Source organism: Nocardia sp. NPDC050697, assembly GCF_040654395.1.
Classification (GTDB): Bacteria; Actinomycetota; Actinomycetes; order Mycobacteriales; family Mycobacteriaceae; genus Nocardia.
In genome coordinates this window covers 225,458-339,591 of the sequence record NZ_JBFAHY010000004.1, presented here as the reverse complement: position 1 = coordinate 339,591, position 114,134 = coordinate 225,458, and the positions used below count along the sequence as shown (strand labels likewise).

At 69.4% G+C, this 114,134-nt stretch carries 107 protein-coding genes and 3 pseudogenes (2 of these 110 running past the window's edge); 48 read left to right on the top strand and 62 right to left on the bottom strand.

The window, feature by feature from the left end:
• Positions 1-80: the start of a hypothetical protein gene (locus AB0H71_RS17145; protein ID WP_357021247.1), read on the bottom strand. Its footprint begins 2,122 nt before the window's first position; the window shows 80 of its 2,202 coding nt (coding positions 1-80); it begins with the start codon at positions 78-80; the stop codon falls past the left edge of the window.
• 202 nt (positions 81-282) lie between these two features.
• Entirely contained in the window at positions 283-2,133 is a 1,851-nt protein-coding gene (gene lepA / locus AB0H71_RS17140) for a translation elongation factor 4 (protein ID WP_357021244.1), read from the bottom strand.
• A 92-nt stretch (positions 2,134-2,225) separates the two neighbouring features.
• Here lepA and AB0H71_RS17135 point away from each other — a divergent pair, with 92 nt between their 5' ends.
• Positions 2,226-2,777 carry a type II toxin-antitoxin system PemK/MazF family toxin gene (locus AB0H71_RS17135; protein ID WP_357021242.1) on the top strand — a complete coding sequence of 184 codons (552 nt, stop codon included), beginning with the start codon at positions 2,226-2,228 and terminating at the stop codon, positions 2,775-2,777.
• Positions 2,778-2,805: 28 nt separating this feature from the next.
• On the opposite strand, the gene AB0H71_RS17130 is transcribed toward AB0H71_RS17135, so the two are convergent.
• From AB0H71_RS17130 to AB0H71_RS17115, 4 genes are all read right to left on the bottom strand, one after another.
• Positions 2,806-3,594, bottom strand: coding sequence for an aquaporin (locus tag AB0H71_RS17130; protein ID WP_357021239.1), 789 nt, complete (start codon positions 3,592-3,594; stop codon positions 2,806-2,808).
• Between the two features lie 65 nt (positions 3,595-3,659).
• Positions 3,660-4,502, bottom strand: a complete 843-nt coding sequence (locus AB0H71_RS17125) for a transglutaminase family protein (RefSeq protein WP_357021236.1) — start codon at positions 4,500-4,502, stop codon at positions 3,660-3,662.
• Positions 4,499-5,473: an alpha-E domain-containing protein gene (locus tag AB0H71_RS17120; RefSeq protein ID WP_357021233.1), complete on the bottom strand. Its 975-nt coding sequence runs from the start codon at positions 5,471-5,473 to the stop codon at positions 4,499-4,501. Before AB0H71_RS17120 ends, AB0H71_RS17125 begins: the two co-directional genes overlap by 4 nt.
• On the bottom strand, positions 5,473-7,107 hold the full coding sequence (locus tag AB0H71_RS17115; protein ID WP_357021231.1) for a circularly permuted type 2 ATP-grasp protein: 1,635 nt from the start codon (positions 7,105-7,107) through the stop codon (positions 5,473-5,475). Before AB0H71_RS17115 ends, AB0H71_RS17120 begins: the two co-directional genes overlap by 1 nt.
• A gap of 217 nt (positions 7,108-7,324) precedes the next feature.
• Between AB0H71_RS17115 and rpsT the strand changes: the two genes are divergently transcribed.
• Both rpsT and AB0H71_RS17105 read left to right on the top strand, forming a co-directional pair.
• Positions 7,325-7,585, top strand: a complete 261-nt coding sequence (rpsT, locus tag AB0H71_RS17110; protein ID WP_357021228.1) for a 30S ribosomal protein S20 — start codon at positions 7,325-7,327, stop codon at positions 7,583-7,585.
• A gap of 149 nt (positions 7,586-7,734) precedes the next feature.
• Positions 7,735-7,983: a hypothetical protein gene (locus tag AB0H71_RS17105; RefSeq protein WP_357021225.1), complete on the top strand. Its 249-nt coding sequence runs from the start codon at positions 7,735-7,737 to the stop codon at positions 7,981-7,983.
• A 434-nt stretch (positions 7,984-8,417) separates the two neighbouring features.
• Here the strand turns inward: AB0H71_RS17105 and AB0H71_RS17100 are convergent, their stop codons facing one another.
• The gene (locus tag AB0H71_RS17100; RefSeq protein ID WP_357021222.1) at positions 8,418-9,098 is read right to left on the bottom strand and encodes a helix-turn-helix transcriptional regulator; all 681 of its coding nucleotides are present in this window, start codon (positions 9,096-9,098) and stop codon (positions 8,418-8,420) included.
• Between the two features lie 45 nt (positions 9,099-9,143).
• On the opposite strand from AB0H71_RS17100, the gene AB0H71_RS17095 reads away from it, so the two are divergent.
• A complete protein-coding gene (locus AB0H71_RS17095; RefSeq protein WP_357021219.1) occupies positions 9,144-10,877 on the top strand; it encodes a recombinase family protein in 1,734 nt (577 codons plus the stop codon).
• A 5-nt stretch (positions 10,878-10,882) separates the two neighbouring features.
• Here the strand turns inward: AB0H71_RS17095 and AB0H71_RS17090 are convergent, their stop codons facing one another.
• Together AB0H71_RS17090 and AB0H71_RS17085 are read right to left on the bottom strand one after the other, a co-directional pair.
• Positions 10,883-11,278 carry a hypothetical protein gene (locus tag AB0H71_RS17090; protein WP_357021217.1) on the bottom strand — a complete coding sequence of 132 codons (396 nt, stop codon included), beginning with the start codon at positions 11,276-11,278 and terminating at the stop codon, positions 10,883-10,885.
• A 126-nt stretch (positions 11,279-11,404) separates the two neighbouring features.
• The gene (locus tag AB0H71_RS17085) at positions 11,405-11,731 is read right to left on the bottom strand and encodes a hypothetical protein (RefSeq protein ID WP_357021214.1); all 327 of its coding nucleotides are present in this window, start codon (positions 11,729-11,731) and stop codon (positions 11,405-11,407) included.
• A gap of 480 nt (positions 11,732-12,211) precedes the next feature.
• On the opposite strand from AB0H71_RS17085, the gene mobF reads away from it, so the two are divergent.
• Positions 12,212-16,366 (top strand): MobF family relaxase, encoded by a 4,155-nt coding sequence (mobF, locus tag AB0H71_RS17080; protein WP_357021211.1) that lies wholly within the window; start codon positions 12,212-12,214, stop codon positions 16,364-16,366.
• Positions 16,367-16,413: 47 nt separating this feature from the next.
• On the opposite strand, the gene AB0H71_RS17075 is transcribed toward mobF, so the two are convergent.
• Positions 16,414-17,340, bottom strand: a complete 927-nt coding sequence (locus AB0H71_RS17075) for an inositol monophosphatase family protein (RefSeq protein WP_357021208.1) — start codon at positions 17,338-17,340, stop codon at positions 16,414-16,416.
• 22 nt (positions 17,341-17,362) lie between these two features.
• On the bottom strand, positions 17,363-18,475 hold the full coding sequence (locus tag AB0H71_RS17070) for a hypothetical protein (RefSeq protein WP_357021205.1): 1,113 nt from the start codon (positions 18,473-18,475) through the stop codon (positions 17,363-17,365).
• Between the two features lie 250 nt (positions 18,476-18,725).
• Between AB0H71_RS17070 and AB0H71_RS17065 the strand changes: the two genes are divergently transcribed.
• Genes AB0H71_RS17065 through AB0H71_RS17025 form a run of 9 tightly spaced genes read left to right on the top strand, consistent with a single transcriptional unit; the run spans position 18,726 to position 25,083 of the window.
• A complete protein-coding gene (locus tag AB0H71_RS17065; RefSeq protein WP_357021203.1) occupies positions 18,726-19,091 on the top strand; it encodes a hypothetical protein in 366 nt (121 codons plus the stop codon).
• Positions 19,088-19,582 carry a DNA-directed RNA polymerase subunit beta gene (locus AB0H71_RS17060; protein ID WP_357021200.1) on the top strand — a complete coding sequence of 165 codons (495 nt, stop codon included), beginning with the start codon at positions 19,088-19,090 and terminating at the stop codon, positions 19,580-19,582. Before AB0H71_RS17065 ends, AB0H71_RS17060 begins: the two co-directional genes overlap by 4 nt.
• Positions 19,583-19,595: 13 nt before the next feature.
• The gene (locus AB0H71_RS17055) at positions 19,596-19,991 is read left to right on the top strand and encodes a hypothetical protein (protein ID WP_357021197.1); all 396 of its coding nucleotides are present in this window, start codon (positions 19,596-19,598) and stop codon (positions 19,989-19,991) included.
• A gap of 45 nt (positions 19,992-20,036) precedes the next feature.
• A complete protein-coding gene (locus AB0H71_RS17050; RefSeq protein ID WP_357021194.1) occupies positions 20,037-20,336 on the top strand; it encodes a hypothetical protein in 300 nt (99 codons plus the stop codon).
• A gap of 49 nt (positions 20,337-20,385) precedes the next feature.
• Positions 20,386-20,622 carry a hypothetical protein gene (locus AB0H71_RS17045; protein ID WP_357021191.1) on the top strand — a complete coding sequence of 79 codons (237 nt, stop codon included), beginning with the start codon at positions 20,386-20,388 and terminating at the stop codon, positions 20,620-20,622.
• Positions 20,612-22,060: an FAD-dependent oxidoreductase gene (locus AB0H71_RS17040; protein WP_357021188.1), complete on the top strand. Its 1,449-nt coding sequence runs from the start codon at positions 20,612-20,614 to the stop codon at positions 22,058-22,060. The genes AB0H71_RS17045 and AB0H71_RS17040 overlap by 11 nt, the downstream gene beginning before the upstream one ends.
• A complete protein-coding gene (locus AB0H71_RS17035) occupies positions 22,057-22,848 on the top strand; it encodes a nucleotidyltransferase domain-containing protein (protein ID WP_357021185.1) in 792 nt (263 codons plus the stop codon). The genes AB0H71_RS17040 and AB0H71_RS17035 overlap by 4 nt, the downstream gene beginning before the upstream one ends.
• Positions 22,845-23,960, top strand: coding sequence for a radical SAM protein (locus AB0H71_RS17030; RefSeq protein WP_357021183.1), 1,116 nt, complete (start codon positions 22,845-22,847; stop codon positions 23,958-23,960). Before AB0H71_RS17035 ends, AB0H71_RS17030 begins: the two co-directional genes overlap by 4 nt.
• A gap of 13 nt (positions 23,961-23,973) precedes the next feature.
• Positions 23,974-25,083: a radical SAM protein gene (locus tag AB0H71_RS17025; protein ID WP_357021180.1), complete on the top strand. Its 1,110-nt coding sequence runs from the start codon at positions 23,974-23,976 to the stop codon at positions 25,081-25,083.
• A gap of 12 nt (positions 25,084-25,095) precedes the next feature.
• Here AB0H71_RS17025 and gltX read toward each other — a convergent pair whose 3' ends face one another.
• Positions 25,096-26,499 carry a glutamate--tRNA ligase gene (gltX, locus tag AB0H71_RS17020; protein ID WP_357021177.1) on the bottom strand — a complete coding sequence of 468 codons (1,404 nt, stop codon included), beginning with the start codon at positions 26,497-26,499 and terminating at the stop codon, positions 25,096-25,098.
• A 472-nt stretch (positions 26,500-26,971) separates the two neighbouring features.
• On the opposite strand from gltX, the gene AB0H71_RS17015 reads away from it, so the two are divergent.
• Positions 26,972-28,378 carry an SIR2 family protein gene (locus AB0H71_RS17015; protein ID WP_357021174.1) on the top strand — a complete coding sequence of 469 codons (1,407 nt, stop codon included), beginning with the start codon at positions 26,972-26,974 and terminating at the stop codon, positions 28,376-28,378.
• Positions 28,379-28,432: 54 nt separating this feature from the next.
• Complete coding sequence (locus AB0H71_RS17010) at positions 28,433-29,338, top strand: DNA-processing protein DprA (RefSeq protein ID WP_357021171.1); 906 nt, start codon at positions 28,433-28,435, stop codon at positions 29,336-29,338.
• Between the two features lie 1,535 nt (positions 29,339-30,873).
• On the opposite strand, the gene AB0H71_RS17005 is transcribed toward AB0H71_RS17010, so the two are convergent.
• The 3 genes and pseudogenes from AB0H71_RS17005 to AB0H71_RS16995 all read right to left on the bottom strand — a co-directional run.
• On the bottom strand, positions 30,874-31,584 hold the full coding sequence (locus tag AB0H71_RS17005; protein WP_357021168.1) for a hypothetical protein: 711 nt from the start codon (positions 31,582-31,584) through the stop codon (positions 30,874-30,876).
• 412 nt (positions 31,585-31,996) lie between these two features.
• Complete coding sequence (locus tag AB0H71_RS17000) at positions 31,997-32,884, bottom strand: hypothetical protein (protein ID WP_357021165.1); 888 nt, start codon at positions 32,882-32,884, stop codon at positions 31,997-31,999.
• A 383-nt stretch (positions 32,885-33,267) separates the two neighbouring features.
• Positions 33,268-33,657: pseudogene (locus AB0H71_RS16995) on the bottom strand (Holliday junction branch migration DNA helicase RuvB); the annotation flags it as partial.
• A gap of 8 nt (positions 33,658-33,665) precedes the next feature.
• On the opposite strand from AB0H71_RS16995, the pseudogene AB0H71_RS16990 reads away from it, so the two are divergent.
• Positions 33,666-33,937 (top strand): annotated as a pseudogene (locus tag AB0H71_RS16990) (hypothetical protein); the annotation flags it as partial.
• Positions 33,938-34,029: 92 nt separating this feature from the next.
• Here AB0H71_RS16990 and AB0H71_RS16985 read toward each other — a convergent pair.
• From AB0H71_RS16985 to AB0H71_RS16975, 3 genes and pseudogenes are all read right to left on the bottom strand, one after another.
• On the bottom strand, positions 34,030-34,530 hold the full coding sequence (locus AB0H71_RS16985; protein WP_357021162.1) for a hypothetical protein: 501 nt from the start codon (positions 34,528-34,530) through the stop codon (positions 34,030-34,032).
• 26 nt (positions 34,531-34,556) lie between these two features.
• Positions 34,557-34,796 carry a hypothetical protein gene (locus AB0H71_RS16980; protein ID WP_357021159.1) on the bottom strand — a complete coding sequence of 80 codons (240 nt, stop codon included), beginning with the start codon at positions 34,794-34,796 and terminating at the stop codon, positions 34,557-34,559.
• A gap of 336 nt (positions 34,797-35,132) precedes the next feature.
• Positions 35,133-35,291, bottom strand: a pseudogene (locus tag AB0H71_RS16975) (transcriptional regulator); the annotation flags it as partial.
• Positions 35,292-35,406: 115 nt separating this feature from the next.
• On the opposite strand from AB0H71_RS16975, the gene AB0H71_RS16970 reads away from it, so the two are divergent.
• Positions 35,407-36,486: an aldo/keto reductase gene (locus tag AB0H71_RS16970; RefSeq protein ID WP_357021156.1), complete on the top strand. Its 1,080-nt coding sequence runs from the start codon at positions 35,407-35,409 to the stop codon at positions 36,484-36,486.
• Positions 36,487-36,502: 16 nt separating this feature from the next.
• Here the strand turns inward: AB0H71_RS16970 and holA are convergent, their stop codons facing one another.
• From holA to AB0H71_RS16955, 3 genes are all read right to left on the bottom strand, one after another.
• Positions 36,503-37,474 (bottom strand): DNA polymerase III subunit delta, encoded by a 972-nt coding sequence (holA, locus tag AB0H71_RS16965; RefSeq protein ID WP_357021154.1) that lies wholly within the window; start codon positions 37,472-37,474, stop codon positions 36,503-36,505.
• Between the two features lie 157 nt (positions 37,475-37,631).
• Positions 37,632-39,305 carry a ComEC/Rec2 family competence protein gene (locus AB0H71_RS16960; RefSeq protein WP_357021151.1) on the bottom strand — a complete coding sequence of 558 codons (1,674 nt, stop codon included), beginning with the start codon at positions 39,303-39,305 and terminating at the stop codon, positions 37,632-37,634.
• Complete coding sequence (locus AB0H71_RS16955) at positions 39,302-40,300, bottom strand: ComEA family DNA-binding protein (protein ID WP_357021148.1); 999 nt, start codon at positions 40,298-40,300, stop codon at positions 39,302-39,304. Before AB0H71_RS16955 ends, AB0H71_RS16960 begins: the two co-directional genes overlap by 4 nt.
• A 141-nt stretch (positions 40,301-40,441) precedes the next feature.
• Here AB0H71_RS16955 and ligD (AB0H71_RS16950) point away from each other — a divergent pair, with 141 nt between their 5' ends.
• Together ligD (AB0H71_RS16950) and AB0H71_RS16945 are read left to right on the top strand one after the other, a co-directional pair.
• A complete protein-coding gene (gene ligD, locus AB0H71_RS16950; RefSeq protein ID WP_357021145.1) occupies positions 40,442-41,404 on the top strand; it encodes a non-homologous end-joining DNA ligase in 963 nt (320 codons plus the stop codon).
• Positions 41,405-41,433: 29 nt separating this feature from the next.
• The gene (locus AB0H71_RS16945; protein ID WP_357021142.1) at positions 41,434-41,928 is read left to right on the top strand and encodes a GNAT family N-acetyltransferase; all 495 of its coding nucleotides are present in this window, start codon (positions 41,434-41,436) and stop codon (positions 41,926-41,928) included.
• Positions 41,929-42,153: 225 nt separating this feature from the next.
• Here AB0H71_RS16945 and AB0H71_RS16940 read toward each other — a convergent pair whose 3' ends face one another.
• Positions 42,154-42,759, bottom strand: coding sequence for a hypothetical protein (locus AB0H71_RS16940; RefSeq protein WP_357021139.1), 606 nt, complete (start codon positions 42,757-42,759; stop codon positions 42,154-42,156).
• 149 nt (positions 42,760-42,908) lie between these two features.
• Here AB0H71_RS16940 and AB0H71_RS16935 point away from each other — a divergent pair, with 149 nt between their 5' ends.
• Positions 42,909-43,466 carry a helix-turn-helix domain-containing protein gene (locus tag AB0H71_RS16935; RefSeq protein WP_357021136.1) on the top strand — a complete coding sequence of 186 codons (558 nt, stop codon included), beginning with the start codon at positions 42,909-42,911 and terminating at the stop codon, positions 43,464-43,466.
• On the opposite strand, the gene AB0H71_RS16930 is transcribed toward AB0H71_RS16935, so the two are convergent.
• The 8 genes from AB0H71_RS16930 to AB0H71_RS16895 are packed head-to-tail and all read right to left on the bottom strand — an operon-like array spanning position 43,453 to position 50,353.
• A complete protein-coding gene (locus AB0H71_RS16930) occupies positions 43,453-44,307 on the bottom strand; it encodes a DegV family protein (protein ID WP_357021134.1) in 855 nt (284 codons plus the stop codon). The genes AB0H71_RS16935 and AB0H71_RS16930 overlap by 14 nt on opposite strands.
• Before the next feature lie 3 nt (positions 44,308-44,310).
• Positions 44,311-45,060, bottom strand: coding sequence for a diglucosylglycerate octanoyltransferase (octT, locus tag AB0H71_RS16925; protein WP_357021131.1), 750 nt, complete (start codon positions 45,058-45,060; stop codon positions 44,311-44,313).
• Entirely contained in the window at positions 45,050-45,709 is a 660-nt protein-coding gene (locus AB0H71_RS16920; RefSeq protein WP_357021128.1) for a histidine phosphatase family protein, read from the bottom strand. The genes octT and AB0H71_RS16920 overlap by 11 nt, the downstream gene beginning before the upstream one ends.
• Positions 45,706-46,110: a ribosome silencing factor gene (gene rsfS, locus AB0H71_RS16915; protein WP_357021126.1), complete on the bottom strand. Its 405-nt coding sequence runs from the start codon at positions 46,108-46,110 to the stop codon at positions 45,706-45,708. The genes AB0H71_RS16920 and rsfS overlap by 4 nt, the downstream gene beginning before the upstream one ends.
• Complete coding sequence (gene nadD, locus AB0H71_RS16910; RefSeq protein WP_357021123.1) at positions 46,107-46,751, bottom strand: nicotinate-nucleotide adenylyltransferase; 645 nt, start codon at positions 46,749-46,751, stop codon at positions 46,107-46,109. The genes rsfS and nadD overlap by 4 nt, the downstream gene beginning before the upstream one ends.
• Before the next feature lie 19 nt (positions 46,752-46,770).
• Positions 46,771-48,180 (bottom strand): VWA domain-containing protein, encoded by a 1,410-nt coding sequence (locus AB0H71_RS16905; protein ID WP_357021120.1) that lies wholly within the window; start codon positions 48,178-48,180, stop codon positions 46,771-46,773.
• Between the two features lie 2 nt (positions 48,181-48,182).
• Positions 48,183-49,061 carry a MoxR family ATPase gene (locus tag AB0H71_RS16900; RefSeq protein WP_357021118.1) on the bottom strand — a complete coding sequence of 293 codons (879 nt, stop codon included), beginning with the start codon at positions 49,059-49,061 and terminating at the stop codon, positions 48,183-48,185.
• Between the two features lie 23 nt (positions 49,062-49,084).
• Positions 49,085-50,353 (bottom strand): glutamate-5-semialdehyde dehydrogenase, encoded by a 1,269-nt coding sequence (locus AB0H71_RS16895; RefSeq protein ID WP_357021115.1) that lies wholly within the window; start codon positions 50,351-50,353, stop codon positions 49,085-49,087.
• A 64-nt stretch (positions 50,354-50,417) separates the two neighbouring features.
• Between AB0H71_RS16895 and AB0H71_RS16890 the strand changes: the two genes are divergently transcribed.
• The 8 genes from AB0H71_RS16890 to AB0H71_RS16855 all read left to right on the top strand — a co-directional run bounded on the left by AB0H71_RS16890 (position 50,418) and on the right by AB0H71_RS16855 (position 59,458).
• Positions 50,418-51,308, top strand: coding sequence for a ribokinase (locus tag AB0H71_RS16890; RefSeq protein WP_357021112.1), 891 nt, complete (start codon positions 50,418-50,420; stop codon positions 51,306-51,308).
• Positions 51,309-51,424: 116 nt separating this feature from the next.
• The gene (locus AB0H71_RS16885; RefSeq protein WP_357021109.1) at positions 51,425-52,648 is read left to right on the top strand and encodes an RtcB family protein; all 1,224 of its coding nucleotides are present in this window, start codon (positions 51,425-51,427) and stop codon (positions 52,646-52,648) included.
• A 72-nt stretch (positions 52,649-52,720) separates the two neighbouring features.
• Complete coding sequence (locus AB0H71_RS16880) at positions 52,721-54,850, top strand: DEAD/DEAH box helicase (RefSeq protein ID WP_357021106.1); 2,130 nt, start codon at positions 52,721-52,723, stop codon at positions 54,848-54,850.
• A gap of 147 nt (positions 54,851-54,997) precedes the next feature.
• Positions 54,998-55,963, top strand: a complete 966-nt coding sequence (gene ligD, locus AB0H71_RS16875; protein WP_357021103.1) for a non-homologous end-joining DNA ligase — start codon at positions 54,998-55,000, stop codon at positions 55,961-55,963.
• 3 nt (positions 55,964-55,966) lie between these two features.
• Positions 55,967-56,902 (top strand): D-isomer specific 2-hydroxyacid dehydrogenase family protein, encoded by a 936-nt coding sequence (locus AB0H71_RS16870; RefSeq protein WP_357021100.1) that lies wholly within the window; start codon positions 55,967-55,969, stop codon positions 56,900-56,902.
• A 102-nt stretch (positions 56,903-57,004) separates the two neighbouring features.
• Positions 57,005-57,706: an ESX secretion-associated protein EspG gene (locus tag AB0H71_RS16865; protein ID WP_357021097.1), complete on the top strand. Its 702-nt coding sequence runs from the start codon at positions 57,005-57,007 to the stop codon at positions 57,704-57,706.
• A gap of 67 nt (positions 57,707-57,773) precedes the next feature.
• A complete protein-coding gene (locus AB0H71_RS16860) occupies positions 57,774-58,148 on the top strand; it encodes a hypothetical protein (protein WP_067654548.1) in 375 nt (124 codons plus the stop codon).
• Complete coding sequence (locus AB0H71_RS16855; RefSeq protein WP_357021093.1) at positions 58,145-59,458, top strand: hypothetical protein; 1,314 nt, start codon at positions 58,145-58,147, stop codon at positions 59,456-59,458. Before AB0H71_RS16860 ends, AB0H71_RS16855 begins: the two co-directional genes overlap by 4 nt.
• Positions 59,459-59,481: 23 nt before the next feature.
• Here the strand turns inward: AB0H71_RS16855 and AB0H71_RS16850 are convergent, their stop codons facing one another.
• From AB0H71_RS16850 to ndk, 8 genes are all read right to left on the bottom strand, one after another.
• Entirely contained in the window at positions 59,482-59,907 is a 426-nt protein-coding gene (locus tag AB0H71_RS16850; RefSeq protein ID WP_357021090.1) for a hypothetical protein, read from the bottom strand.
• Between the two features lie 31 nt (positions 59,908-59,938).
• Complete coding sequence (locus tag AB0H71_RS16845) at positions 59,939-62,500, bottom strand: hypothetical protein (RefSeq protein WP_357021087.1); 2,562 nt, start codon at positions 62,498-62,500, stop codon at positions 59,939-59,941.
• A 135-nt stretch (positions 62,501-62,635) separates the two neighbouring features.
• Positions 62,636-63,739 carry a glutamate 5-kinase gene (gene proB / locus AB0H71_RS16840; protein ID WP_357021955.1) on the bottom strand — a complete coding sequence of 368 codons (1,104 nt, stop codon included), beginning with the start codon at positions 63,737-63,739 and terminating at the stop codon, positions 62,636-62,638.
• A gap of 32 nt (positions 63,740-63,771) precedes the next feature.
• A complete protein-coding gene (gene obgE / locus AB0H71_RS16835) occupies positions 63,772-65,226 on the bottom strand; it encodes a GTPase ObgE (RefSeq protein ID WP_357021084.1) in 1,455 nt (484 codons plus the stop codon).
• Positions 65,227-65,343: 117 nt separating this feature from the next.
• Positions 65,344-65,610 carry a 50S ribosomal protein L27 gene (gene rpmA / locus AB0H71_RS16830; protein ID WP_357021081.1) on the bottom strand — a complete coding sequence of 89 codons (267 nt, stop codon included), beginning with the start codon at positions 65,608-65,610 and terminating at the stop codon, positions 65,344-65,346.
• A 19-nt stretch (positions 65,611-65,629) separates the two neighbouring features.
• Complete coding sequence (rplU, locus tag AB0H71_RS16825) at positions 65,630-65,941, bottom strand: 50S ribosomal protein L21 (protein WP_067654543.1); 312 nt, start codon at positions 65,939-65,941, stop codon at positions 65,630-65,632.
• Positions 65,942-66,216: 275 nt separating this feature from the next.
• Complete coding sequence (locus AB0H71_RS16820) at positions 66,217-69,822, bottom strand: translation initiation factor IF-2 N-terminal domain-containing protein (RefSeq protein ID WP_357021078.1); 3,606 nt, start codon at positions 69,820-69,822, stop codon at positions 66,217-66,219.
• 474 nt (positions 69,823-70,296) lie between these two features.
• Positions 70,297-70,713, bottom strand: a complete 417-nt coding sequence (ndk, locus tag AB0H71_RS16815) for a nucleoside-diphosphate kinase (RefSeq protein WP_357021076.1) — start codon at positions 70,711-70,713, stop codon at positions 70,297-70,299.
• Positions 70,714-70,818: 105 nt separating this feature from the next.
• Between ndk and AB0H71_RS16810 the strand changes: the two genes are divergently transcribed.
• A complete protein-coding gene (locus tag AB0H71_RS16810; protein ID WP_357021073.1) occupies positions 70,819-71,283 on the top strand; it encodes a hypothetical protein in 465 nt (154 codons plus the stop codon).
• Here the strand turns inward: AB0H71_RS16810 and AB0H71_RS16805 are convergent.
• The 3 genes from AB0H71_RS16805 to AB0H71_RS16795 all read right to left on the bottom strand — a co-directional run bounded on the left by AB0H71_RS16805 (position 71,272) and on the right by AB0H71_RS16795 (position 75,868).
• Positions 71,272-71,640 (bottom strand): DUF4233 domain-containing protein, encoded by a 369-nt coding sequence (locus AB0H71_RS16805; RefSeq protein ID WP_357021954.1) that lies wholly within the window; start codon positions 71,638-71,640, stop codon positions 71,272-71,274. The genes AB0H71_RS16810 and AB0H71_RS16805 overlap by 12 nt on opposite strands.
• A gap of 92 nt (positions 71,641-71,732) precedes the next feature.
• On the bottom strand, positions 71,733-73,118 hold the full coding sequence (locus AB0H71_RS16800; protein ID WP_357021952.1) for a folylpolyglutamate synthase/dihydrofolate synthase family protein: 1,386 nt from the start codon (positions 73,116-73,118) through the stop codon (positions 71,733-71,735).
• A 74-nt stretch (positions 73,119-73,192) separates the two neighbouring features.
• Complete coding sequence (locus AB0H71_RS16795; RefSeq protein WP_357021070.1) at positions 73,193-75,868, bottom strand: valine--tRNA ligase; 2,676 nt, start codon at positions 75,866-75,868, stop codon at positions 73,193-73,195.
• A 457-nt stretch (positions 75,869-76,325) separates the two neighbouring features.
• On the opposite strand from AB0H71_RS16795, the gene AB0H71_RS16790 reads away from it, so the two are divergent.
• The gene (locus AB0H71_RS16790; RefSeq protein ID WP_357021949.1) at positions 76,326-76,904 is read left to right on the top strand and encodes a hypothetical protein; all 579 of its coding nucleotides are present in this window, start codon (positions 76,326-76,328) and stop codon (positions 76,902-76,904) included.
• 54 nt (positions 76,905-76,958) lie between these two features.
• Here AB0H71_RS16790 and AB0H71_RS16785 read toward each other — a convergent pair whose 3' ends face one another.
• Positions 76,959-77,903 (bottom strand): YegS/Rv2252/BmrU family lipid kinase, encoded by a 945-nt coding sequence (locus AB0H71_RS16785; RefSeq protein ID WP_357021068.1) that lies wholly within the window; start codon positions 77,901-77,903, stop codon positions 76,959-76,961.
• The gene (locus tag AB0H71_RS16780; protein ID WP_357021946.1) at positions 77,900-79,477 is read right to left on the bottom strand and encodes an FAD-binding oxidoreductase; all 1,578 of its coding nucleotides are present in this window, start codon (positions 79,475-79,477) and stop codon (positions 77,900-77,902) included. The genes AB0H71_RS16785 and AB0H71_RS16780 overlap by 4 nt, the downstream gene beginning before the upstream one ends.
• A 105-nt stretch (positions 79,478-79,582) precedes the next feature.
• Here AB0H71_RS16780 and AB0H71_RS16775 point away from each other — a divergent pair, with 105 nt between their 5' ends.
• Positions 79,583-80,170, top strand: coding sequence for a helix-turn-helix domain-containing protein (locus AB0H71_RS16775; protein ID WP_357021065.1), 588 nt, complete (start codon positions 79,583-79,585; stop codon positions 80,168-80,170).
• Complete coding sequence (locus tag AB0H71_RS16770; protein ID WP_357021062.1) at positions 80,167-81,666, top strand: glycerol-3-phosphate dehydrogenase/oxidase; 1,500 nt, start codon at positions 80,167-80,169, stop codon at positions 81,664-81,666. The genes AB0H71_RS16775 and AB0H71_RS16770 overlap by 4 nt, the downstream gene beginning before the upstream one ends.
• 144 nt (positions 81,667-81,810) lie before the next feature.
• Here AB0H71_RS16770 and AB0H71_RS16765 read toward each other — a convergent pair whose 3' ends face one another.
• Positions 81,811-82,335: a GNAT family N-acetyltransferase gene (locus AB0H71_RS16765; RefSeq protein ID WP_357021059.1), complete on the bottom strand. Its 525-nt coding sequence runs from the start codon at positions 82,333-82,335 to the stop codon at positions 81,811-81,813.
• A gap of 164 nt (positions 82,336-82,499) precedes the next feature.
• Between AB0H71_RS16765 and AB0H71_RS16760 the strand changes: the two genes are divergently transcribed.
• Genes AB0H71_RS16760 through fdhD form a run of 3 tightly spaced genes read left to right on the top strand, consistent with a single transcriptional unit; the run spans position 82,500 to position 87,459 of the window.
• Positions 82,500-84,269 (top strand): FHA domain-containing protein, encoded by a 1,770-nt coding sequence (locus AB0H71_RS16760; RefSeq protein WP_357021056.1) that lies wholly within the window; start codon positions 82,500-82,502, stop codon positions 84,267-84,269.
• Between the two features lie 32 nt (positions 84,270-84,301).
• The gene (locus tag AB0H71_RS16755; RefSeq protein WP_357021053.1) at positions 84,302-86,611 is read left to right on the top strand and encodes an FdhF/YdeP family oxidoreductase; all 2,310 of its coding nucleotides are present in this window, start codon (positions 84,302-84,304) and stop codon (positions 86,609-86,611) included.
• Positions 86,608-87,459 carry a formate dehydrogenase accessory sulfurtransferase FdhD gene (fdhD, locus tag AB0H71_RS16750; protein WP_357021050.1) on the top strand — a complete coding sequence of 284 codons (852 nt, stop codon included), beginning with the start codon at positions 86,608-86,610 and terminating at the stop codon, positions 87,457-87,459. The genes AB0H71_RS16755 and fdhD overlap by 4 nt, the downstream gene beginning before the upstream one ends.
• A 52-nt stretch (positions 87,460-87,511) precedes the next feature.
• Here fdhD and AB0H71_RS16745 read toward each other — a convergent pair whose 3' ends face one another.
• Positions 87,512-87,922, bottom strand: coding sequence for an NUDIX domain-containing protein (locus tag AB0H71_RS16745; protein ID WP_357021047.1), 411 nt, complete (start codon positions 87,920-87,922; stop codon positions 87,512-87,514).
• Positions 87,923-87,941: 19 nt separating this feature from the next.
• Positions 87,942-88,256 carry an integration host factor, actinobacterial type gene (mihF, locus tag AB0H71_RS16740; RefSeq protein ID WP_067654521.1) on the bottom strand — a complete coding sequence of 105 codons (315 nt, stop codon included), beginning with the start codon at positions 88,254-88,256 and terminating at the stop codon, positions 87,942-87,944.
• A 330-nt stretch (positions 88,257-88,586) separates the two neighbouring features.
• Here mihF and AB0H71_RS16735 point away from each other — a divergent pair, with 330 nt between their 5' ends.
• Complete coding sequence (locus AB0H71_RS16735) at positions 88,587-88,961, top strand: nuclear transport factor 2 family protein (protein WP_357021043.1); 375 nt, start codon at positions 88,587-88,589, stop codon at positions 88,959-88,961.
• A 7-nt stretch (positions 88,962-88,968) separates the two neighbouring features.
• Here the strand turns inward: AB0H71_RS16735 and AB0H71_RS16730 are convergent, their stop codons facing one another.
• The 6 genes from AB0H71_RS16730 to AB0H71_RS16705 all read right to left on the bottom strand — a co-directional run bounded on the left by AB0H71_RS16730 (position 88,969) and on the right by AB0H71_RS16705 (position 94,960).
• Positions 88,969-89,391 carry an STAS domain-containing protein gene (locus tag AB0H71_RS16730; RefSeq protein ID WP_357021040.1) on the bottom strand — a complete coding sequence of 141 codons (423 nt, stop codon included), beginning with the start codon at positions 89,389-89,391 and terminating at the stop codon, positions 88,969-88,971.
• Positions 89,392-89,577: 186 nt separating this feature from the next.
• Positions 89,578-90,858, bottom strand: coding sequence for an ATP-dependent Clp protease ATP-binding subunit ClpX (gene clpX / locus AB0H71_RS16725; protein ID WP_357021039.1), 1,281 nt, complete (start codon positions 90,856-90,858; stop codon positions 89,578-89,580).
• 385 nt (positions 90,859-91,243) lie between these two features.
• Entirely contained in the window at positions 91,244-91,912 is a 669-nt protein-coding gene (locus AB0H71_RS16720) for an ATP-dependent Clp protease proteolytic subunit (RefSeq protein WP_357021036.1), read from the bottom strand.
• Positions 91,913-91,980: 68 nt separating this feature from the next.
• Positions 91,981-92,568: an ATP-dependent Clp protease proteolytic subunit gene (locus tag AB0H71_RS16715; protein ID WP_067654513.1), complete on the bottom strand. Its 588-nt coding sequence runs from the start codon at positions 92,566-92,568 to the stop codon at positions 91,981-91,983.
• A 196-nt stretch (positions 92,569-92,764) separates the two neighbouring features.
• A complete protein-coding gene (gene tig, locus AB0H71_RS16710; protein ID WP_357021032.1) occupies positions 92,765-94,171 on the bottom strand; it encodes a trigger factor in 1,407 nt (468 codons plus the stop codon).
• Positions 94,172-94,393: 222 nt separating this feature from the next.
• The gene (locus AB0H71_RS16705) at positions 94,394-94,960 is read right to left on the bottom strand and encodes an FKBP-type peptidyl-prolyl cis-trans isomerase (RefSeq protein WP_357021029.1); all 567 of its coding nucleotides are present in this window, start codon (positions 94,958-94,960) and stop codon (positions 94,394-94,396) included.
• A 194-nt stretch (positions 94,961-95,154) separates the two neighbouring features.
• Here AB0H71_RS16705 and AB0H71_RS16700 point away from each other — a divergent pair, with 194 nt between their 5' ends.
• A complete protein-coding gene (locus tag AB0H71_RS16700) occupies positions 95,155-97,623 on the top strand; it encodes a phosphoketolase family protein (protein WP_357021027.1) in 2,469 nt (822 codons plus the stop codon).
• Between the two features lie 79 nt (positions 97,624-97,702).
• The gene (locus tag AB0H71_RS16695; protein WP_357021024.1) at positions 97,703-98,728 is read left to right on the top strand and encodes a cyclase family protein; all 1,026 of its coding nucleotides are present in this window, start codon (positions 97,703-97,705) and stop codon (positions 98,726-98,728) included.
• 89 nt (positions 98,729-98,817) lie between these two features.
• Here AB0H71_RS16695 and AB0H71_RS16690 read toward each other — a convergent pair whose 3' ends face one another.
• The 3 genes from AB0H71_RS16690 to AB0H71_RS16680 form a co-directional block, all read right to left on the bottom strand.
• Positions 98,818-100,386 (bottom strand): FAD-binding protein, encoded by a 1,569-nt coding sequence (locus AB0H71_RS16690; protein ID WP_357021021.1) that lies wholly within the window; start codon positions 100,384-100,386, stop codon positions 98,818-98,820.
• A 93-nt stretch (positions 100,387-100,479) separates the two neighbouring features.
• A complete protein-coding gene (locus tag AB0H71_RS16685; RefSeq protein ID WP_357021018.1) occupies positions 100,480-101,277 on the bottom strand; it encodes an anti-sigma factor in 798 nt (265 codons plus the stop codon).
• A 79-nt stretch (positions 101,278-101,356) separates the two neighbouring features.
• Positions 101,357-101,953: a fasciclin domain-containing protein gene (locus AB0H71_RS16680; protein WP_357021944.1), complete on the bottom strand. Its 597-nt coding sequence runs from the start codon at positions 101,951-101,953 to the stop codon at positions 101,357-101,359.
• Here AB0H71_RS16680 and AB0H71_RS16675 point away from each other — a divergent pair.
• Complete coding sequence (locus AB0H71_RS16675; RefSeq protein ID WP_357022012.1) at positions 101,880-102,068, top strand: hypothetical protein; 189 nt, start codon at positions 101,880-101,882, stop codon at positions 102,066-102,068. The two genes, AB0H71_RS16680 and AB0H71_RS16675, sit on opposite strands and share 74 nt — an antisense overlap.
• 233 nt (positions 102,069-102,301) lie before the next feature.
• A complete protein-coding gene (locus AB0H71_RS16670) occupies positions 102,302-103,060 on the top strand; it encodes a hypothetical protein (protein WP_357021015.1) in 759 nt (252 codons plus the stop codon).
• Here AB0H71_RS16670 and AB0H71_RS16665 read toward each other — a convergent pair.
• Complete coding sequence (locus AB0H71_RS16665) at positions 103,037-103,642, bottom strand: hypothetical protein (RefSeq protein WP_357021012.1); 606 nt, start codon at positions 103,640-103,642, stop codon at positions 103,037-103,039. The two genes, AB0H71_RS16670 and AB0H71_RS16665, sit on opposite strands and share 24 nt — an antisense overlap.
• 613 nt (positions 103,643-104,255) lie before the next feature.
• Here AB0H71_RS16665 and AB0H71_RS16660 point away from each other — a divergent pair.
• Positions 104,256-104,621, top strand: a complete 366-nt coding sequence (locus tag AB0H71_RS16660; RefSeq protein WP_357021009.1) for a helix-turn-helix domain-containing protein — start codon at positions 104,256-104,258, stop codon at positions 104,619-104,621.
• A gap of 161 nt (positions 104,622-104,782) precedes the next feature.
• Here AB0H71_RS16660 and AB0H71_RS16655 read toward each other — a convergent pair whose 3' ends face one another.
• The 3 genes from AB0H71_RS16655 to AB0H71_RS16645 all read right to left on the bottom strand — a co-directional run bounded on the left by AB0H71_RS16655 (position 104,783) and on the right by AB0H71_RS16645 (position 106,908).
• Positions 104,783-105,544, bottom strand: a complete 762-nt coding sequence (locus AB0H71_RS16655; RefSeq protein WP_357021006.1) for a hypothetical protein — start codon at positions 105,542-105,544, stop codon at positions 104,783-104,785.
• Positions 105,545-105,555: 11 nt separating this feature from the next.
• The gene (locus AB0H71_RS16650; protein WP_357021004.1) at positions 105,556-106,452 is read right to left on the bottom strand and encodes an MBL fold metallo-hydrolase; all 897 of its coding nucleotides are present in this window, start codon (positions 106,450-106,452) and stop codon (positions 105,556-105,558) included.
• Between the two features lie 210 nt (positions 106,453-106,662).
• Entirely contained in the window at positions 106,663-106,908 is a 246-nt protein-coding gene (locus tag AB0H71_RS16645) for a DUF2188 domain-containing protein (protein WP_357021001.1), read from the bottom strand.
• A gap of 534 nt (positions 106,909-107,442) precedes the next feature.
• On the opposite strand from AB0H71_RS16645, the gene AB0H71_RS16640 reads away from it, so the two are divergent.
• Both AB0H71_RS16640 and AB0H71_RS16635 read left to right on the top strand, forming a co-directional pair.
• Positions 107,443-107,781: an Lsr2 family protein gene (locus tag AB0H71_RS16640; protein ID WP_357021941.1), complete on the top strand. Its 339-nt coding sequence runs from the start codon at positions 107,443-107,445 to the stop codon at positions 107,779-107,781.
• A 146-nt stretch (positions 107,782-107,927) separates the two neighbouring features.
• Positions 107,928-108,164, top strand: a complete 237-nt coding sequence (locus AB0H71_RS16635) for a hypothetical protein (protein ID WP_357020998.1) — start codon at positions 107,928-107,930, stop codon at positions 108,162-108,164.
• Positions 108,165-108,192: 28 nt separating this feature from the next.
• On the opposite strand, the gene AB0H71_RS16630 is transcribed toward AB0H71_RS16635, so the two are convergent.
• Positions 108,193-109,296, bottom strand: coding sequence for a hypothetical protein (locus AB0H71_RS16630; RefSeq protein WP_357020995.1), 1,104 nt, complete (start codon positions 109,294-109,296; stop codon positions 108,193-108,195).
• 227 nt (positions 109,297-109,523) lie between these two features.
• Here AB0H71_RS16630 and AB0H71_RS16625 point away from each other — a divergent pair, with 227 nt between their 5' ends.
• Positions 109,524-109,760, top strand: a complete 237-nt coding sequence (locus AB0H71_RS16625) for a helix-turn-helix transcriptional regulator (protein WP_357020992.1) — start codon at positions 109,524-109,526, stop codon at positions 109,758-109,760.
• A 122-nt stretch (positions 109,761-109,882) separates the two neighbouring features.
• Here the strand turns inward: AB0H71_RS16625 and AB0H71_RS16620 are convergent, their stop codons facing one another.
• Positions 109,883-111,088 carry a helix-turn-helix transcriptional regulator gene (locus AB0H71_RS16620; protein WP_357020989.1) on the bottom strand — a complete coding sequence of 402 codons (1,206 nt, stop codon included), beginning with the start codon at positions 111,086-111,088 and terminating at the stop codon, positions 109,883-109,885.
• Between the two features lie 308 nt (positions 111,089-111,396).
• Between AB0H71_RS16620 and AB0H71_RS16615 the strand changes: the two genes are divergently transcribed.
• From AB0H71_RS16615 to AB0H71_RS16605, 3 genes are all read left to right on the top strand, one after another.
• Entirely contained in the window at positions 111,397-111,888 is a 492-nt protein-coding gene (locus AB0H71_RS16615; RefSeq protein WP_357020986.1) for a DNA-directed RNA polymerase subunit beta, read from the top strand.
• A gap of 38 nt (positions 111,889-111,926) precedes the next feature.
• Positions 111,927-112,106 (top strand): hypothetical protein, encoded by a 180-nt coding sequence (locus tag AB0H71_RS16610; protein WP_357020983.1) that lies wholly within the window; start codon positions 111,927-111,929, stop codon positions 112,104-112,106.
• 665 nt (positions 112,107-112,771) lie between these two features.
• Positions 112,772-113,416 carry a GNAT family N-acetyltransferase gene (locus tag AB0H71_RS16605; protein WP_357021937.1) on the top strand — a complete coding sequence of 215 codons (645 nt, stop codon included), beginning with the start codon at positions 112,772-112,774 and terminating at the stop codon, positions 113,414-113,416.
• Here the strand turns inward: AB0H71_RS16605 and hisG are convergent.
• On the bottom strand, positions 113,383-114,134 hold the 3' portion of the coding sequence (gene hisG, locus AB0H71_RS16600) for an ATP phosphoribosyltransferase (RefSeq protein WP_357020980.1). Its footprint extends 196 nt past the window's final position; the window shows 752 of its 948 coding nt (coding positions 197-948); the start codon falls outside the window, past its right edge — the gene reads right to left on this strand; it ends in the stop codon at positions 113,383-113,385. The two genes, AB0H71_RS16605 and hisG, sit on opposite strands and share 34 nt — an antisense overlap.

Genomic DNA, 114,134 nt, shown 5'->3' with positions numbered 1-114,134 from the left:
CCGTTGGCCACACGGTATGCGGTGTCCCCGCCCCCGCGCTCGCCCGTCTCGTCGTCGTCGAAGGGCAGATCACGCGTCATTGAAGCTCCAGCTCTCGATTTCCTGCGGCGCACCACACCGGGCATCCCGCGGAGTCGGCCCCACCCTATTTCGCGGGCCCGGAGCTGTCATATTCTCCGCCGCTCGCAGCGCTCGGTTGTGGTGAGCACCCCTACCTTGCCAAAGGCGGGAGTTGAACGAAAGCCCCGTTTCGGTCCGACTTTCCGGACCGGCGGTCCGGTGCTACTTCTTGTCCTTCGGTTTGTCGGCCGCGGCGTCCGAGGAGAGCGCGGCCACGAAGGCCTCCTGTGGCACCTCCACCCGGCCGATCGTCTTCATCCGCTTCTTGCCTTCCTTCTGCTTCTCCAGCAGTTTGCGCTTGCGGCTGATATCGCCGCCGTAGCACTTGGCGAGCACGTCCTTGCGGATGGCCCTGATGTTCTCGCGCGCAATGATCTTCGAGCCGATGGCGGCCTGGATCGGCACCTCGAACTGCTGGCGCGGGATGAGCTCGCGCAGCTTGGTGGTCATCTTGTGGCCGTACGCCTGCGCGGCGTCCCGGTGCACGATGGCGCTGAACGCGTCCACCGCCTCACCCTGCAGCAGGATGTCCACCTTGACCAGCTGCGAGACCTGCTCGCCGGACTCCTCGTAGTCCAGGCTGGCGTAGCCGCGGGTGCGCGACTTCAGCGAGTCGAAGAAGTCGAAGATGATCTCCGCCATGGGCAGCGTGTACCGCAGCTCGACCCGGGTCTCGGAGAGGTAGTCCATGCCGCCCAGCTCGCCGCGGCGGGACTGGCAGAGCTCCATGATCGAGCCGATGAACTCGCTCGGCGAGATGATGGTGCACTTCACCACCGGCTCGTACACCGAGTTGACCTTGCCCTCCGGCCAGAACGAGGGGTTCGTCACCACGTGCTCGGCGCCGTCCTCCATGTCCACCCGGTACACCACGTTCGGCGCGGTGGAGATCAGCTCCAGGTCGAACTCGCGCTGCAGCCGCTCGCGGGTGATCTCCATGTGCAGCAGCCCGAGGAAGCCACAGCGGAAGCCGAAGCCGAGCGCCACCGAGGTCTCCGGCGCGAAGGTCAGCGCGGCATCGTTGAGCTGGAGCTTCTCCAGCGCGTCGCGCAGGTCCGGGTAGTCGGAGCCGTCCACCGGGTAGAGCCCGGAGTAGACCATCGGGCGCGGCTCGCGGTAGCCGGTGAGCGGCTCGGCGGCGCCGTTGCGGGCGGCGGTCACGGTATCGCCGACCTTGGACTGCCGCACGTCCTTCACGCCGGTGATCAGGTACCCCACCTCGCCGACGCCGAGCCCGGCGGTCGCCTTGGGCTCCGGCGAGACGATGCCGATCTCCAGCAGCTCGTGGGTGGCCCCGGTGGACATCATCTTGATCTTCTCGCGCGGGGTCAGCTTGCCGTCCACCACGCGCACGTAGGTGACGACGCCGCGGTAGGTGTCGTAGACCGAGTCGAAGATCATGGCGCGCGCCGGGGCGTCCGCCTGCCCCACCGGCGCCGGGATCTGCCGGACCACCTCGTCCAGCAGCTCCGGCACGCCGACGCCGGTCTTGCCGGAGACCCGGAGCACGTCGTCCGGCTCGCAGCCGATGATGTGCGCGATCTCGGCGGCGTAGCGGTCCGGGTCGGCGGCGGGCAGGTCGATCTTGTTCAGCACCGGGATGACCGTCAGGTCCTTGTCCAGCGCCAGGTACAGGTTCGCCAGCGTCTGCGCCTCGATGCCCTGCGCCGCGTCGACCAGCAGCACCGCGCCCTCGCAGGCCTCCAGCGCGCGCGACACCTCGTAGGTGAAGTCGACGTGGCCGGGGGTGTCGATCAGGTGCATGACGTACTCGGCGCCGTCCAGCTGCCACGGCAGCCGGACGTTCTGCGCCTTGATGGTGATGCCGCGCTCGCGCTCGATGTCCATGCGGTCGAGGTACTGCGCGCGCATCGCCCGCTCCTCGACCACTCCGGTGAGCTGCAGCATCCGATCGGCCAGCGTCGACTTGCCGTGATCGATGTGGGCGATGATGCAGAAGTTCCGGATCCGGGACGGATCGGTGAACGTGGTGTCGGCGAAGCTGGCGGGCACTCCACTCCTCGGCTCTGGTCTGCGGGGGCAGGCACCATCGTCCCATGACCACCGTGCGGGCGACCTCGGCGGTTGGCCGTTATCCTTCGGGGATGGCCCGAAGTTGGAACACGATCGGCAAGCAGCTCGGCACCATCGCCAGGCAGCAGGGCCCGAAGATCGTCAGGCAGCAGGGACCGAAAATCGCGGAGCGGCTGCTCGGTTCGCTCTCCGGTACCCGGCGCAAGAGCGTCTCGGTGCGGCCCACCGCCTCGGTACCGGTGCCCACCGCCGAGCGCGCCAGGCAGATCGTCTACGCCCCGCAGCTGGACGGCCGCGCCGACCCCGGCGAGATCGTCTGGACCTGGGTGCCCTTCGAGGAGGATCCGAGCAACGGCAAGGACCGCCCGGTGCTCGTGGTCGGCCGGGACCGGCGCACCCTGCTCGGGCTGATGCTCTCCTCGAACGCCGAGCGCGCGCACGATTCGGACTGGATCGGCATCGGCAGCGGCAGCTGGGACCACGACGGCAGGCCGAGCTGGGTCCGGCTGGACCGGGTGCTCGACGTGCCGGAGGCCGGCATCCGGCGCGAGGGCGCGGTGCTGGCGCGCAAGACCTTCGACCTGGTCGCGCACCGGCTGGTCGCCGAGTACGGCTGGCACTGAGCCGGGTCGTCGGGCTGAGCCCCGGTCGTCAGGCGATGACGTCGCGCGAGCGGCCGAAGAGCAGCCCGTAGAGCAGCGCGCCGAGCACCCCGCCGAGCAGCGGGAACACGATGAACGCCCAGAGCTGCCCCATCGCGCCGTCCTGGTACGGCGCGACCGCGATGCTGCGCGCCGGGTTCACCGAGGTGTTGTCCACCGGGATCGAGATCAGGTGGATCACCGCCAGCGTGAAGCCGATCGAGATGCCGGCCAGCGGCAGGTCGGAGATCTGGTCGGTGGAGGCGAGCACCACGAAGACCAGCAGCGCGGTCAGCATGACCTCGACGATGATCATCGCGGCCAGGCCGTAGCCGTCCTCGATCACCACCATGCCGAGCGGGCCGGTGGTGGCCGAGGGGCTGTGGCTGCCCCAGCCGTTGGCGCCGAGGCCGTCGACCGCGCGGTCGTAGCTGGGCAGGTTCTTGGCCAGCGCGAAGAGCACCAGCCCGGCCAGCAGCCCGCCGATCAGCTGGGCGATCCAGTACCCCACCGCGCTCACCAGGCCGAGCCGCCCGAGCAGCAGTTGCCCGAGGGTCACCGCGGGGTTCACGTGGCAGCCGGAGATCGGCCCGATCGCGTAGACCAGGAAGAGCAGGGTGAGCCCGAAGGCGAGCGCGACGCCGAGCGCGCCGACCCGCTGCCCGGCCAGCACGGCGGTGCCGACACCGCCGATCACCAGGATGAAGGTGCCGAATGCCTCGGCGCCCCATTTCTTCGCGTCGGGAATCGGCCGCTGCTCGACGGCTTCTTCGACGATTTCCTGTGCCGTGGGAGACATACCGCCACCTCGTGCTTCCAAAGGAAACTGCATATTTGCTGAGAGGTCGAGCGGTAGTGAACGTACTACGCGATCCGGGTGATCTCCACCACCACGCGCATATCGGTCGAGCCGCCGCCGGAGAAGATCCCCTTCAGCGGCGGCACGTCGGAGTAGTCGCGGCCGACGCCGACCGAGACGTGCTGCTCGTTGATGGCGATGTCGTTGGTCGGGTCGTACCCCCACCACTGGCCGGTCCAGGCCTCGATCCAGGCGTGCGACTGCCCCTCGACGGTCGCCCCGAGCTCCGCCGCCGGCTGCGGGTGCAGGTACCCGGAGACGTACCGGCTCGGGATCCGCATGGCGCGCAGCAGCAGCAGGGTCAGGTGCGCGTAGTCCTGGCAGACGCCGCGGCGCTCGGCGAAGGCCTGCACCGCCGAGGTGTGCACCGAGGTGCTGGCCGGGGTGTAGTCCATCTCCCGGTGCACCCACTCGGCCGCCCGCACCACCGCCTTGGCCGGCGAGTCGGTGCGCGCGAGCCGCTCGGCGACGACGTGCAGATCGTCGTCGAGCGGGACGTAGGGCGTCGGCGCGAGCAGCTCGTCGAAGCGGTCGGTGACCGCACCGGTGCGGAGCTCGTCCCAGCTCAGCTCCTCGGCCGGGCCGGGGAAGGGCTCGGTCTCCACCACCGAGGAGCCGATCACCTGCAGCTCGGTGTGCGGCGCGTGCAGGTCGAAGGCGGTCACCGCGGTGCCCCAGTAGTCGGTGTAGCGGTAGGAGCGGGTGGCGGGCACCGTCTCCACCCGGTTCAGCACCACGTTCTGCCGGTGGTCGGCACGCGGGGTCAGCCTGGCCTCGTTGTAGGACCGGGTGACCGGTGTGTCGTAGAGGTAGTCGGTGGTGTGCACCACCCGGGTCCGCCAGCTCACAGCTCCCCCTCCGCGCCGACGCGCTGATCGTGGCTGACCTGCAGATCGGTCCAGGCCACCCAGGGCGCGGCGTGGAAGTACTGCAGCGCCACCGCCTCGCTCACCTCGCGGCAGGTGCGCTGCAGCGAGAGCAGCCGGGTCTGCAGGTCCTCCAGCAGTACCCCGGGCGCCAGGAACTCCAGCTCGCTGCGGGCCCGGCCGAGCAGCCGCTGCGCCTCGTGCCGCGCCCCGACCCGGCTGCTCGGCCGCTGGTCCAGCTCGGCCAGGCAGGCCTCGGCCACCCGCACCGAGTGGAAGACCGAGCGTGGGAAGAGCCGGTCGAGCAGGATGAACTCCGCCACCAGGTTGGCGTCCAGCGCGCCGCGGTGCGTGCGCAGGTAGGTGTCGTGCGCGCCCGCCGAGCGCAGCACCGTCACCCAGGCCGGCGACGAGGTGCGGTCACCCGCCCGGGAGAGCAGCAGCCGCACCGTCATGTCGACCCGCTCGATGGCCCGGCCGAGCAGCAGGAAGCGGTAGCCGTCGTCGCGGCTCAGGGTGGAGTCGGAGAGCCCGGCGAACATGGCCGCGCGGTCCTTCACGAAGTGGAAGAACTCGTGCGGGCCGAGGCCGCGGGCCGCGGACTCGGCGGCGGCCAGCCCGTTGTAGGTGGCGTTCAGGCACTCCCACATCTCCCCCGAGGTCACCTCGCGGGCGCCGCGCGCGTTCTCCCTTGCCTTGCCGACCGAGTGCACGATCGAGCCGCCGTGCGCGTGGCTGAAGGCCACCAGCTCGGTCACCGACCAGACGTCGAGGACGCCGGGCGGCGGCTCGATGCCGAGCACCCGGAGCAGCAGCCGCGAGGTGCGGTCCGGGTCGACGGTGGCGTCCTCCAGCAACTGGTGCACCGCGACGTCGAGGATCCGGGCGGTGTCGTCGGCGCGCTCCACGTAGCGGCCGATCCAGTAGAGCGATTCCGCGTTCCTGGCCAGCATCAGGTGCTCCCTCCGGTCGCGGGCCCGGCCGAGCGGGCCGCCTGCTGTTGCTGCTGCTGTTGCTGCCCCGCCTGCGCCGGGCTCAGCTCCCGGCCGGACTCGAAGGCGTCGGCCTGCGGCGGCTCGGCCACCAGCTCCGCACCGCCCAGCTCGCGCTCGGCCTCCGCGACCTGCGCGGAGAGCACCCAGGTGTCCTTGCTGCCGCCGCCCTGGCTGGAGTTCACCACCAGCGAGCCCTCCGGCAGCGCCACCCGGGTGAGCCCGCCCGGCAGCACCCAGATCTGCTCGCCGTCGTTCACCGCGAACGGCCGCAGGTCGACGTGGCGCGGCACCAGGGTGTCGCCGACCTTCGTCGGCACCGTCGAGAGCTGCACCACGGGCTGCGCGATCCAGCCGCGCGGATTCGCCCTGATGTTCGCCGCGACCTCGGCCAGCTCGGCGCGCGAGGCGTCCGGGCCGATCACGATGCCGTACCCGCCGGAGCCCTCCACCGGCTTGACCACCAGCTCGGCCAGCCGGTCGAGCACCTCCGCGCACTCGTCGTCGAGCCAGCAGCGGAAGGTGTCGACATTGCGCAGGATCGGCCCTTCCCGCAGGTAGTACTCGATGATGGTGGGCAGGTAGGCGTAGACGAGCTTGTCGTCGCCGACCCCGTTGCCCACCGCGTTGGCGATCACCACGGTGCCCGCGCGGGCCGCGTTCAGCACCCCGGCGACGCCGAGCACCGAGTCCGGGCGGAAGTGCATGGGGTCGAGGAAGGTGTCGTCGATGCGCCGGTAGATCACGTCGACCTGGCGCTCCCCCGCCGTGGTGCGCATGTAAACCACGTTGTCCCGGCAGAAGAGGTCGCGCCCCTCGACCAGCTCCACCCCCATCTGCCTGGCCAGCAGCGAGTGCTCGAAGTAGGCGGAGTTGTGCACGCCGGGGGTGAGCACCACCACCGTCGGATCGGCCTCGTTCGGCGCCGCCGCGGCGCGCAGCGCGCGCAGCAGGTGCGCCGGGTAGTCGCCGACCGCCCGCACCCGGTGTGAGCCGAAGAGGTCGGGGAAGACCCTGGCCATCGTGCGCCGGTTCTCCATCACGTAGGAGACGCCGGAGGGCGAGCGCAGGTTGTCCTCCAGCACCCGGAAGCCGCCCTTTTCATCGCGGATCACATCGACCCCCGCTACGTGGATCCGCACCCCGTTCGGCGGCACCACCCCCACCGCCGCGCGGTGGAAGTGCGCGCACGAGGTCACCAGCCGCTTCGGGATCACCCCCTCGCGCAGGATCTGCCGCTCGCCGTAGACATCGGCGAGGAAGAGCTCCAGCGCCCGCACCCGCTGCCGGATCCCCGCCTCCAGCTCCGACCACTCCGCGGCCGCGAGCACCCGGGGCACCAGGTCCAGCGGGAACGGCCGCTCCTGCCCGGAGTGCGAGAAGGTGATGCCCTGGTCGACGAAGGCGCGACCGAGCGCGTCGAAGCGCGCCGCCAGCTCGTCGGCGTGAATCGGGGCGAGCGCGGCGAAGAGCCCGGCGTAGGGTGGCCGGACCGCGCCGTCCGGGGCGAACATCTCGTCGAACGCCTCGCGGAACCGGCCGGGGCCGTAGCCGTCGAAGACGCCGGTCGTGGTGGCGGGGCGCAGAGCGGTCATCTTTCCGAGGTTGCAATGCCCGTGTCCGGTTCGCGTGAGACGCAGGTTAATTTCGCGCTACGAACGATCGGACCGCGATTTCGTCCGCGCGCGGGCTGCTGGTAACCTCGACCTTCGGCGCAGCGTTACCTGCTGGTCCGCACCCCTCCGGTGCGACCACCGCGTGCGCATGAGCTTTCGAAGCACACCTAACCGACAGGAACCAGAGGATACCGGCGTGGCCAATATCAAGTCCCAGCTGAAGCGGATTCGCACCAACGAGGCGGCGCGGCTGCGCAACCAGTCGGTGAAGTCGGCGCTGCGCACCGCGATCCGCAGCTTCCGCGAGGCCGCCGACTCCGGCGACAAGGACGTGGCGGCCGAGCGGCTGCGCTTTGCCAGCCGCAAGCTGGACAAGGCCGCCTCCAAGGGCGTCATCCACTCCAACCAGGCGGCCAACAAGAAGTCCGCGCTGGCGCTGGCCTTCAACAAGATCTGATCTTCCGGCGCCTTCCAGCGCCTGCGGTACGCCGCCGTGGCCTCGATGACCACGGCGGCTTTGTCGTACCCACCGGCGGTTCCGCCCGTCCGTTCGTCACCCGCGCGGGAAGCCCCGCAGTGTCCGTCGCGCTGGCTACGATTCCGCACATGGTGACCGTGTACGCGAATCAGACCGTGGTCCGAGCCGAGGATCTCCCGGAGGTGATCCGGGCCGCCGAGGTGCTCGGGATCGGGATCAAGATCGAAAATGTGATGGTGCCTGATGATGAGGGTGGGTACGCGCTGGAGTGGATCGTCACGCGGGACGATGAGGTGCCGTCGTATGAGGAGTGGGATGGGCGGTTCGAGGAGTCGGAGGTCGAGGAGGAGGGGTTGGTGCTCACTTCCGGGGAGTGAGGGGTTCCTTCGGGGCGGCCGGGAGATCGTTCAGGGTTGATCGACCGGCCGTTCGTGTTGTCGATGGTCTCGGGGTCTCGCCGGATCTGGGAGCACGGCTTCCGGCCGATCGCGTAACCGCAGCTCTCGGCGTCTCGCCGATGCCCACAAGACCACGGCGGCGGTTCATCGGTGAACTCGAGGCGGGGGGCATCGTGACCGGGTTGCGTCGCTGCGGCCGCCAGTCGACAAACCGCGGCTCTCCGCCTGTCCCGGCTGGCTGCGCGGTCGCAGTTTCCGACCGCTGGCGACGCAGCGATCGGCCACCCGCGGCTGGCTCCGCCACCACCAGTTTCCGGCCGGCCTCGTCGGCGCTCGGCCTCCCACAGTCGCCCACGTCGCCGCGGCCTCCAGCGACCGCCGCCTGGGGGTAGCGAGGGCGGGCGGGGTGCGCCCTACGGGGCGAGGAGGCGGGCGAGCGCTTCTTCGGAGGCGGCGTCGGCGGCGTGGTAGACGATGATCCGCTGGTCCGGATCCTGCTGAGAGAGCAGCACTTCGAACTCCACCACCAGATCGCCGACCACCGGGTGGTGCAGCGGCTTCCGGCCGCGACCGCGGACCAGGACGTCGCGCCGGTCCCAGTTGCGGGCGAACTCCGCGCTGGTCTCGGAGAGCTCGGCGATCATCGCGGCGAGCGCGGCGTCGTCCGGGTGCGCGGCCCAGGCGGCGCGCAGGTCGGCGATACCGTCCTGGATGATCCGCTCCCGATCGCCGTAGAAATCGCGCAGCTCCGGGTGCATGAGGCAGAGCCAGAGCGAGTTCCGGCGCGGGGCGGGGACCGCGGCGAAGTCGAGCAGCAGCGCCGCCATCTCCGGGTTCCAGGCCAGGATGTCGCAGCGATGGTTCACCAGCATCGCCGGCAGCGGCGAGAACACCTGGATGAGCTTGGTCAGCGCGGGCGCGGGCACCTGCCGCTCCGGCTGCGCGCTGCTCGGCGGGCGCTGCTGCGCCAGGTCGAACAGGTAGATCCGCTCGGAGTCGGTGAGCCGCAGCGCCCGGGCGAGCGCCTCCAGCACCTCGACCGAGGGCCGCAGCCCGCGCCCCTGCTCCAGCCGGACCACATAGTCGGTGCTCACCCCAGTGAGGGGTCATTTGCACACTCCTACTCGTAGGGTGGAGTTATGACCTTGAGAACGACCCGGCCCGAGCCGGAGTGGCTGACCGAAATCAATGCGGCCCTTGCTGATTCGACTTCCGGGGTGGACCCGTCGGAGTGGGTGTACGGCTACGTCCGCATCTCTCGTGACGAGAAGGACCGCGCGGAGGGTGTGCAGTTGCAGGCCAAGGCTCAGCTGACCTATGCCGAGCGCAAGGGGCTGGCGTTGGCGCGGATTCTGTGTGACAACGACCTGTCGGGGGCCGATACCGACCGGCCGGGGCTGCGGGAGGTGCTGCGGCTGGTGACCACCGGTCCGACCAAGACGATCCTGGCGCGGGACGTGGCGCGGTTGACTCGTGATTACGACTTGGGCGCGGAGTTGATGAAACTGGGCCGGGACCGGGGTGTGCGGCTGATGCTGGTCAAGGACACCGATCCCGACCTGACCACCGGCGCGGGGCGCAAGAGCTTCATGGTCAAGGTCGCCGAGTCGGTCGAGTACCGGGAGACCAACACCGAGAACCTGTTGGACCGGATGAGCGAGGAAGCCGCCAAGGGAGTCAGCCAGGGCGGTTCCCGCCGCTTCGGTTACGGCAAGGTCGTCGGCCGGCATCCCCTCACAGGCGCCGAGGTGGTCGATCGTGACGCGCTGCGGGAGTCGGAGGTGGCGGTGCTGCGCGAGGGCGGGCAGCGGATCATCAACGGAGAGTCGCAGACCATGTTGGTCACCGACTGGCACCGGCGCGGGATCACCACCGCGCAGGGCAGGGCGTGGCGGGTGGGCAAGCTCGGCAAGACGCTGACGATGGAGGCATACGTTGCCTACGACCTGGGCGAGCACACCGACGCGCACGGGCGTCGCTGCCCGTGCCTGGACAATCCCGAAGGCAACGGCATCCGGGTCCACGCCCGCACCGGTGCCCGCCACCGCGCGCAGTGGCCCGCGATCTTCACCCGCGCCGAGCACGACGCCATCGCCGCCGGGTTGCGCGCGCACAGCCGCGCCAAGGACCCCACCAAGCCCCGGCAGCGCAACGGTGACTACTGGCTGACAGGGTTGGTCGAGTGCGCCGGTACGCGCCCGGAAGGGATGGAGCGTGCGGGGCAGATGTGCGGGGCGCGGATGATCGGGTCGTTGCTGGGGCGCAAACGCGCGGACGGGGAGACCCAGCAGCGCCGGTATGTGTGCCGCCGCAAGGACGCGCGCAAGGTGGAGTGCGGGTGCGGGCGGGTCTACCGCGACGCCGACGCGCTTGAGATGTACGTGGCCGAACAGGTCATCGCGGTCTATGAGGACCCGCAGATCCTCGCGCGGCTCGAGCGCGGCAACGACAACGCCGAGCAGATCGCGGCGTTGCAGCGGCGGATCGAAGTCACCGCGGGCAATCTCGACGCCGAGGCCGACCGCCGCGCGGAACTGCTCTCCGGTGTCGAGGGTGACGAGGACGAGTTGCGGGTGATCGAGCGCACGATCACCGCGCTCAAGGCCGCGTTGAAGAAGCTGCGCGCCGAGCAGGACTCGCTGCGCAGCGATCGGGCGTTGGCGATGCTGGCCGATCTGGGCGCGAGCCCCGGCGAGTTGCGCAAGGCGTGGGCGTCGAAGGGGTCGCGGTGGCGTCACGATGCCGCTGCCCGCCTGATCGAGAAGGTGATCGTTCATCCCGCGCGGATCTACGCCGCGCAGTGGCGCGATCAGAACGGGCGGGTACGGCGCTTCGACACGTCCTCTGTCGAGATCGTGTGGCGGCAGCTCTGACCCGCTCACACCCCGCCGTCGCCGCCGGGGCCGTCCTCATCGAGGGTGGACAGGGCGTTGCGCAGGAACAGCGCCAGGGATTCGATGACGGCCGGGTTGTCGATGTTCGGCGACAAGCCCTGACGTGCCCGGCTTTCGGCGACCAGGCGGCGGGTCGCTTCACTGGTCGGACCGACCCACCCCGGCGCGGCGGCGTTGCTCGCATCGGTGGCCGGTGCCCGCTGCGGCGCGGCCCCGTCCTCGCTTGCGGTCACCGCCTGATCGGACGGTGCGACCGCTCGGCCCTCACCCTCACCACCGGCCGGCGGCATGAGAATTGCTCGCGTTTGCGCGTCCGCGTGGGCGCGGTGGGTGGCCTCGTCCCTGCTGGTGCGTGATCGCGTTCTTCGGTTGTCGGACATGCTGGTACTTCCTTTGATCAAGTACCCAAACGTGCCGCCCGCAGATTCTCCCTTGGCCCCACCCAGTGTGCCCGATCTTGTGACCAGCCCGCCGCGCGCCCGATCCGGGCTGTGGCTGCGGCCCGCTCATGTCCGGCTGTCGTCGCCGGGGCCGTCCTCATCGAGGGTGGACAGGGCGTTGCGCAGAAACAGCGCCAGGGACTCGATGACGGCCGGGTTGTCGATGTTCGGCGACAGCCCCTGACGTGCCCGGCTTTCGGCGACCAGACGGCGCGTCGCCTCACTGGTCGGCCCCACCGACGCCGACGCGGGCGGCGGCGGTTGCGGTGAGGGCTCGGTGCCCGACCGATCCGGCGGTGCCGGGGTAGCCGCTCGCGCCTGCGCCTCACCGTGGGCGCGTCGCGCCGCATCGGCCCGCCCGGTCCGGGATCGCGTTCTTCTGCTGGTGGACATGGGTGATCGACATCCCTTCGGTGATGTCAGTCCCCACTAACCGCTAACCACTGTGCCCGAACCTGCGAAAGCGTGCCAGTTCCGGCGTGCACGCACGATGGGCGGCCCGTCCGCGACGCGGCGCGCGCCGACTGCGGCCGACGCCGCCGGACCGCTCCGACACCACTGCCGGTCCCGATCCGTGACCCACCCGCCTCAATTCACTGCTCGCAGACCCCCGCCCCGTCCTCTCCCTCATGCTCACGCCGTCACCCCATGGCTTCCCCTCCCTCCCCGCCCACTCTCCCCCTCCCTCCCCGCCCACTCTCCCCCTCCCTCCCCGCCCACTCTCCCCCTATACCCCCCGCCCCTATATGCCCACAACCTCACAAGCAGACATCTTGCATCTCGGGTGCGTCGGACCCCGAATTGTGCCTGATCACGCTATGTTCAAGGGTTTCGCACTTGAATTACGAAGTGTAGTAGGCGCTTCATGGAGGCATGGTCGCGACCATGCACAAGGTCGCCGCAGGCAACGGCTACGAGTACTACCTGCGCAACACCGCCGCCAACGACACCACGGCGCGCGGCCGGACGTCGTTGTCGGAGTACTACGCCGAGCACGGTGAAGCGCCCGGAACGTGGCAGGGCAGCGGACTCGCAGCGCTCGGCCTCAGCGAGGGGTCGGAGGTCACCGAAGACCAGATGCGCAACCTGTTCGGGACCGGTGTTCACCCCGACGCCGACCTCATTCGCGAACGCGCCGCCGCCGAGCACCGCGCGGGCGGGGTACCGCCCGCCCAAGCCGCCAAGCTCGCGGACAAGGCCGCCGATCTGGGCAGCCGGTACGCGGTCTACGCCTCGAAATCCGGTTACCGCGCCGCCCTGACTGCGGCGTATCGGGACTACAACACCGAGCACGGGGAGTGCGTAACCGCCCACATCCCCGACGAGATCCGCGCGCAGATCCGCACCAGGGTCGCGACGCAGATGTTCACCGCGGAATACCAGCGCGCACCGCTGGACCCGCGCGAGTTGTCAGGATGGGTCGCGAAGAACTCGCGCCCGGACCGCACCGCCGTGGCCGGGTTCGACTTCACGTTCAGCCCGGTCAAGTCAGTGTCGGCGCTGTGGGCCATCGCCGGACCGGGACTGGCCGCGCAGATCGAGGCCGCCCACCGCGCAGCCATCGCCGACGCGCTGAGCTGGCTGGAAGACAACGCGCTGTTCACCAGGCTCGGCCGCAACGGCGTCCGCCAGGTCGACGTACAAGGTTCCATCACGGCCAGTTTCGACCACCGCGACTCCCGCGCCGGTGACCCCGACCTGCACACCCACGTCCTCATCGCCAACAGGGTCCGCACCTATGACGGGAAGTGGCGCACCATCGACGGCACCGTCATTCATCAGGCCGTGGTCACGGTCTCGGAAATCTATGACACCCGCCTGGAACACCACCTGGAAACCGCGCTCGGCGTGCAGTTCTACACCCGCCCCGACCGCCACCCCGACAAAGTGCGGGTGCGTGAAATCGCCGGGGTTCCGCTGCCGCTGATCGCTCGGTGGTCGCGGCGCGGGGCCGCGATCACCGACCGCCTCGACACCCTCACCGCCGCCTGGCAAGCCACATTCGGGCGCGAGCCCACCCCCGACGAGGTGCACAAGCTCGCCCAGCGCGCCACCCTCGAGACCCGCCCCGGCAAACACGCCCCCGGCTCACGCAGCGAGCAGCGCGCCGACTGGCTCGCCCAGGCCCAGGAGCTGATCGGCGGTCCTGCCGGGGTGGATGCAGTCGTGCAGCGCGTGGTCTCGGCCGCGCCCGTTGTGCGTCCGGTGCCGGATCGGGCGTTCATCACCCACCTTGCCGATCAAGCGTTGGCGGCGGTGTCGGGCAAGCGGGCGACCTGGCGCGCGTTCAATCTTCGCGCGGAGATCGAACGCCAGATGCGCGGCACCGTCGACCCCGAACAGTGGTCACAGGTCGCCGCTGCGGTGCTCGAACAGGCGCTCTCACCGTCTTCGGCGGTGGCGCGTGGTGACCCCGATATCGCCGCGCAGCCGGACCTGCGTGCGGTTCCGGCGTGGTTGCGCCGCCGCGACGGCACCCCCGTGCACACGCGCGCGAACGCCCAGATCTACACCACCGAATCCACGATGGCCGCCGAAGCCGAGCTGATCGCGCTCGCCGTCGAGCCCGGCGGAGCCGTCCTCGACCCCGCAACGGTCGCCCTCGCCGTCGCCGCCTACAACGCCGCACACCCCGGCCAGACCCTCAACGCTGGTCAGGTCCGGGTCATCGAATCCTTCGCCACGGCCGGGATGCGCGTGCACAGCGCCAACGCCCCCGCCGGTACCGGCAAGACCACCGCCATGCGAGTCCTCGCCTCCGCGTGGACCGACGCGGGCGGGACCGTGCTCGGGCTGGCGCCCACGGCCGCCGCCGCATCCGAGCTGAGCGAGTCGATCGGTGCGCGCGCCGAAACCGTCGACAAGCTCCTGCACGTCCTGGACGGCCATCAGCCGCAGAACGTCGTGATGTCGGATTTTCCGCCGAACCTGCCGCAATGGGTGCTCGACATCGACATCGCCACGCTGGTCATCGTCGATGAACACGTCACCATCCCCACCACGAAACGTCTCAAGCTGCTCCGGTACCTCACCAGCAGAAACGCCACCGTTCGCTGCATCGGCGACGACCGGCAACTCTCCGCCATCGATGCCGGGGGTGTCGATGCCGACATGGCCCACGCCTCACCGCACCAGGCACCCGAACTCAGCGAGGTCGTGCGCTTCGCACGGCGCGGGGAAGCACTCGCCTCCAAGCGGCTACGCGAAGGCGATCCGACCGCGCTGGCCTGGTACCTCGACAACGGCCGCATCCACGCAGGGCACCGGGGCACCGTCTACGACGACGCCTATCGCGCGTGGGCCGCCGACATCGCAGCCGGTGCGGACGCAGTGATGCTGGCCCCTACCCACGACATCGCCGCCGTGCTGAACCTGCGCGCACGCGCCGACCGTCTCGCCCGCACCGCCCTGCCGCCCGGTGGGCCGTTCGTAGTCCTGGGTGATGGGTCGGTGGCCTCGGCCGGGGACACCGTGCGCACCCGCCGCAACGACCCCCACCTACGCCTCGGCGAACACGACTGGGTCCGCAACGGCTACACCTGGACCCTCCGCGACGTCCACCCCGACCACACAGTGACCCTCGCCCGGCGTGTGCACGGCCGCGACACCGACACCCTGGTCCACCTGCCCGCCGAGTACGTGCGCGAACACCTGAACCTCGGCTACGCCGCCACGATCGACTCCGCCCAGGGCATCACCACCGACACCTGCCACGTCGCCCTGACCGGGCGCGAGTCCCGCCAGCAGCTCTACGTCGCGATGACCCGCGGCCGCCACGCCAACCACGCCTACATCGCCACCGCCCTCACCGGGGACGAAGGCGACATCTACACCCTGCCCGGCCACCACCCCCGCACCGCCGTCGAACACCTCCAACACGTCCTCGACCGCGACGGCACCCGCCCCTCCGCGCATACCGAACTCCGCGACGCACTCGACCCCGCCCGCCGCATCGGCCGCGCCGTCGACACCTACCTCGACACCCTCGGACTCAACGCCGAAAACGCCCTCGGCACAACGCAACTCGCCGCGATCGACCGAACCGCCGACCGCCTCGTCCCAGGCTTGACCGACAGCCCCGCCTACCCGGTCCTGCGCCAGCACCTCGCCATGCTCGCCCTCACCGGAGCCGACCCCGTCACCGAACTACGTGCCGCCGTGTCTGCTCACGAGCTCGACACCGCCGACGACCCCGCCGCCGTGCTCGACTGGCGGCTCGACGCCACCGGCCGCCACGCCACCGGCCCCGGCCCCCTGCCCTGGACACCCGGCCTGCCCGCCGCCGCCACAGCCACCGGAACAGAAGTCACCGCGCCCGTGCAGGCGCGAGAGCGGATCGTGGCCGAACTCGCCCGCCAGATCACCGACACCGCCTACACCTGGACCCATGCGACCGCCCCCGACTGGGCGCGGCCGTTGCTCGGCACCAGCCCCGACCTGCTGGCCGACCTTGCGGTCTGGCGGGCAGGGCTTGACATCCCCGACAGCGACCACCGCCCCACCGGCCCCACCCGGCCGCTCGCCGCGGAACGCGACTACCAACAATTACTCGACCGCCGCATTGCCGAGACCAGCGATGACACCGACTCGCCGCAGCAGCGGTGGGCGGCCACCGTGGACCGGATCGACCCCCGCATCAGTACCGATCCCACCTGGCCACGCATCGCCACCCACCTCGACACCGCAGCAGCCGCCGGACACGACATCGCGCACCAGCTCACCCAGGCCGGCCGGGCACGGCCACTACCCGACGAGATGCCCGCCGCTGCCCTCTGGGCACGCCTGGAAATCGACCCCGGCGAAGTCCCTGCACCACCCAGCCGCGACGACACCTCCGAGCATGAGCAGCCGACCACTACTACCGAGCCCGAACCTGACCCGATGGGGCTGGCAATTGCTGATGCCGTCGACGCCGCCGCCCTCGGCGACTTCACCGACTACGAGGCTTCGCCCTTCAACGACAGCGACCAGTTCGGCCCCTATCCCGCCGATCCCGGACCCAATGCAGGCCACGGAGTCGACTGGTGAGAAGTGGAGCGGTAGCGACGCACATCAGTGCGCAGCGCCTCCCGACTTTATGACTGGAGGGTTTGGCGAATCTGGTCCGCAAGCGTTCGATTTCCAGCGGCAATAAACTTCTGCCGGGTGCTCATGACGTAATTGATCTCTTCAAGACTGTTGAGGCCACTGTCAAGCGAAATGATGTTTCCGTCGAGGTCGATTACTACTCCGCCAGCTGCATGCAGGATGTAGTGGCCCGGCGACAAATCCCAGACCGCGAATCCTTTCGCGATCTCAATGGTAGCGTCGGTGAATCCGGCCGCAACATGGCACAAACTGACAGATCCGAAGTCGACTCCGATTCGCCCCTTACGTTTCCCGTCCTCTGCTGGCGCACTGAGGGCTTCAATGAAGCTACTCTGTCGAGACAGAGGCAAGAAACGCTCATCAGGGCGCATGAGGTAGTTGGTCACAAGCGCTTCCGAAAGTTGGGCACTCGACGGGCAGTTCAGGGAATAACGATTGCCGTCTGCGGTAACTACGAATGCAGTATCATCACCCGCCTCACCTCGCAGTCCCACGTAAAGCTGGACGTGGTGAAAAATATCGCCAACAATAGCGATAATCGGGCGTCTCAACGATCGGGAATAGACCATTACATGGGTGTAGCCGTGCAACGATCGCACGGCAAGTTCGCTTGTGTCCAAGGGGTCGACCAGCACGCACAGGTCCGGTTCCATTTCAGCGCCAATCACTTGTGGATCGGCTTCCTCGGATGCGTAGATGAACGCGGGAATATATTCGGCAAGGACTTCCCTGTACCGCGCGTGCATCCATAGGTCGTGATCCGAAAGGAAGTTGTCCTCGTGTCGGAGGTTCTGATTTTCTGAATGCTGCCCCGTCAGCGCCGCTTGCACCAGGCGGGGCCGCAACTCGGTCATCATAGCTACCACGGCGCTGGCGATGTGCTCGGCGAGCTGCGCGGTCGTCTGCTCATTCATGAAATTCCGCCTTTGCTCGAATTCAGCGCAGCTCTAATGGGGGTTCGATGCCGGGAGGACTCATTGTGCTGGCAATAAAGATCGCCTCAAACTCCGCGGCCCGCATGATTGCTGCGCCGGTCAAATCATCGAAACTATCTACTTCCAATTTGCGATCTTTGGTCATAGCCCCGAATACGGCAAAGTACAGTTCGGCTTTCGGGTAACGCTCTCGTATCCGTGCGGCAAGGAAGCCGATCACGTCCGCGTGCTTGACCTCGAAGTCGCATATTACGATAGTCGGGGATTCCCTGGCGTCTGGGTAGTACGACGCTGCGTCGAGGTCGATTCCGTCGCGTACTTTGTTGCAGCGGAGATAGCCGATCGAGCAGCGGGAGAGTCTGGAGGACGCCAGGAAAGTGGCCATTACCAAGCCGGCCTCGTTGACTCCGAAGCAGATATCGACGTCGAGCCGCTTACCTAGATTCTTTATTTGCTGCGACAACCTCTCGACACCATAGCCGAACGTCTCCCAAGTCAAATCGAGCAGTCGACCGGGACTGGGATTCGGCAGACTGAACACGTCTATTTCGGGATTTCCATACTCGACGGTCGGGACCGTGATTGTGAATTCTGGGCCGATCTGCTTGATGTGATCCGAGTGCGAGAAGGCCCTGCGGAGAACGTGGCGACCATCCGTGTCCAACGGAAGCTCTCCAGCGATTCCCGCTCTGCTTTGCGAGAATTTCTTGAGTGCCAACTGATCCTCTGCTGGCAGGCGCTCATATGCCTCGGCAACAATCTCGGTGGGACTGATATCTTCGTTCGAGATTCCAAGCGGACCTCTGCCGTAGGCCGTGCACAATATGAGTACACTCGCCATTGGAGGCGGTGAACCCTGACCTCGGCGCCGCGCCCACGTTTCCCATGCATTGATCGAAGTACCCCCCAGGCTGGTCTGGTTTCCGGTCACCTCGTTGTAGCGCGCTGCCGCTTGGTCCTGCGAGAGTCCAGCGGCGTACCGGTACGCTTGCAAACTGGGCACATCCGGATATCTGGCCATCAATTCGCAGGCCGCACCTGTCACCGAACCCAGTTCAGTCCATAGCCTCTTACCCTGGGCGGCCAGTTCGCGCCCCCGCGCCTGAGGACTCATCGGCCGACTCGGGTCTCCGCCTCCCTGCGGCCTCGATGACATTCCCATGACTGACAACCCCTCCCCGGAGCCGGTAACGGTATAGCGCGCGATGTTACCCATTCAAATGGGCAAGCTCCTCCGAATGCTCTAAACCCCAGGTCAGACCGCCCAAGAATCCGACCGGCTTCGTCCCGTCGAGCAGGTGTGTGCCCGGCAGGTCGCCTGCGAGGGTAGTGAAACCCGACCTCGAAAGCAGGAAATAGCGACCATGACCTGCGGACAGTACAAGCCAGCCGCCGACATGAGCATCCGACGCCTGCGCCGCTACAACACCGTCGATCACCCGCCGGCGGCGGTACCGGTGAGCGTTCCCGACAGCGATACCGCCCCGAAGCCGGACGAGGAGGCCGTAAGCGCGCGTGCGTTGCTCGTCCGATGCGAGAAGCGGACTCCCGGCGCCGGGGGCTATTCCAGGTTGCTGGCGCGCCTCGTGTCTGAAGAGTTGATCACCGCGAATGACGCCTCCACCTATGCCGGACAGCCACCCGCCGAAGCGGTGGCCGAGCTGATTGCGCAGGTACGGGCGGTAGATGCCATCGCGGACGCGCGAGCCCGGTCCGGAGAAGAGCCGTGACCACCGATACCGCGCGCAACCGATGCCTGTTCTATCGCAACACCCTGTACCTACCGGCGACGGTCGACCCTGCCACCGGTGGGATCAACGTCCGTGTCGGACTGGTGTGGGCAGTCGAAATACCCTCACACATAGGGCAATTGGTGAAGATCGACCTTGATTGGCGGCGCCAGGGCGGTGGACCGATCGTGTGCAACCCGCGCAGGGCGGTGTGGACTTTCCTGATCCGCTCGGAGGTTCCCGCCGCTGTCGCGGCACGGGAGGCCCCGCTGTGGAACGGCCACCGGGTGGCGATCCTCGCTCGCGGCACGCAAGTTCCGCTGCCTTCCCCGCAGGGGCGCGGCATGTTCTACCGGGGTTGGATCACCGCCCCACCCGGTCCGTACCGGCCCTCTGGGCTGGTCGTTCTCGGCTCGGTCAGAGCCGCGCTATCGGCGATGAATGAGAACGCGACGACCACCCGTATTCCCCGTATCCCCGCTCATGCGTGAAGGGCCCGCGAGTATGTCCGAATCGAAGCCGCTCCCGGCTGCCGAACCGACAGCGTTGCCGTCCTCGACCGATCTGCTGGCCGCGCTCGCGGGCAATGTCCCGCGCCACCACCAGCACGCTCGCTTGCTCTACGCGGTATTCCTGCTGGCCAATCTGGACGCGTGGCTCAATACCGACGGGGTGGTCAGCAGAGATGGCGTTGACGGCTCGGTGATCATCGGTGAACTCGGCATCCGCAGCTTCGAGGATTCGGCGCGAGAAAAGCTGTCGCGGGTGATCGCCGAGGAGACCAGGGACTACCCCGACGCGGCTGATCATGTCGTGCTCATGGTCCGTTCCTATCAGAACTCCGGGGTGCCCGGCGCCGCGCGACTCTACGACAAGACGACGAACAATGCCCTGTTCTGAACCGCCGAAACCACCCGAAGCCGCTTCGGAGACGAGGTAAATCCCTTGTGCGACAGAGCGATCGGACTCATCCATCTCGATTTGCCCGGTAATGAGCCCGCTCATTGCACCGTCATCGCTGAACTCGCCCGCGCTGAAACTCTCCAGCTCGCCGAGGTCGTGACCATCGATCACGGCACGTATATGCCCATCACCTACATCATCACCGCCGCCGCCCGTGCAGGGGCCGAGGTCGTCATCGCCCCGGACCTGGCGCATTTCGGCACCGGATACACCGCGATGACTCTCGCGTGCGGACTGCTGGTCCCTACCGGGCTCATACCTCGTCGACCGCAGCGGCCGTAACCGCACCCCGGCCGTGCCACAGCCCGGCAAATAAACAACGGAGGAGCCGATGAGCGACCCGACAGAGAACCGACTGAGCCAAGCCCAGCAGAAGGCCAGGGCACACGGCATGAGGGTGCAGCAGCGCAAGTCCCCTCCATACGGCTGGGAACTGGTCGCTACGGGCGGGCGTGTCATCGAGTCGGGAACCCTCACCGACATCGAACTCGCGCTGCACCGCCAGGAGCAGACCCGAGAGCCCAGCGTGCCGTCGCCGATAGCTACCGGGACCAGTGATGAGTACTGACCTTGACGCCCTCGACGTGCTGATAATCGGATGCGGTCCTGCGGGGATCGTGGCAGCTGACCGATTGGCGCGCGCGGGTGCGCGGGTCCTCGCGGTCGATGTCGGCCGTCCGCATACGGTGCGGATGTGCCCGGTGGACCGGATGCGTGCATGCCACGGCTGTAGGGGCATCTGCAACGTGATCTCCGGCTTCGGTGGCTGCATCCACTACGGCGACGGCGTGAAGCTCAGCCGGTTTCCGAGCGGGCGCAGGCTCGCCGAGCGGCTGGGCCCGGCGCGAGCGACCCAGCTGGAACACGAGGCATTGGGTGCGTTGTGTGACTCACCGATGCCGCAATTTCGCGGCGCTCGAGGCAGCCGGTCACCGTTCCCGGTGAAGGACTACCCGGTCGCGTCCCTGACCAGCGCGGAGGTGATGGCCTTCGTGGACCGGATGCACACGCGGCTCACCGGGTGGCCCACGCTGGAGATGCGGTTGGGCACCGAAGTGCTGTCGCTGGTCCAGGAGGACTCCGGCGGGTGGTCGGGACGGCTGCGCGACCGTCGTCACGGCGAGACGACTGTCCGCGCCGCGGCGGTGGTCGCAGCGGTCGGCAGACGCGGGCGTAGCTGGTGGCATCGCCAGATCCGCAGCCTGGGGTTGGAGTTCACGCGCCCGGCGCCTTCGGTCGGAGTGCGATTCGAGGCACCAGCGCACCTTCTCGCCGGTGGCTCTGCCATCCACGACGACTTCAAAACGACCCTGGTCAAGGCCGGGGTGAAGGTCAAGACGTTCTGCTTCTGCGCCGGGGCCGGCGGGGGACGGATCAAGTTCACCGACTACGCCCGCGATGGATACACCCTCCTCGACGGGCACGTGATCGCCGAACCCGCCGCCGGTGGCGCGACGGCGAATTTCGCGCTGCTCGCCCAGCTACGCGACGGCGACGGCCAGCCCTGGGACAACGAACGGATCGACTCTGAGCTGATCGGCCCCTACCGCCGATTGCGGACCGATCGTCCAGGCAAGCCCGTTCTGCAATGGCTCCCCGACTTCCGTGCGAAACGGCTGAACTGCGCCAGCGTGGAGGAGTTCACCGCCCGATCCGGCGTCACACCGTCGGTGCGTGACTACCAGGCGGCCAACCTCGCGGCGATCCTGCCGCCGCAGATCCACGCAGCCCTGCTCGAGTCGTTCGATGAGTTGATCGGGTTCTTCGCCGGTCACCGGGACGGGATCGACCCTCAAGTCGGCGTGATGGGGCTCGAGCTGGAAAACACCTGGGACGAACTGATCGTCTCCCCGAGCCTCGAGACCTCGGCGGCGGGACTGTACGCCGTCGGCGATTGTGGCGGCTTGGCCCAAGGCATCGTGCAAGCCGCGGTCGGCGGCCTCGCCGCGGCCGAAGCGATTCTCGGCACCTCTGCAACCCCCTGGATGGAAGGACTGGCCGGATGAACCAACCACCACCGATAGCCGGGCGCACGGTCGAGCTCGCTCGACAGCTCTTCGGCGGGAATCTGCTCGCCGCCTACGTCGGCGGCTCGTATGCCCGCGGAGCCAACAAGCCCACCAGCGATGTCGATACCGTGGTGATCCTGCGGCAATCGCACAGAGCACGCGAGGCCGACTTCGCCGAGCAGTTCCGGGAGCTGCACCGCACAGCGGGGTTGAAGTACGAGCATTGCGGCGAGGTCTTCGACTTGCCCACCCTCGAGGGCCTACTGAGCTACACCGAGCGCTGCCTCGAGGCGGTGCCCGCCATCCAGCAGTCGGCCTGCTACCTCGCGGATTGCCCGCTCAGCATCTTCCGCAAGGGCGATGTCGTGTTCAAGATGCTCGAGGAACCGAAGATCTGCGTCTTCGACCCGGCCTCGATCCTGGACGGACTGACCAAGCGGGCACGACGGTATTTCGCTAGGTGGCCGATGCCGCGCGTTCAGACCTACAAGGGACAACTGCGACTGCCCGACGAGAGCCGACACGCGCTGCTGGCGCACTCATTCGCCACGCTGGCGAACACCTCGCAGTGGGCGGATACCCCGGTGGGAATCGGGCTCGAGCGCTGGTTCGGGCCGGATCTGACCTGGAGGTCCAAGGCCCTTGTCGATCGCCCGCCAATGACTGAGCCGACCGATGACCCGGCGGCGTGCCCCTTGCCGGACGCGGCCAGCGACTTGGCGGCGGTACTGGCCTCCCAGTGCCTCGCCACCCCGGCAACCGACGCGTTGAGGAGGCTGCGGTGACAACCACTGTCCCGCTGGGATTGCCGGGCGTACGACAGCCGATCTATGCCCAGCCGCGCGAGCGGTTCGTGTTCCTGTACCCGACCACGGCGTGCCAATTGCGTTGCCGCCATTGCTATGTCGGCAACGATCGCCTCAACGACGCCAACACCATGAGCGTGGCGCGCGCCATCGAGATCATGGACTACTTCAAAATCACCGGCGGGCACGACAAGCTGTATCTGCTCGGCGGCGAACCGACGATGCACCCGGAGTTGGGCGACATCGTGCTGGCAGCGCGGGAGCGCGGCTACCAGGTGACCATCTCAAGCAACGGCGACTTCGATGACGCCGTGTTCGATGCGGTACCGCCCGAGACACTGAACTCCTTCAACTTCAGCCTCGAATCGGCGAATCCGCTGACACATCGCAAGATTCGCGGCAACCCGCACAACTGGGGCAAGGTCGTGAGCCACATCGAGGCCGCGGTGAGCCGGGGCTATCAGGTGCGAGTGATGTGCACGATCTCGCGGACCAACCGTGAGGGTGCGTTGGACCTGATCCCGTTCCTCGCCGAGCGCGGGGTTCACACGCTCAGCTACCACAATCTCGGCAAGACCGGCAACGGCGGGCGGATGCTGGAACCGTTGGCGCCGGCGGAATGGATGGACTTCTGCGCCGAGCTGGAGGCGTACCCGCCGGAGCGCCGCTTGGCGGTGTACTACCCGCCGACGTTCGTTCCCGCCGACCAGCAAGCCCAGTGGTTCGAGCGCGGCTATCCGGGGTGCCCGGCCCGGACTCTGGACCGCCCGCACGTCTACCCGGACGGGACCGTCTACGCCTGCCCCGTCTTCATGGACGGCGGACGCCACTTCGCCCAGTTCGACGACACCGGCAACCTCGTGCTCAACACCGCTCCGGGCAACGAACTCAACGCCTACCTGCACGCCGACCCCGTCTGCACCGGCTGCGAACACATCGGCACCTGCGGGGGCGGATGCCCCGCGTACTCGCAGATCCCGGCCTACGACGGCTGGTATGCCTGCGACCGCGAAACCACCCCGCTGTGCATCCTGTGGACGGTCTCCGCGTGGGGACCGCGCCCGGCCGACTCCCTGCACGCCCTGCGCTGATCGGACACCCACCGTGACCAAAATCCTCACACACTCCACACCCTTCGCAGCCGCTGCCACAGCGACCCGCGAGCCGTTCGTCTTCCTCTACATCACCGAGAAATGCCCGCTCCGCTGCCTACACTGCTACATGGGCGAACGCCTCGACCGCGAGCGCCGCATGACACCCGCCTACGTCGATCAGCTCTTGGCCGCCCTGCGCATCACCTCCGGGCAGTACAAGGTCTACCTGCTGGGCGGGGAGCCGACGACGCACCCGCAGTTTGGCGAAATCCTGGACGTGTGCAAACGCCAGGGATACAAGGCCGTCCTGACCACCAACGGGCTGATCCCGGCCCGGACCTGGCCCAGCTTGGACGAACGGATCGACTCGTTCTCCTTCAGCATGGACGGCGCCCGACCCCACACCCACGAGGCGATGCGCGGCCCGAACACCTGGCGGCCGCTGCTGGCCAGCATGAAACGCGCCGTCGATGCCGGATTCCAGACGCGCGCCATCTTCACCATCACCCGCGACAACGCCGCCGACGTCTTCGCCGCGATCGACCTCGCCGAACAACTCGGGCTGGAGATGCTGTCGTTCCACTACTTCACCCCGACCGGCCTCGGCCAGGACCGGCCCGAACTCCAACTCGACCCCGCGGAGTGGATGCGGCTCTGTGAACAGATCCGCGACGCGGCCGCAGGCCGGCGAGTGCGAATCTTCTACCCGCCCGCGTTCGTGGAAGCGAGCAAGCTGGCCGACCTGCGGGCGGCCGGGTACGGCGGGTGCACGGCCCGGAACCTGGAACGCCTCGCGATCTTCCCGGACGGCCGGGTTTACATCTGCTCGGCGTTCTTCGACACCGACCTGCACTACGGTGTGGTCCGGGATGGTCAGATCGTGCCCCGCACCGACGCGCCGGGCGGGGTGACCGAACTGACGCTGGTCAACCAGGTGAGCGCGAATTGCCGCGGCTGCCCGCACGGGTCGCTGTGCGGCGGCGGATGCGCCGCCTACGACCACCTCGACCGGACGCTACGCAGCTCCGAATGCGACCAGCAGACCGCACCGGTCTGCCCGCTGTGGTCCATGCCGGTTGAACCGCAGGCCACCGAACATCGGCTCATCGACCTGCGGTAACCCTGGCCTGCGTCAGGCGAGCTTCGCGCGAGCCGCCTCGATCCGGGCCAACGTCCGCTCCCTGCCCACCGCTTCCAACGACTCGAACAGCGGAAGCCCGACCGTGCGGCCGGTGACCGCGACCCGCACCGGAGCCTGAGCCTTCCCGAGCTTCAACCCCACCTCAGCAGCAGCGGCCTCGATCGCGGCCCGGATCGCCTCGGCGTCCCAGGCCGCGCCGGTCAGCGCCTTCGCAGCGGCTGCCAGCATGTCGTCCGCACCCGGCTTCATACCCTTCGACCACGCCGCTTCGTCGGTGACCGGCTCGTCCAAGAACAGGAAATCGACGTAGGCGGTGATCTCGCCGAGCACCGCGATCCGGGACTGAGCCAGCGGCGCCACCCTCGCGAACACCTCCGGGTCGAAGGCATCCTCGGTCCACGGCGCGTGCGGAGCACGCAACCACGGCTCACATGCGGCGATGAATGCCGGAACATCGAGGGCGCGAAGATATTCGCCGTTGAACGCCTTCAACTTGGCCACGTCGAAAAACGCGCTGGCCTTGGTCACATCCGCGATGTCGAACTGAGCCTCGAGCTCCGCGTACGGGCGAATCTCCGGGCCGCTGTCCCGCGGCCCCCAGCCCAGCAGCATCAGGTAGTTGACCAGGGCATCGGGAAGGAAGCCCTCGGCGATGTAGTCCTCGAGGGCCACCTTGTCGCGGCGCTTGGACAGCTTCTGTCGCTTCTCGTTCACGATCACCGGCAAGTGCGCCCACACCGGCGGTGTGTGCCCGAGCGCTTCCCACAGCAACTGCTGCTTCGGAGTGTTCGACAGGTGCTCCTCACCACGAATCACCTCAGTTATCCGCTCGTCCACATCGTCGGCGACATTCGCGAGCAGAAACAACGGCGTGCCGTCACCGCGCGCGATGACAAAATCCTCGATCGCGCGGTTCGGGAACGCCGTCTCACCGCGGATCCGGTCCGACACCACGGTGTCCCCGTCATCCTGGGTCTGGAACCGCAGCGCGCGGCCCTCGGCATACTCCAGCCCACGAGCCCGGCAATGCCCGTCATAACCGGCGTCCGGCTTGCCCGTGCGCGCGGTGACCTGCTCACGGGTGCAGTCGCAGTAGTAGGCGCGACCGGCCGCGAACAGCTGAGCGGCGGCGGCGCGATGCGCGTCGGCGTTCGCCGACTGGAAGTAGGGGCCCTCGAACGCCGGATCGACCTCCGAAATCCCGATCGCCGCCATTGCGCTGATGATTCCGGTGACCCACTCCGGCTTGTTCCGAGCCTGATCGGTGTCCTCGATTCGTAGCACGAAGCGGCCGCCTGAGCGGCGAGCAACGGCCCAGTTGAACAGCGCGCTGCGCGCGCCACCAACATGAAACATCCCCGTGGGAGAGGGAGCGAATCGAACTCTCGTGGTCACCGTACGAATCTACCCGCTGCCACCAGCACACGAGCGCGGTGGGTTTGCATCCTAGGCAAAGTCGGATCCCTTCGCGCTACGAACCTCCGGTACCAGAAACGACGGCCGGTGGGGGCGTGCTGTCCCGGTCAAGGCTGTTTCCATCATCAGCTGGGTGGTCCTGCTTGCTGATCCGTGCAGAATCATCAGCAATCACGTGGCTCAGCTCGATCTCCATCAGACGATCGCCAGCAGCGTGTACGCCTTGCCGACGCTTGGACAGGCCGGATACTGCCTTCCAGGTATCGCCAGCCCAACGACGCGGTCAGCGTCTGTACTCGCTAATGCCGACGATGTGTCCACGGTCGCAGCGCCGGCCTAGGGCATGCTCACACGAAGCGCTCGTAGTAACGGTATCTGACAAGATTGCGGTGCGCCTACGAGTCCGGTAGACATCTCTGATCGCGTGTGATGACGAAGCGGCAGGAGGGTCATGGACCAGTACGACCTGGTAGACGCCTTTGGAGAGGCAGTTTCGGTCGGAAACGGCGCACTCTTCATCGGGGCCGGCCTCTCGGTGGCAGCTGGACTACCGACCTGGTCGCAGCTACTCAAACCTCTGCAGGATAGAGCAGAAGTACCCAATCATCATGACTACCCGCTCGTAGCGGAATACCTCGCCAACGACAAGAAGAACGTTGGAACGGAAGCGCTCCGTGAACACATCCTCGAGGTGATCGCACAGAAGATCGAACCTACAGATGGACATAAGCTACTGGCCCACATTCCCGTAAAAGAAATCTGGACCACCAATTATGATGAGTTAATAGAGAACGCTTGCGACGAGAACACTTTTGTCGCAAAGACCGACGACGATATCCGAAAAATTGGCACCCTGAATCGGACTATAGTCAAAATGCACGGAAGCGTGTCGGCCGAACCTGGACCCGAATGGGCCGAACTTCCGGTAATCACGCGCAGCGATTATGAACAGTATGAGTTTCGTCGGCCCCGCACCTGGGCGCTATTGAGAGCTGCCTATCTGAGCAAGACTTTTCTATTCTTAGGATTCAGTTTCACCGACCCCAACATAGACATCCTACTCCGCCTCGCCCGGCAGCACGCGACATCGGTCACCGATCGTCATCTCACGGTACTCAAGCGCCCGACTGGGGCCGACGAACTAATCCTGCACTGCTTACGTGTAAAGGACTTGGAAAGCAGCGGAGTCAAAGTTTGCGAGATTGACGACTTTGATGAGCTACAGGATATAGTTCAGGCTCTAGTCCGAAGGACGAGGCCGATGCGTCTCTTCGTAGCTGGGAGCGCAGGAGTTGACTCCTCTGGAACACCTCGCTCCGAGGATGAGATACTCCCTTGGTGTGAGCACGTAGCATCTCAACTTGCAGAAAGAGGCGAGTGGGAAATTACGTCGCTTGGCGGACCTTCAGGCTGGAATGTAACATGCCAACTTGCTCGAATCTATATTTCTGAGCAAAGATATTCGCCTGAAAAACTGACATTCTATTTCAGGCGGAAGCAAGAACCACCCCCTCATATGAACGAACGAGTCGGAACCTCGGTCTACACGGATCTCGACAGAGAACAGTTGGTCGGCATACTCCTCGACGACTGCAGAGCCTTACTGGCTATCGGCGGTGGAGATAGGACGAAAGAAGAGATCAACTGGGCACGTGGCCGCGGTGTCGGTGTAGTGCCTCTAGCAGGGTCTGGTGGGGCAGCGCGCGAGTATTGGGAGGCTCATGCTGATCGTCCCCCTGAACTCGGCGGGCGCGTGGCGTCGGAGGTGGACTGGAGAAACCTGGGAGATCCGCAACCGATGATCGCTGCACGTGCAGCTGCTCGACTGCTTGAGCAGGCGATGTACCGTAAGGGCTGAGCGCGAAGCAGGTGCTGCTGCATCCTGTCGGTGTACTGCCATACAGTGCTTTTCGTGAACACCCTCGATCTGCGAGCCGTCAGCACGGCCATGGCGGCGCTAGAACTGCTGCCCGCCGAACCCAGCGACCTCACCAACATCCTGCGGGATACGAAGTTCCGAGGCATGCTTCTAGGCGAAGTCGCCGCAACAGCCCAGGGTGACGTTGATCCCGCATCGCTGGGCGCCAGTCCGCTAGTGGCGTATTTGCTCAACCACATGAAGCCGACCAGAGTTCAAGAGTGGCTGATAGAGCTTCAAGAGCTTCATGGACGAAGCGCTGTTCGAGCGGTATTAGCAGGATCCAGCGGATACCCCGACAAACTCGCGAAATGCTGGGACGCTCCGCCGATTCTCTACACCATGGGGACGGCGCCCGGCGGCCCGCATGTTGCGATTGTAGGAAGCCGATCCGCTGCGTCAAACATCCTTTCAGACGCACGGGAGCTTGCGTCGGAGCTCGCATCGTTGGGGGTGACGGTTGTATCCGGCCTCGCGGCCGGAATCGATAGCGCCGCCCATCAGGGTTGCCTAGACGCCGGGGGTAAGACCGTAGCCGTCATGGGCACAGGTATCCGAACGATATATCCTGAGACAAACGTTGCGCTATCCCAACAGATTGCACAGAACGGCATGCTCGTCTCTCAGTTTGCTCCTCGCGCTCCTCGCACAAGTACTACGTTCTTGAGACGGAATTGCGTGATCGCCGGGATGTGCGACGTGAGCATCATCATGGACGGACGCGCTCGGAGCGGAAGTAAGCACGAGTTCGAGCAGGCTATTAGCTACGGCCGAGTGGCTCTTATGTGGGCCCCCGCGCTTGAACAAGAGGCTTGGGCACAGGATTTCCGAAGTCGCGGGCTAGCGCGATTCGTGTCGTCTCTCGAAGAGATTTGGACGGCAGTAAAGGATTTCCAATGAGATTAACAGTCCCCATTGATCCGCTCGTAGAGACATCAAACAGCATAATTCCTGAATTAGTGCCTCCGCCAGACGATCGCGATGATGTATGCACCCTCTGCCGGACGTGGAAGTTCGACGACGGCAGTCTTGAGTGCAACAATTGCCAAGATATCCGGAGAAAACTTGGGTGTCCAGCAAATCCATTAAGTCTCATCTCCCTTTACAGCAAACCTTCTCAGCTGCGCGATTGGTTGACTCAATATAAAGGCAGAATCGATGACAGCGAGCCTTATATTGCCAGCTATGTACCGATAGTGCGATCAATGGTGGGGCGCTTCATTATCGATTACGGCAGTAGGATCGGATCTCGCGACGGCGTGGATGGCATAGTAGTAGTACCTTCGACAGACAGACCAGGCATTCACCCGCTGGAGCTCATAATCGACTCACTCAAGGTGGACGTGCCAACGATGCACATTCTCAGCCGAGGCCCTGGCGAGCTCCGACATAGACAACCCTCGAAAAGTGGATTCGTAGTGGACGGCGATCCTGATTGCGGGAAACAGCTGGTATTATTTGACGATGTTTATACCACCGGAGCTCGCCTCAATAGCGCGGCATACGCTTTAACACAGTCGGGCTATACAGTGGCAGCGACAGTTGTCCTAGCGCGACGCATCAACCCCGATTACAATCGGGTGGCGGAAAAGCTCTGGGGTAGACAGAAGGCAGTTCCTTTCGACTGGGCCACCGGACCCATTATCGGAAAGGTCTAATAGCGATGCATAAGCCCCGCGTGCCATCATGGCGACCGTGCGACCCCGTCGGCTTGGCGGAGTCGTTGCCAAATCTTCTCGATTCGGCGAAAGTTACTTCTGTGCGAGTAGAATCAACCGTACGCCCACCCTCTTTACGGGGAGGAGAAATCTCGGAGGAGGCTCAGGGTTTAACTCGGGCTGCGCGCAGTTCGTACAGAGAATTAGGCTTCGGTTTCTGGGATTTTCTTTTGTGGGACGCGACGAAAGCCTCAGCGCCTACGCGGATGGCCCTATTTACTCGCGCAATCCGCCATGGAGGGACTCCCGATAAGCTCGACGCACTCGAGCTGACTGAATTTTCCAAGCGACTTCGAGCCGGAAGTTACGACCAGCTTGAATCCCGTCATATGGCTTCACTTGGTTCGGAGGTTCGAGTTGAATGTCGGCCGGACGACCTTCATCTCCCGATGCTAGATTTCGCGCTGCCAGCCTCGAAACAGAATGACAGGGTAGCGGTGGAGATTCTTACGGAGCTAGGACTGAATGGCCACCTATACCATTCGGGGCGAAGTTATCACTACTTCGGCGTGGAGGCAATTACATGGCCTGAGTTGGTTCAGAAGATGGCCTCTGCGCAACTCTTGGGGCCACTTGTGGATCACCGATGGATCTCTCATCAGATTATGAATGGACGGTGCTCTCTCAGAATTTCCAACGACGTCGATCGTCACTCAAGTCCGCACATTCTTGTAGCGACTTCGATAATCGATCCTCCCTCGAACGCCCGTATCTCAATCATTGGATAGTCGCCAACAGGTTATCGGTGAGCCAGCCAAGGACGGGTTCTGATGGATTGCCCGACGCAGTAACGAAGATGTCGTTGCATCCATTCACGTAGTGCATCTGATCGCGCGCCTCACCCAACGTGGCGGTTATTGGTATGAAGGCCACAGCTTCCGCGAGACGTCTATTCTCGGGATCAGACAATAGGTCGTCAAGCCGTGCACTCGCGTGGTCCGACTCGGAGACAGTTCTGGCGTATGAGTCGAGTAGCGATTGATGGATAATGTATTTTGCGCTCCCCTTATCATCTAAGATCGGCACTCGCTTTTTGCCAGTCACCTTGACTATCGTCGCAATTGATTCCAGAGATGTAGCTCCAAGATCCTCACCGCTCCGACCGGCATGGACTACCATCTGCGCGCGAGCAATCATCACCTCGACAACCGCGTCATCATGCCGATGTTGACTTGATATACTGAGCGTCGATCGCGTGGCGGCTTCGAAGTTCTCGCGAGCGAAGTAAAATGCCAGAACTGTACCTACCCAAGTTCCAAATAGGGGAAGTACCGATGAAAATACCAACTGCGAAGCCCTAGCCCGATCTTCAGGCAGGGCCATCATAACCACCATAACGGAGATAGCCGTTATTGCGGTCAAACTCAGACCCACAATCCAGATGGCTAATCGAGCGCGAAATCCGCTATTCTTACTGCTGCGTCGCACTAAGGGTGATCCTTTCGATTCGAACTAATTCAGTCTGCCACTCAGGCGCACTATAGATCACCATGCGCAAGATAGGCAGAGGAGCCATCGGCTCATAGTGACTGCGTGCCACAGTTGCCACAACTGCCACTTCGGTCCGCAAGGACATCGCACATGCCGAGATTGGCATACGTCAGGTGCCAGTGTGCATTTCACGGATCGCCTTGCGAACCGGCAGAGCATATAAACTCACCACTTGCACTTGAGTGCCGACTACGCACTCTTAATGCCTGCCACAGTCCCGGTGAGCAGTGGCATTACTCGTTGAAATACAGTGTAGATCACGCTTTCACTGCACCCTTCTCGGGTTTTTTAAGTGACGTTGGTGCCAATTGTTTGTCCTGGTTCATGTCAGGATCCACCGCTAGTAGCGTCATAGAGAGGTGGGCACGTACCATGTCGCGGAGGTCGTCTTGTTGAATACCACCGACCAACTCCCGCGCTGCGGCGAGGCGTCGGTCTCTTGGCTTTCCTCACGTAGCAGCAAGCCCTGCTGAGCCATATCCCTTCGGGCTCGGTTAGATTGGATGAAGAAGATCGACGATAAGATGTTGATCACGATGCCTGCGCCAACAGCAACGACACTCGCGTAGTCCTGTCCTGCTGGAGTGGGCGCGTTTGAAATAGCGAGGAAAACTCCCCACAAAAGCAAGCAGCCCCCGGCAACGGCGGCGATGAGGCTGACATTGAAGCTCCGCTTCGCCTGCCGCAGACCCTGGAAATACATGTCGCGCAGAATCTGCTCCTGTTTCTGCAACGACTCCGATGTCCGGATCATCGATACGTCCGACCCAACCGAGTCCACTCGAATCTGGGCATTGTCGCTCGCGTTGATGATGAAGGGCGGTGTCGGCGCTTCGATCGGTTGGAGAGTGTCTCCAACCGACGCCAATGCCCGACGTAAGCGGCGTGACGCACCCGGTGGAATCATCGCCATCGAAATCAAGAGTGGCCCCAGGACAAGCACGATGATTTCGTATCTGCTGCTTATCTCCCGACCAAATGCCGGAATTAGTATCGCACAGATTGTGGTCAAGACGCCTAGGCCGAGGATTACGGCACGGAAATAGGTTTCCGTAGCCGTCGAGACGGATCGATCCTTCACGTCGACTTCAGATTCGTCAAGCGAAGTCGATTCGTCTGAACCTGTGTGCTCGGGCGACTCTCTGAACGTTGGTCCGGTCGGGTCGTCTGGGCGCGTCTGGGCGGTCTCGGTTGAAACACCGGGCAACTCATTGCGCGCATCCGCAGTCGAGGTCACCAGGCCAGGCTAGAACATCCCCAAACCCCCCGCGTCAGATTGGCACTGGCTGATGGAAGCACTCAAATTCGGGACCAACCCGACACACCGTGTGTGCATCGGTATCACTCTCTGCTCAAACCTACTTCGTGTCGGCGACGTGGCTAGAGACCGATTTCAGGACATCCGTCCATGCTTGATTCGGTGTCCCGCCCGTAGACTAACGGCTACTGTTCTGCAACTGAGTAGCCGATGAGCCACGACCCCCTTTGCGCCTCGGCCTCATCATGGGCTGCAACCGGACGGGGTCGATGCTGCGTCTCGCTCAATGTGGACGGGCCCATGGAAGGTGTGTGACTGACATCTGACCCCTGGCACGGTTAATACTCCGATTGGCCGTCGTTGAAGTTGCGGGTGAGGGCGGAGAGGACAGCGCGGTCTTGCCGGTCCGTTCCCACGCTGTCTACGTCGTAGGTCGCCAGCGCGGCGGTGGCGGCGGCATGATCGATGATTCGGTCGCCGCGTACTCGGGCGTAGTCACGGACGCGGCGCAGCAGTCTGTTGGCGATCCGGGGTGTCCCGCGGGAGCGGAGGGCGATCTCGAAACTTGCCGAGTCGTCGATCGGGGATGCCGAGGATGCCCGCGGAGCGGCGCACGATCCGGTCAGCTCGGAGGGCTCGTAGAAGTCCATGCGCGCGACGGAGCCGAATCGGTCCCGGAGGGGCCCGGTGAGCGCGCCGGAGCGGGTGGTGGCGCCGACCAGGGTGAACGGCGCGATCTCCAGGGGGTGGACATCGCGCCAAGACGGAGTTCGACCGCGAGGTTGCCGCCTAATCGCGCCTGACCAGCACCATCGCACTCGGTGCTACCGCGGCACCCTGCTCAGCGGACTCGGCGGCATCGCCGGAGCCACGGTCGCCTCAGCGACCATCATCGGATTGTTCGGCCCGTTCCTGCCCACCGTCGCCGTCGGCGCCCTCTGCACCGTCGCCGGGCAACTACTGGTGACCACACCGGTCACGGTGGCGGCCGCCGCGCAGTACTCCATCACCGCTCCCGCACCCGCCAAGTAGCCGGGAAGTGGGGCACCGCACTGCCGGCCCCACTTCCCGACCCGGCCGATCCGCCCACTGGTTGACTCGGCTCGAATACCGGTAGCCAGCCCCTAGAGATTGGGCAGACTGCCGACGTCAATCGGGGACGCCGTTGTACGTTCGGCTGCCCGGCGGCGGCGATACGCTCGCTGGCGGCATGCGTTGCTGCAATACTCGCGGGTGCGGCCAGGCTCCCGTCCTGCGCGCGAGTAATAACTGGGCACCAGGCACGGACACTCCAGGCAGGTGCCGTACAGATGTGGCTCCTGCCAGCCGTGTGCAGCGCATCGCACCAGGCGATGTCGCTCTCCCGCGCGCTGGGAGATCTTGACCATGGTGCGCGCGAAATCCTCAAGGTCGGGCTGTTCATCGCCGTTGAGCCAGAGTTCGTCAACTACCGCTGTGACCAGCCGCATGCAGGCAGCTCGGCGGTTGCGGTCGAGGGCCAGCCGTTCCAGCTCCATGCAGTCGTCTTCGAGTCGCTCGGCCCCCCATTCGCGCGATCCATAGCGTTGTGCGGCGCGACTGTAAGCCTCCTCGATGGTGACATTGGCCGTGGCATCCTTCTCCACTGCCCGTCGTCGAACGGGGCGGCGATTCACAACTCCTCCTCGTCGGAGCGCTCGACCGGCGGCATCGAATCAGTATCCCGCTGCTCACGTACCTTTCGCTGCAAGCCGAAGGCACGGGCGAACGATTCGAAGACAGCGGGAATGTCGGCCTTCTCTGCGCGCACCAAGGCCACGATGGTCACCGTCATGATGGCGGTGATCGAGATCAGCAGCGGCCACAAGCCTGCGGTGAGCGCGGATGACACGACGGCCGGGACAGGGGACATGGGAACCTCCGGGCACAAAAAAGCCCCCGGCCGGGTGCCGAGGGCTTGAGACGGTTTGCTTCAGAACGACGAAAGCCTCAGCCGGGAGAGGCTGAGGCTTTGGGCATGAGACTGCCCGTGTGAGAGGAGATTAGCACCATCCACAGCGCTGCACCCAATCGCAGAAAGGCCCAAAGCGCCAGCTCAGGACGGCTGTGATCCGGGTCACGTGAATCGTAACGGCCTGTGGCGGTCGGACGGAATCCCAGTGCACCTGGGTTCTCCGGAGCACACTGGTGCCCCGCAGAACACGAACTTGTGCTGGCTGCGTAGTCGAGGAGCGTGTAACGAACGTCTCACCCCGGCCAGCTCGGCGACCTCTTCGCGCCGCAGCCCCGGCGTCCGCCGCTGCTGCCCGCGCGGCGGCAGCCCGGCCGCGCTCGGCGTGAGCCGCTCGCGCCGGGTGCGCAGGAAGGCCGCGAGTTCCCGTGTGGTGTCCACCGTGCTCGTCACCACCCCGATGGTACGGAGCGTAGGACCGGCTTTCCCAGGAAGAAGCCTCCCTGACCGGCCCGGCCCCGGCTCGGCAGACTCGATGGCGCAACGACATTCGACCGGCAAGGAGTTCGACATGACCGACGTGCGCGCCCTCGACGACTACCGGCTGCTCGGCCGCTCGGGGCTGCGGGTGTCACCGCTGTCGCTGGGAACCATGACCTTCGGCTCGGAGTGGGGCTGGGGCGCCGACGCCGCCGAAGCCCGCACGATCTTCGACACCTACCTCGACCGCGGCGGCAACTTCATCGACACCGCCAGCGCCTACACTGACGGCACCTCGGAGCGCTTCCTCGGCGAGTTCGCCGCCGACCGCCGGGACAGCCTGGTGATCGCCACCAAATACACGATGCTGCGCCGCCCCGGCGACCCCAATTCCGGCGGCAACCAGCGCAAGAGCATGGTCACCTCGGTGGAGGCGAGCCTGCGCAACCTGAACACCGACTACCTCGACCTGCTCTACCTGCACGCCTGGGACTACCGCACCCCGGTCGAGGAGATCCTGCGCGGCATGGACGACCTGGTCCGCTCCGGCAAGGTCCTCTACGTCGGCATCTCGGACGCGCCCGCCTGGCAGGTGTCGCGCATGCAGGCCATTGCCGACCTGCGCGGCTGGGCGCCGCTGATCGCCCTGCAGATCGAGTACAACCTGGTCGAGCGCACCGTGGAGCGGGAGCTGGTGCCCATGGCGCGCGAGCTCGGGCTCGGCGTCATCCCGTGGTCGCCGCTGGCCAGCGGCGTGCTGACCGGGAAGTACGGCCGCGCGGATCTGAATATCGAAACCTCGGCGGATGCGGCGGGCAGCAGGCGCAATGTCGCCGCCTCCGCGGGCTCGCTCACCGAGCGTGCCCTCGGCATCGCCGACGTGGTGCGGGAGATCGCCCGCGCGGCGGGGTACACCCCGGCCCAGGTGGCGCTGGCCTGGGTGCTGCGGCAGCCGGGGGTGACCTCGCCGATCGTCGGTGCCCGCACGCTCGACCAGCTCACCGACAATCTGGGCGCGCTCGAGGTGGAGTTCTCCGCCGAGCAGCTGGACCGGCTGGAGCGAGCCAGCGCCATCGAGCTCGGCTTCCCGCACGACTTCCTGCGTCGGCCGGTGACGCGGTCGGTGACATTCGGCGACCTGAAGGTCGAGGAGCGGCTGCCTGTCGGCTGACGGCAGACTCGATCGCTCAGGTACCGCCGTGCAGGTCGCAGATGCGGCCGAGCGCCTGCTCCAAGGCGTAGCCGGAGTCGGCGGCGCCACCCTTGACATCGGCGTTCAGAGTGGCGACCACCCGCATGGCAGTGCCGATCTTCTCCGGGCTCCACCCCCTGGCCTGCGCCTTGGCCTTCTTCACCTTCCAGGGCGGCATACCGAGCTGCTGCGCGAGCTGCATCGGATCACCGCGCCCGGCCGAGCCCACCCTGGCGATGGTGTGCACCGAGTCGGCGAGCGCGTCGGCCAGGAGGACGTGCGGAACGCCGCGGTCGTCGGCCCAGCGCAGCGCCTCCATGGCCGCGGCTCGATTGCCGACCACGGCGAGCTCGGCCACATCGAAGCCGCTGACCTCGGCGCGGCCGGAGTAGTAGCGGCGCACCGCGGCCACGTTCACGGTGCCGCCGGTGTCGGCGGCGAGCTGGGAGCAGGCGGCGGCCAGCTCGCGCAGGTCGGAGCCGACGGCGTCGAGCAGCTCCTGCACCACGTCACCGCCCGCCTTCACCCCCGCCGCGCGGAACTCGCCCCGGACGAAATCGACCCGCTCGGCCTGCTTGGTGAGCTTGGCGCAGTAGTGCACCCTGGCCCCGCCCTTCTGCAGGGTGGTGGCGAGCGCCTTGGCCCGGCCGCCGCCGGAGTGCAGGATCACGAGCACCACGCCCGCGGGCGGGTCGGCGGCGGCCTCGCCGATGAGCGTGACGGCTTCCTTGCCCGCGTCGGCGGCGGATTCCAGGATGATCAGCCGGTCCTCGGCGAACAGGGAGGGGCTCAGCAGCTCCGCGAGTTCGGCGGTCGTCGCCTCGCCGGCCCGCCGGCGCTCCACCGGCACCGCGTCCGGGTCCGGTGCGGTGGACCTGACCTCGGCGGTGACCGTCGCCACCGCGCGCTCGATCAACAACTCCTCGTCGCCGAGCACCAGATGCACCGCTGCCGCCTGCTCGCTCACGCGGTCGATCCTACGGTTCGGCGGTGACACCGATTTCCGGCGGCGGACGACGGTGCTCCGGTCGGCGGAGCCGCGGTGGTTCACGCCGGGGCCGCTCGGTTGTGGTGCGGTCCGGGCATCGCGTCGGCGCGCCGCAGGGCGGCTGTTCGCCCAGCGATCACAGTCTCCGTTCTGACCGGACCGGCGAGACCGGCGGTGGGGGGCGGCTCGGCCGTGCGGGAAGCGCCGCTCCGGCGCGGCTTCTTCTACGCACCGCACGGACGTGGAGCCCGAGGCAGGTGCCGAGAAGCGCTGCTGCTGAGAGAGTTCCGGTGAGGGGGCCGCCGGGGACGGTCACGGTCGCGCCGGGTAGGCGGGCGGTGTGTTCGGCGACTTCGAGGAGCCACCAGAGGGGGACGGCGGCGGGCCTGAGCAGGAGTTCGGCGGGGAGAGCCCAGGCCCAGGCAATGGTGGCGGCGAGCGCGCCGAGCACGGTGATGACGGCGATCACCGGTGCCACGAGCACGTTGGCGAGGACCGCCACCAGGCTCAGCTTGCCGGTGACGGCTACGACCAGGGGTGCGGTGACGGCGAAGGCGGCGGCCGAGACCGCTGTGATCTCGGCGGGGGCTCGCCGCCAGCCGCGGGCGCGGAGTGTTGCGGCCCAGCCGGGCGCGATGAGGATCAGGGCGGCGGTGGCCAGGACGGAGAGGGCGAAGCCGATGCTCACCGCCAGTGCGGGCCAGATCGCCAGTAGGGCGATCACCGCACCGCACAGCGCGGGTAGTGCTTGCCTACGGCGGCCGGTCAGCAGGGCAAGCACCGTCACCGATCCCATGGCGGCCGCGCGGAGGACGCTCGGGTCGGGGCGGGCGATCACCACGAAGAGCAGGAGTGCCAGGGCCGCGGCGCCGGCGCAGGCCGTGGGCGGGACGGTCAGGGCTCGGCAGAGGGCGAGGACGGCGGTGAGGACGATGGTGACATTGGCGCCGCTCACTACGCACAGGTGTTGCAGGCCGGCGGTAGCGAAATCCTCCCGGACGTCGTCGGTGAGCCCGGAGGTGTCGCCGAGAACCAGTGCGGGAAGTACGCCGGCGGCATCGCGGCCGAGTACCCGCCGGGCCGCTTCGGTGAGGGATTCGCGCACCGGCATTGCCGCACGTTGCCACCAGGGTGGCTGTTCCAGCACGACGGGCGGGGCGTTCGCCCGGAGGACCGCGACGGTGAGATCGCTCGTCTGTGGTCGTATCGGTCTGGCCTGGAAGCGGAGCAGGCCGCCCGGCGTTATGCCGCCCCACTCGGCGCCGCCGGCCAGGATGGTGACGGTGCCACCGGCGCGAACACGTTTCCCGGCGTGCCGGTACTCGACCAGATCGGCGCGCACCACCCAGCGGGGTCGATCGCCGAAGGATCTGCCGCGGACCGGTTTCGGGTCGTCTTTCGGTACGGCGTAGACCTGCACCGATGCGCGGTCCGGCAGGGTGCGCAGCGGGTGGGCGGAGACGCGCTGTTCCCGCCAGGCGGCGGCGGTGGCGAAGCCGGTGCCGAGCAGCAGGGCGGCGACCATGCCCCACACCAGGACTCGTCGTGGCTCTGAGCGCCGTACTCCGCTGCGCAGCAACCAGATCCAGAGCGCGCAGGCGGTGCCGACGAGGAGTGCCGCGAGGACGAGGCCGGCTATCCAGCCCGCGGTGATCGCGATGATCGTCGCGGCCCAGCAGAGCAGGGCCGCCGGGACGAGGCGGGCGTCGAGTGCTCGGGGCTCGGGGGTGGGTGGCTCCTCCGGGCGGACGATGGGCCAGTAGCCGGAGAGGGTGGTCACCGGGTCACCGGGCGGGCGCTGGCCGCTCACAGCGTCACCAGTTCGCGGAGCCGGGCCAGGCGGGCCGGGCCGATGCCCTCGACATCGGCGAGCTGCTCGATATCGCTGAACCGGCCATTGCTGGTTCGCCAGGTCACGATGGCGCGGGCGGTGACCGGGCCGACGCCGGGGAGTGCGTCGAGTTCCGCCTCGGTCGCGGAGTTCAGATCGACCTTTCCCTTCGCGCCGGGCGCGGTGCCTGGGCCGGCCGCGCTGCCGGTGCTCGCGGTGCCGCTGGCGCGGGGCGGGGCGGCGGGGTCCGCGGCGCCGACCAGGATCTGATCGCCGTCGGCGACCTTCTGGGCGAGGTTGAGGCCCTGGAGGTCGGCGCCGGGAAGTGCGCCGCCCGCGGCGTCGAGGGCGTCGGCGATCCTGGCGCCGGGTGCGAGGCGCAGGAGACCGCCTCGATGCACCAACCCGACGACGCTCACCACCAGTTCGCCCTGGCTCTCGTGGGCGGGAGCGATATCGCTGCGCGCGGGTTCCGGGCCCGGTGCCGCGGCCATGCGGACCGCCGGGACCGGCGCCGCCTGGCTGGTCACCGGATGGTCGCGCCAGATGGCGTAGCCGGTGATCACTACGGCCACCAGGCCGACCAGGGCGAGTGCTGCCGCGGCGCGGCGGGTGACAGCGACTCGTGCGGCGGGGAAGAGGCGTTCGTACCAGCGCGGTGGGGCTGGCTGGCCGTGCAGCCAGTCGGGTTCGCCGATCGTCTCGGGGTGCCGGGGCTCGCCCCAACGCTGTTCCTTGGCTTCGTCGTCCTCGGGTTCGGTGGGCCACCGCTCGGTATTCCGCCAGCGGTGGAGCTGTCGCCTGGCATCGAGTTGCTCGGCCTTGGCGGCCCAGCGGGGGTCGGTGACGGCGGGCCGCTCCCGTTCGGGGGCTCCCATCGGGAGTGGGACCCGGAGGGGATCGTCGGTGGGCGCGTCGGGGGTGAGGACGTTCAGGCGTCTGCGGATCCGGTCGTGCTCCTCGTGGCGGGACATGGGGGCGACGCTAGGCCGGGGCGCGGCCTTCTCGCCGGTGTCGACCTGGGCTTTCAACCGCCCTGTGGATAGCCGCGAAGCTGGGGACAGTTCATTGAAGAGATCCTCGCCCGGCAGGTTTGCTAGAAGTATGCTGAACCGGTGGTGGCGAACCCGGCACCGATGCTGGCCGTCTCCGGACAACCGCCGGACGACGCCGCGCGCTGGGCCGTGGAGATGAAGTGGGACGGGGTCCGCGCCATCGTCCGGATCGAGGCGGGTACGTGCCGGTTCACCAGCCGGAATGCCCGGGATATCTCGGGCTCCTACCCCGAGCTCGGGGCGGCGCTCCGTGCGCTGGCACCGGACTTTCCGCTGGTGATCGACGGGGAGATCGTGGCGCCGGAGCCGGGTACCGGGGCGCCCTCGTTCGGGCGGTTGCAGCATCGGATGCACGTGGTCGCGCCGACGGCGGCGCTGCTCGCGGCCTACCCGGTCGAGTTCATTGTGTTCGACGTGCTCGAGGTCGACGGGGAATCGCTGTTGAACAGGCCGTATACCGAGCGCAGGGAGACTCTGGCCGCGCTCGAGCTGGCCGGGGAGCTGGTGCCGGTGCCGCCCTTCTGGACGGGGGTGCGGCCGGCGGCGCTGCTCGAGGTGGCGGCGCAGCATCACCTCGAGGGGATCGTGTGCAAGCGGCTCGACTCGGCGTATCTGCCGGGGCGGCGGTCGACCTCCTGGATCAAGACGCCGCTGCGGCGCAGTACCGAGGCGATAGTCGCCGGGTGGTTGCCGGGCAGTGGGAGATTCAGCGGGACATTCGGTTCCCTGGTGTTGGCGGCGCACGACGGCACTGGGCGGCTGGTGCATATCGGGAATGTCGGAACCGGGTTCACGGCGGCGGTGCGGCGGGCGCTGCAGGGGCGGCTGGACGATCTGGCGCGGGCGTCGGCACCGCTCGATCGGGTGCCGGTGCCGTCGGCGGTGCCGGGGGTGCACTGGGTCGATCCGGTGCTGGTGGGGGATGTCGAGTTCCGGGAGGCGAGTTCGTCCGGATTGCGGCATCCGAGCTGGCGGGGGTTGCGGGTGGACAAGGTCGCGGACGAGGTGCGGGTTCCGTTCTGATCCGGGCCGGGGTGGATAGGGTCGGAGGTGTGCCGGAGTTGATCGCGCCCACCGCTGAGCTGCATACCGCCTGGTCGGAGGCGCATCGGGAGTGGGGGCCCGGGGCGCACGAGGACGGGTTCGGGTTGCGGGCGGACGACGAGGTCGAGTCGGCGGCGGGGTTCGCGGAGTGGGTGCGGCGGTTGGAGGCGGAGTCCGCGCTGTGCGCGTATCGGTGGATCGTCGAGGACGGGCGGGTGCTCGGGGGGATCGCGCTGCGGCACGGGACGGATGCGGCGGTGCTGCGGACGGGGCACATCGGGTACGGGGTGCGGCCGTCGGCGCGGCGGGGCGGGGTGGCGAGCTGGGCGCTCACACGCATGCTCGAGGTCGCGCGGGAGCGCGGGATGGGGCAGGTGCTGCTGCTGTGCGCGGACGGGAATGTCGCGTCGGCGCGGACCATCGAGAAGGTGGGTGGGGTGCTCGAGTCGGTCCGGGTCACCGAGCTCGGGGCTGCGCGCCGGTACTGGGTGACGCTCGAGTAGCGCGGTAATCGCCGAACGCGCGGGTGCGTTGCCGGCGCTCCCGGTCGAAGCGCTCCCGGGCGCGGTGGCGAAGAAGGCGGGCGGCCGCCTTGCTGCGGCATTAGGACGAGCTACCAGCCCAGGTGGGGCGCGGAAGAAGCTACCGCCCTCAGTGGAGAGACGTGCTGCCGCCTCGGTGCGACGAAGCGGGGGGCTACCGCGGTTGCCAACGCAACAGGCGAGCTATCAGCCCTGCTGCGGCGGAGCGGCGGGCGCCGCAGGCGCAGGCTGCCAAGCTTGCTGCGGCGCGCCCTGCTGCCCGGGCACGGGCTGCTGCCACCCCTGCTGGGGTGCCGCCGCCTGCTGCCAGCCCTGCTGCGCAGGCACCGGTTGCTGCCAGTTCTGCGGCGCGCCCTGCTGCTGCCAGTTCTGCGGCGCGACCGGCTGCTGCCACCCCTGGGGCGCAGCAGGCTGCTGCCACCCCTGCGGCGCGGCAAGCTGCTGCGAACCCTGCGGCGCGGCAAGCTGCTGCGAACCCTGGGGCGCCACCGCCTGAACCCCGGGGGGCACGGTGTGAATCAACCCCCCGGGCCCCACCGGCTGATTCGCCTGCGCGACCAGACCGGGCACATCCCCCGCCGGCACCGGCGACTGCACCCCGCACACGGGGCACTCCAGATAGCTCCGGCTGCTGATCGGGAAGAGCGGGACGAAGAACAGCGTGAACTTCGTGACCAGCTTCCGCAGCCCGTGCGGCCCGGTATTACGGCAGGCGCCGCAGAACGCCGCGAGAACGGCCAGCGTCAGTACCTGGCGTTGCCAGCCCCAGATGAGCACGTAATTTCTCCCCACCGATAGTCGAACGAGCGCAGCCTACGTGGCGCCGTTGACCGCCGACCGGAGAGGCTGGAGATGTCCGGATCAGGGCTTTCACCGAACAGGACGAATCAGACCGGGCCCACCGACCGGACCGTGTTGTCCGGGCTCGCTAGAGTGGGCGGATGACATCACCCGGGCGGGTCAACAGGGGCCCGCGCGCCGCCGCGGACAATCGTGCCGCGCTCATCGCCGCGGCCCGGAAAGTCTTCGCCAGCAGTGGGTTCGACGCGCCGCTCAGCTCGATCGCGCGCACCGCGGGGGTCGGGCAGGGGGTGCTGTACCGGCACTTCCCGAGCCGCGACGCCATCGCGCTCGCGGTCTTCGACGAGAACATCGCGGAGGTGGAGGCGCTGGCGGCGGATCCGGGGACCCGGGTCGACACGGTGCTCAAGGTGATCGTCGAGCAGATCACCGCCTCGGCGGCGTTCGTGGCCATGCTGCGGCCGACCGGGAGCGAGCCGCGGTTGTTGGCGGTGGCGGAGCGGTTCACGGCGCTGATCGCCAAGAAGCTCACGGATCCGGCGCAGCGGGGGGATCTCGACCCGGCGCTGGATGCCGCCGATGTCGTGCTCGCCGTGGCCATGCTGGCGAATGTGCTCTCCGAGTCGGATCCGTCGGCCAGGGGGGAGACCGCGCAGCGGGCGTGGCGCCTGCTGCGCACCGGGCTCACCCCCCGCTGAGGGGCCGGCAGCCGCCGGGCAGGACGACGATCCCCACCGCGCCGACCCCGAGATGCACGGCGAGGGCTGGCCCGAACTCGGCGTGCACCAGCTCGGTGACGTCCGGCAGCTGCTCGCGCAGCTGCGCCACGACGGTCGCGGCGCCTTCGGCCGCGCCCAGGTGCTGCACGCCGACCGCTGCGGGCTCGCCGGCTGCCGCCTCGACGGCGGCGGCCACCAGCCGGCTGTACGCCTTCGACCTGGTCCGCACCTTCTCCCGCAGCTCCAACCGCCCCTCGACGATCTGCAGCAGCGGCTTGGTGACGAGCTCGCTCCCGAAGAACGAGGCCGCGGTGCTGAGCCTGCCGCCCTTGCGCAGCTGCTCGGTGCGGTTCACCAGGATGAAGGTGCGGGCCCGGCGCGCGGCGGCGACGGCCCCCTCGTACACCGCGTCCGCCCCCTCCCCCGCGGCGGCGCGGCGGGCGGCGGCCAGCACCGGCAGCCCGGTGGCCAGCCCGGCGCCGAGCGAGTCGACCAGCCGGATGTGCTCCGAGCCCAGCTCGGCAATGGCCTGCCTGCCCGCCTCCCAGGTGGCGGAGAGCTGCTGGGAGAGGTGCACGGCGACCACCCCCGCGCCGTCGCTGCGCTCCAGCGCGCGCTCGTAGACGGCGCGCAGCTCGCCGGGCGAGGCGGCGGAGGTGCTGACGTCGTCCGAGCCGTAATCGACGTCGATCGGGTCGATGCCCTCGCGAATGGTGCGATCACCGGCGAGGACGTGCAGCGGGACGACGACGATCTCGAGTTCGGCGACGAGGCCGGGAGGCAGGGAGGCGGACGAATCGGTGACGACCACGACGGCCACGGTCTACCGGCCCTCCCGCACGCTCTCCGCGGCCAGCCCGGGGTGCGCCGCCAGCACCTTCAGCATGGACTCCGCGACCGCGGCGTGCCCGGCCCAGCCCCAATGGATGCCGTCCGGGTTGCCCGCGCCGGAGAACACGTTCTCGCGCACCGCCGCCCCGAGGTCGACCAGCGGGACGCCGCTGCGCCCCGACCACTCGGTGAGCGCGCGGACCATGGGCTCGCGGCCGGTGTGCACCTTGCCGTACGCCGCGCAGACGTGCACCGAGGGCAGCACGCCGATCATGGGCAGCTCGGGGCGCAGCCCGGCCAGCGCCTCCCTGGACTGCTCCAGGTAGTCGACGCTCACCCGGGGCGGCAGCGCGACCGGCCTGCCCAGCTTGGACAGGTGCGGCTGGGCCGCGTTGTAGGCGTCGCGCACCCGGCGGCGCAGCGCGGGCGGGCGGACGTAGCGGATGAGTTCGCGCAGCGCGGTCGGCAGCGGCGAGGGCAGCGAGTCCATGCCCCCGGTCGCGAAGATCACGGCGCCCGCGTGCGGGACCGAGGCCCAGACCCGGGGGTCGCCGATCAGCGCCCAGTAGGCATCGCGGCAGGTCCAGCCGATCCGGCCGACCAGCTCGACATCCCAGCCCAGTTCGGCCGCAACCAGATTCGGCCAGATCCGCGGATGGTCGGCGGAGAGCCCGCCGCGCGGCCCGAAGTAGGCCAGCGAGTCCGCGATCACGAGCAGCGTCGGCTTCCGCTCAGAGGACATCCGGCGCCACCTTCGCCGCCGCGTTCCACACGTCCAGCCGCCACCCGGGCCGCTCGAAGCTCGGGCCGTGCGCGCTGAGCTGCACCCAGCTGGTATTGGCCAGCCCGCCCAGGATCGGCCAGTTCTGCGGCGGCAGGTCGAGCAGCGCCGCGGTGAGCGCGGCGATCAGCCCGCCGTGCGCGACCAGGAAGATGGTCCGGCCGGGCCAGTCGGCGCGCTCCCGGTACAGCTCGTGCACCAGCGGCAGCGCGCGGGCGCCGACCTGGAGCTTGCTCTCGCCACCGGGCGGGGTGTAGGTGGCGTCCATCCGCCAGGCCACCCTGGCGCCCGGGTAGTCGCGGTCGACGTCGATGTGGGTGAGCCCCTCCCAGATGCCGAGGCTGGTCTCGCGCAGCCGCTGGTCGAGCACGACCGGCAGCCCGGTGCTGTCGCCGAGCGCCTGCGCGGTGTCACGGGCGCGGCGCAGGTCGGAGGAGTGGATGGCGATGGCATTGCGCGAATGGAGTTCGCGCGCGGCCTCTTTCGCCTGGCCCCGGCCGAGCTCGGTGAGGTCGGTGTCGATCTGGCCCTGCATCCGGTCGGCCGCGTTCCACTCGGTCTGGCCGTGCCGCAGCAGGATCAGCGTGCGGACGCCGGCGTTCTTGCTCACTCGGCGGCCCCGTCACCCGCCGCGGCGGGGCGGCCGTCGGCGCCGACGCCGGGCACGGGGACGGTGGGGCAGTCTTTCCAGAGCCGCTCCAGGCCGTAGTAGTTGCGTTCGTCGTTGTGCTGGATGTGCACCACGATGTCGACGTAGTCGAGCAGTGCCCAGCGGCCCTCGCGGGTGCCCTCGCGGCGCACCGGCTTGTGCCCGGCGTCCCGCAGCTTCTCCTCGATATTGTCGACGATGGCATTGACCTGCCGCTCGTTCGGCGCCGAGGCGATCACGAAGCAGTCCGTGATCACCAGCTGCTCGGAGACGTCGAGCACCACCACATCGGAGGCCAGCTTCTCGTCCGCCGCGACCGCGGCGACCCGCGCCATCTGCACCGATTCGTCCGATGCGCTCATTCGCTACCTTCCGGTCCATTCGGCACGTACAGGTGCCGCTTCGATATGTACTGCACGACGCCGTCGGGCACGAGATACCAGACCGGGCGGTTCTCCGCGGCCCGGCGCCTGCACTCGCTCGACGAGATGGCGAGCGCGGGCACCTCGATCATGGTCACCGCGTCGGCGGGCATATCCCGCAGATACTCCGCCAGGTGATCGGCATTGAGCTCGTAGCCGGGACGGCTCACCCCGACGAACTTCGCCAGCTCGAACAGTTCGGCCCAATCCTGCCACGTGAGGATATTGGCCAGCGCGTCCGCACCGGTGATGAAGTACAGGTCGGCGTCCGGGAAGCGGTCGCGCATCTCACGCAGGGTGTCGACGGTGTAGGTGACCTTGCCGCGATCGATGTCGGCCCGGCTCACCGAGAAGCGCGGGTTGGAGGCGGTCGCGATGACGGTCATGAGGTACCGGTCCTCGGCCGCGCTGACCTTCTTGTCCGCCTTCTGCCACGGCTGCCCGGTCGGGACGAAGACCACTTCGTCCAGGTCGAACCGGTTGGCGACCTCACTCGCCGCGACGAGGTGCCCGTGGTGGATGGGGTCGAAGGTGCCGCCCATCACCCCCAGCCGCCGAGCCGGCCGTCCTGTTTCCCGCATGGCTGCCGAGCTTAACCGGTCACACCGGGAGCAGCCGGGACACGACCTCGGTCAGCTGACGGGCGGACCGGCACTCGTGCATCTCGATGATCTCGGCGTACTTGCGCGCCGCCGAATCGCCGGAGCCCCAGTGCGTGGTCGCCTCCGGGTTCAGCCAGTGCGCGTGCTTGGCCGTCCCCACCAGCGCGCCCAGCGTGGCCAGTCGGGGGTCGCGGTAGTTGGTGCGGGCGTCGCCGAGGATGAGCAGCGAGCTGCGGCTGGTGACGGCCTCGGGGAAGCGGTCGGCGAAGCCGTTCAGCGCGGCGCCGTAGTCGGAGTGGCCGTCCAGCCCGACCACATCGGCCTCGGCGAAGATCCTGGTCAGCGACTCGTCCAGCTGGGTGTGCGGGTCGAAGAACCGGGTGACCTCGTCCACCTGGTCCACGAAGGCGAAGATCCGGACCCGGGAGAACTGCTCGCGCAGCGCGCTCACCAGCAGCAGCGTGAAGTTGCTGAACCCGGCCACCGAACCGGAGACGTCGCAGAGCAGCACCAGGTCGGGGCGGCCTGGCTTGGGCTTGCGGTTCATCAGGTCGATCGGCACGCCGCCGGTGGACATGGACCTGCGCAGCGTGCGCCGCAGGTCGATCTCGCCGCGCTTGGCGTGCCTGCGCCGGGCGGCCAGCCTGCTGGCCAGGATGCGGGCCAGCCGCTGCGTGCTGCGGCGCAGCTCGGCCAGTTCGCGCTCCGAGGCGCGCAGGAAGTCGACGTCCTCGGCCTGCCTGGCGACGCCGTAGCTCGCGACCCGCTCGCGGCCGATCCGCTCCGCGACCCGGCGCCTGGTCTCCGCCTCGACGCCCGCCCGGAAGCCCTCGATCCGCTGCCTGGCCTGCCTGCGCGCCACCTCGGTGTCGAAGTCGCTGGCATCCGCGGGCAGCCCGAGCCCGGCCAGGATCTTCGCCAGCAGCGTCTGCGGCTGGACGTCGCGCAGCGCCTGGTAGGCGGAGAACGACGGCCCGCGCGCGGACTGGTACTGCCCCATCTGCTCGACCAGCTGCCCGATGAGCTGCTCCAGCTGCGGCCCGGGATTCTCCTGGGCGAGCAGCTCGGCGAGCATGGCGCGGAGCTCGGGGATGTCCACCCGGCCGTCCGGGGTGCGCGGGATCTCGATGTCGTCGGCCCAGTTGCCGCGCTCGCCGAGCGCGACCGGGAACCACAGGTCGAAGAGGCCGTCGAAGGTGGAGCGGTGCGTGGTGCGGCGGAGCAGGGCGCAGGCCAGCCCCTCGCGCAGCACCTCGCGGTCCATCAGGTCGAGGACGGTGAGCACCCGGCCCGCGTCCACGGTCTCCGACGGACCGACCGGGATGCCCCTGGTGCGCAGCGCCTCCACGAAGCCGACGAGGTGCCCGGGAATGCCGTGCGGCGCGTGCAGGGTGGGCTGCTCGGCCACGGTCAGGCCAGCTTCAGCTCGTTCAGCGCCCGCTCGTGGTCGCTGCGGTGCTTGAGTACCACGCCGAGGGTGGAGCGCACCACATTGTCGTCCAGGTCGGTCATGCCGAGCGCGAGCAGGGTGCGGCCCCAGTCGATGGACTCGGCCACCGAGGGCAGCTTCTTGAGCTGCATGCCGCGCAGCACGTGCACGATCCGCACCAGCTGTGCCGCGACCGCGGGGGCCAGCTCGGGCACCCGGCTGGCCAGGATGCGGCGCTCCAGCTCCTCGTCCGGGAAGTCCAGGTGCAGGTAGAGGCAGCGCCGCTTCAGCGCCTCGGAGAGCTCGCGGGTGGCGTTCGAGGTGAGCACCACGAACGGCCTGCGGGCGGCGGTGATGGTGCCCAGCTCCGGCACGGTGACCGCGAAATCGCTGAGCACCTCCAGCAGCAGCCCCTCGATCTCGACGTCGGCCTTGTCGGTCTCGTCGATCAGCAGCACGGTCGGCTCGGTGCGCCGGATGGCGGTGAGCAGCGGCCGGGAGAGCAGGAACTCCTCGGTGAAGACGTCGGCTTTGGTCTCCGCCCAGTCGTTCTCGCTCGACGCCTGGATGCGCAGGATCTGCTTGGCGTGGTTCCACTCGTAGAGCGCCCGCGCCTCGTCCACGCCCTCGTAGCACTGCAGCCGGACCAGCTCGGCACCGCTGGTCTGCGCCACGGCGCGGGCCAGCTCGGTCTTGCCGACCCCGGCGGGGCCCTCGACCAGCAGCGGCTTGCCCAGCCGGTCGGCGAGGAAGACCGAGGTGGCGGTGCCCTTGTCGGCAAGGTAGCCGGTCTCCGCGAGGCGATCGATCACGTCCTCGACCGAGCCGAACACGGGTTCCTGTACGTCGGTGCTGGTCACCGTGGCGTCCTTTCCGTTCTGGGTCAGACCGGCCGGATCTGGCCGTCGCCCCAGACGATCCACTTGGTGGAGGTGAGCTCCGGCAGCGCCATCGGGCCGCGGGCGTGCAGCTTCTGGGTGGAGATGCCGATCTCCGCGCCGAAGCCGAACTGCTCGCCGTCGGTGAAGGCGGTGGAGGCATTCACCATGACGGCGGCGGCGTCCACCCGGGCGCTGAAGGCGCGGGCGGCGGCCAGGTCGGCGGTCACGATGGCCTCCGTGTGCCCGGTGCCCCAGGTATTGATGTGCTCGACCGCGGCGTCCAGGTCGTCGACGACCTTGAGCGCGATATCCAGGGTCAGGTACTCCTCGCCCCAGTCGGCATCGGTGGCGGGCACCAGCCCGGGCAGGTCGCCGTGGATGATGACGCCCGCGGTGCGCAGCGCCTCGGTGAGCCGGGGCACGGCGGTCTCCGCGACGGCGGCGTCGATCAGCACCGTCTCGGCGGCATTGCACACGCTCGGCCTGCGGGTCTTGGCATTGAGCAGGATGGCCTCGGCCATCGCCAGGTCGGCGGCGGCGTGCACGTAGACGTGGCAGTTGCCGGTGCCGGTCTCGATGGTCGGCACGGTGGCGTCGCGGACGACGGCCGAGATGAGCCCGGCGCCGCCGCGCGGGATCACCACGTCGACCAGGCCGCGGGCCTGGATCAGGTGGGTGACGCTGGAGCGGTCGGCGCTGGGCAGCAGCTGCACCGCGTCGGCTGGGATACTCAGCGCGGTAAGGGCTTCGCGCAGCACCTCGACCAGCGCGGCGTTCGAGTGCGCGGCCGAGGAGGAGCCGCGCAGCAGCGCCGCGTTGCCGGACTTCAGCGCCAGCCCGAAGGCGTCGACGGTGACATTGGGGCGGGCCTCGTAGACCATGCCGACCACGCCGAGCGGCACCCGCAGCTGCCGGATCTCCAGGCCGTTCGGCAGCGTCGAGCCGCGCACCACCTCGCCCACCGGATCGGCGAGCCCGGCCACCTGGCGCAGCCCGGATGCGATGCCGTCGATCCTCGACTTGGTGAGCCGGAGCCGGTCGAGCAGCGAATCGGCGGTCCCGGCCGACTGGGCGGCCAGCAGATCCTCGGCATTGGCGGCGAGCACGGTGTCGGCGGCGGCGAGCAGCGCGTCGGCCGCGGCGTGCAGCGCCTCGTTCTTCTGCGCCGTGGTGAGCTGCGCCAGCGTGCGCGAGGCGACCCGGGCCCGGCGCGCGGCTTCGTGCACCGCCGCGCGGACGCCGGACTCCTGCTCGGTCGTTCCTGCCGTCATGGGGTACAGCCTACCCAGCGGTATCCCGCGCGCGGACGGCGCTGTCCGGGCTACTGTCCGGCCGGTGAGTGCCGAACCCCTGCCCGCCGCGGTCGTCGTGCTCGGCAGCGTGAACATGGACCTGGTCGCCACCGCGGGGCGGCGGCCCGCGCCCGGGGAGACCGTGCTCGGCACCGGGTTCGCCGCGGTGCCCGGCGGGAAGGGCGCCAACCAGGCGGTGGCGGCCCGGCGGAGCGGCGCCGAGGTGCGGTTCCTCGGGGCGGTCGGGGACGACGTGTTCGCGCCGGAGCTGCGGGCATCGCTGGTCCGCGCGGGCATCGGGGTGCGCGGGTTGCGCGAGGTGGGAGGGGCGAGCGGGACCGCGACCATCGTGGTGGACGGGGACGGGGAGAACTCGATCGTGGTGGTGCCTGCGGCCAATCACGCCTTCAGCGAACTGGCTCCGGCCGATCTGGCGGCGATCGCGGGAGCCGATATCCTGCTGTGCCAGTTGGAGATTCCGGTTCCGGTGGTCGCGGCGGGGTTCGCGCACGCGCGGGCGAACGGGACCGTGACGGTGTTGAATCCGTCACCCGTGCAGCGGCTTCCGAGCGAGCTGTGGGCGCTGGTCGATATCGCGGTGGTGAACCGGGGTGAGGCGGAGGCGATCGGGGACGTGCTGGATCAGGTGCCGCACCGGGTGACCACACTCGGCGCCGGGGGCGCGCGGTACGACGGGCCGGACGGGTGCTTCACCGTCCCGGCGATTCCGGTGCGCGCGGTCGACACCACCGGCGCGGGCGACGCCTTCACCGGCGCGCTCGCCGCCCGCTGGGCACACGGGCCCGAGGAGGCGCTGCGCTGGGCCTGCGCCGCGGGTGCGCTCGCCACCACCGCGCTCGGCGCCACCACCGCCGTCCCCGACGCCCGGACCATCGCGGAAGTGCTCGCCGAGACGGACGCGCGGCCGCGCTGAGCGGTCGGTCACGCATCCCCGACAGCGCGGCGTCGCCGCCAGGGGCGGCGAAAACCCCTCGCGCCGCGCGCGGTCGTATCCCTACCGTTGACGTACCCGAACGGAAGGAAAGGCCGATGTTTCCCGTCGAGCTGCACGGCACCCGTGCGCAGACGCTCATGTGGGCCGACGAGCACGAGATCGAGCACTCCGCCCTGCGGCAGCTGCGCACCCTCGCCGCGCTCGAATGGGTGCACGGCGTCCGCGTGATGCCGGACGTGCACCTCGGCAAGGGCGCCACCGTCGGCTCGGTCATCGCCATGCGGGACGCGGTCGCGCCCGCCGCGGTCGGGGTTGACATCGGCTGCGGCATGGAGAGCGTCCGCACCGACCTCACCGCCGCCGACCTGCCGGACGACCTGAAGGCGCTGCGCTCCCGGATCGAGGCGGCGGTGCCGGTCGGCTTCCACGCGCACGATTCCCGGGTGAACGTCGCCGCGCTCGGCGCCGAGGTGTCGCAGCTCGGCGCGAGCACCGCGACGCTGCGCACCGGCTGGGACCGATTCTGGCACGGCTTCGACGAGCTGGACCGGAAGGTCCGGCCGCGGGAGTCCAAGGCGCAGAAGCAGATGGGCACGCTCGGCGGCGGCAACCACTTCATCGAGCTCTGCCTGGACCAGGCGGACACGGTGTGGGTGCTGCTGCACTCCGGCAGCCGGAATATCGGCAAGGAGATCGCCGAGCGGCACATGGCGGTGGCGCGCGGGCTGCCGCACAATGCCGACCTGCCCGACCGCGACCTCGCGGTCTTCCTGGCGGGCACCGACGAGATGGCCGCCTACCGGCGCGACCTGACCTGGGCGCAGGAGTACGCGGCCAGGAACCGGGCCGTCATGCTCGCCCTGGTCTGCCGGGCGGTGCGGGACGAGTTCGCGGGCCGCCCGGTGCGGTTCGAGCAGCCCATCTCCTGCCACCACAACTACGTGGCGGAGGAGGAGATCGACGGCGTCCCCATGCTGGTCACCCGGAAGGGCGCGGTGCGCGCGGGCGCCGGCGACCTGGCGCTGATCCCCGGCTCCATGGGCACCCGCTCCTACGTGGTGCGCGGGAAGGGCAACCCGGCCTCCTACAACTCCGCGTCGCACGGCGCGGGGCGGCGGATGAGCCGGAACGCGGCCAAGAAGCAGTTCACGGTCGCGGACCTGGTCGCGCAGACCGAGGGGGTGGAGTCGCGCAAGGACGCGGGCGTGGTCGACGAGATCCCGGCCGCGTACAAGGACATCGACGAGGTGATCGCGGCGCAGTCCGACCTGGTCGACGTGGTCGCGACGCTGCGCCAGGTGCTCTGCGTCAAGGGGTAGTGAGACCGGTCGGTGCCGTCCCGCGGGCGTCGCGGGAGCGCGGTGTCGGTGCGGTGCGGCACGATGGGCCGCATGAGCCCCGACACCGGCACCGGGCCGGACCTCGCGACCGGATCGGCCCTGCGCGACGAGGCCGAGGAGCTGCTCCGCGAACTGGCGGGGCCGGAGGCGCGGCTGCGCGAAGACCAGTGGGTCGCCATCGAGGCCCTGGTCGTGCAGCGCAGGCGCGCCCTGGTGGTGCAGCGCACCGGCTGGGGCAAGTCGGCGGTCTACTTCATCTCGGCCAAGCTGCTGCGCCGGGCCGGGCGCGGCCCGACGGTGATCGTCTCGCCGCTGCTCGCGCTCATGCGCAACCAGGTGGCCGCGGCCGAGCGCGCGGGGGTGGTGGCCGCGACCATCAACTCCGGCAATGTCACCGAGTGGGACGCCATCCACGAGCAGGTCGCCGCGGGCACCGTCGACGTCCTGCTGGTCAGCCCGGAGCGGCTGAACAACCCCGACTTCCGCGACCAGGTGCTGCCCCGGCTCGCCGCCGACGCGGGGCTGGTCGTGATCGACGAGGCGCACTGCGTCTCGGACTGGGGCCACGACTTCCGGCCCGACTACCGGCGCATCCGCACCCTGGTCGCCGATCTGGGCGCCGATATCCCGGTGCTCGCCACCACCGCGACCGCCAACGACCGGGTGGTCACCGACGTCGCCGCGCAGATCGGCAGCGGCGGCCGGATCGACGCCGACACCCTGGTGCTGCGCGGCACCCTGGACCGGGAGTCGCTGCACCTGGCGGTGGTCCGGATCGAGGACGCGGTGGAGCGCACCGCCTGGCTCGGCGAGCAGCTGCACCGGCTACCCGGCTCCGGCATCGTCTACGCGCTCACCGTCGCCGCCGCGCACGATGTCGCGGATGTGCTGCGCGCCGCCGGGCACGAGGTCGCCGCCTACACCGGCCAGACCGACCCCACCGAGCGCGAGCACCTGGAGCAGGCGCTGCTGCGCAACGAGGTGAAGGCGCTGATCGCCACCTCCGCGCTCGGCATGGGGTTCGACAAACCGGACCTCGGCTTCGTGGTGCACCTCGGCGCGCCCTCCTCGCCGATCGCCTACTACCAGCAGGTCGGGCGGGCGGGGCGGGGTACCGAGCGGGCCGAGGTGATCCTGCTGCCCGGCCCGGAGGACGCCAGGATCTGGAGCTGGTTCGCCTCGGTCGCCTTCCCGCGCGAATCGGTGGTGCGCGCGGTGCTGGACGCGCTCGACCCGGAGCGCCCGCTCTCCACCGCGGCGCTGGAGCCGCGGGTCGAGCTGAACCGCTCCCGGCTGGAGATGGTGCTCAAGGTGCTCGATGTGGACGGCGCGGTGCGCCGGGTGCGCGGCGGCTGGCTCGGCACCGGGCAGCCCTGGCACTACGACGCCGAGCGCTACGAGCGGCTGGACCGCGCGCGCCGGGCCGAGCAGCAGGCCATGCTCGACTACCAGGCGACCACCGGCTGCCGCATGGTCTTCCTGCGCGGCCAGCTCGACGACCCCGGGCTCACGCTCGGCGAGACCTGCGGCCGCTGCGACAACTGCACCGGTGCCAGGCGAGACCCGACGCCCGGCGCCGAGACCGTCGCCGCCACCAGGGCGCGGATCGCCCGCCCCGGCATCGACCTCGCCCCGCGCAAGCAGTGGCCGACCGGCATGAAGACGCTCGGCATCCCGCTCTCCGGCAAGATCGGCGCCGGCGCCGAGCCGGGCCGGGTGCTCGGCCGCCTCAGCGACCTGGGCTGGGGCCGCAGGCTGCGCGCGCTGCTGGACGCCCCCGACGGCCCGGTGCCGGACGACATCGTGACCGCCTGCGTCGCGGTGCTCAAGGAGTGGGACTGGGCGGAGCGGCCGGTCGCGGTGCTCGCCCTCGACGACGACCGGAACCACGAGCTCACCCGCACCCTCGCCGCCCGGCTGGCCGAGGTGGGCAGGCTGCGCGACCTCGGGGTGCTGCACAAGCGGCCGGACCACCCGCCGGTCTCCGCCGCCAACTCCGCGCACCGGGTGGCCGGGCTGTACGGCTCGTGGGACGTGCCCGACCTGCACGACATCGGTGGGCCGGTGCTGCTGGTGAACGCGCAGAGCGAGTCCGGCTGGACCTTCACCGTCGCCGCCTGCGCCCTCCGCGCCGCGGGCGCCCCCGCGGTCCTGCCGTTCGCGCTCGCAACGCCGACATGAGCGGGGTCGCGCCGCCGCACGCGGGAAGCCGCCCGCGCAGCGTGACCGCGGACGGGAGCAGCGCGGCCCACAGCGGCGCCTTCCGCTCCCCGCGACACCGGCTCGCGTGCCGCGCACCGCGGCAACCCTGCCACTAGGGTCGATAAGGTGCCCGGCAAATCGTCCCCCGCGCTCGAGCTCGACGTGGGTGAGCGCGCGGTCCGCGTCAGCAACCCCGACCGGGTGTACTTCCCCGAGCTCGGGCTCACCAAGCTCGACCTGGTGCAGTACTACCTGAGCGTCGGCCCCGGCATCGTGAACGCGCTGCGCGAGCGGCCGTGCATGCTGCACCGCTTCCCCAAGGGGCTGGCCGGGGCGAAGGTGCACCAGAAGCGGCTGCCCGCGGGCGCCCCGGACTGGGTGCCGACGGTCCGGGTCTACTTCCCGCGCTACGGCAGGCACGCCGACGAGCTGTGCGTGCGCGAGCTGGCCGACGTGATCTGGGCGGTGCAGATGTCCACCGTCGAGTTCCACCCCTGGAACTCGCGCGCCACCGACACCGAGCGCCCCGACGAGTGGCGCATCGACCTCGACCCCATGCCGGACTGCCCGTGGTCCCGGGTGCGGCGGGTGGCCGGCGTGGTGCACGAGGTGCTCGACGAGTTCGGCGCGGTGGGCTGGCCGAAGACCAGCGGCGGCAAGGGGCTGCACGTCTACGTGCGGATCGCGCCGGAGCACGGCTTCCCCGAGGTGCGCAGGGCCGCGCTGGCCTTCGCCGAGGAGGTGCGGCGCCGCGCCCCCGACGACGTGACGACCACCTGGTGGCGCAAGGACCGCGACCCGGCGCAGCTCTTCGTCGACTACAACCAGAACGCGCGGGACCACACCATCGCCGCCGCCTACTCGGTGCGCGGCGTGCCGGAGGCCACCGTCTCCACCCCGGTGCGCTGGGACGAGATCCCCGATATCGACCCCAGGGACTTCACGGTGCGCACCGTGCCCGCGCGCTTCGCCGAGCTCGGCGATCTGCACGCCGGCATCGACGACGCCGTGTTCCGGATCGACCCGCTGCTGGAGCGGGCCGATCGCGACGGCGTCGAACCCGTCGAGCTGGACAGCGAGAGCGAGGAGTAGAGCGTGACGATTCCGGTCGCCGTGGCCCCGGAGGTCCCCGGCGAACTGCGCCGGGCGATCGAGGCGGGCGGCGCTGAGCTCGCCGAGCTCGATACGGCGCGCGCCCTGGTCTGGGTGACCAAGGCCGACGGCTTTCCGGAGCAGCTGCCCGCCGGGATCGAGTGGGTGCAGCTGCCCGCCGCCGGGATCGAGGACTTCGTCGCGGCCGGGGTGCTGGAGCGCAACCCCGGCGTCCGCTTCACCTCCGCGGCGGGCGCCTTCTCCGCGACCGTGGCCGAGCACGCGCTGGCGCTGCTGCTCGCCGGGGTCCGCTACCTGCCCGAGCACCTGCGCGCCACCACCTGGCGGCAGCGCGACTTCCTGCCGCACGTCGGCACGCTGCGCGGCAGCACCGTCGCCGTGGTCGGGGCGGGCGGAATCGGCCGGGCGCTGATTCCGTCGCTGCTCGCGCTCGGCGCCGCGGTGATCGCGGTGAACCGTTCCGGCCGCCCGGTGACCGGGCCCGGCATCCCGGAGGGGATCACCACGGTGCCCGCCGACCGGCTGGACACGGTGTGGCCGGTGGCCGACCACGTCGTCGTCGCGGCGCCCGCCACGCCCGCCACCGCGCACCTGGTCGGCTCGGCGGAACTGGCGCTGCTGCGGCCGAACTCGTGGGTGATCAATGTCGCCAGGGGCAGCCTGATCGATACCGAGGCGCTGGTGGCGGCGCTGCGTGCGGGCACCATCGGCGGCGCCGGGCTGGACGTCACCGACCCGGAGCCGCTCCCGGACGGGCACCCGCTCTGGACCCTGCCGAACGTGATCATCACCCCGCACGACTCGAATCCGCCGCGGGTGCGGGTGGCCGCCTTCGCGGCGCACGTGCGGGAGAACGTGCGCCGCTTCGCGGCCGGGGACGAGCTGCTCGCCCCGATCGATCCGGGCGCCGGGTACTGATCGATCGAGTCCGGGAGCGGGGCGCGGGCTTTCGCAGCGTCGCGCGGCGCGGTTAGGCTCGGGCGGTCTCGGCGGGCGGGCGCGGTGAGGATGTGGTTCTGCATGGGTTGGAGCTTCACCCCGGACGAGTTCGCGCACGTGTGGCGGGAGACCGACAGCGACCGGGTGCCCTATCCGCTCCGCATCCTGGAGAGCCCGCGCACCGAGGACGCCGCCGAGAAGCTGCGCGCCGAGCTCTCCGCCCGGCTGCCGCACCGCGCCGACCCCGACCTCACCGCCTGCCTGCGGCTGCTCTCCGCGCCGCACACCCGGATCGTGGTGATCGGCGGCGGGCAGCGCCCCGGCGCCGAGATCCGGCTGCTGGCCTGCGCGGTCTTCGACCACGCGGTACTGGTGGCGCAGGAGCCGGGCCGGAAGCCGGAATTCGGTGGCACGGTGCGGCTCTCGATCGGCCACACCAACCGGCTCGGCGCCCGGATCGCGCAGGCGCTGCCCCCCGCGCGGGCGGGCAGGCTACCCGCGCGCGCCGCCACGGTGGACGCGGTGCGGGACGAGGAGGCGCACGCCCTGCCGCCCGCCGCCCGGCTCATCCGCCGGGTGCTGCTGCAGCCGCACACCGCCGAGGGGCACATCCGGATCGAGGCCAGGCTGGACCGCCCGGCCCCGCCGCCCGCGCTGCACTACACCTGGATCGATGTCGAGGGCGACGGGCGCTACCTGATCAAGTCCGGTGACACCGTGCACCTGGTGCCCGCGGGCACCGAGCAGCTCGCCGCGCAACTGCAGAAACGGATTCCGGCCTGAGCTTCGGTGTCGGGGATCGGCGTCTCGGGATAGGCTGAACGCGTCCGACGATCTCCGGGGGTGCGTGATGACGATCGAGACCAGCCGAGCCGATATCGCGAGATTCGGCGAACAGGCGCGGACGGGCTCCGTCGCGTTCGATCCGGCCGCCGCGCGGCGGTGCGCCGAGATGTACGACCACCAGGCCGACCGGCTGCTCTACCTGCAACAGCGGCTGGAATCGGTCGGTGAGCTACACGGATTCGGCGGCTTCGTCTCGGCGCAGCAGCTGCAGGCCGGGTTCGCGCACAAGGCGCGGGACGCGGCGGCGCTGCTCGATCAGTACATCGAGGCCGCCTACCGGATGAAGGAGGCGTTCCTGCTGAGCGCCGGGCTGTTCGAGGAGGCCGATGCCGCGGCCGCCGCCGCGCTGCGCGCCGTGGATGCGAGGCAGCCGCGATGACCGGTACCGATCCGACCTACGTCAGCTCGATGGAGCACTTCGAGTCGATGACGCACGAGGAGATCTACGCCCGCACCCAGCAGATCGACGCGGGCGCCATCCTGCGCGCCTCGGTGACCTGGCTGGAGGCGGCCGGCACGCTCAGCACCTCCATGCCGCTGACCAGGGCCAGCGTCGACCGGGTGATGAACTCCATGGAGTGGGAGGGCGCGACCGCCGATGCCGCCTACGCCAGCGCGCGCAGCTTCGCCGCCTCGGTGGACGAGCTCGCCGGGGTGCTCGGGCAGGTCGGGGCCCGGCTCGGGGCGGTCGCGGCCGCCGCGGAGGCGGTGAAGGTGGCGGTGGTGCCGCCCGGGGATTCCGGGCCGGTCGGGGCCATCGCGCGGTTGCTGGAGTCGGCGCGGATCATCGACGCGCAGCTGACGCAGGAGTTGCTGCGGCAGGAAGCGCTGCTGGCCATGAACCTGGTCTACAAGCCCGCGTATCAGGCGGCCGGAGACGGGGTTCCGGCGCTGCCCGCGCCGCCCCCGCTGCCCGGCGGTTCGTCGGCGCTGCCGAACGGGGCGGTGCCGGAGTGGGATTCGGCGCCGTCGGAGGACGGCGATGCGGAGCCGGTGCCGGAGAGTTACGGGGAGGAGGGGGCCTGGCCGAGCGAGCCGGAGTCCGGCGCAGCGGATCCGGGCGGGCAGGCGCCCGGTGGAACCGACTCCGGAGGACAGACTCCCGGCGATTCCGGTCCGGGGGCGCAGGCACCCGGTGGAACCGATTCTGGTGGACAGGCACCCGGCGGGACCGGCCCGGACGGGCAGGCGCCGAGCGGGTCCGACCCTGGGCCGCGAGCCCCCGGCGAGCCGGGCTCCGGTGGGCAAGTGCCGGGTGGCGGTGGCCCGGATGGGCAAGCGCCCGGTGGGACCGGGCCGGGCGGGCAGGCGCCCGGCGGCTCGGAACCCGAGGGGCAGACGCCCGGTCCGGGGCCGGAGGGGCAAATACCCGAAGGTCCCGGCACCCGGGCACCCGAGAGCGGTGCGCCCGCGGACCCGACTCCCGCACCACCGAGCCCCGCGCCGGCACCGAGCCCGGAATCCTCCGCACCCGCGCCGAGCCCGGCTCCGGTTCCTGCTCCGCCGACCGAGCAGACGACTCCTCCCCAGCCCCCGACCCCAGGCCCCCCGCCGAGCGGCTCCGGCGACCCGACCCTGTCGGACCCGGACGGCCAGCCGGGCATCACCGGCCCGGTGCCGGAGGGCGGCGCGGTCACCCCGCCGCCGGGGACGACGACCGAGCAGCCGGGCGTTATCCCCGGCTCGTAATACAGTCGAAGAAATCTGGAGAATTACTGGAAGAAATTGTTGGCGTCGTAACCGTAGCCGTTCTCCAATATGTCACTCACCGGCTCGGGTACCTCGCGGATATTAATGTTGCCTTGCTCGACGCCAAGAAGGCTACACTGAGAAAATGCAGTCTGCAGAGCTATCAACGCGGACGCGTAGTTGCCACCCGACTCGAAGGGAAAGAAGGCAGCAAAACTGGACGAATGGTCCCTTGCGGTAAAAATCCCCCACAAGATGAAAGTGTCTTCGACCGGCCACGCGAAGAAGCCCGATGGTTGCGGACTACTGCGGCCGATCGTAGGCAACGCCTCTCGTTCGATCACCACCTGTAGCATCGATTCTGGACCGAAATCCGCGTATGCCACCGGATTCACGAGCGAAGTACCTTCGTAGCGCAGCTGATGAAGGTATTCAACCATATTTCCCATTCGGTACCCTCTCAGAGATTGGGGGTGCGGTTCACGTCTTGACGCGCTCGAGCCAAACGTCGAACAATTGCCGCCACCGGTCGCGGACCGTCGGATAGGGCTCGACCCACTGCGCGGGTGGCAACGGTACATCGTGCCCGTAGGAGTCGAGCAGGCACTCCACCGGAATCCACAGTCTGCTGCGCGGTTGCTCGCGCGCACGAATCAACTCGGCCAAGGCAGCGAGTCCGGCGTCGTCCTCAAGATACAACGCAACAACCAAGCGAATGAGCCCGGTTCGGAAGCCGACTGCGCCCGAGTTCCGAGCACGATCCATCCCCTCGATCCAGGCGCGCTCCTCGGAGTCCGGGAGCAATGTAGCGGGCGAACTGAGCAGTCGAGCGACGTACTCGTCACGCAGTGCCGACTGATGTTTCGCGATTTCCGCGCGCTCCCGGAGGGCCTCCAATTCGGCCGGATCGACGGCGCATTCGAGTAACGCTTGCCAGCGCAATATCATGGCTTGCTTCTCGAGCGCTTCGCGCTGCCTGCTACGTCGCCACAGATCGTCGAGCAATTCGTTCTGACGTTGCAAGTATCCATCAAAACGTCCGTGCGAAATGCCGCACGCGAGGCGGATAGAATGTGCGCGACCGTCGGGAAGCGAATGCGATTCGTCGAGCGCTTCAGCAAATCGACGAGCCGTTACGAGAGTCAGATTGCGCTGGTATCTGTTCAGCGAAGTCGGCGAGGCGGCCACAAGTTCGTCGAAAGCTGCGTTCGCCTCGCTCCACCTCCCCGCGTTACGCAGTACGTATCCCCGATGCCGCCCCGCAGGGAGACGCAGTGGATGGGCGGACTCGAATATGCCGGTCAACAGCGCTGCCGCCTGGTCGACGGTTACCTCTGTTGTCTTGGCAAGCACGAAGTCGGCAATGCCGCGGCCCATATCGGTGCGAATTCGAGCGGGCAGCGTCACCCTCAGCCCAGCGATCGACGGCCCGTATACGATCGCCTGGCTCAGCCAGTCGTCGTAGTGCTCTGTCGTCACCGACTCGATGGTGAGGTCCTGGTCAGATACCAGCGCGATAGCCAGCGTCAACGCTTCGAGAGTCGCTTCGGTGTCCCTCGCCTCCGCCGCAGTTCGATACCGCTTTCTGACAGCCATAAGCGCCAGTTCACCCGCCACACGCCAGTCCTGCGTCGACCATCCGTTGACAACGGAGTGATCGGAACTGCGTATCGCCGACCGGATGGCATCGTGCATGGAGTACGGGAAGTTGCGCGACCCACGGCTGTCGATCATCGGCCGCGTCAGCGCACGCTGTGCGCAGCCGTCGCTGACCTCTGCCGCGGCCGCGACGATGACTGAATCGAAGAACGGTAGCATCGAGGCTGCCCGCAGTGCGCGCTGCTCGTCTGCGGGGACATCTTCGAGCACTTGCTGGACGAGTTCGTTCAGTGATCCCGTCACGTCACCAACGCTGATCGGCTCGCCGCGAACGGCCTTGCGGTTGAGGGCTAGATCCAGCGCGAGGTCGAGGTACTGCGGGAGACCGTCGGAGGCCTCGGCCAGTTGCCACGCCACTTCGTCGGAGATATCGATGTCGTAGAGTTTGCGACCACGCAGGATGATGCGTAACCGATCGTCCATCGCGAGCATCCCCACCAAGTGCTGCCTAGGCTCATCGACAGCCCCGGGGACCAACCCCGGCCAGGCGGATCGTCCGGCAACGAACAGATTGGCACGTGTGTCGTCGTGCCAGTCGACCGAGTTGCGTCCGGTCACAACGAACAGCACGTTCGGCATTCGCCAGACGAGCTCGTTCATTGCCGCTTCATCGCAGCGACGCGGATCTGCCAGCAACCGCTCGAAGGTGTCGATGAACGCGATGAACAACGGCGCGGGTCCGTCCCATGAGCACAGATCAGTGTCGAGTAGCGCCGCGATCTCACCAACAATTTCCGGATGCGGATCGTCAGGAGCCGGCAGCTCACTGCATCGGGCGAGCAGCGATTCGAATCCTTCGTACCGCTCGAACAGCGTGCGCAGCTGCACACGGGAGCGGATCTCTCCAACTAGCGCGCGAATTGTCCTGGTGGCGATTCCGGCTCCAGGGATCCCGACCTCGGAGAGGATTTCGCTGACCGATTCCGCGATTCCTTCCGAACGCTCACTGCCTCCCGTTGCTGTGCCGGGCAGCGGTTCGCCGGGCCGGACCGCAGCCCAGTAGGCCGCGAAGGCAAGATCGAAGGCTGGCCAGCTCTTTCTGACTTCACCGAAAGCGCGGCGAATCGCAATCAGTGCGGCCGGCATGTCGACTCGACCCTGAAACCGATGCAGGTCGATCCGACACGTTGCGGCTATGGCGGTGGCAGGTGCCGGCCCCCAAGAATCCTGTGGCAACAGCTCATGATTGCTCCACTGTTCCAACCGTTCTGACAGCGTTGTCTTGCCGATTCCACCCACTCCGTAATACACGAGCACGTTCTTCGCAGCGAGGATGTCCTCGGTCGTATCCATGTATTCCCGGTGGGCCGTGAGGGCGCGGCTGAACGCATCGCTCTCAGGCACTCGGTCGGTGAAGAGGTCCCCGACATGGGGCAGGCGCACAGCGCGACGAGACGCAGTGTTGCGGGGCATGTTTCGACCTCGGGATAGCGGCTCGGGAGACGGACGCGGCATAACTGAAACCACTCAACCACTCCGTGCCGAATCGCGGTGTCCGCTGATCGACCGCTTGACGAGCTATTGAACGCTGACCAGGTCGTCGGCGTGGATCACCGGGCGCTGCATGGTGTCCGGGAGTTCGCCGGTGGAGCGGCCGAGCACCCCGGTGAGTTCCGTGCTGTCGTACTCGACGATGCCGCGCGCGACGACCCGCTCGTCCGGCGCGACCAGATCCACCACGTCACCCCCGGAGAACCGCCCGCGCACCCCGACGATCCCGGCGGCGAGCAGCGAGCGCCGCCGGTGCGCCACCGCCTGCACCGCCCCCTCGTCGAGCAGTAGCGCCCCCCGGCTGTCGGCCGCGTGCCTGACCCAGAACTTGCGCGCGGACAACCGCACCGGCCGCGCCGCGAACGCGGTCCCGACGGTGCCCGCGGTGAGCGCCTGGCCCGCATCGGCCGCGGCGGCGAGCAGCACCGGCACCCCGGCGTCGGCCGCGAGCCGCGCCGCGGAAAGCTTGGAGGCCATCCCGCCGGTGCCGAGCACGCCGCCGGTCCCGGCGATCACCCCGTCCAGGTCGGCGCTGCTGCGCACCTCGGGGATGAGCGCGGCGTCGCCCTTGCGCGGATCGCCGTCGTAGAGCCCGGCCACATCGGAGAGCAGCACCAGCGCGTCCGCGCCGACCAGGTGCGCGACCAGCGCGGCGAGCCGGTCGTTGTCACCGAACCGGATCTCCTCGGTGGCGACGGTGTCGTTCTCGTTCACCACCGCGACCGCGCCGAGCGAGCGCAGCCGGTCCAGCGTGCGCTGGGCATTGCGGTGGTGCTCGCGGCGGGAGAAGTCGTCGGCGCTGAGCAGCACCTGCCCGACGGTGCGGCGGTACCGCGCGAACGAGGTGCCCCACGCGTGCGCGAGCGCCAGCTGCCCGACGCTCGCCGCCGCCTGCTTGGTCGCGAGATCGCGGGGCCGCGTGGTCAATCCGAGCGGCGCGATCCCGGCGCCGATGGCGCCGGAGGAGACCACGACGACGTCGGAGCCGGCCCGCATGCGCGCCTCGACGGCGTCCGCGAGGCGGTCCAGCCGCACCGTGTCCAGCCCGCCCGCCAGGCTGGTGAGCGCGGAGGAGCCGATCTTCACCACCACCCGGCGCGCGCCGGCGATGGCCTGCCTGGCCTCGCTCAGCTCGATCCCGGAGCGTAGGTCAGCGCCCGTCATTACTCGTCTCCGTCCTCGACAAGCCCGCGCCGGACCCGGGAGGCGTGCTTGCGCTCCGCCGCGCCGATCCGGTCGTTGTTCTCCAGCCGGATGTCGGTGCCGCGGCCGGTGGGCACCATGTCGACGCCGGCCGAGATCTGCGGCTCCCAGTCGAAGGTCACCGGGCCGATGGTCACCGAGGCGCCCGGCTTCGCGCCGAGCTTGACCAGCTTCTCCTCGACGCCGAGCCGGGCGAGCCGGTCGGCCAGGTAGCCGACGGCCTCGTCGTTGTCGAACTGGGTCTGCCGCACCCAGCGCTCCGGCCGGACGCCGCGGACCACGAAGCCGCCCGGCTCGTTCGGGTCGGGGATCACGGTGAAGCCGCTCTCGTCGGTCGCGACGGGCCGGATGACCTGCCGCTTCGGCTCCGCCTTCGGGTGCGCCTCGCGGTAGCCGCGCACCAGCTCGGCGAGGGCGAAGGTGAGCGGGCGCAGCCCGGCCCTGGTCACCGCGGAGATCTCGAAGACCGGCCAGCCGCGCGCCTCGAACTCGGGGCGCACCATCTCGGCCAGCTCGGCGGCGTCGGGGACGTCCACCTTGTTCAGGATCACCACGCGCGGCCGGTCGGCCAGGTCGCCGAGGCCGATGTCGCCCGCGAGCGCGGGGCGGTAGGCGGCGAGCTCGTCCTCCAGCGCGTCGACGTCGGAGACCGGGTCGCGGCCGGGTTCCAGGGTGGCGCAGTCGACCACGTGCGCGAGCACGGCGCAGCGCTCCAGGTGCCGCAGGAAGTCGAGGCCGAGGCCGCGGCCGTCGCTGGCGCCGGGGATGAGCCCGGGCACGTCGGCGACGGTGAAGGTGATCTCCCCGGCCAGCACGACGCCGAGGTTCGGCACCAGCGTGGTGAACGGGTAGTCGGCGATCTTGGGCTTGGCCGCGGAGAGCACCGAGACCAGCGAGGACTTGCCCGCGGAGGGGAAGCCGACCAGCCCGACGTCGGCCACCGACTTGAGCTCGAGCACCAGCTCGTTCTCGTCGCCCTCCTCGCCGAGCAGCGCGAAGCCGGGCGCCTTGCGCGCCTTGGAGGCCAGCGAGGCATTGCCGAGGCCGCCGCGCCCGCCGCGGGCCGCGACGAACCGCTGCCCGGCGCCGACCAGGTCGGCCAGCACCTCGCCCTTCGCGTCCAGCACCACGGTGCCGTCCGGCACCTTCAGCACCAGCTCGCCGCCGCGCTTGCCGTCCCGGTTGCCGCCCTCGCCGGGCTTGCCGTTGCCGGCCTTGGCGTGCGGGTGGAAGTGGAAGTCGAGCAGCGTGTGGACATTGGCGTCCACCTCGAGCACGACGTCGCCGCCGTTGCCGCCGTTGCCGCCGTCCGGGCCGCCGAGCGGCTTGAACTTCTCGCGGTGCACCGAGGCGCAGCCGTGTCCCCCGTTACCGGCGCGGACGTGCACGACGACCCGATCGATGAACTTGGACATGGGTTGATCATCCTCCTTCGGGGGTCGCGGGCCCGCCCGGCCCGAGGTGGAAACGCGAAAGCGGGCCAGGGTGTCTCACCCTGACCCGCTGACTTGGTACGTGGAGTGGCGGCGGCGTCAGGCCTGCGCCGGCTCCGGGACCACGATGTTCACGGTCTTGCGACCCCGCTTGGTGCCGAACGCCACCGCGCCCGCCTCCAGGGCGAACAGGGTGTCGTCGCCACCGCGGCCGACGTTCACGCCGGGGTGGAAGTGGGTGCCGCGCTGGCGAACCAGGATCTCGCCCGCCTTCACGGCCTGCCCGCCGAAGCGCTTCACGCCGAGGCGCTGTGCGGCAGAGTCACGACCGTTGCGCGAGCTGGACGCGCCCTTCTTGTGTGCCATGGCTGCTTCTCCTCGCCGATTACTTGATGCCGGTGACCTTCAGGACCGTCAGCGGCTGACGGTGACCCTGACGCTTGTGGTAGCCGGTCTTGTTCTTGAACTTGTGGATGCGGATCTTCGGGCCCTTGGTGTGCTCGACGACCTCGGCGGCCACATTGACCTTCGCCAGCTTGTCGGCGTCGGTGGTCAGGTCGGCGCCGTCGACGACGAGGACCGGGGCGAGCTGCACCGCGGTGCCGACCTTGCCCTCGATCTTCTCGACCTTCACCAGGTCACCGACCGCGACCTTGTACTGCTTTCCGCCGGTCTTGACGATCGCGTACGTTGCCATCGGTCGGCTTCCTCCACTCGACTGTGTCTTCGTTCTCCCGCGGCGCGTCGGCGCCACGACTGTCTTCGGTGTTCTGCCCCTGATCGTGCGCAGCCGTGCTGCCCAAGCGATGCTCAGCGGGGTGCCGCACGGTTCCGGTCGCGGCGCTGCGCGAAAGCCCGAAAGGACTCGACAGCAGCGCGTACATCGCCGGACAGCGACTAGCCGAGGTTACCAGAGGGCATCCTCGACCTCCCAATCGCCCCGGGACCACCAGTGATCCCGGGGCGCGCGGGTCATTCGCCGTCGACCGGCGGACCCGCGGGGCGGCCGACCGCGCGGCGACGCGGGCGGCTGCGCGGCGCCGGGACCTGCTCCGCGCCGACCGGGTCGGCGGGAGCGGGCTCGGCACTCGAGGTGGCCGGGCCGGAGAGCACGAAGACGGCGCCCGTGCTGTCCGTGCTCGGCGCGGCGGCGGAGCGGGCCACCCGGCGGCGTCGGGGTGCCGGCGCGGCGGCGCCGTTCACCTCGGTCGCCGCCGCGGCGGTGGCCTCGGGCGACGGGGCGTCGCCCGGTTCGATCGCGGATCGGGTCGCGTCGGCGGCCTCGCCCGCTGCCGCGGCGGGCTCCGGTGCGGTGTCCTTCGCCGCGTCGGAGACTGTCGCGGTGGTCACCGGCTGCTCGGTGGCGGGCTCCTCGACGGCCTCCGCAGCTTCCTGCGCGGCGGCCTCGGCGGCCTCCTGACCGGCGGCCACCTCCTCGGCGACCTCGGCGACATCCGCCGCGGACGGCGCGTCACCCGGCTCGATGGCCGAGCTGGTCGCCGGATCCGCCGCGGCGGCCGCCTGCTCAGCGGCCACCGGCTCCGGGGCCACCCGGCCACCGGCCGACTGCTCGCCCGCGACCTGCTCACCGGCCACCTGCTCGACGGCGACGCGCTCATCGGCGCCCGCCCGGCCCGCACCGCGGGACGCGCGGCGACTGCGCCTGCGCCCGCGACCGGTGGGCACGTGCTCGGCGTCGTCGCCCGCCTCGGGCCCGGTGGTACCGGCCCCGATCACGACCGCGACATCCGGGCCGGACGGCGTGACCGCCGCGTCCTCGGCCCCGTCGGCGACATCGCTCGCCAGCACCTCGTCACCCTGGTGCGCGGCCGCCATGGCCAGCGCCACCGGGTGCGCCCGCCGGGCGGCGGTGTCCTCCTCGGACTCCGGCTGCGCGGCACCGTTGCCGGACGTGGCGGGCGCCGCGGCGCCCTTGTCCCGCCCGCGCCGCCGCCGCGACCCGCCCTCGTTGCGCCCGCCGCGGCCGCCACCGCTCTCCTCCGGCGCGCCCCCGGCCTCGACCGGGTAGCTGTGCACCAGGATGCCGCGGCCGTGGCAGTGCTCACAGGTGGTGGAGAAGGCCTCGACCAGCCCGGTGCCCAGCTTCTTGCGGGTCATCTGGACCAGCCCGAGCGAGGTCACCTCGGAGACCTGGTGCCGGGTGCGGTCCCGGCCCAGCGCCTCGGTGAGCCGGCGCAGCACCAGGTCGCGATTGGACTCCAGCACCATGTCGATGAAGTCGACGACGATCATGCCGCCGATATCGCGCAGCCGCATCTGCCGCACGATCTCCTCGGCCGCCTCCAGGTTGTTCCTGGTGACCGTCTCCTCCAGGTTGCTGCCGCCGGAGCCGGTGAACTTGCCGGTGTTGACGTCGACCACCGTCATCGCCTCGGTGCGGTCGATGACCAGCGTGCCGCCGGAGGGCAGCCAGACCTTGCGGTCCAGCGCCTTGGCCAGCTGCTCGTCGATCCGGTACGTCTGGAAGGCGTCGACGTTGCCGTTCTCGTGCCGGTGCACCCGGGAGAGCATGTCCGGCGCGACCGTGCGGACGTAGTTCTCCACCGTGCTCCAGGCCCGGTCACCCTCGATGACCAGGTTCGAGAAATCCTCGTTGAAGAGGTCACGAACCACCTTGACCAGCAGGTCCGGCTCCTCGTAGAGCGTCTTGGGCGCGCCGGAGCCGCCCTTCGCCTGCTCCTCGATGGTGCGCCAGGTGGCCTGCAGCCGCTCCACGTCGCGGGCCAGCTCGGCCGCGCTCACGCCCTCGGAGGCGGTGCGGATGATGACGCCCGCGTCGTCCGGGACGATATCGCGGAGGATCTCCTTGAGCCGCTTGCGCTCGGTGTCGGGCAGCTTGCGGCTGATCCCGGCGGAGGTGCCGCTCGGCACGTACACCAGGAAGCGGCCGGCCAGGCTGATCTGGGTGGTGAGCCGGGCGCCCTTGTGCCCGACCGGGTCCTTGGAGACCTGGACCAGCACCTGGTCGCCGGGGCGGAGCGCCTGCTCGATCTTGCGCTCGCGGCCGCCGAGCCCGGCGGCCTCCCAGTTCACCTCGCCGGCGTAGAGCACGCCGTTGCGGCCGCGGCCGATGTCGACGAAGGCCGCCTCCATGCTCGGCAGCACGTTCTGCACCTTGCCCAGGTACACATTGCCGACCATCGAGGCCTGGCCGGTGCTGGTCACGAAGTGCTCGACCAGGATGTCGTCCTCGAGCACCGCGACCTGGGTCGCGGTCGGGTGGTCGGGGAAGGACTTCTCGCGCACCACCATGACCCGGTCGACCGCCTCGCGGCGGGCCAGGAACTCGGACTCGGTGAGGATCGGCGGGCGGCGGCGCCCGGCCTCCCGACCGTCCCGCCTGCGCTGCCGCTTGGCCTCCAGCCGGGTGGAGCCGGAGATGCCCTGCACCTCGTCGACCGGCTTGCGGCTCTTGGCGCGCGGTTCGCGCTCGTGCACGACGGTGTTCGGCGGGTCGTCCTCGGAGGCGTCGCCGGAATCGGCGTCGCCGCCGACCTTGCGCCTGCGGCGCCTGCGGCGCCGCCTGCTCGCGCCCTCCGGGACGCCGGAGTCGTCCTCGTCGTCCTCGGAGTCGTCGTCCGCCTTGGCGTCGTCGCTGCCCTTGGGCTCCTCGTCGGCGCGGTGCTCGGGCTCGTCCTCGCGCTGGTCGTCGTCCTCGGACTCGCTGCGCTCGTCGTCGTCGCCGTCCGCGCTCTGCTCGCCCCGGCCGCGGCCACGGCCGCGACGGCCGCGGCGCCTGCGGCGCGGCTGGTCGTCGTCGTGCTCGCCGGACTCGCGGTCGTCGTCCTCGTCGTCGCCGTCGTCCTGCGGCTGCTCGGCGCGGGCCTGCTCGGCCCTGCGGTCGTCCTCGGCCTGCTCGGCGCGGGCCTGCTGCGCGGCCTCCTCGCGGGCGCGCTCCTCCTCGCGGCTGCGCTTGGCGGCCTCGCGCTCGGCGCGGCGGCGCTTGCGCTCCTCCTCGGCGGCGGCGGCGTCCGGCGCCTGGAAGAGCGGGACCGCCACAGCGGCGGGGTCGTAGGCCGGTGCGGCCACGGGCTCGCCCGGGGTCTCCAGGTGGGTGAAGAGGCTCCCGTGCACGGGTGCGCTCGCTTGCGCCGCGGCGCCGTTCCCGGCGTCGGAGCCCGAGCCGGGCTGCCCGGCTCCGGACTGCTCGGCGGCGGCACCGGGCTGCTCGGCCGGGTCGCCCGCCCCGGTTCCCGCCGCGGTGGCGGCGGCCCTGGTGGCGCGCCTGCGACGCGAGGGCTTCTCCGGGGCCTGCGCCTCGGAGCCGCTCTCGGCGGCGGGCGCCGCGACCTCCGGCTCGGCGGGAGGCGCCGGCTCGGCCACCGGGGCATCCCCCGGCGAACCCTCCTGCTCGGCGAATGCCTGGCGCACCGAATGCGCGACGTCGCGGTCCACATTGGACTGCGCGCTCCGCGCCTCGGACCCCAGCTCGGTCAGTTTTGCCAGGATGCGCTTACTCGTCGTCCCCAGCAGCTTGGCGAGTGCGTGAACTCGGATTCGCTCCGGCAATTCTTCGGCATCCTGTTTTGTTGTGTCCAGCGGCTCTTTTTCGGCCACGAAGTCTCCTCGGGCCCCCGGGCGCGTCCCTCCCGGTACGGAGTGACGCGGCCGTCGCGGGGGCGTTGTCCCATCCACGCGCCTCATCGGCGTGCGGTCAGTGGTCTCGCCCCGCGTGCCCGGTTATCACCTGGTCTGACATCGGTCGGTCCAACTGGTCACGCGGAGCCTGGCTGTACGGCTGAACTCCGTGGCGCGAGCGTTCATCCAGCGTGCCGGCTCGGCCCGCACCAGATCGTGGGCGGGGCCGTGGCAGCGATGATCGGCATCGAACCGCGGTGTCATCCGGCCCTGTGCGCCGACCGCCGTTCGCGTACCTGCGCGAAACCGGCGGCGTCGTCCACGGCCACAGTCAGTATCCCATACCGGACGCCGGGTGTTCGCCATCGGCGCTCGCGAAGGGCGGCTGCGGGCGGCCGGGGCGCGGTGCGAGCGGGCCGCGCGCCCCGGGCCGCGGGCCGGTTGCCGGGCCGGTCAGCCCCGGGTTTCCGGGAACCAGAGCGCGATCTCGCGCTTGGCGGATTCGGGCGAGTCGGAGCCGTGCACCAGGTTCTCCTGGGTCTCCAGCGCGAGGTCGCCGCGGATACTGCCGGGCACCGCCTTCTCCACCGGGTCGGTACCACCGGCGAGCTGCCGGAACGCGGCGATGGCGCGCGGCCCCTCCAGCACGGCGGCGACCACGGGGCCGGAGGTGATGAATTCGATCAGGGAGCCGTAGAACGGCTTCTCGGCGTGCTCGGCGTAGTGGCTGCCCGCCAGCTCGGCGGAGACGTGCTTCAGCTCCAGTGCCGCGATCTTCAGGCCCTTGCGCTCGATCCGGGCGAGCACCTCGCCGACGAGGCCGCGGCGCACACCGTCGGGCTTGATCAGTACCAACGTCTGTTCGGTCACGGCGCCGAGCCTAGGACACGAACCGCCCGGAGACCCCATCGGCCACCGGGCGGGCACCGCACCGCTAGGGTGCGGCGAGAACCGGACGGGAGGCAGGCGGGGTCGATGACGGCAGTGATGCGGCTGGTTGCGCTCGCGGCGGTGGCGCTCGCCGCCGTCACGGGCTGTGCCGAGCGGACCACGCCGGGGCAGAGCCTGCCGGTGCGGCACGAGCCGGAGCCGCTCACCCAGCGCTTCCCCGGCCTCGGCGAGCCGGTGACGACCGAGTGGGTCAGCTGGGACAACAACTCGGAGCGCGGCGCCGCCCCCGGGCCGAGCACGGTGTGGATCGAGGCGGTGGTCGAGCTGCGGCCGGAGCGCGCCGGGGAGCTCCGCGCCCTGAGCATGCTCACCGGCGAGGACCCCGACCTGCGCGACCCGCTGCGGCCGCTGCTCCCCGATGGCCCGTTCCGCACCGGCCGGGCGCTGGACCGCGCGCTCACCGGCGAGACCGCCTCCGAGTGGTGGCCGCGCGCCTATCTCGAGGAGACCGGGAACCGGCTGGTGCTGCTCGCCGTCCTACCCGCCTGAGCCGCCGCGCAGCCGCTGGCTGGGCAGCAACCCCTGGGCGTAGCGCTTCTGCACGTCGTGCCGCAGGATCAGCAGGAAGGCCCAGACGATGGCGAAGATCAGCCCGATCACGCCGATCGACAGGTGGAACAGGGCCCCGGCGATGACGAGCACCTGCAGCGCCAGATTGAACGGAATGGCCCAGGACCGGCCCTGCAGCCCGGCCCCGAGGAACATCACCACACCCAGCCCGACCAGGTAGATCCCGGACACCCAGGTGATCCCGCCGCCGACGGTGGCCACCACCGGCAGTGCCAGCAGCACCACGATGGCCTCCAGCACCAGGGCACCCGCCATCACGCCGCGGAACCCCTTCATGGGGTCGGGCACCTCGGGGGCCGCGGCACTCGCACCGGTGTCGTCCCGCCCGCGCGACGCCGCTTCGGGGCCGCGCTCCTCGGCTGACTCGCTCACGCCGGATCCTTTCCGAAGAGGGCGCGGGCCGCCCCCGCGGTGACCACCGAGCCGGTGACCACCACACCGGCGCCGGAGACCGCCTCGCCCGCGTCGCCGACCTCCTCGGCCAGCGCGATCGCGGTCTCCAGCGCGTCCGGCAGGGTGGGCGCGGTGACCACGCGCTCGTCGCCGAAGCGCTGCACCGCGAGGTCGGCGAGAGTGTCCACGTCGAGCGCGCGCGGCGAGCCGTTGTGCGTGACCACGAGCTCGTCGAAGACCGGCTCCAGCGCCTCCAGGATGCCGGGCACGTCCTTGTCGCCGAGCACGCTCACCACCCCGACCAGCTTGCGGAAGTCGAACTCCGCGGTGAGCGTCGCGGCGAGTGCCCGCGCGCCCTCGGGGTTGTGCGCGGCGTCGACGAAGATGGTCGGCGCGTTGCGCATGCGCTCCATCCGGCCCGGGCTGGCCGCGGAGGCGAAGCCCTCGCGCACCGCGTCGATATCGAGCTGCCGGTCGGCGCCGGCACCGAAGAACGCCTCCACCGCGGCCAGCGCGAGCACCGCGTTGTGCGCCTGGTGCTCCCCGTGCAGCGGCAGGAAGATGTCGTCGTAGACCCCGCCGAGCCCCTGCAGCTCGAGCTGCTGGCCGCCGACCGCGATCCGCCTGCCCAGGATCCGGAACTCCGACCCCTCGCGCGCCACCGCGGCGTCCACCTCGACCGCGCGGCGCAGCAGCACCTCCATGGCCTCGGGCTGCTGCTCGGCGATGATCGCGACGGTGTCCCGCGGCACCAGGCTCTCCGGCGCCTTCTTGATGATTCCGGCCTTCTCCCCCGCGATGGCGGTGAGGTCGGGGCCCAGGTAGTCGACGTGGTCCAGCCCGATCGGGGTGATCACCGCGACCTGGCCGTCCACCACATTGGTGGCGTCCCAGGTGCCGCCCATCCCGGTCTCGACCACGGCGACGTCCACCGGCGCCTCGGCGAAGGCCGCGAAGGCCATGCCGGTGAGCACCTCGAACTTGCTCATGGCCGGGCCGCCCGCCTCGATCGAGCGGGCGTCGATCAGCTCCAGGTACGGCAGCAGCTCGCGGTACAGCTCGACGTAGCGGCCGGGGGTGATCGGCGCGTTGTCGATGGCGATCCGCTCGGTGGCGAGCTGCAGGTGCGGGCTGGTGATCCGGCCGGTGCGCCGGTGCAGCGCGCTGAGCAGCGCGTCGATCAGCCTGGTCACCGAGGTCTTGCCGTTGGTCCCGGCGACGTGGATCGCCGGGTAGCCGTGCTGCGGCGAGCCGAGCAGGTCCATGAGCGTGGAGATCCGGGCGAGCGACGGCTCGATCTTCGTCTCCGGCCAACGCTTGTCCAGCTCGGCCTCGACCAGTGCCAGCTCGGCCAGCTCCACCGGCGAGGCGCCGGTGCCGAGCGTGGCGCCGCCGCCGAGCCGGGTCTCCGGGTCGGGGTCGCCGTCCGGCCCGGTCACCGCGCGCCCAGCTCGGCGAGGCGGGCGCCGATCCGCTCCACCTCGGCCGCGGCGACATCGCGCCGGGTCCGGATCTTGTCGACCACCGGCTCCGGCGCCTTGGCCAGGAAGGCCTCGTTGCCGAGTTTGGCGGTGGTGCCGGTGAGCTCCTTCTCCGCGGCGGCCAGGTCCTTCTCCAGCCGGCGGCGCTCGGCCTCCAGGTCGACGGTGCCGGAGGTGTCCACCCGGACCGTCACCGTGGTGGTGCTGAGCCGGACCTCGACCTCGGCGGTGGCGGCGAAATCCGCCTCCGGCTCGGTGAGCCGGGCCAGGGTGGCGATGCTCGCGCGGTGCGCCTCGAGCCCGGCGTCGCCGAGCCCGTCCAGCACCGCGGCGACCCGCTGCTTGTCGGTGAGCCCCTGGTCGCTGCGGAAGCGGCGGATCTCGGTGATCAGCCGCTGCGCGTCGGTGAGGCGCCGGGTCACCTCGGCGTCCGGCGCGACCCCGGTGGCGCGCGGCCACGGCGCGATCACCACCGACTCGCCGCCGGTCAGCGCGCGCCACAGCTCCTCGGTGACGAACGGGATCACCGGGTGCAGCAGCCGCAGCACCGAGTCGAGCACGTGGCCGAGCACCACCCTGGTGTTCTCCGCGCGCGCGTCGCTCTCGGCGAACTGCACCTTGGCCAGCTCGAGGTACCAGTCGCAGAGCTCGTCCCAGGCGAAGTGGTAGAGCGCCTCGCAGGCCTTGCCGAACTCGTAGCTGTCGAAGGCGGCGTCCACCTCGACGATCACCGAGTCCAGCCGGTCCAGGATCCACTGGTCGGCGTCGGTGCGGTCGGCGGGCAGGTCGCCGGTGCGGGCCCCGTTGATCAGCGCGAACTTCGTCGCGTTGAAGAGCTTGGTGACGAAGCTGCGGGAGGCGAGCACGTGCGGCGGGCCGACCGAGAGGTCGCCGCCGGGCTGCGCGCCGCGGGCCAGGGTGAAGCGCAGCGCGTCGGCGCCGTAGTCGCGCACCCAGTCCAGCGGGTCGATGCCGTTGCCCTTGGACTTCGACATCTTGCGGCCGTGCTCGTCGCGGATCAGCCCGTGCAGGAAGACGTCGCGGAACGGCACCTGCTTCTGCCCCGCGGGCTTGCCGTCGGTGAGCGCCGCGTCCTCGGCGACGTACATGCCGAACATCATCATCCGGGCGACCCAGAAGAAGATGATGTCGTAGCCGGTCACCAGCACGCTGGTCGGGTAGAAGCGCTCCAGCTCGGCGGTGTGCTCCGGCCAGCCCATGGTGGAGAAGGGCCACAGCCCGGAGGAGAACCAGGTGTCCAGGACGTCCGGGTCCTGCTCCCAGCCCTCCGGGGCGGTCTCGTCCGGGCCGAGGCAGACGACCTCGCCGTCCGGGCCGTACCAGATCGGGATGCGGTGGCCCCACCAGAGCTGGCGCGAGATGCACCAGTCGTGCATGTTGTCGACCCACTCGAACCAGCGCGGCTCCTGGCTCGCCGGGTGGATCACCACGTCGCCGTCGCGCACGGCGTCGCCCGCGGCCTTGGCGAGCGTCTCCACCCGCACCCACCACTGCATGGAGAGCCGCGGCTCGATCGGCTCGCCGCTGCGCTCGGAGTGCCCGACGCTGTGCAGGTAGGGCCGCTTCTCCGCGACCACGCGGCCCTCCCTGGCGAGCCGCTCGCGCACCGCGACCCGCGCCTCGAAGCGGTCCATGCCGTCGAACTCGGTGCCGGTCCCGGCGATCAGGCCGCGCTCGTCCATGATCGTCGGCATCGGCAGGTCGTGCCGGAGCCCGAGCTCGAAGTCGTTCGGGTCGTGCGCGGGGGTGATCTTCACCGCGCCGGTGCCGAACTCCGGGTCCACGTAGTCGTCGGCCACGATCGGGATCTGCCGCCCGGTGATCGGGTGCTCGATGGTGGTGCCGACCATCGCCCGGTACCGCGGGTCCTCCGGGTGCACCGCGACCGCGGTGTCGCCGAGCATGGTCTCCACCCGGGTGGTGGCCACCACCACGTGCGGCTCGGCGTCGTCCAGCGAGCCGTAGCGCAGCGAGACCAGCTCGCCGGGGACGTCCTCGTACTTGACCTCGATGTCGGAGATGGCGGTGCGCAGCGTCGGCGACCAGTTCACCAGCCGCTCGGCGCGGTAGATGAGCCCGGCGTCGTAGAGCCGCTTGAAGATGGTCTGCACCGCGCGGGAGAGGCCGTCGTCCATGGTGAAGCGGTCGCGGCCCCAGTCGACGCCGTCGCCGAGCGCGCGCATCTGGCCCTGGATGGCGCCGCCGGACTCGCGCTTCCAGTCCCAGACCTTGTCGATGAAGAGCTCGCGGCCGAAATCTTCCTTGGTCTTCCCGTCCACCGCGAGCTGCTTCTCCACCACGGACTGGGTGGCGATGCCTGCGTGGTCCATGCCGGGCAGCCAGAGCACCTCGTAGCCCTGCATCCGCTTGCGGCGCGAGAGCGTGTCCATGACGGTGTGGTCGAGGGCGTGGCCCATGTGCAGCGTGCCGGTGACGTTGGGCGGCGGGAGGACGATGGAGTACGGCGGCTTGCCGCTCGCCGGATCGGCGGCGAAGTATCCAGCGGCTACCCAGCGCTCGTACATCGGCGACTCCACCTCGCCGGGGTTCCAGCTCTTGGGGAGTTCTTCGGCACGATTACGCGAACTGTCGGGGGCTGTGCTGGTCACGTCGTGATTCTACGGACACCACCCGAACGAAGAGATCGGCGGGGCGTCCGGTGGATGAGGGACACCGGACGCCCCGCCGACACCTCCGAGCTTACCGGCGATCATCCGCCGGACCGAGTATCCACAGGGGATTCTCAGCTTCCGGAATTCCCGCGCCTAGCTGGGAATTCTCTGCCTTCCAGGCGAACCGGGGCGGCGGTATCCGATACGTCCTTTTTCCAGGTCGGCCGATCGGGTCGGTGCCCCGTTCGGGCCTCCGGGCTCCGAAAGCCGGGTCATCCCAGGGTTTTCCCGGTTGCCCAAACGGCTTTCGATGGGGAGCCTGGAAGGGGTGAACCCCCCGCTGGAGATGGCACCGGCCTCATCGCCCGAGCCCGATTTGCCCGTTGTGCGGGCTTTCGCGCTCGCGCCGCATCAACTGCACGATCTGCGCGGCAGCGCCGAAACCGCTGCCGGGGTGGGCGAATTGCGCTATCCTGCGCGGGCGGCGCTGGTCGTCGCCGGAATTCCGGGGGCGGGCAAGAGCACCGCGCTGCACACCTTCTTCGGCACCCCGGCGGAGGCCGACGCCCCGGCCCGCTCCGCGCAGGGTGCGCTGGTGGTGGACTCGCAGCAGTCCAGGGTGCGGCTGCGCCGGACCCTGAACTGGCTGCCCTACCCGCTCTGGCGGCCTTTGATGCACGTCAGGCACTACACAGCGGTGCGCGCGGCGCTGCGCGGCGCCGCCGGGCCGGTGGTGATCCACGACTGCGCGACCTACCGCTGGAGCAGGCGGATGATCGCCCGCTGGACCGCGGCGGCGGGGCGGGAGCTGCACGTCGTCATGCTCGATGTCGCGCCCGAGGTGGCGCGGGCCGGGCAGCGGGCGCGCGGGCGCCGGATCAACCCGGTCACCTTCGCGCTGCACTGCAGGCGGTGGCGCGCGCTGGTAGCCGAGGCGGTCCGTGATACCGCCGCGCCCGGGCGGACCACGTCGGCCGTGCTCACCGATCGTGCCGCGCTGAATCGCCTGCAGCGCATCGTCTTCGAAGATTGAAGACCCCGCACGGCGCGTGCAGGGACACCCACACCGGCACGCGCGGCGCTGCCCCTACCTCGGAACCAGCACGCGCAGCGCGGCGGGAACGGCTCGCACGGTGATCGGGAGTTCCCCTGCGGGCTCCCCGTCCGCGGTGGCGGGGGCGCCGGGCGCGGTGAGCGTCACCGCCGCGCAGCGGAGCTGGGTGCTGGCGGGGTGGTCGATCCGCTTGCCCGCGGAGAGCGCGGGGAGCAGCCGCAGCAGCTCCAGCCGGGAGACCGCGCCGACCACGGTGAGGTCGAGCAGCCCGTCGTCCGGCTCGGCGTCGGGGCAGATGAGCATACCGCCGCCGTAGGTGCGGGTATTGCCGATGGCCACCATGACCGCCTCGGTCTCCAGCACCGCGCGGCCGTCGGCGGCGGCCGGGTTGTCCAGGGCGCCGGGGGCGAGCCCGGACAGCTCGATCCGGTAGGGCACGCCGAGCCCGCTGCCGAGTTCGGCGAGCGCCGCGACGGTGTAGCGCAGCGAGCCGCGCGGCCTGCGCATGGCATTGGCGCGCAACGTCACCCGCGCGTCGAAGCCGGTCCCTGCCACGGTCACGAACCACTGATTCCCCGCCGCGCGCTCGATCGATCCCAGGTCGAGCGTGCGGGTGTGCCCGGCGAGCAGCAGCCGCACCGCCGCGACCGGGTCGTCCACCGGAATCCCGAGTTCGCGGGCCAGGTCGTTGCCGGTGCCCGCGGGGACCAGCCCGAGCGCGACCCCGGTGTTCGCCAGCGCGGGCAGCAGCACGTTCACCAGCCCGTCGCCGCCGACGCAGACCACCGCGTCCGGCCGCAACTCCGGCTCCCGCACCGAATCCGCCACCAGCCGGACCGATTCCGCCGCGGTATCGGCCCGCACCTCGGCGATCTCCACCCCGTGCCCGGTGAGCGCGGCCAGCGTGGCGCCCGCGACCCCGTGGCCGCGCCCGGCCCCGGAGTGCGGATTGGTCACCACGGTGACCCGGCGGATCACGGCAGCAGCTTTCCGGGGTTGAGGATGCCCGCCGGATCCAGCTCGCGCTTGACCGCGCGCAGCACCCGCACGCCGAGCTCGCCGATCTCCGCCGGCATCCAGGCGCGGTGGTCGGTGCCGACGGCGTGGTGGTGCGTGATGGTGCCGCCTTGCGCGGTGATGGCGTCGCCCGCGGCGGTCTTGGCGATGGCCCACTGCTCGGCGGGGTCGTCGAGCTGCTTGGCGACCACGGTGAAGTAGAGCGACGCGCCGGTCGGGTAGGTGTGCGAGACGTGGCACATGACCAGCGGCGGGGTGCTCTGCCGCGCCAGCGCCTCGGTGAGCGCGGCGGTGACGGCGGCCTTGAGCGCGGCGAGGTTCGACCAGGTGGTCGCGGTCTCCAGGGTCTCGCAGAGCACCCCGACGTCGAGCAGGGCGTCGCGCAGGTAGGGCGCGCCGAAGCGGCCGTGCTCCCAATCGCGGGCGGGTTGCGGGCCGAGCGCGGTGCCGCCCGCGGCGGCGAGCAGGGCGTGCGCCTCGGCGGAGCGGGCGGCCACGTGCGCGGCGCTGCCCTCGACGGTGGTCACCGCGAGGCAGCCGGTCACCGCGCCGCCGCCGATATCGCCGGAGCGCGCCAGGTTCACCCCGGTCTCGGCCTCGTCGGAGAGCCGGAGCACGGTCGGCGCGGCGCCCGCCTGCACCACCGAACGCAGTGCGGCGGCGCCGGTCTCGAAGTCCGGGAAGGACCAGGCCTGGTACTCGACCGCGGCGGGGATCGGGTGCACGCGCAGCGTCACCGCGGTGATCACGCCGAGCGTGCCCTCGGAGCCCAGGAAGAGCGCCCGCAGGTCCGGCCCGGCGGCCGAGGCCGGGGCCCGGCCCAGCGTGAGCGTGCCCGCCGGGGTGGCGACGGTGAGCCGCTCGACCATGTCGTCGAAGCGGCCGTACCCGGCCGAGGCCTGCCCGGAGGAGCGAGTCGCCGCGAACCCGCCGATGCTGGCGAACTCGAAGCTCTGCGGGTAGTGGCCGAGCGAGAGGCCGTGCTCACCGAGCAGCGCCTCGGCCTGCGGGCCGGTCAGCCCGGCGCCCAGGGTGGCGGTGCCCGCGACCGGGTCCACCTCGGTCAGCCCGGCCAGCCGGCGCAGGTCGAGCGCGATGACCGCCGCGCAGCCGGCGCGCAGCGGCTGCACCCCGCCGACCACGCTGGTGCCGCCGCCGAAGGGCACAACGGCGATCTTCAGGTCGGCGCAGAAGGAGAGGACGGCGAGCACCTCGTCGTGGCTGCCGGGGAAGACCACCGCGTCCGGCGCCTCCTGGGTGCCGGGGGCGCGGCGGCGCAGCAGGTCGGGGGTGCTCTTGCCGCCCGCGTGGCGCAGCCGATCGGCGTGGCGCGTCGTGACGTGCTCGGCGCCGACCACCGCGCCGAGCCCGGCGAGCAGCGCGGGCGGAAGCGCGGGCTCCGGTAGTGGCACGCCGCCCTCATCGCGGCGCGCCACCGGCTCCCCCGAAACCCCGAATACCTGGGTGACCAGGCTCCGGACCTGCTCCGGGAGCGGCTTGTGCCCGGCGGGGACCCCCCAGGCGTCCCACACCATACCCGGTGCGGACGCCGTCCGGTCGGTCTCGGCCGCGGGGTTCCTCGTCTCCACCATGCGTTACAGTGTGACACGAACTGTCAAGCAGTAAGCCCGAGGGGAAACGTGCCGGAGCCCGAGACCGTCGACGACGCCATCTTCCGCGCCACGCGCGACTGCGTGGCGGAGTTCGGGGTGCGCCGCACCACGCTCACCGAGGTGGCGCGGCGGGCCGGGGTGAGCAGGCCCACGGTCTATCGGCGCTGGCCGGACACCGGCTCGCTCATCGCCGAGCTGCTGGTCCGCGAGCTGCGCGACATCGTGGCGGCGAGCATGCCCGCCGGGGGCGAGGCGAGGGCCAGGCTGGTGACCGGGGTGGTCGGCGGCGCGCGGCTGGTGCGGGCGAACACGCTGTTCAGCAAGATCTTCCGCACCGACACCGACCTCATGCTCACCTACGTCTTCGGCAGGCTCGGCCGCAATCAGCGCGCCCTGATCGAGCTCTTCGCCGCCGCCATCGCCGACGGCGCGCGGGACGGCTCCATCCGCGCGGGCGAGCCGGAGCGGATGGCGACCATGCTGCTGCTCATGGTGCAGTCCGCGGTGCAGTCGGCGGGCACCGTCGCCGAGTTCCTGGACGGCCCCGCGCTCGATGCCGAGCTCACCCGCGCCGTCGACGGCTACCTGCGGCCCGACCGAGAGGACACGCCATGACCGGCGATTCCGCCCTGAACGCCGCCCGCCGCGCCCGCGACCTGGCCGCGCTCGGCGCCGATCCCGCCGTCGACGTCCTGGTGATCGGCGGTGGCGTGACCGGCGCCGGGGTCGCGCTGGACGCGGCGAGCCGGGGGCTGCGCACGGTGCTCGCCGAACGCGCCGACCTGGCCTTCGGCACCAGCCGGTGGAGCTCGAAGCTGGTGCACGGCGGGCTGCGGTACCTGGCCTCCGGGCAGGTCGGGATCGCGCACGAGAGCGCGGTGGAGCGCGGCATCCTGCTGGAGCGGACGGCCCCGCACCTGGTGCGCGCGCTGCCGCAGGTGGTGCCGCTGCTGCCCGGGATCGGCGGGGCGCAGCGGGCCCTGATCCGGGCCGGTTTCGCCGCGGGCGACGTGCTGCGCCGCGGTGCGGGCACCGCGGCGGCCACGCTGCCGCGCTCACGCCGGATCGCCGCCGCCGAGACGCTGCGGCTGGCGCCGACCGTGCGCCGGGCCGGGCTGCGCGGCGGGCTGCAGGCGTGGGACGGGCAGCTCGTGGACGATGCCAGGCTGGTGGTCGGGCTGGCGCGCACCGCGGCGGCGCACGGGGCGATGGTGCTCACCCGGGTCGCGGCCGAGCGCGGTGGCGCGGTGCTGCGCGACACGCTCTCCGGTGAGACGGTGGAGCTGCGGCCGCGGGTGGTGGTGAACGCGGCCGGGGTCTGGGCGGACACCGTCGACCCGAGCATCTCGCTGCGGCCGAGCCGGGGTACGCACCTGGTCTTCGAGGCGGCGGCCTTCGGGGGGTTGCGCGCGGCGCTCACCGTGCCGGTGCCGGGCAGTGTCGGGCGCTTCGTCTTCGCGCTGCCCGCGCCGCACGGGCGGGTGTACCTCGGACTCACCGACGAGGATGCGCCTGGGCCGGTGCCCGACGTTCCCGAGCCGACCGACGGGGAGATCGATTTCCTCCTCGACGTGGTGAACACGGTGCTGCGGGAGCCACTGGGGCGGGCGGATATTCGCGGCCGTTTCGCCGGGCTGCGGCCGCTGCTGCGCACCGAGGGCGGGGCCACCGCCGACATCTCCCGCAGGCACGCGGTGCTGGTCGCGCCGAGCGGGATGGTGACGGTGGTCGGCGGGAAGCTCACCACCTATCGCCGGATGGCGGAGGATGCCGTCGATACCGCCGTGCGGACCGCCGGGCTGGTGGCCGGGCCCTGCCGCACGCGGGACCTTCCCCTGGTCGGGGCGGTCTCCGGGGTGCAGCGGGATCGCCTGGTCGCGCCGCAGAATCTGCTGGAGCGGTACGGGGCCGAGGCACCGATTGTCGCCGCGGCCGGGTCCGCCGAGCCGGTCGCCCCCGAAATCGATGTCACGCATGCCGAATTCGCCTTCGGCGTGAGCCACGAGGGTGCGCTGGACGCGGATGACCTGCTGGACCGGCGCAGCCGGATCGGCCTCGTCCCCGCCGACCGGGAAGCCGCGCTGCCCGCCGCCGAAGCGGCCTTCGCCTGAACCGGCGTTCGACACAGGCACGACCGCCGAGGTGTCGCACGCGGGGCAGCCCGGGTCGCAGCCTTCCCTTCGGCGGGCGCCTCCGGGCGCAGTCGCCGAATCGGCGCCGGTGGCTTCGGTCCGGGGCGACTCGCGCGACATCCCTCAGTCGGACAGCGGACGCCAGTCGGCGAGCTCCGCTCGCATGCAGGCGCGCGGCCAGCGGTCCAGACCGTGTGCGGCCTCGGCGGCGCGCAGCGCGCGCAACCCCGGCGTCTCCTCCTCCGGCGCGAGGAAGGTGAAGCCGAGCGTCCGGTAGTACGGCCCGTTCCACGGCACCTCGACGAAGGTGGTCAGGGTGAGCGCGGTCAGGCCGCGCGCGACCGCCCAGGCGGCGGCGTGGTCGAGCAGCCTGCGGCCGATGCGGCTGCCGCGCAGCGCCGGGTCGACCGAGACCTGGTCGATGTGCGCGGCGCCGTCGACCAGGTCGAGCACCAGGTAGCCGACGGGACGCCCGCCCTCGGCCCAGACCCAGGCCCGCCCGGCCGCGACGTACTCGCCGAGCACCTCCAGCGTGGGCGGATCGTCCTCCGCCACCGCGTGCATGCCGAGCGTCGCGAAGGGCTCCCCCGACGCCATCTCGAGTTCCTGCAGGACGGGCAGGTCGGCGGGGACTGCGGGGCGGATCACGGGTCGCACCCTAGCCGCGCGGCCCGCTTCCGCGCGCCCCTTTTCCACCCGGCGCGGACAACCCCTGCGGTGCCCTTCGCCACCCGCCGACCGGGCACGGGGCCGGACGGCCGCCTCTATGCTGGCTGGGGATGTCGGTGCCGGCGCCGGGAAGGAGGGCGCGAATGCGCAGTGAAACGTCCACCGTCGGGATCGTGCCCGGCACGGGGCTCGTCGCCCGATTCGGCGGGGTCGTCGTCTTTCTGGCCGACGCCAATGCCGCCACCGACCGGATACTCGGCGCGGTGCGCGCGGCCGCCGACGGGGAGCGGCCGGGGCCCGCGATCGCGCAGCGGCTCGCCGCCGTCGTCTTCGCCGGGAGCGCGGAGCCGCCGCCGTTCGGCGTGGTCGCGCCGAACCCCGACGGGACCCTGCTGCTGCTCCGCGGGCCGGTGAGCGCGCAGCTGCACGGGGCCGAGGGGTTGCGCACGCTCGCCGGGGAGCGGGCCTTCACCTGGGTGGACGAGATCGTCCGGGAACCGGTGCGCACCATCTCCGTCGGTCCCGACGAGGCGTTCCCGCTCGCCGTCGCGGCGCACAGCGATCTGCGCGAGGGCGTGGTGCCCGGCGGCGGTTTCGTCCTGCGGGCCGCCCTGCGCAAGGCGGGTGGACGCAAGGCCGCCACCCGCCGCGCCCCCAAATCCGCCGCGGGCGAGCCACCCCCGACCCAGGCCTCCGGCTTCGCCGCCACCCCCGAGCCGACCGGTGCCGAGGTGGCCGTTTCCGCGGGACCCGCCACCGCCGCGGAGGCGGCCGTGCCCGGCACCTCCGCGACCACCGTCCGCTCCGGCAGGGGCCGCAAGGCGACCGGCGGCTCGACCGCAGGCAGCCGCCCGGCCACCGGCCACGCAGCCGCAACCGGCTACTCCCCCGCCGACGCCGCCGCCGCGACCGGCCACCCCGGAACCGCGTCCGCCCACGCCGCCGCGAGCGACCCGGCCCCGACCGGGTACGCAGCCCCAGCAACCGGCCACGCCGCGGCCGGCCCCGCACCCGCAACCGGCCACGCCGCAGCGGCGACCGGCTACACCCCGGTTGACGCCGCCGAGCCCACCGGCCACAACCCCGCCGGAACCGGACACACCCCGGCGGGCGCACCCTCCCCAACGGGGCACAACCCCGCGGGGGCACCGGCCTCTAGCACCCACTCCCCGGCCGGGATCCCCCTCGCGGGCACACCGTCCGCAACAGGCCACGCCGCGGCGGCAACCGGACACACCCCCGCGAGCCCACCCTCCGCAACGGGTCACGCGGCGGCGACCGGCCATACCCCGGCCGGAACCGGCCACAACCCCACCTTCCCGCCCAACGACGCCGACCCCACCGCCAAGGCCCCGCCCCGCCCCGACCCCCCGCGCCCACTCGCCTGGTCCCAGGTCCCGGATGCCCCCCACACCTTCGCGCCGCGCACCGGCAGCGCACCCCCGTCCGCCCGCATGTTCCCCCCGCGCGCGGGCGAGTCCCCCGGCCGGGACGCGCGGGGCAGGGTGGCGCTGCGCAAGGCGACGGGCAGCGGAACCAGGGTCATGCCGGTGGTGCCGGAGCCGGAGAGCGGCGCGCTCGGCGCCCTGGTCCTGGACGGCACCGCCTACCCGCTCGACCGCCCGTACGTCATCGGCCGCGGCCCGCAGACCGACGCCGCCGTCAAGGCCGCCGCCGCCGCCCCGCTGGTGCTCCCGCGCGACCGGCACGTCTCCCGCGTGCACGCCTACGTCGATATCGACAACGGCAACGTCTTCGTCCGCGATGCCGGGACCGGCGCCGGAACCTTCGTGGCGGCGCCCGGCACCGACGAGTGGGCGCGCATCGGCACCGACCGCACCGAGCTCCCGCCGGGCGCCAGGGTGCGGATCAGTGACCGGGTACTCACCTACCTCCCGGACCAACCCCACTGACACATCCCACGATTTGGCGGACAATGTCGGGTATGCATCGCAACAGCCCCCGGACCGACATCGACGAAGCCGCGCTGGAGGTCAGCGCGCCGAAGCAGCAGGCGGCCGGGGTCACGGCGGTGGCGGTGGCGCTCAAGCGCTCGGTCGAGGAGATGGGCGTCGTCCGCACCGCCCGCACCCTGACCAGGCTGAACCAGGTGCACGGCTTCGACTGCCCCGGCTGCGCCTGGCCGGAGCCCTCCGGCCACCGCCGCCCCGCCGAGTTCTGCGAGAACGGCGCGAAGGCGGTGGCCGAGGAGGCCACGCTGCGCACCGTCGACCCGGAGTTCTTCGCCGCGCACTCGATCGCCGAGCTCGAGCACAAGTCCGGCTACTGGCTCGGCCAGCAGGGCCGGATCACGCACCCCATGGTGCTGCGCCCCGGCGACACCCACTACCGCCCGATCACCTGGGACGACGCCTATCGCCTGGTCGCCGATGCCCTGCGCAGCCTCGGCTCCCCGGACGAGGCCGTCTTCTACACCTCCGGCCGCACCGCCAACGAGACCGCCTTCCTCTACCAGGCCCTGGTCCGCGCCTACGGCACCAACAACCTGCCGGACTGCAGCAATATGTGCCACGAGTCCTCCGGCACCGCGCTCTCCCGCGCGATCGGCATCGGCAAGGGCTCGGTCTCCATCGACGACTTCCCGAAGGCCGACCTGATCATCGTGGCCGGGCAGAACCCCGGCACCAACCACCCGCGCATGCTCAGCGCGCTCGGCGAGGCCAAGAAGGCGGGCGCGACGGTGGTGGCGGTGAACCCGCTCCCGGAGGCCGGGCTGCTCGCCTTCCGCGACCCGCAGACCCCGCGCGGCCTCGTCACCGGCATCGATATCGCCGACGATTTCCTGCAGATCCGGCTCGGCGGCGATATGGCGCTCTTCCGCGGCCTGGCCCGGCTGCTCTTCGAGGCCGAGGACCGGGCGCCGGGCACGGTCATCGACCGCGACTTCGTCGAGCGGCACACCGCGGGCTTCGCCGAGTACGAGCGGCAGGCCCGCGCGGCCGACCTCACCCTGGTCGAGCGGGCCACCGGGCTGACCCGCGCGCAGCTGGAGCGCACCGCGCACCGGCTGGCCACCTCGCGCGGCACCATCATCTGCTGGGCCATGGGGCTCACTCAGCAGGCGCACGGCGTCGCCACCATCGAGGAGGCCACCAACCTGCTGCTGCTGCGCGGCATGATCGGCAAGCCGGGCGCCGGGGTCTGCCCGGTGCGCGGCCACTCCAATGTGCAGGGCGACCGCACCATGGGCATCTGGGAGAAGATGCCGGAGCCCTTCCTGGCCGCGCTCGACCGCGAGCTCGGCATCACCAGCCCGCGCGCGCACGGCTTCGACACCGTGGCCGCGATCAGGGCCATGCGCGACGGCAGGGCCAAGGTCTTCATGGCGATGGGCGGCAATTTCGCCGCCGCCTCGCCGGACACCGAGGTCACCGAGGCCGCGCTGCGCTCCTGCGAGCTCACCGTGCAGGTCTCCACCAAGCTCAACCGCAGCCACGTGGTGCACGGCCGCACCGCGCTCATCCTGCCCACCCTCGGCCGCACCGACCTGGACGTGCAGGGCGGCGAGCGGCAGCAGGTCTCGGTCGAGGACTCCATGTCGATGGTGCACCTGAGCACCGGGCGGCTGCGGCCGGTCGGCACCGAGCTGCGCAGCGAGGTCGCCATCGTCTGCGAGCTGGCGGCGGAGCTCTTCGGCCCGGAGCACCCGGTGCCGTGGAGCGACTTCCGGCACGACTACGACCGGATCAGGGACGCCATCGCCCGGGTCGTCCCCGGCTGCGCCGATTACAACGCGAAGGTGCGCTCGCGCAATGGTTTCCAGCTGCCCCATCCGCCGCGCGACGCGCGCGAGTTCCGCACCGGCACCGGCAAGGCCAACTTCGGGGTGCACGACCTGGTCTGGCTCCCGGTGCCGGAGGGGCGGCTGATCCTGCAGTCGCTGCGCAGCCACGACCAGTACAACACCACCATCTACGGCCTGGACGACCGCTACCGCGGGGTGCGCAACGCGCGCCGGGTGGTGCTGGTGCACCCGGACGACATCGCCGAGCTCGGCCTGGAGCCGGACCAGCTGGTCGACCTGGTCTCCGAGTTCACCGACGGCGTCGAGCGCCGGGTGATCGCCTTCCGGGTGGTGCCCTACCCGACCCCGCGCGGCAATGCCGCCGCCTACTACCCGGAGACCAACCCGCTGGTGCCGCTGGACCACGTGGCGGCGGAGTCGAACACCCCGGTCTCCAAGGCGGTCGTGATCCGGATCGAGCCGCACGTGCACGCGGGCGCCCCGTCGTGAGCCGGGTGACCGCGCGCCGCCGGATGCGCCGCATCACCCCCGCCGGGCAGATCACCCGGCCGGACTCGCTCGCGGTCGAGGAGCCGCTGGAGATCCGGGTGAACGGCGAGTCGCTCACCGTCACCATGCGCACCCCGGGCGGCGATATCGAGCTGGTGCACGGCTTCCTGCTGGCCGAGGGCGTCATCACCACCGCCGAGGAGGTGGTGAGCGCGCGGTACTGCGCGGGCACCGACGATCGGGGGCGCAATACCTACAACGTGCTCGACGTGCAGCTGCGGCACGCGGCGGCGATCCCCGCGCGCACGGTGCTCACGACCGGTGCCTGCGGGCTCTGCGGGCGCACCGCGCTGGACCAGGTGCACACCGGCACCGCGTATCCGCTGACCGGCGACGGCCCCGCGGTCGCGCCGGAGGTGCTGGCCGGGCTGCCGGACGCGCTGCGCGCCGAGCAGTCGGTCTTCGACGCCACCGGCGGGCTGCACGCCGCCGGGCTCTTCACCCCGGCGGGCGAGGTGCTGTGCGTGCGCGAGGACATCGGCAGGCACAACGCGGTGGACAAGGTGATCGGCTGGGCGCTGCTGCAGCGCCGGGTGCCGCTGCACGACCTGCTGCTCGTGGTGAGCGGCCGCGCCTCCTTCGAGCTGGTGCAGAAGGCGGTGCTGGCCGGTATCCCGCTGCTGGCCGCGGTCTCCGCCCCGAGCTCGCTCGCGGTCGACCTGGCCGTCGAGTCCGGCCTCACCCTGGTCGGCTTCCTGCGCGGCGAGACCATGAACATCTACGCCGGCGAGCAGCGCGTGCTCACCGCCGAACCGCACCGGCTGGAACCCGAGACCACGGCCCGCTGAGCCGGCGGCCCGTCCGGCTCGGCACCCGGCCCAGACACACCCCCGCGCCCCCTCAGAATCCGGACCAGGCCCCCTGCTCGGTGATGTGCTCCAGCGCCTTGACCACGGCCGGGGCGCACCGGTGCGCGTCCTCCGGCCCGAACCACGCCATCTCCGCGATCTCCGCCGCCGGGGCGGGAACCCCGTGCCCCGGCGCGGTGAAGCAGTGCATCTCGACCAGGGTCCCGGGAAGCCCGTGGGCAGGCGCGGTGATCGTCACCACGGGCGTGATCCCCTGCGGCTCCAGGTCGACGCCGACCTCCTCGCGCACCTCGCGGACCAGTGCGCGGGCCAGGGTCTCCCCTGGCTCCGGCTTGCCGCCCGGCAGGTAGAAGGCATCCCTGCCTTCGGTCCGGACGGCCAGCAACCTGCGCTCCCGCAGGCAGAGCCAGGCCACGGAGGTGAGCGTCGATACCCCGGTCATACCTGGAAAATGTAGTGCCTCAGGGAGCGAGCGCGTCGAGCAGCGCGGCCCGCTGCCGCGCACCGAGGCCACCGATCCGGCGGTCCTCGGGGATATCGGCCTGGTCGAGCAGCTTCGCGGCCTTGACCGGGCCGACCCCGGGCAGTGCCTTGATGACGGCGGCCACCTTCGTCTTCTTGACCAGCTCGTCCGAGTCCGCCTTCTTCAGCAGGTCGGCGACGCTGACCTTGCCGGACTTCACCTTGCCGATCAGCTCCGAGCGCGCCTTCCGAACCGCCGCCGCCTTGGCCAGCGCTTCCGAGCGTTGTTCGGCGGTCATCGTGGGCAGTGCCATTTCTCCTCCGCTTTCACTCGTCACATCGAACATCTGAATCAACCGGACCGATTAGACAGCACCGGATCGGCGCCGAACGGCCGACACACCGGAAAAACGCCGTGCGAACGCGATGAATCCCGCCGTCATAGCCCGTCTATACCACTGTGAGGTAACGCACGAACCCGGGATCTCGACATTCGGGGTAGGGCATCGGAACACCGAGTTCAACGGCGAACCCGAGGGAATCGACGACGCTTCCCCCACCTGTTCCGAGCCGGAGAGAATGCGCACCCTGCTACCCTGCGAACTAGAGCACGTTTCATTTTTCGCTCGGAAGCAGAGGTTGGCATGGCACAGCAGATCCGCGACGTGGTGCTCCGGTACGTCGAACTGGTCGGTTCCGGTTCGACCGCGGATATCGTCGCGCTCTACGCGGAGGACGCCGTGATCGAGGATCCGGTGGGCACCGAGCCGAAGAAGGGCCACGCCGAGATCGCCGCGTTCTACGACGTCATCACCGGCCTGGAGCGCTCCACCGAGCTCGCCGCCGGCACGGTACGCGCGGTCGAGGGCCACGCCGCCTTCCAGTTCACGCTGACCACCAAGTTCGGCGACCAGGCCTTCGTGGTCTCGCCGATCGACGTCATGGAGTTCGACGCCGAGGGCAGGATCACGCACATGCGGGCCTACTGGGGCCAGGACGACATGAAGGTCGAGGGGTAGGGCCTGGTCAGCTCCGCGCCGCCAGCGCGGCCGCCGCGGCCAGGTCCGGCACGGTCCGCAGCGGGGGCTGCACCGCGGCGACGGCCAGCAGCCGCTGCACGCCCGGTGTCCCGGCCAGCACGCACAGCGTGCGCCCGGCCTCCTCGAGTTCGGCGCGGATGTCGAGCAGGGCGCGCAGCCCGGCGCTGCCGAAGAAGGTGACTTTGGAGAGCTCCACCGCGACCAGCGGCGTGGGGCGATCCAGCGCGGCGGCGAGCCTGCGGGCGAAGATCTCCGCGGTGTAGCCGTCCACATCGCCGGCGACGGCGCAGAGCGTGAGGGCGGCGCCCGGGTGGGTGACCGCGACGCGGAGCCGGTCGGCGGGGCTGCCGCGCTTGGCGGCGGGCGCGGGCGGCGCCTCGGACTGTCGGGGTGGGGCGAGAACGATCATGCGGACCTCGGTCTTGGCGTTCGCGTCGACCGGGGTCGGCGGGCGGGGCGCCCCGCGGCTCGAAACACGGAACAGGGCTGGTATATCTCAACCTTCCCCACCGAGTACCCGATGTGCGACCTCGCTACACCGAATGTTTCCGAACGCCTGCCCCGGGCGAGCGGCTCGCCCGGGGAGCGCGGAAAACTACGCCGACTTCTCGCGGCGCTCGGTGCGCTGCTGCTTGCGCGGCACGATGGTGGGCAGCACGTTGTCGTTCACCGTGTCCGCGGTGACGACCACCTTGGCGACATCGTCGCGGCTGGGGATGTCGTACATCGCGGGCTGGAGGACCTCCTCCATGATCGCCCGCAGGCCGCGGGCGCCGGTGCCGCGCAGGATGGCCTGGTCGGCCACCGCCTCCAGCGCGTCGTCGGTGAACTCCAGGTCGACGCCGTCCATCTCGAAGAGCCGGACGTACTGCTTGACCAGCGCGTTCTTCGGCTCGGAGAGGATCTTGACCAGCGATTCCTTGTCCAGGTTGGTCACCGAGGCGACGACCGGGAGCCGGCCGATGAACTCGGGGATGAGCCCGAACTTGATCAGATCCTCCGGCATGACCTCGCCGAAGTGGTCGGCGGTGTCGATCTCGGCCTTGGAGCGCACCTCGGAGCCGAAGCCGATGCCCCGGTGCCCGGTGCGATCCGAGATGATCTTCTCCAGCCCGGCGAACGCCCCCGCCACGATGAACAGCACGTTGGTGGTGTCGATCTGGATGAACTCCTGGTGCGGGTGCTTGCGCCCGCCCTGCGGCGGCACGCTCGCCTGGGTGCCCTCCAGGATCTTCAGCAGCGCCTGCTGCACGCCCTCGCCGGAGACATCGCGGGTGATCGACGGGTTCTCGCTCTTGCGGGCGATCTTGTCGACCTCGTCGATGTAGATGATGCCGGTCTCCGCGCGCTTGACGTCGTAGTCGGCGGCCTGGATCAGCTTGAGCAGGATGTTCTCGACGTCCTCGCCGACGTAACCCGCCTCGGTGAGCGCGGTGGCGTCCGCGATCGCGAAGGGCACGTTGAGCATCTTGGCCAGCGTCTGCGCCAGGTAGGTCTTGCCGCAGCCGGTGGGGCCGAGCATCAGGATGTTCGACTTGGCCAGCTCGACCGTCTCACCCCGGCTGTCCCGGCTCTTGTCCCCGGCCTGGATCCGCTTGTAGTGGTTGTACACGGCGACGGCGAGGGTGCGCTTCGCGGTGTCCTGCCCGATCACGTAGTTCTCCAGGAAGTCCCGGATCTCCTGCGGCTTGGGCAGCTCGTCCAGCTTGACCTCGCTCGACTCGGCGAGCTCCTCCTCGATGATCTCGTTGCAGAGATCGATGCACTCGTCGCAGATGTACACCCCTGGTCCCGCAATGAGCTTCTTGACCTGCTTCTGGCTCTTTCCGCAGAACGAGCACTTGAGCAGATCGCCGCCATCACCGATGCGCGCCATCTCGTGGGTCCCTACTTCCTTGTCCGCGTGCAACCGTTGTTCCCGGCTGCCAGCTGTCCGCCGTTCATCCGCACCGCGGCGACGTCCATCCGCGCTGCGGCCCCGCCGCCGTCACGACACGCTCGGTGCCGAGGCGAACACTCGTCGTCACGACGGTCGATCCACCGGTGTGGCGGGCAGGGCGGCGATGTCGACAGCCAGGCTGTCAACCGGGAGCCGAGGTCCCTGTGTCGACCGTACCCAACATCTGCGACGCAGGTCGACAACTCGGGCATGTTTCTCGCCGGGCGTGTGCGTGTTCTCACCGGAACCGCCGCCCGCGCGGCTCCGATACCCACGCGGCCGGGCCCGTCACAGCGACGGACCCGGCCGCGTGGGCGGGTGTTCACTTCTGTGCGCTCAGCTTCCGGTAGTCGAAAACCGTGTCGATGATCCCGTACTCCTTGGCCGCGTCGGCGGTCAGGATCTTGTCGCGATCGGTGTCCTTGCGGATGGTGTCCGCGTCCTTGCCGGTGTGCCTGGCCAGCGTGGTCTCCATCAGCCTGCGCATGCGCTCGATCTCCGCGGCCTGGATCTCCAGGTCGGACACCTGGCCCTGGATGCCACCCTCCAGCGACGGCTGGTGGATCAGCACGCGGGCGTTCGGCAGGCAGGCGCGCTTGCCGGGGGTGCCGGCGGCGAGCAGCACCGCGGCGGCCGACGCGGCCTGGCCGAGGCAGACCGTGGCGACATCGGCGCGCACGTACTGCATGGTGTCGTAGATCGCCATCAGCGAGGTGAAGGAGCCGCCCGGCGAGTTGATGTACATGGTGATGTCACGGTCCGGGTCGAGCGACTCCAGCACCAGCAGCTGCGCCATGATGTCGTTCGCCGAGGCGTCGTCCACCTGCACGCCGAGGAAGATGATGCGCTCCTCGAAGAGCTTGTTGTAGGGGTTCGACTCCTTGACGCCGAAGCTGGAGTGCTCGATGAAGGACGGCAGGATGTAGCGCGACTGCGCACCCTGCGGCGCGGTGCCGGACAGGCCGGCGCGCGGATCGATCGGGTTGACCATGTTCGTCTCCAAAGTCTGTGCGGCAGCCGGACTTCCGGGTCCGGGCGGGGTCTGTCTCTGGTCGGCGGTCAGGCGCCGGCGCCGTTGGCCTGGTTCGCGTGGCTGACCACGTGGTCGACGAAGCCGTACTCCAGCGCCTCGTTCGCGGTGAACCAGCGGTCACGATCGGCGTCCGCGGCGACCTGCTCCACCGACTTGCCGGTGTGCAGCGCCTGCAGCTCGTTCAGCTCCCGCTTGGTGTGCGCGAACTGCTCGGCCATGATCGCGATATCGGCCGCCGAGCCGCCGATGCCCGCCGACGGCTGGTGCATCATGATCCGCGCGTGCGGCAGCGCGTAGCGCTTGCCCTTGGTGCCCGCGGTGAGCAGGAACTGGCCCATGGAGGCGGCCAGCCCCATGCCGACGGTGCGGATGTCGCACTCGGCGAACTGCATGGTGTCGTAGATCGCCATGCCCGCGGTCACCGAGCCGCCGGGCGAGTTGATGTACAGCGCGATGTCGCGGGTCGGATCCTCCGCCGTGAGCAGCAGGATCTGGGCGCACAGCTTGTTGGCGATGTCGTCGTCCACCTGCGTGCCGAGGAAGATGATGCGCTCGCGCAGCAGCCGCTCGTACACCGAATCACTGAGGTTCAGTCCAGCAGTTGCGGATGTCATGCGCACCCCCGCCTGATTGTTTTCCACGAATACCTGCCCTCTCTCACCGGCTCGTCGCTGATGCGCCACACAGCCATCGCTTCACTGTCACAAACATTAACGAAGCAGGGCGGCACCGAACTCCCGGTACCGCCCCTCTTCGCTCACAGCGCAATCACACCGCACACCCGGCGCCGCGCTGCTCGCGGCCTGCTCGTCACTCCGCCTTGGCCGCGGCGGTCTCGTCGGCCTCGGTGCCGGCGGCCTCGACGGCGGTGGTCTCGACCTCGTCGGTCTCGGCCTCCGGATCGCCGAAGAGCTCGGCGGTGTCCACCGCGTTGCCCTCGGAGTCGGTCACCGTGACCTGGCCGACCACCCCGGCCAGCGCCTTGCCCCGGCGCACGTCGGCGAAGACCGCGCCGAGCTGGCCCGCCTGCTGCACCTGCTGGATGAACTGCTCCGGCGCCATGCCGTAGCGCTGCGCCTGGAACAGGATGCGCTCGGTGAGCTCCTCCTGGCCGACCTGGGTGTTGTCCTGCTCGGCGATGGCGTCCAGCAGCAGCTGGGTCTTCACCGACTTCTCGGCCGCCGCGCGGGTGTCGGAGTCGAACTCCTCGCGGCTGCTGCCCTGCGCCTCCAGCGCCTCGGCGAACTTGGCCTCGTCGTGGTCGAAGCCGTGCACGGCGTCGTGCACCAGCGCGTCGACCTCGGCCTGCACCACGGCGTCCGGCAGCGGCACCTCGACCTGCTCCAGCAGGGCCTCCAGCACCTTGTCCCGGATCTCGCCGGCCTGCTGCACCTTCTTGACCCGCTCGACCCGGGTGCGGAGGTCGCCCTTCAGCTCCTCCAGGGTGTCGAATTCACTGGCCAGCTGGGCGAATTCGTCGTCCGCCTCGGGCAGCTCGCGCTCCTTGACCGACTGCAGCGTGACGGTGACGACGGCGTCCTGCTCGGCGTGCTCGCCGGCCACCAGCTTGGTGGTGAACTCCTTGGACTCGCCGGCCGAGAGGCCGATCAGCGCGTCGTCCAGCCCCTCGATGAGCTGGCCGGAGCCGACCTCGTGCGAGAGCCCGGTGGTGGCCGCCTCCGGCACCTCCTCGCCGTTCACGGTGGCGGAGAGATCGATGGAGACGAAATCGCCCTCCTGCGCGGCCCGCTCGACGCCGGTCAGGGTGCCGAAGCGCTGGCGCAGCGACTGCAGCTGCTCGTCGATGTCGTCGTCGTCGATGGTGAAGGCGTCGACCGTGACCGACAGCGAGCTGTAGTCCGGCAGGGTGACCTCGGGGCGGACGTCGACCTCGGCCGAGAAGGCCAGCTCGGAGCCGTCCTCGATCTTGGTGATCTCGATCTCCGGCTGGCCGATGACCTTCACCTCGGCGGTGGTGACGGCCTCGCTGTAGCGCGCGGGCAGCGCGTCGTTGACGACCTGCTCCAGGATGGCGCCGCGGCCGAGGCGGGCCTCGAGCAGCCGGGCCGGGGCCTTGCCGGGGCGGAAGCCGGGGATGCGGACCTGCTTGGCCAGCGCCTTGTACGCCTTGTCGAAGTCCGGCTTCAGCTCCTCGAAGGGCACCTCGACATTGATCCGGACCCGGGTCGGGCTCAGTTGCTCGACGGTGCTCTTCACGGACATGCTCCTTGTTCGTCGTTCGGTGTCGGCATTCGCGTACCTCACCCGCCGGGCCACGCCGCGCGGGGCCGCCGCTCCCCCGCCGCCGGGCACGGGCGAACCCCGGCCCTCGACCGTGGCGATCCCGCGCTCGCCGGACAGCGCTGGTGCGGCGTCAGGCATCCCGACAAGGGTAGTGGACCCCTCGCGCGGCTCCGCATCCGGCGGGTGCTCGCGGGCTCAGCTGCCGATCTGCACCGCGTCGGTCACGAAGACCAGGGTCTCGTTCGGCGCGATCCCGCGTCCGCCCTGACCGTAGCCGAGATCCGGCGGCACGATCAGCAACCGGCGGGCCCCCTGCTGCACCCCGACCAGCCCGGTGTCCCAGCCCTCGATGACCTGGCCGGCGCCGAGGGTCAGCGGGAAGGTCTCGTTGCGGTCGAAGGAGCTGTCCAGCTTCTTCTTGTTCGACCAGGTCACCAGGGAGTAGTTCATGGTGAGCTGCTGGCCGGGCTGCGCGCCGGGGCCGGAGCCGGGCACCAGGTCCTTGGTGATCAGCTGCTTGGGCGGGTCGCAGTCGTCCGGCAGCGTGATGACCGGCGCGGTGCCGAAGCCGCCCTCGACGCCGATGTCGTCGGCGGTGCACTCGCGGCCCTTCGACGCGGGCGTCGCCGCGGCCGAGCTCGCGGCCCTGGCGGAGGTCGTGGTCGAGGCCGCGGTGCTCGCGTCGTCCGAGCCGCACGCGACGAGCGCGCTCGCCGCCACGGCCGCGGCGCCGATCCCGATGATCCTGCGGAGAAATCGCATGCGGCGGACCCTATCGCCCGCCCGGCGAGCGCGGGGCCACCGGGCTAGGCTCGACAGGGGGATTGGCCGCCGCGGCCAGGGGTAGCTCGGCAACCGGGACCGACGGCGTGGTCGGCGTCCCGCACACGGATCCACACTCGCGGCACTGTGCCCGTCGGGGACGGCGCAGGCGCCACCATGGGAGGAGCCCGCGGATGACGCGACTGGCCAGCGCCGGAGGCGATACCTCGGCCGACAACACCGGCAGCGGCGGCGGCGAGACCGTCGCGCCGCGCCCCTACGACCTCGGCGACGCGCCCGGCCCGCTGGACCGCGCGGAACTCACCGCGCTGGACGCTTGGTGGCGCGCGGCGAACTACCTCTCGGTCGGGCAGATCTACCTGATGGCCAACCCGCTGCTGCGCGAGCCGCTCGCGGCCGAGCACATCAAGCCGCGGCTGCTCGGCCACTTCGGCACCGTGCCCGGGCTCAACCTGGTCTGGACGCACGCCAACCGGGCCATCCGGCAGCGCGACCTGAATGCGGTCTTCGTCGCGGGCCCCGGCCACGGCGGCCCCGGCCCGAATGCCTGCGCCTGGCTGGAGGGCACCTACTCGGAGCTGTACAGCCACGTCCCGCGGGACGGCGACGGCATGGCAGCCTTCTTCGCCCAGTTCTCCTTCCCCGGCGGGGTGCCGAGCCACTGCGCGCCGGAGACGCCCGGCTCCTTCCACGAGGGCGGCGAGCTCGGCTACTCGCTGCTGCACGCCTTCGGCGCCGCGCTGGACAACCCGGACCTCACCGTGTTCTGCGTGGTCGGCGACGGCGAGGCGGAGACCGGGCCGCTGGCCGCGAGCTGGCACTCGGCCAAGTTCCTGAACCCGGCGCGGGACGGCGCGGTGCTGCCGATCCTCGCGCTCAACGAGTACAAGATCGCCAATCCCACCCTGCTGGCCCGGATTCCGGAGGACGAGCTGCGCTCGCTGCTGCGCGGCTACGGCTACGACCCGGTCATCGTGGCGGGCAGCGACCCCGCCGAGGTGCACCAGGCGCTCGCCGCCGCGGTGGACGGCGCGCTGGACCGGATCGCCGAGCTGCAGCGCGCCGCGCGCACCGGCGACGCCGGCGCCCGCCCGATCTGGCCGCTCATCGTGCTGCGCACCCCCAAGGGCTGGACCTGCCCGCCGGTGGTGGACGGCGACCCGGTCGAGGGCACCTTCCGCGCGCACCAGGTCCCGCTGCCGAACGCCCGCGGCGACGACGAGCACCGCGACGTGCTGGAGCGGTGGCTGCGCTCCTACCGGCCGGAGGAGCTGTTCGGCGAGTCCGGCGCGCCGGTCGCGGAGCTGGACGCGCTGAACCCGTCCGGCGAGCGCCGGATGAGCGCCAACCCGGTGGCCAACGGCGGCTCGCTCGTGCGCGACCTGCGGCTGCCGGACTGGCGGAGGTACGGCGTCGAGGTGGCGGAGCCCGGCGCGAGCGAGCACGAGGCCACCCGGGTGCTCGGCGGCTGGCTGCGCGACGTCACCGCCGCCAACCCGGACAACTTCCTCACCTTCGCCCCCGACGAACTCGCCAGCAACCGGTTGCAGGACATCCTGGAGGTGACCGGCCGGGACTGGCAGGCCGAGATCGGCGAGTTCGATATCGGCCTCGACCGGCGCGGCCGGGTGATCGAGGTGCTCTCCGAGCACCTGTGCCAGGGGCTGCTCGAGGGGTACCTGCTGACCGGCAGGCACGGCGTCTTCACCTGCTACGAGGCCTTCATCCACATCGTCGACGCCATGTTCAACCAGCACGCCAAGTGGCTGGACGCCAGCGCCGGGGTGCCGTGGCGGCGGCCGGTGCCGAGCCTGAACTACCTGCTCTCCTCGCACGTCTGGCGCCAGGACCACAACGGCTTCACGCACCAGGACCCGGGCTTCCTGGACGTGGTGCTGAACAAGAAGCCGGAGATCGTCCGGGTCTACCTGCCGCCGGACGGCAATACCCTGCTCGCCACCTACGACCACTGCCTGCGCTCCCGGCACCTGGTGAACGTGGTGGTCGCGGGGAAGCAGCCGGGGCCGGACTGGCTCACCGTGGACGAGGCGGCGGCGCACTGCGCGCGCGGCGCCGGGATCTGGGAGTGGGCGGGCACCGGCGACACCGCGGGCACCGCACCCGACGTCGTGCTCGCCTGCGCGGGCGACGTGCCGACGCTGGAGACCATCGCCGCGGCCGCCATCCTGCGCGAGCGGTTGCCGGAGCTGCGGGTCCGGGTGGTGAACGTGGTCGACCTCATGCGGTTGCAGCCCCGCGAGGAGCACCCGCACGGGCTGCCGGACAGCGAGTTCGACACGCTCTTCACCCGCGACCGGCCGGTCATCTTCGCCTTCCACGGCTATCCGTGGCTCATCCACCGGCTCACCTATCGCCGCGCCAACCACAGCGGGCTGCACGTGCGCGGGTACAAGGAGGAGGGCACCACCACCACGCCGTTCGACATGGTGATGCTCAATGATCTGGACCGGTACCACCTGGTCATGGATGTGATCGACCGGGTGCCCGAGCTGCGCGAGCGGGCGGCCGGGTTGCGGCAGGAGATGGTGGACGCGCGGTTCCGCGCCCGTGCCTGGACGCGGGAGCACGGGGCGGACATCCCGTGCGTGGCGGAGTGGAGCTGGCCCGCGGTCAGCCTGTAGGTGCCGCTCGGCTGTGCGGACCGGCCGGTCCGCCTAGGGTGTGCGGCATGAGTTCGGTGTCGCGGTCCGGGGGCCGCTGATGTGCGCGCCCCGCATCGTCCGGTTCGCGCACGACGTGGCTCGGGGGAAGTACCGCCCCGCGCTGGGTGGCTCGGCGGATGCGGCCGATTCGCCCGGCGGAGCTCGCACATCGGCGGCGATCGGCAGGCCAGAGGCTGGCCCGGGCGGCAACACTCCAGCCGCAGGCTGTGCACCCGACAACGGATTCGCGGCGGGCGGCCCGGGCGACGGTGGGCGCGCCGCGGGACGGCCCGGTGAGCCGCGGGCGGGGGTACCGCGCAGGCGGGCGCTGCTCGGGGCGGGGCTCGCCGCCTTCGGCGCGGCCACCGTCGCCGCCGCCGGACCCGCCGCGGCCAGTTCGGGCGGGGTCATCGACCTGACCCATCCACTAGGCCCCGACCTCCCCGTGTGGCCGGGCAACCCGCCGTTCGTGAGCGTCCCGGTGGCGACCTACGAGCACGGCGGCTTCGCCCAGAACGCCATCGCCTGCTGGGAGCACACCGGCACCCACGTGGACGCCCCGCTGCACCGCGTCCCGGGCGGCACCGGCGTCGACCTCATCGCCCCCGAGGACCTGGTGGCCCCGCTCGTCGTGCTCGATATCCGCGCCAGGGCGGGCACCGACCCCGACGCCGCGGTGACCGTCGCCGATATCGACGCCTGGCGCGCCGCGCACGGCGAGCTCCCCGAGCGCGCCTTCGTCGCCGCGCGCACCGGCTGGGAATCCCGGCTGGCCGAGCCCGCCACCTTCCTCAACCTGGATGCCACCGGAACCCAGCGCACCCCCGGCTGGACACCCGAGGCCGCCACCCACCTCATCACCGAGTGCGGGGTGATCGGCTTCGGCATCGACACCCTCAGCCTGGACCGCGGGGCGGAGCGGGACAGCCCCGCGCACACCGCGATCCTCGGCAGCGGCCGCTACGGCGTGGAGATGCTGGCCAACCTGGCCGCGGCGCCGGCGGCGGGCGCGACCGTCCTGGTCGGCGCGCCCAAGCACACCGGCGGCACCGGCGGCCCGTGCCGGGTACTCGCGCTCACCTGACCGGCGTCAGCCCGCCTGGCCGGCGCGGGTGACGCCCCCACCGGCCAGGCGTCGGCGATCACGCCCGCGCCGATCGTCCGGGAGCGGGATCACGACCAGTCCGGCCGCCCGATCGAGAGCGCGTGCTGCCACACCCCCGCCGGGTCGTACCGCTGCTTGACCTCGAGCAACCGCGCGTAGTTCCCGCCGTAGTACAGCGCGTGCCACGGCACCCCCGACGTGTTCCAGCGCGGATCGGCGAGATCGGGATCGGGGTAGTTGATGTAGCTCCCGGCGTGCGCATCGCCCGGCACCGGCACCCCGCCGGACCCCGCGTACACCTCGCGGTACATCTCCCGCGCCCAGCCGAGGAACCGCTCGTCGTCACCCGGCATCCGCCAGGCCGCGTGGATGAGCATCTTCATCATGGCGTCCCTGGCCGGGAAGGCGGTCGCCTCCGGCGCCACGGCATTGATCGCCCCGCCGAACGGCAGGAACTCCAGCTGCGACTCGCCCACCACCCCGGGGTTGGTGACGTGCCGGTAGAGCGCCCGCAGCTGCTCGGTGTCGTAGGCCCGGCGCAGGTAGGCGGCCTTGACCTTGACTCGCGGGTAGGCGGCGCCCTTCGGGTAGTAGACCTTGGCGACGGTGTCGGCGTACGAGCTGCGCTCGATCGGCTGGAGCACCGCGCCCGGCGTCACCCCCGCGGTGATGGCCGCGACGAACTCGTCCACCCTGGCGCGCGCGTCCGGCGCGTCGGCGTCGAAGAAGATCAGCACCTCGGCGCTGGCGACCACGTCGGTGCGGAAGTTCAGCGGGGCGTAGAGCCCGGCGAAGGGGTCGCCGGGCGCGCGGTGCTGCTCGTGGAAGGCGAGGTAGTTGCCGAGGAAGCGGACGAACGACTCCTCGGTGCTGATCGGGAGCAGCAGCCTGCCGTGCAGCATGCCGCCGGGCGCGCGGGGCAGCGCGCGGGCCGGGTCGGCGCCGTCGGAATCCGGCGAGCGGAAGAGGTAGCGGGTGACGATGCCGAAATTGCCGCCGCCACCGCCGGTGTGCGCCCACCAGAGGTCGCGGTGCTCCCCGTCCCTGGTGGCGAGCACCAGGCTCGCGGTGCCGTCGGCGTTCGCGGTGACCACCTCGACCCCGTACAGGTGGTCGGCGACCAGCCCGCGGCTGCGCGAGAGCGGCCCGTACCCGCCGCCGCAGGCGTGCCCGCCGATCCCGACCCCGAGGCAGATCCCCGCGGGCAGCGTGACATTCCACGGGTGCAGCGCCTGGTACACCGCGCTCAGCTCGGCGCCGGGGCCCACCGCGAAGGCGCCGTGCCCGGCGTCCCAGCCGATGCCGGTGAGCCTGCTCAGGTCGATGAGCGAGCGGGTGCGGTCGTTGTCGACGAAGTCGTCGAAGCAGTGCCCGCCGGAGCGCACGCCGAGCGTGAGCCCCTCGCCGAGCGAGCGCTCCACCGCCAGCCGGACCTGCTCGGCATCGCTCGGCAGGAAGATCTTCGCGGGCCGCGCGGTGAACCGGCGGTTGTAGCCGCGCATGGTCAGCGGCAGGTAGCGCGGATCGCCCGCGCCGAGCACCTCCGGCTCGGCCGCCGCCGCGACCGGCATGCCGACCGTCGTCGCCACTCCCCCGAGCGCCATCGCACCCAGGAACCGCCGACGGGTTACCGCCATCTTCTCCCCTGTCATCGCTGCCTGCCTGACCACGCGACACGCTAACCCATGAGCGCGGCGACGGACCGGCATCAGCGCCGACAGGGGGGTGATTCAGGCCAGCGGAATGCGCACCAGCGGAGTACCGGTCGGCTGCGCGGAGCCGCGGCCCGGTTCGACCGTCACCGCCAGCGCGTCGCCGGTCCCGGTGCGCAGCACCACGTTCGAGCCCGGCGTCGGCGCGTGCTCCATCACGCCGACCGAGCGCGGCGTGCCGTCCGCGGCGAGCAGCCACATCTGGTAGCAGTGGCCGGCGGGCGGCTCCGGGAGCGCCGCGAAGGAGACGGTGGCGGCGCCGAGCCGGGCCGACGAGGTGACCGTGAGGGTGCCGCCCGCGGGCAGTTCCGCGGCGCTGCCCCTGACGTCGGGCTGGCCGAGCACGGTGTCGGCGCGGAGCGCCACCGGTGGGCCGGAATCGCGCTGCTGCACGAGGATCGCGGCGCCGAGCCCGGCCAGGACCGCCAGCGCGGCGGCGGCCGCTATCGGGAGGAGTTTCGAGGAGCCGAGGCGCTGCGCCCGGGTCGGGCGTGCGCCGCCGGTCGCCGTAGGGCTTTCCCCGGACCTACCGGTCGCCGTCTCCACTGCGCTCACGGCGCCGCTCATCGCCGCGTCGATGGCCCGCAGCACCGCGTGCTCCAGATGTGCGGGCGGCCGCCGCGAATCGAGCGAACTCACCGCCGCCATGGTCTCGCGCACCTCGCGCACCAGCGCGGAGAACTCGGCTGCGGTCGCCGCGTCGGCACCGCGCAACCGATCATCGATGTGCCTGCGCTCGATCTCGGCGACCGCGTCCAGCGCGTACGGGTACGCCAGGTCGAGGAGGTCCGGCCGGGCCGGCTCCGGATCGCTCATCGGGGCTCCAGTCGTCCAGTACAACCAGGACCGGGAAGCACGGGCCGATCCGACCCGTGCTTCCCGGCGTTCGCCCTGATCAGGCCGGCGGCATGAGCACGGTGTCGATCAGGTAGACCGTGGCATTGGCGGTCTTGACGCCACCACAGATCACCCCGGCGTCGTTCACCTTCAGGTTGTCCGGGGTGCCGGTGACGGTGACCGGCTGCCCCTCGACCGTGGTGTGCGTGCCGACGATCGCGTCCGGCGCCACCTGGTTGGGCACCACGTGGTAGGTGAGGATCTTGGTCAGCGTCGCCGAGTCGGTCTTGAGCGACTCGATGGTGGCCGGGTCGATCTTGGCGAAGGCCGAGTCGACCGGCGCGAACACCGTGAACTGCCCGCTGTTCAGCGTGTCCACCAGGTTCACCTGCGGGTTCAGCTGCCCGGAGATCGCCTGCGTCAGCGTCTTGAGCAGCGGGTTGTTGGCGGCGGCGGTGGCGACCGGGTCCTGCGCCATCCCCTCCACCGAGCCCGCGCCGCTCGGCACCTGCGCGACGTACTCCGCGCAACCCGGGCCCACCGGGCCCGAGCTCGCGTTCGCCGCGCCCGAGGTGGTCGTCATGGCCGAGGAGGAGCGGGCCGACGCCGACGTCGAGGACGCCGAATCCGAGGAGTCGTCCGAGCAGGCCGACATCCCCAGCACCGCGGCCGTCAGCATCGACGCGACCAGTACCGTTCGTTGCTTCGTTCGGATCATCGTCATCCACATCTTCCGGGACGGCCCGCGCACCGAGCCGTACGTTGATTGATGCACGGAGTTCGCGCTACCGCCCCGGATGGATGGGTTTCTCCAGAGATTCCCGGAGATTCTTCGTTAATCGATGCACAGACGACGCAGAACGCGCACCCCTCCCCCCTCGAATTCGAGGCCGGGGCGCCCCTGGATCGGCCGCCGCCCGAGCGGTATCGGGAATTCGACGGATACCGGCCGTGCCCCGCGCCGCACACCATGTGGGTTCGGGACCGCATCGGGAGGATGGCCATGGGACCAGAGATCGTCGTCGGGCTGCTGATCGCCTGGGCGGCGGGCAGAGACCGGCGGCTGGCCCCGGCCGGTTTCGCCGGCGAACCCCTCGATCTCGCCATGGACCGGGTGCACGCCGTCGTCGTCGCCCGGCTCGGCGGCAGCGAGGCGGTCGAGCGGCTGCTCGTCGAGGCGGGCACCGAGCGCGGCGCCGTCACCGGCCGCACCAGGGCCGACGCCATCCACGCCATCGCCGACACCCTCCGCGCCGACCCCGCCTTCGCCACCGCCCTGCGCACCGCCGCCGGAACCCCCGCGCCCCGCCCCACCCCCGGCCTCCGCACCCGCCTCCTCGCCTACGCCCGCGCCCACCCCACCACCACCGCCGCCCTGGCAGCCACCGCCATCGTCCTGGTAGCCGGTCTCATCGGCCTGATCAGCGGCGACGACCTCCCCACCACCGAATCCACCCCGCCGGCCGCGACCGGCGGCCCCGCGGGCACCGGCAAGGCGGGCCCCGACGCCCTCATCGGCACCTGGACCCCCTCCGACGGCACCGCCCCCAAGATCTTCACCACCAACGGCGGCACCTGCGCCGGCTTCGGCACCGCCACCACCTGCACCCTCGCCATCGCCCCCGATCCCGCCGGGCGCTACACGCTCGTGGTCCGGCAGTCGGTCGACAATGCGCTCTACGGGGTGGAGTTCCTCGCCGCCGACCACCTCGTGGTCTACGACGCGGGTGGAGTCCGGTTATACGACCTGGACCGCGCCTGATCCCAGTCCGATCCGAGCGACGACATCCCACCGGTACGAGAAGTCGCGGCGCTCCAGCGCGACCAAGACGGCTTCCGTCACCGGGACTACTACGCGCTCAGCCCTCCCGACTCGGACATCGAGCCCTTCGAATCCGGGGTAGGCGACGGTTACGTGCGGCGGGGACGACGATTCCTTCACCGGTGCATCCGGAAGTACCGACAGCGTCGCCGTGCGCAGTACATCACGCAGCCCCATCACCCTCTCTTCAGGGGTGACGATGAAGGCGAGCGCTCCGTGAAGATCGATGGTCCGGTCGATCGTCAACGCGAACGGAATCAGATCTCGGCACATGCGCTCCGCGCTCGCAACAATCGCCTCCAGCTGTTCCTGGGATGTGCCGAGTCGAGCTATTCGGTCGAGCGTGAGATGTAGCCCGGCCGCCGGAGTGAGGGCGAAATTCGCTGTGTCCAGATCCTGCTGACTGCTCCCGGTAACAGCGTGAAGGTCCGGCACTTGCTCGAAGGTCAGAAACCAGTAGTACCCGAGCGCACCGGTCCGGTCCTTGCGACCTCCGGCGCTACCCATACGCGGCACCACCACGTGTCAGAACCTGCTCGAGCACCCGAAGCTCCGGTACATTCCCCCACTTGGCGGTGGCGTCCCGCATGAACTCCGCGCCGCGGTGGCGAACAGGGAGCATCGGCGCTCCCTGAGCGTGGCCGAGCGCTTCTCCCAAAGAACGCGCCGCCATCTCCAAATCGCCGGATTCGCCGAGCACACGCGACAAGTAAGCGGTCGCGGCATTGCCAGCCCCGAGGTGTGGCAGGCAATCTCGAATGATTCGATGCGCTATCACTCTTCACCGCATTTATCGAGAAGCGGAGATGCGTTGTGCAGCAATGTCAATGCTGCACGGGTGCGCATATCAACGTGTCTTGCGGGAGAGATTTTCATGGGCAGAAAAACTGCTGCACGTACGTTCCACGACGGAGGCGCCCTCGGGATTCCCCTTGGCGCCGACGTATCCCCGGTATCACGACACAATGTGGCTGCACAGCGACAACACATCTGAATCAAGTTCGGCCCGCCTCTGGGATCGAGGCACCATCTGCGCGCGCCTGCCCGGGGCAGAGCTCCGCCGACATTGGTCGGCCTCTTGGGCCGGTACTCGAACCCTGTCACCGCCCAGCGTCTCCGCCGAGTCATCGAGCTGGTGGAAGCCGAGACCCAGGTGTCAGCGCCGCGCACTGACGACCCGCCCCGCACCTTCCGCCTGGACAAGCGCGTGTCGCCCGAAACCGTGGCTGAACTGGTTGCCGCCTATGTCGGCGGCACTCCAACCCCCGAGCTCTGCAAGCGCTACAACATTTCCGAGGGCGGCATCCTCAAGCTCCTGAAAGAGCAGGGCGTGGCCATGCGCCGCCAGGGTCTGAGCGCCAGCCAGATCGACCAAGCCGTTCGCCTCTACGCCGACGGCAACTCACTCCGCGCCATCTCCGCCCAGCTCGGTAGCTCCTCCAGCACCGTCCGTGACGCTCTCCTTGCCCGCGGCGTCACCATGCGCCCGGCCCGGAAGTAGCCCACCCGCCGGCCGTGCTCGCCCTGGCCGCGAAAGAGTGGTGGCACCCATTAACAGACTTGGCCGCGCCGAACGCGCGCTATCCTTGAGTAGGATCCGGGCCGAAACCAGAGGTCCGGTTGCATATACTACTTCGATGACTCGTTGAGCGTCACCAACGATCAACTCTGTGCAGAAGTTTCCGACGAATTCGAACTGGGTCCTTCTCCGAGCAACTCAAGCGACGCAAAAAGCTGCAAAGCGTATTTCTTCGCAGCGCGATGGACCGAGTCGCGGGTACACAACAGTCCCCACCCTCCAGCAACAACAAGGTCGAATGCGACCAGCGCTGGAACCAAGTTCGCAGCAATCGGCACGACAGAAAAATACGCAAGCAGCGCCGTACCGATCGCCGCGAGTAAACTAATAGCGATAGCGACTCCGCGAGACGCGTACGTATTGCGCCAGAACCCGTAGGATATATTTTCTTCGAAGACCAGAGGAAATCTCGACTTGTCACGAGTCCGCTCACGCAACGCAGAGACCGCAGCGCTATAGCTTTCATCCGCCTCATCTGGCGCTGCGGCCTCCGCCGCGCTCGTAGGTAGCGCTATCGAGAAATGACGAAGAATTAGATCATGACGCCGTTGCACCGCCGTCGTAGTAGCATTAGCGCGCCACCGAAGCATAGTCTCCGTTGGCCTACCTCCCCAATCTGCAAAGAGAGCCTCCTCAACCCGCAAGCCACGGTCCCTGATAATTTGAGACGCTAGAAATGGCAGACAAAAGGCAGCTAAGGCCGCCACTTTTGTCCAGGTTTCGACTACCACCGGTACCGCCGCTACTCCCAGAATGATAATCGGGAGAACAACAAGAACCGCAGGTAGAAAGCGCGCTTTTCGGTTATAGCTGTCGGTTACTTGCTCTAGAATCGACATACTCACGAGGGACGACCTCAGCGCTCATGGCACGGAAGAGTGCCCAAATAGTATAGGCCGTCACAGATGTCTCGACCTTCGTCTTCCAGAAAGTTCACATCGTAGGCGTGATCAGCAACGTAGATGTGTACTTTACGGGTATCGGTCACGAACTGGATATCGCCACACGAGTTTTGGGTTAAGGTATTGTAATCGCGGTAGTAGTGGAGATGCTCCGACGGAGCTTCGCCTACTACGATGAGTCCCGGCTCCATCTTGTCGAGCCACGCCTTCGGTACTCGGCCGGACTTCCGCCCATGATGCGGAGCGAACAAGACGTCCACCTTCGGTATATCGACCGAGTCCTCGATTGATTCCATGAAGTCAGTTTCAAGGTCGCCCATCCACAGCGTACGCGGACCATCAATGACGGTGTGCTGCAAGATGCAGGAGATATTGTTCGGAGAGTCGCCATTCTCCGCACCGGCAAGAGCGACCATATATTCGTTATTTGCAGTATCAGGCCACAGAATCTGAAGACCTGATTCCTTCCTCTCCTCACTGCTCTTATTCATCCATCGACGGCTGCATCCTTTTTCGAGGTGGAATACCTTTTTGACATCGTCACGCAGCGAGCAGTAACGCTTAAAGTCTTCAGTCTCTACAGTTTTTATAGCTTTGTTTTCTACGCAATAGAAGTTGAGGATTCCGAGTGCGTTGTCTAGCTCGACTAGCCCTCCGATATGATCCTGGTCCGGATGAGTTGAGATAAATCGCGTAATATCGTCTTCGGAAATCCGAGATTCGATATCTGCCAAAATACTCCCGGCACGATCATCCGGCAGAGAGCAATCAATGATGCTGAAGTTCTTACTGTAGTGCCGAATGTAGTACATGTCACCGTTACCGACGGCAAAAGACTTGATAATTGGCATAATCTCACTTTCGGATAGTAAGACAACGACGGAAGAACTCCAAAACAACAGGATGACGCTACTGGTACATGTCAAGGGTAGGGTCGCAAGTGAGCCGCACATAGTGGTGTCGTTGCAAAATCCGCAGCTCAAGGCATTCAGATTCGCGAGGCCGCGAATTCGCTGCGCTGAATCCGAAGTGCCCAAATCCGGCGCAGTGCGGAGGGAATGTTAACGCGTGTCACGCGGTGGGTTCGGGTCGTTCCCGGGCGCTACGGTGTCCGAGTCGCGCACCCGCCCCCGACGGTCGTGGATGACGACCTCGCCACCACCCGTGTTGCCTACGATCTCACGAGCTCGCTCGATCGCATCAGACTGCCGATCGGTGTGACCACTGCGGCGCTGACCGCCGGGCTTGCTGATGTCCCACCCGCCCGCGGGATTCGGTGTGACGTGCCGTTCGTTGCGCTTTGCCATCGTCTCGCTCCTCGCTCGTTGAACTGGCGCCCGATTCGGGTGCCCGGGGCACGAGAGGAGGCTCACAGCCGGCCGCGCGGCATGCCGCAGCTAGCCCTAACTCTTGCTAGGCTGGTGACCTGCTCGGGCAAAGCAGTCACGTGGCCACGGAGCGGAGCCTCACCACAGGCACCGCCCGTGGTCTCGTGCGTTACTACAGTACTCCCGACGAATGACATGGTTCAGATTCGTGCCCTACCCAGGCTTGCGATGCCCCACCTGGGGTTATAGCCAATCTATCCACAGCCTGTGGATGATCCAGGGAACCGCGAGGTCTCCGCTCGTTTGTTCGATTCATCCCATGTGCATAATATGTTCATTAAGTAAATTTGTGACTTTGAACACTCTTGGCTTGACGGCGGCGAGTTCATGCGTTCAGCCGCAGAGTTAGGTCGCTCGGGCGGCTGATGAACCCGGTCAGCAGGGCGCTCAACTTTCTCGTAGGCAGGTCGGACTACGCTCCAGCACATCGTCTTGAGATTGGAAGGGCTTGCATTGGCGCGCAAAGTAACCGTTGAGCTGGTCGACGACTTCGATGGCAAGTCGGCCGCCGAAGAAACCGTCTCGTTCGCCTTGGAAGGTGTGCAGTACGAGATCGACCTCTCGACCGACAACGCCAAGCAGCTGCGAGCCTTCTTCGAACAGTGGTCGCCACATGCTCGGAAGGTGGGGCGGGCTCCGAAGTCGAAGAGCATCGCCCGTTCCTCCGGTGACCGCGAGAAGACTCAGGCAATCCGTGACTGGGCTCGGGCCAACGGAATGGAGGTGTCGAGTCGCGGTCGCGTTGCCGCCGAAGTCGTGGAGGCCTACACGCAAGCCACCGCCGGGCAGTAGGTGTTGGTTAGCCGGGTCGGCTCGGGGCATCGCTGAATCGAAGTATGAGAATCTACAGCGGCTCGCCAGGTCATCGAGGACGGCGGCTCGCCCCTCACTCGGCGGCGTGGCGGAATCTGTCGGTGCCTCCTCCTACAGTCGCGTCATTGGACCGGCGACTGCAGGAGGATCTTGTGGACCGTGTGACGATCAATCAGCAGGCACTGCGCGATCTCCAGAGGGACGTGGAGGCCAAGTTCTCGATGCAGGTGAACGTGCCCCTTGAGGGTTCAGAAGCAGACGCGGTAGTCGAGGTGCAGCGCCAGTACAAGGAGGCCAAAGGGATCGACCTGCCCGCCGACACTGCGCGGGAGGTCGTCCGGCAGGTACGGCCGCAAGGCTGAGTCTCGGGGTACCTCGGCAGTGTGGTGTTTATCCGGGGGCGTCACCAGGTTCAAGAACCCAGACGAAGCCGACGCCGCTCCTCGGCAGCGCCCAGCCGTCGAAGGCGACCCGGACCACCTTGCCTGGAACAGACTCGGGTGATCGCTCGATCGTCGCTCCGCGACTACTGGCGATGAAGTCGACAACGCTCACGCGCTCGATGGCGCAGTCGCCGTAGTCGAGTTCGACCGTGATGCCGCGGGTCGGCTGTTCGATGTCGGCGTAGAGGAGGTTGCCGCGCTGCTCGGTGACAGTGCGGTAGGTGTAGGCCATCCGGACTGGGCTGTTGGCGCCTTCGGATCCTGGGCCGAGATCGACGGTGTAGACCTGACCGTTCTTCCGAGTGACCCGGCGGATCGGCTGCTCACGGCCGTCGACGGTGAACTGAACAAGCTCGAACGCCTCCCGATCGGCGACGCGCACGCCCGGCTTCGGCGACAGGAACCATGCCGACGTCCCGGGGTCGTTCTGCAAGAGGTCGGTGTACTCCGCCCAGTCCGAAGTAACCGCGAAGCGCTTGGCTCTGCGCGCAGGGACGACGTTGTACTCCCACCGCACGCTGACGCTGAACAGTGCCGGTGCGCCCGCGGAGTCAGCAGGAAGCGGAGAGAGACGAATCTCGACCGAGACGTCGTGCCATCGTTCCGGCGCTTTCACCGCCTGGGCGCGGATGTCGTCGTACACCTCGGAGGCGAAGGTCTTATCGCCGAGCCGTAGCGCCAGGCTGTTGACGATGACATCGTCCAGCGTCTCGGGGCTGGAGACCCGGGCGAGGTCTTCGCGCCCGAAGGCGAAACCCTCAACGACGGCGTCCCGCATGGCAGGTGCAGAGTCCCGCAGCACGCGAGTGAGTCGCGCTGTATCGCGGCGATCACGATCGCGGCTGGTGACGTAGTCGATGCCGAGCCCGAGTACCCCGGCCACCAGGAGGGTGCCGCCAACTTCGCTCCACGGGAAGAAGGCGAGCCAGGCAACCCCGGGCAGGTGCGGAAGTTGTGCCTCGAAGATCATGAGCGCGACACCGATGACCGCCACAACGATCGCGGCGATGATGGTTTGGAGCTTGACGATGCGGTCTTGCGGGTCTTCCATATTCTGCTCTTATTGTAGCAGAACAAAATACTCGTGGACCGAAAGACGAAGAGCCGCAGCGGCTCCGATGTCCACGCCGCTGCGGCTCCCGTTCATGGCGGCCTACTTGCCGCTGCCGTCGCCACCCATGCTCCACCTCCCTTACTGGTCGCCGGCCGGTACCGCCCGCAACCGGTGCCAAATATCCTAAATTGGGATATTGAGTTTCGCAAGGTGCGGTTGACCTTGTGGAAAAGTCGATCTATTCGGCCGAGTACCAGCGCCTTTGCGCGTTTTTGCGGCAGCTGCGCCTGGAGGCTGGGCTGACTCAGGTGGAGGTCGCCCGGCGCCTCGACGTGCCGCAGTCGTTCGTCAGCAAGTACGAAACCGGCGAGCGACGACTGGATGTGATCGAGCTGCTGCACGTGGTGCGCGCCCTGGACACCAGGCTCAGGCAGATTGTCGACCAGATCGAAGACGAATAGCAGTGTGAGGTGACGAGGCCGAGGAGGGAGGCGTGCTTCACAATCGGGCAGGAGTGCGACGCCGACGACGCCGATCGGTGGTCGCTGCAGCTTCGAAGCGTCGAATCCGAGGCAACCGGGGTTCAGACCCCAGCCGCGCGGAGCTCCAGGAACTCCTTGACCTCTGGCACCTTGTAGAGCGGCTGCACGGCCTGAGCGACCTTCTCAATATCCGCGTCCAGGCGGGTCGAGGCCAACCCTTTGAACGTGTGCAGGTTCGCCGAGAGCAGCGCACACGAGGCAGCGACATCCCCGGCGGCGAGGTAGTTCTGCGCCAGGTGCACCTGCCAGTGCCAGTGCTCACGAGGCCAAGCAGTCGAGCTGTCGACCGCCGCGCGCAGGTGAGCATCCGCCTGCCGAAAGTCGCCCGCCCGCGTGAAGGCGAGGCCGATCAACCCGGTCAGTTCAGCCTCTGGAAGGTAGACCCATTCCGGGTCGTGACCGCGGGTGGAATCGTAGGCACGGTGCGCCCGGCTGACGGCACCAGCCATCGACGATGTGTCATTCACTGCACCCTGGGCCTCGGCCTCGCGAATTGCGCAAAGAGCGCGCAGTCTCGGGCCACCGTGTCTCGCCGCCGATCGCTGCGCCGCCTGGGTGAGATTGACGCCATCACGCGGCCGGTTGCCTTCGCGGAAGGCCACGATGCCAGCATTCAGCAGCGCATGGGCACCGGCGATCCCATCGCCCGCGGCAGTGGCGGACTGGGCGGCATCGGCGTAGTAGTGGCGCGCGTCGTCGATACGACCAGCGTCGTAGTGCACCCAGCCGGCAGCCGTCATCATCTCGGCGCCAGCGCTGGCAAGTGCCCGGCCGGTCTCCTCGGAGTAGGTGCCGCTGGCCAGCAGATGCTGGACGTAGCGCACCTCATTGGCGGCTGTCCGACACAACCGGTCGCCTCCGACGATCAGATCGAGCTCATGAATCTGATTCAGGCTGGCGTTGATCGCAGCGACATCGCTCGCGCCTACCCTTATGTCGGCTGGGGGCACGGCTTGGGCAGGTGAACCGGCACCAGCAGCGCCCGCGGCGCCGAGCGCTCCAGCTCTGAAGAAGTTGCGACGATCCACGTCCGCCTCCTCGTCCGACTCCACTACCAGGATAGACAGCGGAACATGCAGCGCGCGGGCTACACGACGTAGTACACGGACATCGTGTACCCCCGCGCCACCACGCTCCAGCTGCGAGATTGCAGGTTGGGTATAGCCGAGAATGGCACCGAGCTCGGTCTGCGTCATCCCGAGCGAACGGCGAACTCGGCGAATGACCTCACCGGTAATTATATGCATTCTGGTCACCCTGGTTTAGTTGAGGCTGCGCTCGGATGCGGGCAATCTCGACCTGAGAGTGCCATTGCGGGAGGGGGTTTCGCGCCCCTCGCCCGACCATATACCGCCGTCCTTATATTCCAGAACAACCGCCAATTCGGGCCCGTTTTCGGCCGTTCAGGCGGCTTACCGTCGGTTCCGCACCCGGTACCGGGCCGACGCCAAACAACCCCCGTTCGGCGCATTGGCCGCCAAGGTGGCAGGCCAGTGGCTACCGCCCCCGGTACCGGGTGCCCTTCCTCTGTTGAGGACACCGGAGAGGCACCCCCATGACGAACGCGGCTCGCAGCTCAGTGCTGCCACGCATGAGCGGTGACACACCCCGCTCGCGTTGTACCTACTACCAAAGCGTCTGCCAGCTGCCCGCGGTACTCGAACCTCCCACCGGCAGGATCTTCTTCACGACCGGCCGGTTGTGGGCGATCTCGATGCCTGCCGCACTGGGGCAAGGCGTCAAGATGCACTTGGATCGCCGCCACGGTGGCGGCGGGCCGATCATCTCGCACCCGCGCAGCCACACGTGGACGCTACTCACCCGAGCTGACGCGCCGATCCGGGTAGTACGCGACGAAGCGATGCTTCAGCACTACGGCGTTCGGATCCTGCGCGGTGGCCAGCGGATCGCACTGCCGTCGCCCGCGGATCGAGGAGCGCAGTTCCGGGGCTGGATCTTCCCGGCGCGCAGTACCTTCTGTCCGTCCGCATTGGTGGTGCTGGCATCGGTGCGTATGGAGCTGAGTGCGCGGGCGGTGTACCGATGAGCTTCTCTGCCACCTCGCCGCTACCGGATGAGCCCGATGTGCGGCTGTCTGTGGTCATGCACGGTACTCAGTTCGACTTCGCCGCCTGCCTGACGGCGGCACTGTTGTTCGTCCAGGAGCACCAGCAGCGGCACTACGTCGAGGCGGTCAACGTCGCCGCCTTCGGCGCCAACGAGTTGCCGCGATTGCCGAACGAGCGGCTGTACCTGGAGCCGTGACCATCGGCATCGCTTTCGCCTTCGAAAAGTTCTGTTCCTGTGGCCGATGCGTCTGCTACAGCGTTCGGTGGCGGGTAGCGTGCGACCAATCTGTGACCTGGCGAGCCGCAGCAATAGGTCGAAGACAACAAGCGTTCTGTCAGTCGCTGAGCTGACGCCAGCAGATCATCCCGGACCCGAAGCGAACTCCAGCGACAGGCTCTCCAAGCGATCCCGGTGAACAGGAATGCCCTGGAGCACCCGACGGTCATGCAATCGAGAGGAGCCTGGTGTGCCGGGCTGGCTGGTGCCGGTAAAGCAGCTCCTTCACTGCCCGCAACTGGTCAACCACCGTAAACAGCACTTCGAGACCCGGTGGTCCGCCTGCGTGGAACAACTGCGGTCAAACCCCAGCGGCCGTCGCTTTGCGATGACCCTGGTGTTGCGCAAGGCGCGGGCAGCTGAACAGCTCCACTATCACCGGGTTCGACACCGAGATCGCCGTGGTAGCAGCAGATTGCCGTTGCCGCACACCAGCACACGGCACAGCTTTAAGAGGCTAAACTGTGGTTCACGTCCTTACGATTTGACGGAGAGGCCCTAAATTGCCGTACGCGTGGATTTTCCGGAAGCCATCCACACTGAGCAATGAGGAGTTGAAATTGATAACTCCCAAGATCCACGACGTGTTTCGAGACGGGTTCACCATAGATGGCTGGAGTCCTGAGCGCATCGAGGCGACAGTGCGTCGCTCCCGCATCCTTGGCCTACTTGAGTCGTCCGATGGCACGATCAATGGCTACGCGCTCTATTCGGTGCCAACGGCCCGGCTCCATAGTCGCTCGTTGATGTGGGAGGAGAGTATCTGCGTCCGAAAATCAATGCAAGGCAATGGCTATGCTGGTGCGGCGCTAACCGAGGCACTCGCCGAGCTGCATGCTTGCGACATAGGATGGGTGGCTGGTCGAACTCAAAATCCAATCGTAATGCACCGCTACAGCACACTCGGAACTATCTATCCTTTCGAGGTGCCCTATAATAGCCCTAGAGGTCGAGCTGTGGCCGACTTCTTACAGGCAAACATAAATGGCGTTGCCACCGCTCGCTTCGAACGCCAGTCGGGAATCTGTCGTAGTGTCTACCGCGAACGAATCTTGGGGGACTACCCGTGGAACCCACAGGGACACTTCGAATCGCAACTCACCAGCCATGGTTTCCATAGGGAGAAGGGTGATGCGGTCGCAATCGTGGCCGAACTCCGAACGGCGCAACCGCAACCTGCACGGACCGTTGATTATCACGCCAACCCGGCGTCCGCCCCTTCGCTGTAATAGATCGACATAGGCGCCACCCATACGTCGGAAGCCCCAGCAGCGATCACCGCAGGCATCACGCGGGGAACCTGATCCTTGCGGATGGTGAGGCTTGTCGAAAACATGCCGCCATCGACGGGACCGCCCATATGAGAGATGCGGCCTTGATCACCAGCAATAGCTGCGAGGTCCAAGCGCTTACGCGCTAAGATATGTAGTTCGACGTAGTCGTGGGCTTTAAGGGCACTGCGTAGCAGATGGGTCAGACCATCCAGCTTAGCGCGCTTCCATTCGTCATCTTTGTAGACACGGCGATTGACGAAAAACTGATTCGACGACCTAAAGACTTCGGCAATTTCGCGTAGGTGGTTAGCGCGTAGCGATGCACCAGTTTCGGTACCTTCGATGATAGCGTCTGCAAAGTATTCAGCCTTGGCTTCCGTTGCACCCCAGGAGAACTCGGCAATAGCGTCAACTCTCTGCCGCGCGAGCCACATCTTTGAGATACGCATCAGTTCAGTCGAGATAGTGAACGGTTCGCCGTTGTTGCGTCGGTAGTCGCAGACCTTGCGAAGATCCTCGATGGTGTGGATCTCAGAGGCTTCCGGGACAGCGAGCACCCAGCGAACCGGGTTGTTAGTCTGGCGAGAAAACGGCAACTCCAACAGGACCTTGATGTGCTGAAGAACGTCTTGTTCAACGATCCAGTCGCGACCAGAAAGTCCGGCGTCGAGCC

Excerpts from the sequence above, each read along its gene's own strand:
- AB0H71_RS17135 (WP_357021242.1), top strand. The coding sequence starts at position 2,226 with ATGGCCCGAAGTTGGAACACGATCGGCAAGCAGCTCGGCACCATCGCC.
- AB0H71_RS17130 (WP_357021239.1), bottom strand. The coding sequence starts at position 3,594 with ATGTCTCCCACGGCACAGGAAATCGTCGAAGAAGCCGTCGAGCAGCGG.
- AB0H71_RS17120 (WP_357021233.1), bottom strand. The coding sequence starts at position 5,473 with ATGCTGGCCAGGAACGCGGAATCGCTCTACTGGATCGGCCGCTACGTG.
- AB0H71_RS17115 (WP_357021231.1), bottom strand. The coding sequence starts at position 7,107 with ATGACCGCTCTGCGCCCCGCCACCACGACCGGCGTCTTCGACGGCTAC.
- AB0H71_RS17105 (WP_357021225.1), top strand. The coding sequence starts at position 7,735 with ATGGTGACCGTGTACGCGAATCAGACCGTGGTCCGAGCCGAGGATCTC.
- AB0H71_RS17095 (WP_357021219.1), top strand. The coding sequence starts at position 9,144 with ATGACCTTGAGAACGACCCGGCCCGAGCCGGAGTGGCTGACCGAAATC.
- AB0H71_RS17090 (WP_357021217.1), bottom strand. The coding sequence starts at position 11,278 with ATGTCCGACAACCGAAGAACGCGATCACGCACCAGCAGGGACGAGGCC.
- AB0H71_RS17085 (WP_357021214.1), bottom strand. The coding sequence starts at position 11,731 with ATGTCCACCAGCAGAAGAACGCGATCCCGGACCGGGCGGGCCGATGCG.
- mobF (WP_357021211.1), top strand. The coding sequence starts at position 12,212 with ATGGTCGCGACCATGCACAAGGTCGCCGCAGGCAACGGCTACGAGTAC.
- AB0H71_RS17075 (WP_357021208.1), bottom strand. The coding sequence starts at position 17,340 with ATGAATGAGCAGACGACCGCGCAGCTCGCCGAGCACATCGCCAGCGCC.
- AB0H71_RS17070 (WP_357021205.1), bottom strand. The coding sequence starts at position 18,475 with ATGAGTCCTCAGGCGCGGGGGCGCGAACTGGCCGCCCAGGGTAAGAGG.
- AB0H71_RS17065 (WP_357021203.1), top strand. The coding sequence starts at position 18,726 with ATGACCTGCGGACAGTACAAGCCAGCCGCCGACATGAGCATCCGACGC.
- AB0H71_RS17055 (WP_357021197.1), top strand. The coding sequence starts at position 19,596 with ATGTCCGAATCGAAGCCGCTCCCGGCTGCCGAACCGACAGCGTTGCCG.
- AB0H71_RS17045 (WP_357021191.1), top strand. The coding sequence starts at position 20,386 with ATGAGCGACCCGACAGAGAACCGACTGAGCCAAGCCCAGCAGAAGGCC.
- AB0H71_RS17040 (WP_357021188.1), top strand. The coding sequence starts at position 20,612 with ATGAGTACTGACCTTGACGCCCTCGACGTGCTGATAATCGGATGCGGT.
- AB0H71_RS17035 (WP_357021185.1), top strand. The coding sequence starts at position 22,057 with ATGAACCAACCACCACCGATAGCCGGGCGCACGGTCGAGCTCGCTCGA.
- AB0H71_RS17015 (WP_357021174.1), top strand. The coding sequence starts at position 26,972 with ATGGACCAGTACGACCTGGTAGACGCCTTTGGAGAGGCAGTTTCGGTC.
- AB0H71_RS16980 (WP_357021159.1), bottom strand. The coding sequence starts at position 34,796 with ATGTCCCCTGTCCCGGCCGTCGTGTCATCCGCGCTCACCGCAGGCTTG.
- AB0H71_RS16970 (WP_357021156.1), top strand. The coding sequence starts at position 35,407 with ATGACCGACGTGCGCGCCCTCGACGACTACCGGCTGCTCGGCCGCTCG.
- AB0H71_RS16955 (WP_357021148.1), bottom strand. The coding sequence starts at position 40,300 with ATGTCCCGCCACGAGGAGCACGACCGGATCCGCAGACGCCTGAACGTC.
- AB0H71_RS16935 (WP_357021136.1), top strand. The coding sequence starts at position 42,909 with ATGACATCACCCGGGCGGGTCAACAGGGGCCCGCGCGCCGCCGCGGAC.
- octT (WP_357021131.1), bottom strand. The coding sequence starts at position 45,060 with ATGTCCTCTGAGCGGAAGCCGACGCTGCTCGTGATCGCGGACTCGCTG.
- rsfS (WP_357021126.1), bottom strand. The coding sequence starts at position 46,110 with ATGAGCGCATCGGACGAATCGGTGCAGATGGCGCGGGTCGCCGCGGTC.
- nadD (WP_357021123.1), bottom strand. The coding sequence starts at position 46,751 with ATGCGGGAAACAGGACGGCCGGCTCGGCGGCTGGGGGTGATGGGCGGC.
- AB0H71_RS16895 (WP_357021115.1), bottom strand. The coding sequence starts at position 50,353 with ATGACGGCAGGAACGACCGAGCAGGAGTCCGGCGTCCGCGCGGCGGTG.
- AB0H71_RS16885 (WP_357021109.1), top strand. The coding sequence starts at position 51,425 with ATGTTTCCCGTCGAGCTGCACGGCACCCGTGCGCAGACGCTCATGTGG.
- AB0H71_RS16880 (WP_357021106.1), top strand. The coding sequence starts at position 52,721 with ATGAGCCCCGACACCGGCACCGGGCCGGACCTCGCGACCGGATCGGCC.
- AB0H71_RS16865 (WP_357021097.1), top strand. The coding sequence starts at position 57,005 with ATGGGTTGGAGCTTCACCCCGGACGAGTTCGCGCACGTGTGGCGGGAG.
- AB0H71_RS16860 (WP_067654548.1), top strand. The coding sequence starts at position 57,774 with ATGACGATCGAGACCAGCCGAGCCGATATCGCGAGATTCGGCGAACAG.
- AB0H71_RS16855 (WP_357021093.1), top strand. The coding sequence starts at position 58,145 with ATGACCGGTACCGATCCGACCTACGTCAGCTCGATGGAGCACTTCGAG.
- AB0H71_RS16850 (WP_357021090.1), bottom strand. The coding sequence starts at position 59,907 with ATGGGAAATATGGTTGAATACCTTCATCAGCTGCGCTACGAAGGTACT.
- obgE (WP_357021084.1), bottom strand. The coding sequence starts at position 65,226 with ATGTCCAAGTTCATCGATCGGGTCGTCGTGCACGTCCGCGCCGGTAAC.
- rpmA (WP_357021081.1), bottom strand. The coding sequence starts at position 65,610 with ATGGCACACAAGAAGGGCGCGTCCAGCTCGCGCAACGGTCGTGACTCT.
- rplU (WP_067654543.1), bottom strand. The coding sequence starts at position 65,941 with ATGGCAACGTACGCGATCGTCAAGACCGGCGGAAAGCAGTACAAGGTC.
- AB0H71_RS16810 (WP_357021073.1), top strand. The coding sequence starts at position 70,819 with ATGACGGCAGTGATGCGGCTGGTTGCGCTCGCGGCGGTGGCGCTCGCC.
- AB0H71_RS16805 (WP_357021954.1), bottom strand. The coding sequence starts at position 71,640 with ATGAAGGGGTTCCGCGGCGTGATGGCGGGTGCCCTGGTGCTGGAGGCC.
- AB0H71_RS16780 (WP_357021946.1), bottom strand. The coding sequence starts at position 79,477 with ATGGTGTGGGACGCCTGGGGGGTCCCCGCCGGGCACAAGCCGCTCCCG.
- AB0H71_RS16770 (WP_357021062.1), top strand. The coding sequence starts at position 80,167 with ATGACCGGCGATTCCGCCCTGAACGCCGCCCGCCGCGCCCGCGACCTG.
- AB0H71_RS16760 (WP_357021056.1), top strand. The coding sequence starts at position 82,500 with ATGCGCAGTGAAACGTCCACCGTCGGGATCGTGCCCGGCACGGGGCTC.
- AB0H71_RS16755 (WP_357021053.1), top strand. The coding sequence starts at position 84,302 with ATGCATCGCAACAGCCCCCGGACCGACATCGACGAAGCCGCGCTGGAG.
- AB0H71_RS16745 (WP_357021047.1), bottom strand. The coding sequence starts at position 87,922 with ATGACCGGGGTATCGACGCTCACCTCCGTGGCCTGGCTCTGCCTGCGG.
- mihF (WP_067654521.1), bottom strand. The coding sequence starts at position 88,256 with ATGGCACTGCCCACGATGACCGCCGAACAACGCTCGGAAGCGCTGGCC.
- AB0H71_RS16735 (WP_357021043.1), top strand. The coding sequence starts at position 88,587 with ATGGCACAGCAGATCCGCGACGTGGTGCTCCGGTACGTCGAACTGGTC.
- AB0H71_RS16730 (WP_357021040.1), bottom strand. The coding sequence starts at position 89,391 with ATGATCGTTCTCGCCCCACCCCGACAGTCCGAGGCGCCGCCCGCGCCC.
- clpX (WP_357021039.1), bottom strand. The coding sequence starts at position 90,858 with ATGGCGCGCATCGGTGATGGCGGCGATCTGCTCAAGTGCTCGTTCTGC.
- AB0H71_RS16720 (WP_357021036.1), bottom strand. The coding sequence starts at position 91,912 with ATGGTCAACCCGATCGATCCGCGCGCCGGCCTGTCCGGCACCGCGCCG.
- AB0H71_RS16715 (WP_067654513.1), bottom strand. The coding sequence starts at position 92,568 with ATGACATCCGCAACTGCTGGACTGAACCTCAGTGATTCGGTGTACGAG.
- AB0H71_RS16705 (WP_357021029.1), bottom strand. The coding sequence starts at position 94,960 with ATGCGATTTCTCCGCAGGATCATCGGGATCGGCGCCGCGGCCGTGGCG.
- AB0H71_RS16700 (WP_357021027.1), top strand. The coding sequence starts at position 95,155 with ATGACGCGACTGGCCAGCGCCGGAGGCGATACCTCGGCCGACAACACC.
- AB0H71_RS16695 (WP_357021024.1), top strand. The coding sequence starts at position 97,703 with ATGTGCGCGCCCCGCATCGTCCGGTTCGCGCACGACGTGGCTCGGGGG.
- AB0H71_RS16690 (WP_357021021.1), bottom strand. The coding sequence starts at position 100,386 with ATGGCGGTAACCCGTCGGCGGTTCCTGGGTGCGATGGCGCTCGGGGGA.
- AB0H71_RS16685 (WP_357021018.1), bottom strand. The coding sequence starts at position 101,277 with ATGAGCGATCCGGAGCCGGCCCGGCCGGACCTCCTCGACCTGGCGTAC.
- AB0H71_RS16675 (WP_357022012.1), top strand. The coding sequence starts at position 101,880 with ATGGCCGAGGAGGAGCGGGCCGACGCCGACGTCGAGGACGCCGAATCC.
- AB0H71_RS16680 (WP_357021944.1), bottom strand. The coding sequence starts at position 101,953 with ATGTCGGCCTGCTCGGACGACTCCTCGGATTCGGCGTCCTCGACGTCG.
- AB0H71_RS16670 (WP_357021015.1), top strand. The coding sequence starts at position 102,302 with ATGGGACCAGAGATCGTCGTCGGGCTGCTGATCGCCTGGGCGGCGGGC.
- AB0H71_RS16650 (WP_357021004.1), bottom strand. The coding sequence starts at position 106,452 with ATGCCAATTATCAAGTCTTTTGCCGTCGGTAACGGTGACATGTACTAC.
- AB0H71_RS16645 (WP_357021001.1), bottom strand. The coding sequence starts at position 106,908 with ATGGCAAAGCGCAACGAACGGCACGTCACACCGAATCCCGCGGGCGGG.
- AB0H71_RS16630 (WP_357020995.1), bottom strand. The coding sequence starts at position 109,296 with ATGGAAGACCCGCAAGACCGCATCGTCAAGCTCCAAACCATCATCGCC.
- AB0H71_RS16620 (WP_357020989.1), bottom strand. The coding sequence starts at position 111,088 with ATGCATATAATTACCGGTGAGGTCATTCGCCGAGTTCGCCGTTCGCTC.
- AB0H71_RS16615 (WP_357020986.1), top strand. The coding sequence starts at position 111,397 with ATGACGAACGCGGCTCGCAGCTCAGTGCTGCCACGCATGAGCGGTGAC.